104 protein-coding genes and 1 riboswitch are annotated in these 112223 nt (G+C 66.1%); of the genes, 32 read left to right on the top strand and 72 right to left on the bottom strand.

Translation table 11 applies throughout. The annotated features are described in order from the left end of the window. Window positions 1–272 precede the first annotated feature (272 nt). Entirely contained in the window at window positions 273–2207 is a 1935-nt protein-coding gene (gene glmS / locus ASE52_RS10655) for a glutamine--fructose-6-phosphate transaminase (isomerizing) (protein WP_057226001.1), read from the bottom strand. 137 nt (window positions 2208–2344) lie between these two features. Between glmS and ASE52_RS10650 the strand changes: the two genes are divergently transcribed. Together ASE52_RS10650 and ASE52_RS10645 are read left to right on the top strand one after the other, a co-directional pair. Next, window positions 2345–2833, top strand: coding sequence for an Lrp/AsnC family transcriptional regulator (locus tag ASE52_RS10650; RefSeq protein ID WP_057225999.1), 489 nt, complete (start codon window positions 2345–2347; stop codon window positions 2831–2833). Between the two features lie 220 nt (window positions 2834–3053). After that, window positions 3054–4106 (top strand): diguanylate cyclase, encoded by a 1053-nt coding sequence (locus ASE52_RS10645; protein WP_010466627.1) that lies wholly within the window; start codon window positions 3054–3056, stop codon window positions 4104–4106. 21 nt (window positions 4107–4127) lie between these two features. Here ASE52_RS10645 and ASE52_RS10640 read toward each other — a convergent pair whose 3' ends face one another. From ASE52_RS10640 to ASE52_RS10630, 3 genes are all read right to left on the bottom strand, one after another. Continuing rightward, window positions 4128–4964: an ATP-binding protein gene (locus tag ASE52_RS10640; RefSeq protein ID WP_057225997.1), complete on the bottom strand. Its 837-nt coding sequence runs from the start codon at window positions 4962–4964 to the stop codon at window positions 4128–4130. Continuing rightward, a complete protein-coding gene (glmU, locus tag ASE52_RS10635; RefSeq protein WP_057227152.1) occupies window positions 4961–6391 on the bottom strand; it encodes a bifunctional UDP-N-acetylglucosamine diphosphorylase/glucosamine-1-phosphate N-acetyltransferase GlmU in 1431 nt (476 codons plus the stop codon). Before glmU ends, ASE52_RS10640 begins: the two co-directional genes overlap by 4 nt. A gap of 165 nt (window positions 6392–6556) precedes the next feature. Next, on the bottom strand, window positions 6557–7312 hold the full coding sequence (locus ASE52_RS10630) for a Crp/Fnr family transcriptional regulator (protein ID WP_010466630.1): 756 nt from the start codon (window positions 7310–7312) through the stop codon (window positions 6557–6559). 125 nt (window positions 7313–7437) lie between these two features. Here ASE52_RS10630 and ASE52_RS10625 point away from each other — a divergent pair, with 125 nt between their 5' ends. Beyond that, window positions 7438–7836, top strand: a complete 399-nt coding sequence (locus tag ASE52_RS10625; RefSeq protein WP_010466631.1) for a BLUF domain-containing protein — start codon at window positions 7438–7440, stop codon at window positions 7834–7836. 15 nt (window positions 7837–7851) lie between these two features. On the opposite strand, the gene fabF is transcribed toward ASE52_RS10625, so the two are convergent. Continuing rightward, a complete protein-coding gene (gene fabF / locus ASE52_RS10620; protein ID WP_057227150.1) occupies window positions 7852–9126 on the bottom strand; it encodes a beta-ketoacyl-ACP synthase II in 1275 nt (424 codons plus the stop codon). A 229-nt stretch (window positions 9127–9355) separates the two neighbouring features. On the opposite strand from fabF, the gene ASE52_RS10615 reads away from it, so the two are divergent. Continuing rightward, complete coding sequence (locus ASE52_RS10615; RefSeq protein WP_010466633.1) at window positions 9356–9964, top strand: TetR/AcrR family transcriptional regulator; 609 nt, start codon at window positions 9356–9358, stop codon at window positions 9962–9964. Between the two features lie 162 nt (window positions 9965–10126). Here ASE52_RS10615 and ASE52_RS10610 read toward each other — a convergent pair whose 3' ends face one another. After that, window positions 10127–10504 carry a DUF2917 domain-containing protein gene (locus ASE52_RS10610; RefSeq protein ID WP_029414354.1) on the bottom strand — a complete coding sequence of 126 codons (378 nt, stop codon included), beginning with the start codon at window positions 10502–10504 and terminating at the stop codon, window positions 10127–10129. 105 nt (window positions 10505–10609) lie between these two features. Beyond that, complete coding sequence (locus ASE52_RS10605; RefSeq protein WP_057225995.1) at window positions 10610–11149, bottom strand: DUF2917 domain-containing protein; 540 nt, start codon at window positions 11147–11149, stop codon at window positions 10610–10612. A gap of 131 nt (window positions 11150–11280) precedes the next feature. Between ASE52_RS10605 and ASE52_RS10600 the strand changes: the two genes are divergently transcribed. Continuing rightward, window positions 11281–12276 carry a LysR substrate-binding domain-containing protein gene (locus ASE52_RS10600; RefSeq protein WP_057225993.1) on the top strand — a complete coding sequence of 332 codons (996 nt, stop codon included), beginning with the start codon at window positions 11281–11283 and terminating at the stop codon, window positions 12274–12276. 97 nt (window positions 12277–12373) lie between these two features. On the opposite strand, the gene tyrS is transcribed toward ASE52_RS10600, so the two are convergent. Next, entirely contained in the window at window positions 12374–13606 is a 1233-nt protein-coding gene (gene tyrS / locus ASE52_RS10595) for a tyrosine--tRNA ligase (protein ID WP_057225991.1), read from the bottom strand. A 205-nt stretch (window positions 13607–13811) separates the two neighbouring features. Between tyrS and ASE52_RS10590 the strand changes: the two genes are divergently transcribed. Both ASE52_RS10590 and ASE52_RS10585 read left to right on the top strand, forming a co-directional pair. Continuing rightward, window positions 13812–15182, top strand: a complete 1371-nt coding sequence (locus tag ASE52_RS10590) for a M23 family metallopeptidase (RefSeq protein WP_057225989.1) — start codon at window positions 13812–13814, stop codon at window positions 15180–15182. A 144-nt stretch (window positions 15183–15326) separates the two neighbouring features. Then, a complete protein-coding gene (locus tag ASE52_RS10585; RefSeq protein WP_277814406.1) occupies window positions 15327–16442 on the top strand; it encodes an anhydro-N-acetylmuramic acid kinase in 1116 nt (371 codons plus the stop codon). 38 nt (window positions 16443–16480) lie between these two features. Here the strand turns inward: ASE52_RS10585 and mdtD are convergent, their stop codons facing one another. The 7 genes from mdtD to ASE52_RS10550 all read right to left on the bottom strand — a co-directional run bounded on the left by mdtD (window position 16481) and on the right by ASE52_RS10550 (window position 22860). Beyond that, the gene (gene mdtD, locus ASE52_RS10580) at window positions 16481–17902 is read right to left on the bottom strand and encodes a multidrug transporter subunit MdtD (RefSeq protein WP_029414356.1); all 1422 of its coding nucleotides are present in this window, start codon (window positions 17900–17902) and stop codon (window positions 16481–16483) included. Between the two features lie 113 nt (window positions 17903–18015). Next, window positions 18016–18381 (bottom strand): iron-sulfur cluster insertion protein ErpA, encoded by a 366-nt coding sequence (gene erpA, locus ASE52_RS10575; RefSeq protein ID WP_008907234.1) that lies wholly within the window; start codon window positions 18379–18381, stop codon window positions 18016–18018. A 60-nt stretch (window positions 18382–18441) separates the two neighbouring features. Continuing rightward, window positions 18442–18840, bottom strand: coding sequence for a polymer-forming cytoskeletal protein (locus ASE52_RS10570; protein WP_029414357.1), 399 nt, complete (start codon window positions 18838–18840; stop codon window positions 18442–18444). Window positions 18841–18995: 155 nt separating this feature from the next. Continuing rightward, window positions 18996–19706 (bottom strand): DUF6776 family protein, encoded by a 711-nt coding sequence (locus ASE52_RS10565; RefSeq protein WP_010466642.1) that lies wholly within the window; start codon window positions 19704–19706, stop codon window positions 18996–18998. Between the two features lie 162 nt (window positions 19707–19868). Continuing rightward, window positions 19869–20261 carry a 30S ribosomal protein S9 gene (rpsI, locus tag ASE52_RS10560; protein WP_005798582.1) on the bottom strand — a complete coding sequence of 131 codons (393 nt, stop codon included), beginning with the start codon at window positions 20259–20261 and terminating at the stop codon, window positions 19869–19871. An 11-nt stretch (window positions 20262–20272) separates the two neighbouring features. Beyond that, complete coding sequence (gene rplM, locus ASE52_RS10555) at window positions 20273–20704, bottom strand: 50S ribosomal protein L13 (protein WP_008907237.1); 432 nt, start codon at window positions 20702–20704, stop codon at window positions 20273–20275. 203 nt (window positions 20705–20907) lie between these two features. Further along, the gene (locus tag ASE52_RS10550; RefSeq protein WP_057225986.1) at window positions 20908–22860 is read right to left on the bottom strand and encodes a serine/threonine-protein kinase; all 1953 of its coding nucleotides are present in this window, start codon (window positions 22858–22860) and stop codon (window positions 20908–20910) included. 302 nt (window positions 22861–23162) lie between these two features. Here ASE52_RS10550 and rlmJ point away from each other — a divergent pair, with 302 nt between their 5' ends. Further along, the gene (gene rlmJ, locus ASE52_RS10545; protein WP_057225983.1) at window positions 23163–24050 is read left to right on the top strand and encodes a 23S rRNA (adenine(2030)-N(6))-methyltransferase RlmJ; all 888 of its coding nucleotides are present in this window, start codon (window positions 23163–23165) and stop codon (window positions 24048–24050) included. A 15-nt stretch (window positions 24051–24065) separates the two neighbouring features. On the opposite strand, the gene ASE52_RS10540 is transcribed toward rlmJ, so the two are convergent. From ASE52_RS10540 to ASE52_RS10520, 5 genes are all read right to left on the bottom strand, one after another. Further along, window positions 24066–24653 (bottom strand): septal ring lytic transglycosylase RlpA family protein, encoded by a 588-nt coding sequence (locus ASE52_RS10540; RefSeq protein WP_057225981.1) that lies wholly within the window; start codon window positions 24651–24653, stop codon window positions 24066–24068. Next, window positions 24653–25504 (bottom strand): methylenetetrahydrofolate reductase [NAD(P)H], encoded by an 852-nt coding sequence (gene metF, locus ASE52_RS10535; protein ID WP_010466648.1) that lies wholly within the window; start codon window positions 25502–25504, stop codon window positions 24653–24655. The genes ASE52_RS10540 and metF overlap by 1 nt, the downstream gene beginning before the upstream one ends. Next, window positions 25501–26499 carry a TlyA family RNA methyltransferase gene (locus ASE52_RS10530; protein ID WP_057225979.1) on the bottom strand — a complete coding sequence of 333 codons (999 nt, stop codon included), beginning with the start codon at window positions 26497–26499 and terminating at the stop codon, window positions 25501–25503. The genes metF and ASE52_RS10530 overlap by 4 nt, the downstream gene beginning before the upstream one ends. Before the next feature lie 108 nt (window positions 26500–26607). Then, the gene (gene ahcY / locus ASE52_RS10525) at window positions 26608–28041 is read right to left on the bottom strand and encodes an adenosylhomocysteinase (RefSeq protein WP_010466652.1); all 1434 of its coding nucleotides are present in this window, start codon (window positions 28039–28041) and stop codon (window positions 26608–26610) included. Window positions 28042–28109: 68 nt separating this feature from the next. Continuing rightward, window positions 28110–28189, bottom strand: a riboswitch (S-adenosyl-L-homocysteine riboswitch). A gap of 61 nt (window positions 28190–28250) precedes the next feature. Further along, a complete protein-coding gene (locus ASE52_RS10520; protein WP_057225977.1) occupies window positions 28251–29348 on the bottom strand; it encodes a DUF2855 family protein in 1098 nt (365 codons plus the stop codon). 78 nt (window positions 29349–29426) lie between these two features. Between ASE52_RS10520 and ASE52_RS10515 the strand changes: the two genes are divergently transcribed. The 7 genes from ASE52_RS10515 (at window position 29427) to ASE52_RS10485 (ending at window position 36501) form a co-directional block, all read left to right on the top strand. Continuing rightward, window positions 29427–30089: a TetR/AcrR family transcriptional regulator gene (locus ASE52_RS10515; protein ID WP_010466656.1), complete on the top strand. Its 663-nt coding sequence runs from the start codon at window positions 29427–29429 to the stop codon at window positions 30087–30089. An 83-nt stretch (window positions 30090–30172) separates the two neighbouring features. Then, window positions 30173–30949, top strand: a complete 777-nt coding sequence (locus ASE52_RS10510; RefSeq protein WP_057225975.1) for an SDR family oxidoreductase — start codon at window positions 30173–30175, stop codon at window positions 30947–30949. A 149-nt stretch (window positions 30950–31098) separates the two neighbouring features. Next, window positions 31099–32724, top strand: coding sequence for a peptide chain release factor 3 (locus ASE52_RS10505; RefSeq protein WP_010466660.1), 1626 nt, complete (start codon window positions 31099–31101; stop codon window positions 32722–32724). 80 nt (window positions 32725–32804) lie between these two features. Continuing rightward, window positions 32805–33770: a glycosyltransferase family 2 protein gene (locus ASE52_RS10500; RefSeq protein WP_057225973.1), complete on the top strand. Its 966-nt coding sequence runs from the start codon at window positions 32805–32807 to the stop codon at window positions 33768–33770. Beyond that, window positions 33748–34140, top strand: coding sequence for a GtrA family protein (locus ASE52_RS10495; protein WP_057270389.1), 393 nt, complete (start codon window positions 33748–33750; stop codon window positions 34138–34140). Before ASE52_RS10500 ends, ASE52_RS10495 begins: the two co-directional genes overlap by 23 nt. Further along, a complete protein-coding gene (locus tag ASE52_RS10490) occupies window positions 34116–35585 on the top strand; it encodes a hypothetical protein (RefSeq protein WP_140426210.1) in 1470 nt (489 codons plus the stop codon). The genes ASE52_RS10495 and ASE52_RS10490 overlap by 25 nt, the downstream gene beginning before the upstream one ends. Before the next feature lie 106 nt (window positions 35586–35691). After that, window positions 35692–36501 carry an HAD-IIB family hydrolase gene (locus ASE52_RS10485; RefSeq protein WP_057225968.1) on the top strand — a complete coding sequence of 270 codons (810 nt, stop codon included), beginning with the start codon at window positions 35692–35694 and terminating at the stop codon, window positions 36499–36501. Between the two features lie 107 nt (window positions 36502–36608). Here the strand turns inward: ASE52_RS10485 and ASE52_RS10480 are convergent, their stop codons facing one another. The 5 genes from ASE52_RS10480 to ASE52_RS10460 form a co-directional block, all read right to left on the bottom strand. Continuing rightward, on the bottom strand, window positions 36609–37850 hold the full coding sequence (locus ASE52_RS10480) for an ROK family transcriptional regulator (protein WP_057225966.1): 1242 nt from the start codon (window positions 37848–37850) through the stop codon (window positions 36609–36611). 13 nt (window positions 37851–37863) lie between these two features. Next, the gene (locus tag ASE52_RS10475) at window positions 37864–38316 is read right to left on the bottom strand and encodes an RbsD/FucU domain-containing protein (RefSeq protein ID WP_057225964.1); all 453 of its coding nucleotides are present in this window, start codon (window positions 38314–38316) and stop codon (window positions 37864–37866) included. A 3-nt stretch (window positions 38317–38319) separates the two neighbouring features. After that, entirely contained in the window at window positions 38320–39126 is an 807-nt protein-coding gene (locus tag ASE52_RS10470) for an ATP-binding cassette domain-containing protein (protein WP_057225962.1), read from the bottom strand. 2 nt (window positions 39127–39128) lie between these two features. Next, on the bottom strand, window positions 39129–40088 hold the full coding sequence (locus ASE52_RS10465) for an ABC transporter permease (protein ID WP_057225960.1): 960 nt from the start codon (window positions 40086–40088) through the stop codon (window positions 39129–39131). Between the two features lie 81 nt (window positions 40089–40169). Continuing rightward, window positions 40170–41183, bottom strand: a complete 1014-nt coding sequence (locus ASE52_RS10460) for a sugar ABC transporter substrate-binding protein (protein ID WP_010466676.1) — start codon at window positions 41181–41183, stop codon at window positions 40170–40172. Window positions 41184–41319: 136 nt separating this feature from the next. Here ASE52_RS10460 and ASE52_RS10455 point away from each other — a divergent pair, with 136 nt between their 5' ends. After that, window positions 41320–42387 carry a PfkB family carbohydrate kinase gene (locus ASE52_RS10455; protein WP_057225959.1) on the top strand — a complete coding sequence of 356 codons (1068 nt, stop codon included), beginning with the start codon at window positions 41320–41322 and terminating at the stop codon, window positions 42385–42387. A 3-nt stretch (window positions 42388–42390) separates the two neighbouring features. Here the strand turns inward: ASE52_RS10455 and ASE52_RS10450 are convergent, their stop codons facing one another. The 3 genes from ASE52_RS10450 to ASE52_RS10440 all read right to left on the bottom strand — a co-directional run bounded on the left by ASE52_RS10450 (window position 42391) and on the right by ASE52_RS10440 (window position 45522). Continuing rightward, complete coding sequence (locus tag ASE52_RS10450) at window positions 42391–43869, bottom strand: NYN domain-containing protein (RefSeq protein WP_057225957.1); 1479 nt, start codon at window positions 43867–43869, stop codon at window positions 42391–42393. Window positions 43870–43955: 86 nt separating this feature from the next. Next, window positions 43956–44918, bottom strand: a complete 963-nt coding sequence (locus ASE52_RS10445) for a tripartite tricarboxylate transporter substrate binding protein (RefSeq protein ID WP_057225955.1) — start codon at window positions 44916–44918, stop codon at window positions 43956–43958. A gap of 172 nt (window positions 44919–45090) precedes the next feature. Beyond that, window positions 45091–45522, bottom strand: coding sequence for an Lrp/AsnC family transcriptional regulator (locus ASE52_RS10440; RefSeq protein ID WP_057225953.1), 432 nt, complete (start codon window positions 45520–45522; stop codon window positions 45091–45093). Between the two features lie 132 nt (window positions 45523–45654). Here ASE52_RS10440 and ASE52_RS10435 point away from each other — a divergent pair, with 132 nt between their 5' ends. Continuing rightward, window positions 45655–46611 (top strand): arginine deiminase-related protein, encoded by a 957-nt coding sequence (locus ASE52_RS10435; protein ID WP_057227147.1) that lies wholly within the window; start codon window positions 45655–45657, stop codon window positions 46609–46611. 202 nt (window positions 46612–46813) lie between these two features. Here the strand turns inward: ASE52_RS10435 and ASE52_RS10430 are convergent, their stop codons facing one another. Continuing rightward, window positions 46814–47158: a hypothetical protein gene (locus tag ASE52_RS10430; RefSeq protein ID WP_057227145.1), complete on the bottom strand. Its 345-nt coding sequence runs from the start codon at window positions 47156–47158 to the stop codon at window positions 46814–46816. A gap of 417 nt (window positions 47159–47575) precedes the next feature. Here ASE52_RS10430 and ASE52_RS10425 point away from each other — a divergent pair, with 417 nt between their 5' ends. From ASE52_RS10425 to ASE52_RS10415, 3 genes are read left to right on the top strand one after another with little or no spacing between them, the layout of a single operon-like run. Continuing rightward, complete coding sequence (locus ASE52_RS10425; RefSeq protein WP_056162776.1) at window positions 47576–48598, top strand: ABC transporter substrate-binding protein; 1023 nt, start codon at window positions 47576–47578, stop codon at window positions 48596–48598. After that, window positions 48595–49494, top strand: a complete 900-nt coding sequence (locus ASE52_RS10420; protein WP_057225952.1) for an ABC transporter ATP-binding protein — start codon at window positions 48595–48597, stop codon at window positions 49492–49494. Before ASE52_RS10425 ends, ASE52_RS10420 begins: the two co-directional genes overlap by 4 nt. After that, entirely contained in the window at window positions 49487–50344 is an 858-nt protein-coding gene (locus ASE52_RS10415; protein ID WP_057225950.1) for an ABC transporter permease, read from the top strand. The genes ASE52_RS10420 and ASE52_RS10415 overlap by 8 nt, the downstream gene beginning before the upstream one ends. A 240-nt stretch (window positions 50345–50584) precedes the next feature. Here ASE52_RS10415 and ASE52_RS10410 read toward each other — a convergent pair whose 3' ends face one another. The 6 genes from ASE52_RS10410 to uvrA all read right to left on the bottom strand — a co-directional run bounded on the left by ASE52_RS10410 (window position 50585) and on the right by uvrA (window position 62682). Continuing rightward, a complete protein-coding gene (locus ASE52_RS10410; RefSeq protein WP_057225948.1) occupies window positions 50585–50959 on the bottom strand; it encodes a ferredoxin family protein in 375 nt (124 codons plus the stop codon). Beyond that, window positions 50956–52620, bottom strand: coding sequence for an FAD-binding protein (locus ASE52_RS10405; protein WP_057227144.1), 1665 nt, complete (start codon window positions 52618–52620; stop codon window positions 50956–50958). The genes ASE52_RS10410 and ASE52_RS10405 overlap by 4 nt, the downstream gene beginning before the upstream one ends. A gap of 96 nt (window positions 52621–52716) precedes the next feature. After that, window positions 52717–54519, bottom strand: coding sequence for a twin-arginine translocation pathway signal protein (locus tag ASE52_RS10400; protein ID WP_057225946.1), 1803 nt, complete (start codon window positions 54517–54519; stop codon window positions 52717–52719). A gap of 71 nt (window positions 54520–54590) precedes the next feature. Then, window positions 54591–55775 carry a sigma 54-interacting transcriptional regulator gene (locus ASE52_RS10395; RefSeq protein ID WP_057225944.1) on the bottom strand — a complete coding sequence of 395 codons (1185 nt, stop codon included), beginning with the start codon at window positions 55773–55775 and terminating at the stop codon, window positions 54591–54593. 326 nt (window positions 55776–56101) lie between these two features. After that, window positions 56102–56608, bottom strand: coding sequence for a hypothetical protein (locus ASE52_RS10390; RefSeq protein WP_057225942.1), 507 nt, complete (start codon window positions 56606–56608; stop codon window positions 56102–56104). Between the two features lie 200 nt (window positions 56609–56808). Further along, complete coding sequence (uvrA, locus tag ASE52_RS10385) at window positions 56809–62682, bottom strand: excinuclease ABC subunit UvrA (RefSeq protein ID WP_057225940.1); 5874 nt, start codon at window positions 62680–62682, stop codon at window positions 56809–56811. A gap of 184 nt (window positions 62683–62866) precedes the next feature. Here uvrA and ASE52_RS10380 point away from each other — a divergent pair, with 184 nt between their 5' ends. Beyond that, the gene (locus ASE52_RS10380) at window positions 62867–63982 is read left to right on the top strand and encodes an ABC transporter substrate-binding protein (RefSeq protein WP_010466706.1); all 1116 of its coding nucleotides are present in this window, start codon (window positions 62867–62869) and stop codon (window positions 63980–63982) included. Window positions 63983–64166: 184 nt separating this feature from the next. After that, on the top strand, window positions 64167–65234 hold the full coding sequence (locus ASE52_RS10375; RefSeq protein WP_010466708.1) for an ABC transporter substrate-binding protein: 1068 nt from the start codon (window positions 64167–64169) through the stop codon (window positions 65232–65234). A 177-nt stretch (window positions 65235–65411) separates the two neighbouring features. On the opposite strand, the gene ASE52_RS10370 is transcribed toward ASE52_RS10375, so the two are convergent. From ASE52_RS10370 to ASE52_RS10340, 7 genes are all read right to left on the bottom strand, one after another. Further along, the gene (locus ASE52_RS10370) at window positions 65412–65603 is read right to left on the bottom strand and encodes a hypothetical protein (RefSeq protein WP_010466710.1); all 192 of its coding nucleotides are present in this window, start codon (window positions 65601–65603) and stop codon (window positions 65412–65414) included. Between the two features lie 154 nt (window positions 65604–65757). Beyond that, window positions 65758–67419 (bottom strand): MFS transporter, encoded by a 1662-nt coding sequence (locus ASE52_RS10365; protein WP_029414364.1) that lies wholly within the window; start codon window positions 67417–67419, stop codon window positions 65758–65760. Window positions 67420–67593: 174 nt separating this feature from the next. After that, window positions 67594–68247, bottom strand: a complete 654-nt coding sequence (locus ASE52_RS10360; protein ID WP_057225939.1) for a 2-hydroxychromene-2-carboxylate isomerase — start codon at window positions 68245–68247, stop codon at window positions 67594–67596. Then, complete coding sequence (locus ASE52_RS10355; protein WP_029414365.1) at window positions 68244–68510, bottom strand: DUF1289 domain-containing protein; 267 nt, start codon at window positions 68508–68510, stop codon at window positions 68244–68246. The genes ASE52_RS10360 and ASE52_RS10355 overlap by 4 nt, the downstream gene beginning before the upstream one ends. Then, window positions 68507–69025 carry a YbaK/EbsC family protein gene (locus ASE52_RS10350; protein ID WP_057227142.1) on the bottom strand — a complete coding sequence of 173 codons (519 nt, stop codon included), beginning with the start codon at window positions 69023–69025 and terminating at the stop codon, window positions 68507–68509. Before ASE52_RS10350 ends, ASE52_RS10355 begins: the two co-directional genes overlap by 4 nt. Window positions 69026–69051: 26 nt before the next feature. After that, a complete protein-coding gene (locus ASE52_RS10345; RefSeq protein ID WP_057225937.1) occupies window positions 69052–69960 on the bottom strand; it encodes a hydroxymethylglutaryl-CoA lyase in 909 nt (302 codons plus the stop codon). Window positions 69961–70152: 192 nt separating this feature from the next. Beyond that, a complete protein-coding gene (locus tag ASE52_RS10340; protein ID WP_010466723.1) occupies window positions 70153–71064 on the bottom strand; it encodes a LysR family transcriptional regulator in 912 nt (303 codons plus the stop codon). Window positions 71065–71152: 88 nt separating this feature from the next. On the opposite strand from ASE52_RS10340, the gene ASE52_RS10335 reads away from it, so the two are divergent. The 3 genes from ASE52_RS10335 (at window position 71153) to ASE52_RS10325 (ending at window position 74139) form a co-directional block, all read left to right on the top strand. Then, window positions 71153–72133, top strand: a complete 981-nt coding sequence (locus tag ASE52_RS10335; RefSeq protein WP_057225935.1) for a 3-hydroxyacyl-CoA dehydrogenase NAD-binding domain-containing protein — start codon at window positions 71153–71155, stop codon at window positions 72131–72133. Next, window positions 72130–72993: a 3-keto-5-aminohexanoate cleavage protein gene (locus tag ASE52_RS10330; RefSeq protein ID WP_057225933.1), complete on the top strand. Its 864-nt coding sequence runs from the start codon at window positions 72130–72132 to the stop codon at window positions 72991–72993. Before ASE52_RS10335 ends, ASE52_RS10330 begins: the two co-directional genes overlap by 4 nt. Before the next feature lie 87 nt (window positions 72994–73080). After that, window positions 73081–74139: a tripartite tricarboxylate transporter substrate binding protein gene (locus ASE52_RS10325; protein ID WP_057225930.1), complete on the top strand. Its 1059-nt coding sequence runs from the start codon at window positions 73081–73083 to the stop codon at window positions 74137–74139. Window positions 74140–74248: 109 nt separating this feature from the next. Here the strand turns inward: ASE52_RS10325 and ASE52_RS10320 are convergent, their stop codons facing one another. The 8 genes from ASE52_RS10320 to ASE52_RS10285 all read right to left on the bottom strand — a co-directional run bounded on the left by ASE52_RS10320 (window position 74249) and on the right by ASE52_RS10285 (window position 83344). Then, window positions 74249–74707 carry a DUF3592 domain-containing protein gene (locus ASE52_RS10320; RefSeq protein ID WP_057225928.1) on the bottom strand — a complete coding sequence of 153 codons (459 nt, stop codon included), beginning with the start codon at window positions 74705–74707 and terminating at the stop codon, window positions 74249–74251. A gap of 42 nt (window positions 74708–74749) precedes the next feature. Further along, the gene (locus ASE52_RS10315) at window positions 74750–75670 is read right to left on the bottom strand and encodes a glyoxylate/hydroxypyruvate reductase A (RefSeq protein ID WP_057225926.1); all 921 of its coding nucleotides are present in this window, start codon (window positions 75668–75670) and stop codon (window positions 74750–74752) included. A 209-nt stretch (window positions 75671–75879) separates the two neighbouring features. Beyond that, a complete protein-coding gene (locus ASE52_RS10310; protein ID WP_057225924.1) occupies window positions 75880–77922 on the bottom strand; it encodes an acetyl/propionyl/methylcrotonyl-CoA carboxylase subunit alpha in 2043 nt (680 codons plus the stop codon). After that, the gene (locus tag ASE52_RS10305) at window positions 77923–78642 is read right to left on the bottom strand and encodes a DUF4126 domain-containing protein (RefSeq protein WP_057225922.1); all 720 of its coding nucleotides are present in this window, start codon (window positions 78640–78642) and stop codon (window positions 77923–77925) included. Between the two features lie 37 nt (window positions 78643–78679). After that, window positions 78680–79465: an enoyl-CoA hydratase/isomerase family protein gene (locus tag ASE52_RS10300; RefSeq protein WP_057225920.1), complete on the bottom strand. Its 786-nt coding sequence runs from the start codon at window positions 79463–79465 to the stop codon at window positions 78680–78682. Beyond that, window positions 79462–79971: a DinB family protein gene (locus ASE52_RS10295; RefSeq protein ID WP_057225918.1), complete on the bottom strand. Its 510-nt coding sequence runs from the start codon at window positions 79969–79971 to the stop codon at window positions 79462–79464. Before ASE52_RS10295 ends, ASE52_RS10300 begins: the two co-directional genes overlap by 4 nt. Window positions 79972–79988: 17 nt before the next feature. Beyond that, window positions 79989–81596 carry a carboxyl transferase domain-containing protein gene (locus ASE52_RS10290; RefSeq protein ID WP_057227140.1) on the bottom strand — a complete coding sequence of 536 codons (1608 nt, stop codon included), beginning with the start codon at window positions 81594–81596 and terminating at the stop codon, window positions 79989–79991. 14 nt (window positions 81597–81610) lie between these two features. Continuing rightward, window positions 81611–83344, bottom strand: a complete 1734-nt coding sequence (locus ASE52_RS10285; protein WP_057225915.1) for an AMP-binding protein — start codon at window positions 83342–83344, stop codon at window positions 81611–81613. Window positions 83345–83445: 101 nt separating this feature from the next. Here ASE52_RS10285 and ASE52_RS10280 point away from each other — a divergent pair, with 101 nt between their 5' ends. Then, a complete protein-coding gene (locus ASE52_RS10280) occupies window positions 83446–84558 on the top strand; it encodes an AraC family transcriptional regulator (protein ID WP_241776976.1) in 1113 nt (370 codons plus the stop codon). 134 nt (window positions 84559–84692) lie between these two features. Next, complete coding sequence (locus tag ASE52_RS10275) at window positions 84693–85379, top strand: glutathione S-transferase family protein (protein ID WP_057225912.1); 687 nt, start codon at window positions 84693–84695, stop codon at window positions 85377–85379. A gap of 36 nt (window positions 85380–85415) precedes the next feature. Here the strand turns inward: ASE52_RS10275 and ASE52_RS10270 are convergent, their stop codons facing one another. Genes ASE52_RS10270 through ASE52_RS10255 form a run of 4 tightly spaced genes read right to left on the bottom strand, consistent with a single transcriptional unit; the run spans window position 85416 to window position 88765 of the window. Then, on the bottom strand, window positions 85416–86849 hold the full coding sequence (locus ASE52_RS10270) for a patatin-like phospholipase family protein (protein ID WP_241776975.1): 1434 nt from the start codon (window positions 86847–86849) through the stop codon (window positions 85416–85418). Between the two features lie 51 nt (window positions 86850–86900). Further along, on the bottom strand, window positions 86901–87554 hold the full coding sequence (locus tag ASE52_RS10265) for an HAD family phosphatase (protein WP_057225910.1): 654 nt from the start codon (window positions 87552–87554) through the stop codon (window positions 86901–86903). A 51-nt stretch (window positions 87555–87605) separates the two neighbouring features. Then, complete coding sequence (locus tag ASE52_RS10260; protein ID WP_057225908.1) at window positions 87606–88046, bottom strand: YchJ family metal-binding protein; 441 nt, start codon at window positions 88044–88046, stop codon at window positions 87606–87608. A gap of 20 nt (window positions 88047–88066) precedes the next feature. Beyond that, window positions 88067–88765: a DUF4197 domain-containing protein gene (locus tag ASE52_RS10255; RefSeq protein WP_057225906.1), complete on the bottom strand. Its 699-nt coding sequence runs from the start codon at window positions 88763–88765 to the stop codon at window positions 88067–88069. Between the two features lie 130 nt (window positions 88766–88895). Here ASE52_RS10255 and ASE52_RS10250 point away from each other — a divergent pair, with 130 nt between their 5' ends. After that, window positions 88896–89369, top strand: coding sequence for a YetF domain-containing protein (locus ASE52_RS10250; RefSeq protein ID WP_010466759.1), 474 nt, complete (start codon window positions 88896–88898; stop codon window positions 89367–89369). 23 nt (window positions 89370–89392) lie between these two features. Here the strand turns inward: ASE52_RS10250 and ASE52_RS10245 are convergent, their stop codons facing one another. From ASE52_RS10245 to ASE52_RS10210, 8 genes are all read right to left on the bottom strand, one after another. After that, window positions 89393–90457 (bottom strand): hypothetical protein, encoded by a 1065-nt coding sequence (locus tag ASE52_RS10245; RefSeq protein WP_057225904.1) that lies wholly within the window; start codon window positions 90455–90457, stop codon window positions 89393–89395. 107 nt (window positions 90458–90564) lie between these two features. Beyond that, complete coding sequence (locus tag ASE52_RS10240; RefSeq protein WP_057225902.1) at window positions 90565–91734, bottom strand: MFS transporter; 1170 nt, start codon at window positions 91732–91734, stop codon at window positions 90565–90567. A 22-nt stretch (window positions 91735–91756) separates the two neighbouring features. Then, window positions 91757–92389, bottom strand: coding sequence for a hypothetical protein (locus tag ASE52_RS10235; RefSeq protein WP_057225900.1), 633 nt, complete (start codon window positions 92387–92389; stop codon window positions 91757–91759). A gap of 4 nt (window positions 92390–92393) precedes the next feature. Continuing rightward, entirely contained in the window at window positions 92394–93881 is a 1488-nt protein-coding gene (locus ASE52_RS10230; RefSeq protein WP_057225898.1) for an aminotransferase class III-fold pyridoxal phosphate-dependent enzyme, read from the bottom strand. A 46-nt stretch (window positions 93882–93927) separates the two neighbouring features. Then, window positions 93928–94569, bottom strand: a complete 642-nt coding sequence (locus ASE52_RS10225; RefSeq protein WP_057225895.1) for a class II aldolase/adducin family protein — start codon at window positions 94567–94569, stop codon at window positions 93928–93930. Then, on the bottom strand, window positions 94566–96164 hold the full coding sequence (locus tag ASE52_RS10220; RefSeq protein WP_198928110.1) for an FGGY-family carbohydrate kinase: 1599 nt from the start codon (window positions 96162–96164) through the stop codon (window positions 94566–94568). Before ASE52_RS10220 ends, ASE52_RS10225 begins: the two co-directional genes overlap by 4 nt. A gap of 22 nt (window positions 96165–96186) precedes the next feature. Further along, entirely contained in the window at window positions 96187–97068 is an 882-nt protein-coding gene (locus ASE52_RS10215; protein ID WP_057225888.1) for a TorF family putative porin, read from the bottom strand. Between the two features lie 75 nt (window positions 97069–97143). After that, a complete protein-coding gene (locus ASE52_RS10210) occupies window positions 97144–97572 on the bottom strand; it encodes a DUF2147 domain-containing protein (protein ID WP_057225884.1) in 429 nt (142 codons plus the stop codon). A gap of 127 nt (window positions 97573–97699) precedes the next feature. On the opposite strand from ASE52_RS10210, the gene ASE52_RS10205 reads away from it, so the two are divergent. The 3 genes from ASE52_RS10205 (at window position 97700) to ASE52_RS10195 (ending at window position 101080) form a co-directional block, all read left to right on the top strand. Continuing rightward, window positions 97700–98410 carry a TetR/AcrR family transcriptional regulator gene (locus ASE52_RS10205; RefSeq protein WP_241776974.1) on the top strand — a complete coding sequence of 237 codons (711 nt, stop codon included), beginning with the start codon at window positions 97700–97702 and terminating at the stop codon, window positions 98408–98410. Window positions 98411–98541: 131 nt separating this feature from the next. Further along, window positions 98542–99201, top strand: a complete 660-nt coding sequence (locus ASE52_RS10200) for a response regulator transcription factor (protein ID WP_057225880.1) — start codon at window positions 98542–98544, stop codon at window positions 99199–99201. Between the two features lie 88 nt (window positions 99202–99289). Then, window positions 99290–101080 carry a hybrid sensor histidine kinase/response regulator gene (locus ASE52_RS10195; RefSeq protein WP_057225878.1) on the top strand — a complete coding sequence of 597 codons (1791 nt, stop codon included), beginning with the start codon at window positions 99290–99292 and terminating at the stop codon, window positions 101078–101080. Between the two features lie 61 nt (window positions 101081–101141). On the opposite strand, the gene ASE52_RS10190 is transcribed toward ASE52_RS10195, so the two are convergent. From ASE52_RS10190 to ASE52_RS10145, 10 genes are all read right to left on the bottom strand, one after another. Further along, entirely contained in the window at window positions 101142–102272 is a 1131-nt protein-coding gene (locus tag ASE52_RS10190) for an acyl-CoA dehydrogenase family protein (RefSeq protein WP_057225876.1), read from the bottom strand. A 42-nt stretch (window positions 102273–102314) separates the two neighbouring features. Beyond that, on the bottom strand, window positions 102315–102983 hold the full coding sequence (locus ASE52_RS10185) for an SDR family oxidoreductase (RefSeq protein ID WP_057225874.1): 669 nt from the start codon (window positions 102981–102983) through the stop codon (window positions 102315–102317). Between the two features lie 87 nt (window positions 102984–103070). Then, window positions 103071–103703, bottom strand: coding sequence for a pyridoxamine 5'-phosphate oxidase family protein (locus ASE52_RS10180; protein ID WP_057225871.1), 633 nt, complete (start codon window positions 103701–103703; stop codon window positions 103071–103073). Between the two features lie 113 nt (window positions 103704–103816). After that, entirely contained in the window at window positions 103817–104869 is a 1053-nt protein-coding gene (locus ASE52_RS10175; RefSeq protein ID WP_057225870.1) for a hypothetical protein, read from the bottom strand. A gap of 46 nt (window positions 104870–104915) precedes the next feature. After that, the gene (locus ASE52_RS10170; RefSeq protein WP_057225868.1) at window positions 104916–106109 is read right to left on the bottom strand and encodes an acetyl-CoA C-acyltransferase; all 1194 of its coding nucleotides are present in this window, start codon (window positions 106107–106109) and stop codon (window positions 104916–104918) included. A gap of 143 nt (window positions 106110–106252) precedes the next feature. Beyond that, entirely contained in the window at window positions 106253–108058 is a 1806-nt protein-coding gene (gene aceK, locus ASE52_RS10165) for a bifunctional isocitrate dehydrogenase kinase/phosphatase (protein WP_057225866.1), read from the bottom strand. Between the two features lie 37 nt (window positions 108059–108095). Next, the gene (gene can, locus ASE52_RS10160; RefSeq protein WP_057225864.1) at window positions 108096–108755 is read right to left on the bottom strand and encodes a carbonate dehydratase; all 660 of its coding nucleotides are present in this window, start codon (window positions 108753–108755) and stop codon (window positions 108096–108098) included. Between the two features lie 36 nt (window positions 108756–108791). Further along, on the bottom strand, window positions 108792–109982 hold the full coding sequence (locus ASE52_RS10155) for an isovaleryl-CoA dehydrogenase (RefSeq protein WP_010466791.1): 1191 nt from the start codon (window positions 109980–109982) through the stop codon (window positions 108792–108794). A gap of 41 nt (window positions 109983–110023) precedes the next feature. Then, window positions 110024–110485 (bottom strand): PaaI family thioesterase, encoded by a 462-nt coding sequence (locus ASE52_RS10150; RefSeq protein ID WP_057225861.1) that lies wholly within the window; start codon window positions 110483–110485, stop codon window positions 110024–110026. 42 nt (window positions 110486–110527) lie between these two features. Next, window positions 110528–110923, bottom strand: a complete 396-nt coding sequence (locus ASE52_RS10145) for a MerR family DNA-binding transcriptional regulator (RefSeq protein WP_010466794.1) — start codon at window positions 110921–110923, stop codon at window positions 110528–110530. Between the two features lie 123 nt (window positions 110924–111046). Between ASE52_RS10145 and ASE52_RS10140 the strand changes: the two genes are divergently transcribed. Beyond that, a complete protein-coding gene (locus tag ASE52_RS10140; protein ID WP_057227136.1) occupies window positions 111047–112126 on the top strand; it encodes an MBL fold metallo-hydrolase in 1080 nt (359 codons plus the stop codon). Window positions 112127–112223: the final 97 nt, after the last annotated feature.

Raw genomic sequence — 112223 nt, 5'->3', positions numbered from 1 at the left:
GGGTCCGAGGGGGAAGCCGCTAATCAGGGTGCGAGGCGTTCAACGACCGGTGTTTGTCGTTACTGCCGTTCAGACACTGGGTCGCTATTGACTCAAATCAGCCTGAAGCAGCCCATCCAACTCCCCCATAGCTTGGTGATCTGACAATAAAAAAGCGCCTCAACTGAGGCGCTTGGAACCCAACGGTACGGGTGCACTAAACCTTTCCAGGTTTTATTTACAGATTACAGAGTTTATTTTTACGATCAGTCAAAGCCAGCGCCCCCAACGCGTCACTCCACAGTGACACTTTTTGCCAAATTTCTGGGCTTATCCACATCCGTCCCCCGCGCACACGCCGTGTGATACGCCAGCAACTGCAGCGGCACGACATGCAGCAGCGGGCTCAGCGGGCCATAGTGCTCGGGCATGCGGATGACGTGAATGCCTTCGCCGCTTTCGATGCGGGTGTCGGCGTCGGCCAGCACGTAGAGCACACCGGCGCGCGCGCGCACTTCCTGCATGTTGCTCTTGAGTTTTTCCAGCAGCGCATCGTTGGGCGCCACCGTGACCACGGGCATGGCGCTGGTGACCAGGGCCAGGGGCCCGTGCTTGAGTTCACCCGCTGGGTAGGCCTCGGCGTGGATGTAGCTGATTTCCTTGAGCTTCAAGGCACCTTCCAGGGCAATGGGGTAGTGCAGGCCCCGGCCCAGGAACAGGGCGTTTTCCATGCGGGCGAAGTCTTCGGCCCAGCTGATGAGCTGGGGCTCCAGCGCCAGCACCGCCTGCAGCGCCACGGGCAGGTGGCGCATGGTTTTGAGGTGGGCAGCTTCCTGCTCCTCGCTCAGCCGACCTTTGGATTGGGCCAGCGCCAGCGTCAGCAAGAAGAGGCCCGCGAGCTGGGTGGTGAAGGCCTTGGTGCTGGCCACGCCAATCTCCACACCCGCGCGGGTGATGTAGGCCAGCTTGCACTCCCGCACCATGGCGCTGGTGGCCACGTTGCAGATGGTGAGCGTGTGCGACATGCCCAGGCTTTGCGCGTGTCGCAGCGCCGCCAGCGTGTCGGCCGTTTCGCCCGACTGGCTGATGGTGACCACCAACGTGCGCGGGTTGGGCACGCTGGTGCGGTAGCGGTATTCGCTGGCCACTTCCACTTGCGTGGGGATGCCGGCGATTTCTTCGAGCCAGTATTTGGCGGTGCACCCGCTGTAGTAGCTGGTTCCGCAGGCCAGGATGAGGACGCTGTTGATCTCCTTGAACACGCGCCAGGCGGCGGCGCCGGGCTCGCCGTGTTGGCCCGCGCCGTCGAACAGCTCAGGCACGATGCCTTCCACGCCTTCGAGGGTGTCGGCAATGGCGCGCGGCTGCTCGAAGATTTCCTTTTGCATGTAGTGGCGGTAGGGGCCCAGCTCGGCCGCGCCGCTGTGGGCCAGCACGGTGCGCACGGGGCGCTGCGCGGGGGTCAACGCGGCGCCGTCCTTGCCCACAATCCAGTAGCGGCCCAGCTGCAGGTCCACCAAGTCGCCCTCTTCCAGGTAGACGATCTGGTCCGTCACGCCGGCCAGTGCCATGGCGTCGCTGGCCAAGAAGTGTTCAGGGGATTGCGAGGCCCCTCCGGCAGCGTCTTTGCCAACCCCCAGGATCAGCGGCGAACCGGCGCGCGCCCCCACCACGCGGTGGGGTTCGTCCTTGTGCATCACCGCGATGGCGTAGGCGCCGTGCAGCTCGGCCACGGCGGCCTGCACGGCATCGAACAGGTCGCCGGTGTAGTGGCTGTCCACCAGGTGGGCGACGACTTCGGTGTCGGTCTGGCTCGCAAACACATAGCCGCGTGCCTGCAGTGCCTTGCGCAGTTCTTCGTGGTTTTCAATGATGCCGTTGTGGACCAGGGCCACGCGGCCAACGCTCTGGGCGTTGGCGTCAGCGCCCGTGCCGTGGCTGAAATGCGGATGGGCGTTGTGCACGGCAGGCGCGCCATGGGTGGCCCAGCGGGTGTGGGCAATGCCGGTGGCGCCGTCGATGCGTTCCGTGGTCACCTGGTCCAGCAGTTCGGCCACACGCGCCGTGCTGCGGGCGCGCTGCAGGCCCGCCGGGCGTGCAGCATCGAGGCTGGAGGCGTGCACGGCCACGCCGCACGAGTCATACCCCCGGTATTCAAGCCGCTGCAGGCCCTGGACGAGGATGGGAACGATGTTGCGCGTGGAGACCGCGCCGACGATGCCGCACATGGTGTTTGCCTTGGTTTTAAAGCGATGGGCGATGTTAGGCAGCCCAGTAAGAAATTGTTGATTGATATTTATTAATTTTTGAACTTTAATTTCACAAATCATTCATTGTGAAATTTTCTTTCAAATCACAAAAATTTATGGAATACATATCACTCGACAGCACGGACCTGCAGCTGCTCAACCTCCTGCAAACCGATGCCGCACAAAGCAACCAGGCGCTGGCCGAGCAGGTGCATGTCTCGCCACCCACCTGCCTGCGCCGCGTCAAGCGCCTGCACGATGTCGGTCTGATCGAGCGCCAGGTGGCCATCCTGCAGCCCGACCGGCTGGCGGCTGTTCAAGGCCACGGGCTGGCCTGCATCGTCGAGGTGTCGCTCGACCGCCAGGGCGCCGAGCAGCTCGAAGCATTCGAAGCCCGCGCCGTGGCCGACGACGCCGTGCAGCAGTGCTGGCGCGTGTCGCCCGGGCCCGACTTTGTGCTGGTGGTGCACACCCGGGACATGCCGGGCTACCTGGCGCTGTCGCAGCGCCTGTTCACAGGCGATGCCAACGTGCGCAATGTGAAGGCTTTTTTCGCGACGCGCCGGGCAAAATTCGATACAAAAGTGCCTCTAGCGCTTGATTAGAAAGCGTTGCACGCTATCAATTTTGAAAACCCCAACGGCAACCACACTGCAGCGAATCCATGGCGATACCGTGCCGCCGCTGCCCGTGCAGTTGCCCTTTGCGGTGCCTGGTCATTTCGTGCTGGTATCGCTCCTGGGGGAGATGTAAGCTCCCCAGCCACCACCACCCCTCGTGCCCAGCCCATCGGGGGGCGCTGCGGGCCGTCCCCCCATTCCGCCCATGCCCACACCCCGCCGCCAGATGCCCCGACGTATCTATCCCCTGCGCATTCTGGGCATGGGGCTGGGCGGCATGGTGGTGGGCGTGGTGCTGTGGGAGCGCCATGCCAGCGTCACCGCCTGGCTGACCATGGCGCTGCCCGCATTCGTCTGGCCGCATGTGGCCTATCTGGTGACGCGCCACAGCAAAGACCCCTACCGGGCCGAGACCCGCAACTTGCTCATCGACTCTGCCCTGGCCGCCAGTTTTGTGCCGCTGATGCACTTCAACCTGTTGCCCAGCGTGCTGCTGCTGACACTGACCATGGTGGACAAGATCACCACCGGCATCCGCGGGCTGTGGGCGCGCGCGCTGCCCGCCATGCTGGCCGGAGGGCTGGTGGGCGCGGCGCTCTCAGGCTTGCACTGGGCGCCTGAAACCTCCATGCGCGTCATGATCGCCTGCCTGCCGGTGATGGCACTGCACACGCTGTCGGTCAGCCTGGTCAGCTACCAACTCATCCGCCAGTCAGCGCGGCAGAACCAGCTGCTGGACGAGCTGCGGCGTGTGGATGCACTCACCGGCCTGTTCGGGCGCGGTCACTGGCAAGAGCAGGCCGAGGCCGCGCTGCGCCGCCACCACACCAGTAACGAACCGGCCTGCATGCTGATGCTGGACATCGACCATTTCAAGGAGATCAACGACGCCCACGGCCATACCGTGGGTGACGAAGTGATCCGTGCACTGGCCCATGTGGTACGCGGCAACGTGCGCGCGGGCGACTGCGCGGGGCGCTACGGTGGTGATGAATTTGCCATCGTGCTGCCCGGCATGCAGGCCAAGGACGCGCTGGCCATTGCCCACCGCATCCGCGAGCAGACCGAGAGCGTTCGCCTGCGCAGCCTGCCCGGCGTGCGCGTCACCAGCAGCATTGGCGTGGCCCCCGCCGACCACCGCCACAGCAGCCTGCGCGCCTGGATCGACGCGGCCGACGCCGCGCTGTATGCCGCCAAGAACGGCGGGCGCAACCGCGTGGCAGGGTGCATGGAGCCGGACCTGGTGCCAGCGGTGTAGCGGGCGGCCGCCGGTTCAGCGTCAGGGGTTGGTGGCCCCGGGGTCGGCCTCCGTCGCAGCACACTCCACGGGCCATTGCACACGCACCGTGCAGCCCCCACCCGGCATTGCCGTGGCACTGAGGTGTGCGCCATGGCGTTGCGCCACCGCACGGCACAGCGCCAGACCCGTGCCCACGCCGTCAAACTCAGTCTCGCGGTGCAGGCGCTGGAACACACCGAACAAGGTGCCCGCACGCGCCGGGTCAAACCCCACGCCGTTGTCTCGCACCGTAAAGGCCAGCTGGCCCCATGGCGCCACATCGGCCCGCAGGGTGATGCAGGGCTGGGCCACCGGACGTGTGAACTTGAGCGCGTTGCCCAGCAGCTGCACCAGCAACTCCTGCAGCAACACCGGGTCGGCCTGCAACGTAGGCAGGTTGGCATCCACGCGCCATTCCACGGCACGCCCTGCCTCGGCAGGGGCCAGAGTGGCGCGCGCCTGGGCCATCGCATCGGCCAGCGGCACAGGCTGCAGGCTCAGCGGGGCGCGGCTGGCGCGCACCAGGGCCTGCAGCCCGTCGATCATCAGGCCCATGCGCCGGGCGGACTGGTCCATGGTGGCCAGAAAGCCCAGTGCCTCCTGCACCTCGGCGCCCTGCGCCACCTCGGGCGGCAGATCCCCCAGCACCTCGCGCACCAGCGTGCCGTAAGAGGTCACATGCCGCAGCGGCGCGCGCAGGTCGTGCGAAACGGCGCGCAAGAACTCCTCCTGCGCAGCCGCCATGTGGGCCACCTGCTGCTGGCTGCGGGCCAGCGCGGCGCGCAATCCCTGCAATTGCTGCAGCTCGTCCCCGGCGCTGGCGTCTGGCGCGCTCATGGCTTGGCTTGTTTGGCGGGGCGATTCCAGTTGGCAATGCTGACCTGCTTGCCCCGCGCCACGCTCAGCGCTCCCGGCGCCGTGCTCTTCGTGATGGTGCTGCCACCACCCACCGTGCCGCCTGCGCCAATCGTCACCGGCGCCACCAGCACGCAGTTGCTGCCCACATGCACATCGGCCTCGATCACCGTGCGGTGCTTGTTGGCACCGTCGTAGTTGGCGGTGATGCTGCCCGCGCCGTAGTTCACACGCTCGCCCACGGTGGCGTCCCCCAGGTAGGCGAGGTGGTTGGCCTTGGCGCCATCGGCCAGGGTGCTGTTCTTCACCTCCACAAAATTGCCGATGTGCACCTCGCGGCCCAGTTGTGCACCGGGGCGCAGGCGGGCAAAGGGGCCGATCAGCGCGCCCTCGCCCACGGTGGCGCCAGCCTTCTCGCCGTCGATGTGGGTGAACGGATGGATCACGGCGCCCGCCGCGATGCGTGCGTTGGCAATGCAGCAGTTCGCGCCAATGCTCACGCCCTCGCCCAGCTCCACGCGGCCGGTGAAGACGCAGTTCACGTCGATCTCCACATCCTGCCCACACACCAGTTCGCCGCGCACACCGGTGCGGGTGTCATCGCGCACATCGAACCGCGCCGGGTCGGCCAAGCGCACGCCCTGCTCCATCAGTGCGAGGGCCTGGCGCAGCTGGTGCGCGCGCTCCAGCTCGGCCAGTTGCAGCGGGCTGTTCACGCCCGCCACCTGCAGCGCATCGGTGATGCGGTGCGCGACCACGGGCACACCATCGGCCACGGCCATGGCGACGATGTCGGTGAGGTAGTACTCGCCCTGGGCGTTGTCATTGGTCAGCCGCGCCAGCCAGCCGCGCAGCAGCTTCGCGGGCACGGCCATGATGCCGCTGTAGACCTCGGTGATGGCGCGCTGGGCGTCGGTGGCGTCCTTGTGTTCGACGATGCCTTGCACGGCATCGGATGCATTGCGCACGATGCGGCCATAACCCGTGGGGTCGGGCAAGGTCACGGTCAGCAGGGCCAGCTTGCCGCCTTCGCTGGCCGCCACCAGGGCACGCAGGGTGTCGGCCTGGGTCAGCGGCACGTCGCCCGACAGCACGACCACCGTGCCGTCATCGCGCAGGTGGGGCACGGCCTGCTGGACGGCGTGGCCGGTGCCCAGCTGGGGCTCCTGGCGCACGAATTTGAGGTCAAAATGGCCTCCAGCGCTTGCTGCACCTGCAGTAGCAGCTTCTACTTCTATAGCACCATGGCCGGTGATGACGATGGCGCTGCGCGCCTGTAAATGGGCTGCCTGGTCCAGCACATGCTGCAGCAATGGGCGCCCGGCCAGGCGTTGCAGCACCTTGGGGAGGCGGCTTTTCATGCGCGTGCCCTTGCCGGCCGCCATGATGAGGATGTCGAGTGAGGTCATGAAAAAGGAGGTGGGGTTGCGCAGCAAAAGCCCGGCGTGCGGGCATGGCGTGGATTATCGGTTGCGGCCAACACAGCGCAATATGCTATTCAAACCATAGCTTCTTACGCTTACCACACAAGCGCCAGAGGCCAATTTGATCAAATTCCTGCCGCAGCAGTACCTCTACAACAGCGGCATCAGCCGGGGCGGCGTGTCGTAGTACTCGGCGATGCGGGCCAGCGCGCGGGTGTTGAGCAGGCGCAGCCGCCCGTTTTTCAGCTCATGCAGGCCCAGCAGCGACAGGCGCCGCAGCGTCTTGTTGGTGTGCACCAGCGACAGCCCCAGTGCATCGGCAATGTGCTGCTGGTTCAGCGGGAACGCCACCGCGCCGTCCTCCACCAGCCCGATGCGGTCGAGCCGCCGGTACAGGTGCATGAGCAGCATGGCCACGCGTTCTGTAGCGTTGCGGCGGCCGGTGGTCAGCAGGTTGTCGTCCACATGGCCTTCTTCGTGGGCCGACAGCCAGGTGATGTCGTAGCCCAGGCGCGGGTGCTCGCGAAACAGCGCCCACAGGCTGTCGTTCTGGAACACACACAGCGAACAATCGGTCAGCGCCTCGATGCCGTGGGTGGAGACATCGCCAAACTCCTGCTGCAGGCCCACGAGGTCGCCAGGCAGCAAAAAATTGAGGATCTGGCGGCGCCCGTCGCTCATGGTCTTGTAGCGAAAGGCCCAGCCCGAATACAGCGTGAACAGCTTGGCGTTGGTCTGGTTCTCGCGCACCAGCGCGCCGCCGGCCTCCACGGCCAGGCTGTCCGTGCGAAAGCCTTCAATGAAATCCAGCACCTCGGGCTTCACGGCCGTGAACGCGCCGGTCTTTCGCAGCCGGCAGTCGTGGCAGGTCGGGGGACAGGCGTTGGCAGGCAGGGTGACATTCATGGTGGCGCAATTCTCATCGATTCACACTGGGCGACAGCACCACGACGCGCGGGGTGGTGCAGCAGTTACATCTATGTCTTTTGACATTGTGCAACCGCCGCGCGCCCCCTACATTGGCCTCACTTATGAACGTATCCCCCGTCCTCTACGAGGTTCTCTATGTGAGCACCCTCGCCCCCGATCAACCCTTGAGCGTGGTGGCCGAGATTGCAGGGCGCGCGCGCCATGTCAACGCGGAGCTGGACGTGACGGGGTTGCTGATTTTTGACGGCCAGCGCTTCTGCCAGCAGCTCGAAGGCCCGCAGAAGGCGGTGCTCAAACTCATCGAACGCATCCGCAACGACCCCCGCCACGTCAACGTCGAGGTGCTGCACCACGGCCCGCTCGCGGGGCGGCGTTTCCACCAGTTCAGCCTCGCGTTCAGCACGGTGGAAGACGTGGACGCGCTGGCGCGCATGGAGCATCTGGACGGGGACGCAGCGCTCGCGGCCTTTGAAGCCGTGCGCGGCGAACTGGTGCTCTGAACAGGCCCCTGCCCGTCACGCGGCTTCGGGCCAGCGCCGCAGGATCAGGGTCGCGTTCACACCCCCAAAACCAAACCCGTTGAGCATGGCATGCGTGAGCGCCATCGGCCTGGGCCGCAGCGCCACCATGTCCAGCCCCTCGGCCAGCGCATCGGGCGTGTGCAGGTTCAACGTGCCCGGCACCACCTGGTCGCGCAGCGCCAGCGCTGTGAAGATGGCCGCCACCGCACCAGCAGCCCCCAGCAGATGGCCGGTGGCCGACTTGGTGGAACTGATGGCCACCTGCGCCCCCGTGCCAAACACACGGCGGATGGCGGCCAGCTCGCCACGGTCGCCCACGCCGGTGGACGTGGCGTGGGCGTTCAGGTGCTGCACATCCTGGGCTGTGAGGCCTGCCTGCGCCAGCGCGGCCAGCATGCTGCGCGCTGCGCCATCGCCATCTTCGGGGCCGGAGGTGATGTGGTACGCGTCGGCCGACGTGCCATAGCCCACCAGCTCGGCCAGTGGCTGTGCGCCGCGCGCGAGGGCGTGGTCCAGCGCCTCAATCACCAGCATGCCCGCGCCCTCACCCATCACAAAACCGTCGCGCTGCGCATCAAACGGCCGCGAGGCCTGCTCGGGTGTGTCGTTGAACGCCGTGCCCAGGGCCTTGGCCGCTGCAAAACCGCCCAGGCTCACGCGGTCAATGGCCGCCTCGCTGCCACCGCACAGGGCCACATCGGCCTCGCCGCTGCGGATCAGGCGCGCGGCATCGCCAATCGCCTGGACGCTGGCGGCGCACGCGGTGACCGGCGCGCCCAGCGGCCCCTTGAGGCCATGGCGGATCGACACCTGCCCTGCCGCCAGATTGACCAGGAACGACGGCACCGTGAACGGCGACAAGCGCTGCGGGCCACGCGTGTCGGTGGTGCGCACGGCCTCGGCAATCGCGCCAAAGCCACCAATGCCCGAGGCGATCACCGTGGCCGTGCGCTCGCGCGCCCGCTCATCGGCAGGCGGCCAGCCGGCCTGCGCCAGCGCCTGCTGCGCCGCGCCCAGCGCAAAGGGGATGAAGCGGTCCATCTTGCGCTGGTCCTTGGACGAGACGATGGCATCCACGTCCCAACCCCCCTCCGCGTCGTCCGCGACGCTGGGCACCTGCCCCGCCACCTTGGCGGAAATGCCGTCCGTGACCGCCTCCGGCAGGCGCGACAGACCCGAGCGCCCTGCCAGCAGGCGCTGCCAGACCAGTTCCACACCGCAGCCCAGCGGCGACACCAGGCCCATGCCCGTGACCACAACGCGCCGCATCAGGCCACCGCCTTGTCGCAGCACACACCACTCCACACCTCGGCACCACGGCCGCCATGGATCATTTTTTTCATGCATTCACCTCGTCAGACAGATTGGGCGCAGCACCAAGAACCGGTTCCAAGGCACTGCAGCGACGCACGGAAACGATCCGCGCCTTTATGATTGCAGCCGTCATCATAAAGGCATCACCACTTTTTGCGTACGGTCGCAATCAATAAGAGGCAGCATGAAGGTTTCCAAAGCACAGGCCGCAGAGAACCGGCAGGGCATCCTCGACGCGGCCTCCCGTCTGTACCGCGAGCGGGGGCTGACCGGCGTGGGCGTGGCCGACATCACGCGCGATGCGGGGCTCACCCATGGCGGGCTGTACCGGCATTTCGCGTCGAAAGACGCGCTGGTGCAAGAGGCCTGTGCGCGGGCGTTCGACTGGTCCATCGCCCCGCTGGACGGAGCCACCCCGAACACCACCATCGGCGAGCGCATCAAGAGCTACCTCTCGCCCCAGCACCGCGACTCGCCGGGCACGGGTTGCCCCGCCGCCGCGCTGGCGGTGGATGCCGCCCGGGCCGGCAGCGAGCTTTCAGAAGTGTTTGCCCAGGGCATCGAGCGCAACATCGGGCGTTTTGCGCAGTTGCTGACAGACAGCAGCGCCCCTATACCGCCAGAAGACCGAGCGCGCGCCATGCAAGTCCTGGCCACCATGGTCGGCGGGCTGGTGCTGGCCCGCGCCACTGCGGCGGCGCGGCCGGCGTTGTCCGATGAAATACTGACGACGCTGCAGGCCCAGTTGATCGGGCTGTTGGGCGAAGCGCCGCACCAAGGCCTCGAAGGTTGAGCCGTTTGAGGCGCTGGCGCTGCACGTGTCGCATGTACAAACGCTATCAAAAAAAGAGCTGCTAGCGCTTGATGATCAAGCGCTAGCAGCTCTTTGAAGCTCTATTGCACACCAGAACCGAGGCGAGGTCAGCCCCCCCTTTCCCGGATCAGGCCAGCGCCCTCAGGCGCAGCAGGCGTCGCCCCACGCGGGAGCCCCGTTGCCAACGGACGCACGGCGCCACCACGATGCAGGGCGGGCACTGGCAGCCTCGCCGCGCACCCAGCGGTACTGCAGGCGGCGGCCATTCAGGGGCTCGACCACCACCGATTGGCCTGCGGCCACGGGCAGCGACTGCCCGGCGCAAAGGAACACGTCGCTGCTGTCGCCCAGGCCCTTGCCCAGCGTGACCCAGGCTTGGCCTTCGGCGATGCGCAAGGTCATCGCAGCCTTGGGGGCTAGGCTGACCGCGGCGCCAGCAGCCACCGTGCCAGTGCCACCCGCTGCCGCACCCACAGCGCGGGAAGATGAAAACAGATGAAGAGCGTGAGAGGTTGTCATGGCTTTCTCCGGGTTAACCCTAGTAAGACCGTATGGTGCGCGGCTTGCAGAACAACGTCCAATGAAAAGCACGGCACCTATTGATGCTTTTCCTGCATATACGTTTCAAGCTGGCTTGCGCTGTAGCGGTGCTGCTATCCGATGCAGAGCAAACCGGGCCAGACCTGCGGCAAAACGCCCGCCCGCGCCCGCCACATCCGCCAGCGCTGCACCCAGGGCACGCCCGCCTTGGCCCAGTGCATGCACCAGGTCGCGCAGCGGCTGCACCACACCACATTCCCAGTCGCGGGCAGCCAGGCTGGCGGACTGCGCCGTGGCGGGCGCCACCACGCTGTCCCAACGGAAAGCCACGGCATCGGCGTGCCCCGAGGGGTTCCAGGCTTCCATCACCACATGCTGGCCCGGTGCGATGACCAACCGGTCACCCGCCCGCAGCACGTGGTCTGCCGCCGCACCCGGCAAATCCGCCAGAGACCCGCTCAGGGTGAGCCAGACCTGCCCCTGCGCAATCTGCAACACACCATGGGTGTGCGGGCGCAGCGACAAAGCCTTGCCTGTGGTCAGTTTCCAGCAACCGGCCGCAGGACGGCCAGCCAGGCTGGCTTGCACGGATTGTTGCGATTCCAGAACGTTGCGGGGGGACATGACAGGCTCCTTGGCTTCAATAAAAGGTGTTTCGGAGACTGGATAGTGCGCTTCGCCATGCACACAGTCCAATGAAAACGCGGTACGCTATTCATTCCGACAACGCATGAATCGCCTCCAGGACACCTGCCATGGCCTCTGCCGAATACTCCCCCGCCGTTCTGCGCACCCGCCCCGTGGCCACCGGCCACTGGCGCGCCTTTCTGGCGGTGGCGCGCCATCTGAACTTCCGTGCCGCTGCCGATGAGCTGGCGCTCACCCAGTCAGCCGTCAGCCGCCAGATCCAGGCCCTGGAAGAAGAAGTGGGCGTGGCGCTGTTCCTGCGCCACACGCGGGCGGTGGAGCTGACCAGCGCGGGTGCGCAGCTGCAGCGCGCCGTGGCCCCGGCGCTCGAGCGCATGGACGCCGCCGTGCGTCTGGTGCGCCAGACGGCCGGGCGCCGCAGTGTGGCCATCACCACCTGGGCCAGCTTTGCATCGATGTGGCTGATCCCGCGCATGGAGGAGTTCCAGCGCGACAACCCGGGCATCGACATCCGCATTGATGCGAGCGACGTGCCGGTGGACCTGGAAACCTCGGACGTGGACCTGGCCCTGCGCTACAGCATGCCGGGCGCGGGCACCCTGGGGGGGCAGCGCCTGTTTGGCGAGCAGCTGGCCGTGGTGGCCAGCCCCTGGCTGCTCAAGAGTGGCAAGCCCCTGCGCACGCCGGCCGATGTCACCCAGTTCACGTTGATCGAGGCGGGCGACGCGCACCGCAGCCAACACCTGGAGTGGCTGAGCTGGCGCCGCTGGTTTGATGCGCGGGACCTGGCCAAGCTGCAGCCCGAGCGCTGGCTGTATTTCAACTACGCCCACCAGATCGTGCAGGCGGCCCTCGCCGGCCAGGGCCTGGCGCTGGCGCGCATGCCGCTGATTGCCGATGCACTGGCCGCTGGCGACCTGGTGGAGGTGCTGCCCGGCCACCGCATCGACTCGCCACTGGCCTACTGGCTCATGGTGGGGCCCCGCAGCGCGCAGCGGCCGGAGATCACGGCGTTTTGCGCCTGGCTGCAGCTGCAGGCCCAGGCCACACGCGAGGCGATCGGGGATGTGCCCGACCCGGACTTGAACGACAACCTGGACTGACCACAAAAAAGCGCTGAGCCCGGCTGGGTCAGCGCTTTTATTTTGATAGCTACTCGCGCTTATTCATCAAGTGCCAGCGGCCCATTTCACCTAAAAATCAGGACAAGGTCACCCGTGCAAACTTGCGCTTGCCGACCTGCACGACGTAGGTGGCGGCGGCCAGCTTGAGGCCCTTGTCGCTGACAACACTACCATCCACCCGCACACCGCCGCCGTCGATCAGGCGGTTGGCCTCGCTGCCGGACGGGGCCAGGTTGGCCTGCTTGAGCAAGGCACCGATGCCCAGCGGCGCACCCGACAGGGACACTTCGGGAATCTCATCGGGCACACCGCCCTTGCTGCGGTTCATGAAATCCTGCTCGGCCGCATCGGCCGCCGCGGCGCTGTGGAAACGCGCGGTGATTTCCTTGGCCAGCGCCACCTTGGCGTCCTTGGGGTTGCGGCCACCTTCGATCTCGGCCTTGAGCGCTGCGATCTCGGCCAGACTCTTGAACGACAGCAGCGTGTACCAGTCCCACATCAGCGTGTCGCTGATCGACAGCACCTTGGCGAACATGGTGTTGGGCTCTTCGGCAATGCCGATGTAGTTGTTCTTGGACTTGGACATCTTGTCCACGCCGTCCAGGCCCACCAGCAGCGGCATGGTGAGCACGCACTGCGGCTCCTGGCCGTATTCCTGCTGCAGATGGCGGCCCATGAGCAGGTTGAACTTCTGGTCCGTGCCCCCCAGCTCGAGGTCGCTTTTCAGGGCCACCGAGTCATAGCCCTGCATCAGCGGGTACAGAAACTCGTGCACCGCAATGGACTGGCCGGTGGTGAAGCGCTTGTGGAAATCGTCGCGCTCCATCATCCGCGCCACGGTGTACCGGGAGGCCAGCTGGATCATGCCGCTCGCACCCAGGGGCTCGCTCCACTCGCTGTTGTAGCGGATCTCGGTGCGCGCGGGGTCCAGCACCATGCTGGCCTGCTTGTAGTAGGTCTCGGCGTTCACCTTGATCTGCTCGGGCGTGAGCGGCGGGCGCGTGCTGTTGCGGCCCGACGGGTCGCCGATCAGGCTGGTGAAATCTCCGATCAGGAAAATCACCTGGTGGCCCAGATCTTGCAGTTGCCGCATCTTGTTCAGCACCACCGTGTGGCCGATGTGGATGTCGGGTGCCGTGGGGTCCAGCCCCAGTTTGATGCGCAGCGGCTGGCCCGTGGCCTCCGAACGCGCCAGCTTCTTGACCCATTCGTCCTGCGGCAGCAGCTCTTGCACGCCGCGCAGCGAGATTTCGAGGGCCTGTCTTACACCATCAGAGACCGGGGTTGTTGTAACAGCAGATTGATTCATAAGGGTTTTTTGGGATGTCTAGACAGCATGCACCGCTATACTTCAGCCCACATTGCTTGAGGCGGATTCTAGTGGGCCCGCCGTTTCGACCTGTTTTTCACCATTCTGTCGAATGGCTGCAGCCTGACAGTCTGTGCTCCTGGCCTCGCCCCGTCTTCGCACCGGGGGAGTTTCAGGAAATCACGTTCACCCTGGGGATAGACCATTGATTCACGGCCTCACTACGGTCCGCACCGCCAGCACCGCTTTGCTTGACCGACTGTCCCGCACGCTCCAACAACATCCCAAACGCATTACCGCCGCCGTTGCAGCCATCCTGCTGACGGGCGGCGGCGGCGCATTCGCCGTGGCGTCCTTTGCGCCCGACCCGGCCGAACTGCCGGTGCGCATGGTCAGCTACCCCGTCGAATCGCTGGCGGAGAACCTCGTACTGGGCGAGCTTGACGCTCCTGGCTTCTCGCTGTTCCGCTCCGAGCAGGTGCGCAGCAGCGACACCCCCGAATCGCTGCTGCAGCGCATGGGCGTGGCCGACCCGGCTGCCGCCGCCTTCATGCGCGGTGACACTCCTGTGCGACAAAACGTGCTCGGCCGCACCGGCCGTGTCGTTTCGGCCGAGACCACCGACGACCACCGTCTGGTCCGCATGACCGTGCGCTGGGTGCCGGACGACAGCGGCAACTTCCGCCGCCTCATCGTGGAACGCAAGGGCGACAACAAATTCACCTCGCGCATCGAGACCGCCAAGATGACGGCCAGCAGCCGGCTGTCGGGCGGCGTCATCAACAGCTCGCTGTTTGCCGCAACCGATGCGTCCAACATCCCCGACGGCGTCGCGGTGCAGATGGCCGAACTGTTCTCGGGCAACATCGACTTTCGCCGCTCGCTGCGCAAGGGCGACCGCTTCTCGGTGGTGTACGAAACCCTGGAAGCCGACGGAGAACCCCTCTCGAGCGGCCGCGTGCTGAGCGCCGAGTTCGTCAACAACGGCAAGACCCACCAAGCCATCTGGTTCCAGGAGCCCAATGCCGCCAAGGGCGCCTACTACACGCTGGACGGCGAGAGCATGCGCCGCGCCTACCTCACCTCACCGGTCGAGTTCTCGCGGGTGACCAGCGGCTTCAAGATGCGCCTGCACCCCATCCTGCAAACCTGGCGCGCCCACCTGGGCACCGACTTCGCAGCCCCCACCGGCACCGCAGTGCGCACCGTGGGCGATGGTGTGGTGGAGTTTGCGGGCGTGCAGAACGGCTTTGGCAATGTGGTCTTCGTGAAGCACCGCAACCAGCACGTCACCGTCTATGCCCACCTGAGCCGCATCGATGTGCGCCAGGGGCAGTCGGTGGAACAAGGCCAGACCCTGGGCGCCGTGGGCGCCACGGGCTGGGCCACCGGCCCGCACCTGCATTTCGAGTTCCGCGTGAACGGGGTGCACCAGGACCCGCAGACCATCGTGGCCCAGAGCGAGGCAGCCACCCCGGTGTCGGCGGCTTCGCGCCCTGTATTTGATCGCCTTGCGGCCAACATGCGCATCCAGTTGTCTGCCGCCGCACTGATCGAGCAGGCCAGCGCAGATTGATGTGAAGCCCCCCCTGAGTCGCTTCGCGCCTTCCCCCCACGAGGGGACGCCGCCAGCGCACGCAAGCGAAGCGCCGCATACGCGGCGCGGCGCCTCTGGACGCGGGGCATTCCAGTCCACGCCTTCACAGTCCACACGACTCCTGTGAGCGCATCCGAGTTGTACATCGGCCTGATGTCGGGCACCTCGCTCGACGGGATCGACGGGGTGCTGGCCGATTTTTCCGGCCCGCACTGCGTCGTCACCCACCATGCCAGCGCGCCCTTCGCGCCCGAGTTGCGGGCCGAACTGATGGCCCTCAACACCTCGGGCACCGACGAACTGCACCGCGCCGCGCTGGCGGGCAACGCCCTGTCACAGGCCTACGCGCAGGTGGTGCAGACGCTGCTCGAACAAAGCGGTCGGCCTGCCACGTCCATCCGCGCCATCGGCGCCCACGGACAGACGGTGCGCCACCGTCCCCAGGAATTCGATGGCACAGGCTACACGCTACAACTGGGCAGCCCCGCCCTGCTGGCGGAACGCACGGGCATCACCGTGGTCGCCGATTTCCGCAGCCGCGATGTGGCTGCGGGCGGGCAAGGAGCCCCCCTGGTACCTGCGTTCCACCAGGGCGTGTTCGGCCGTGCGGACGAGACCGTGCTTGTGCTCAACATCGGCGGCATCTCCAACCTCAGCGTGCTGGGCGCTGACGGCAATGCGCTGGGGTTTGACTGCGGCCCTGGCAACGCACTGATGGATGACTGGTGCCAGCGTCACACAGGCCATGCCTTTGACGCGGGGGGCGCCTGGGCGGCCAGCGGCCGGGTGCTGCCGACCTTGCTGGCCTCGCTGTTGGACGAACCCTTCTTGCGCAAACCGCCCCCCAAGAGCACGGGCCGCGATCTGTTCAACCCCCAGTGGCTCGCACACCACCTTCAGGCATTTGGAGATGCAAACCCGGTCGACGTGCAAGCAACCTTGACAGAATACACCGCCAGCGCTTGCTCCATAAGCATTAATAGCTACAAACAAGATAGCAAAATTGCGGCAGTGTGTGGAGGCGGCGCGCTCAACACGTACTTGATGGCACGCCTGCAGGCCACCTGCCCCAGCGTGCAGGTTGCCGCCACCGATGCACTGGGCCTACCCGCCTTGCAGGTGGAAGCTGCAGCCTTTGCCTGGCTGGCCCGGCAGACGCTGCACGGATTGCCAGGCAATCTCGCCAGCGTCACAGGCGCAGCAGGCGCCCGGGTGCTGGGCGCGGTCTACCCGGCCTGATCGGAGCGGGGGCTGGTGGCTGCGCCCTCGAACCGCAATCAACCATGGTCCGTCGCATCCGCCGTGGCGGCCACCTGGCTTCTGGCGCGGTCTTGCGGTGGCAGTTGCCAGAAGATGCCCGCCGAAGCCACGGTGATGAGCCCCATGCAGGCAAACGTGGCCTGAAATGCCATCAGGGTCTGGTGGACGGCGGCAGCGTGAAAGAAGTCGGTGAACGCCACCAGCACCGCCCCGGCGGCGGCCACCCCCATGCCCATGGCCACCATCTGCACCATCGACAGCAGGCTGTTGCCGCTGCTGGCCATGGTGTGCTCCAGATCCTTCAGGGTCACGGTGTTCATGGCGGTGAACTGCAGCGAGTTCACGGCGCCAAACACTGCCAGTTGCACGATGTGCACCCACAGCGGCTGCGTGGGAGTGGCTAGGCCAAAGCTGGCCATCACCAGCCCCACAAGCAGTGTGTTGCCGACCAACACCTGCCGATAGCCAAAGCGGGTGATCAGCGGCGTGGTGAACCGCTTCATCGACATCCCGGCCACGGCCACGGGCAGCATCATCATGCCGGCGTGCAAGGGCGAATAGCCCATGGTGACCTGCAGCAGCAACGGCACCAGAAACGGCATGCAGGAACTGCCCAGCCGCGAGAACAGATTGCCCAGCAAGCCGATGCGCAGGGTATCGACGGAAAACAGCCGGGGCGAAAACAAGGGGTCCGGCCGCCGCGCCGCGTGCAACCAGTACGCCACCAGGCTGGCCAGGCCAAAAATCATCAGAACCAGCACACCGGCCTGGCGCAAACCCAGGCTCGCCAGCCCGTCCAGCGCCAGAGACAGGGCGACCATCCCGAAAGCCAGCATCAGATAGCCCGCCAAGTCGAAGCGTGGCATCACGCTGGCGGGCTCGCCAGGCATATAGCGCCACGTGGCAATGCACCCTACCAGCCCCACCGGCACATTGATGAGAAATATCCAGTGCCAGGATGCGACCTCCACCAGCCAGCCGCCCAGCGTGGGGCCAATCAGTGGCCCGATCAGGCCCGGGATGGCCACGAAGCTCATGGCTTGCAAGAACCTTTCGCGCGGGAAGGTGCGCAAGACCACCAGCCGCCCCACCGGCAGCAGCAACGCCCCTCCGAGTCCCTGCACCACGCGCGCAGCCACCAGCTGGCTGAGGTTCTGCGCCAGGGCGCAGCACACCGATCCCGCCACAAAAAGCACGATCGCCGCCAGATACACGCGGCGTGCGCCGAAACGGTCGGCCACCCATCCCGAGGCAGGGATCAACATGGCCATGGCCAGGGAATAGGCCACCACCACCGATTGCATACGCAAGGGGCTCTCCCCCAGGCTTCGGGCCATGGCAGGCAGCGCGGTATTGACGATGGTGGCGTCCAGCGTCTGCATGAAGAAACCGATGGCCACCAACCACAAGAGCACCGTCAAGGATCTGTCTTGCTGCATCAGTGCTGTTCAGAAAAATTGGAACGGAGTGTCCCCATGAAAAAAGCCGCCCGGTTGGGCGGCTGATCTTTTTTGCCCCAGGCCGCAGACACGACCTGGAACCCCCATGAATCTCAGGCAGAGAAACTGGAGCCACACCCGCACGTGGTGGTGGCGTTGGGGTTCTTGATGACGAACTGGGCGCCCTGCAGGTCTTCCTTGTAATCGATCTCGGCGCCCACCAGGTACTGGTAGCTCATGGCGTCGATCAGCAGCGACACGCCATTCTTGGTCATGGTGGTGTCGTCTTCGTTGGTGATCTCGTCGAAGGTGAAGCCGTACTGGAAGCCGGAGCAGCCGCCACCCTGCACGAAAACGCGCAGCTTCAGGTCGGGGTTGCCCTCTTCGGCAATCAGGTCCGCCACCTTGGCCGCCGCACTGTCCGTGAACAGGATGGGGGCAGGCATTTCGGTCTGGATGTTTTCGGCAACAGCGCTCATGGGGTACTCCGGGTTCAATGTTTGCGGTGAATAGTACTGCAGACCGCTCGGGAATTCAGATCACTGGCCGTTTGACGCTAACTTCAGTGGGGGCTTTTCCTCCACCAGCACGGCCACCGGGCACATCTGCCCGGCAATCACGGCACCCTGGTGCATCTCCAGCGCCTTGTAATGCACATTGCCGGTGATCTTGGCCTTGGGCTGCAGTTCGAGCAGTTCTGCGGCATGCACGGGCCCGATCACCTGGCCATTGATGATCACGTGGTCGGCATGCACCGCACCTTCCACGCGCGCCGTTTCGGAAATCACCAGGATGCTGGGCTGCTCGGAGCCCGCGCGGATGTCCCCCACCACCTCGCCATCGATGCGCATGCCTTCTGCGAAGTGCACATCCCCCTCAATCCGGGTGCCCTGCGCGACCAGGCTTTTGATCGGCGGCTGTTTTTTGCGGGAAAACATGGGTGAAAACTCCTGAAAGCGCATGCTCCGATCCAGAACATACAAAATAGAAAACGATGAGGGCGCCCAGAGAAGGTTGCCGTACTGCGCGTGCGAGGCGTCTGTAAGCCAATGGGAGCGTCAGGCTGCTCTCGGCCCGACCACAACCCTCTTGCCTAGTCGATGGCCATCGCCTGGACGGCGCGAACCGTCGTGCCCTCCAGCACCCGGGCCGTCACGGTTTTTACCACGGCGCTGGGGGGCAGATCGAGCACACCTTCCACACGCCGGTATTGCTTGACCTGCAGAGGCTGCCCCTGGGCTGGCTGGGTCTGGGTCCAAGGCTTGCCATCCTGGGTGCCAGTCAGCACCAGCTCCAGCCGGCCATTGAATTCTGGGGCATTGCGCGCCGCCTGGATCACCAGAACCTGCCACCGCAGCTGCATCCCACCCAGCACTTCGGCCTGCAGGCTGCGGATCGCCAGCCCTTCGGTCTTTGCGGCGGGGATCAGTTTTTCAAAGAACCCCAGGTCTTCACGCAACGTGCGGTTGTCGGCCTCCAGCTGCCGAACCTGCGCCATCAGGCTTTCCTTGGCCGCCCGCTCGGCCACGAGCAGGCTCTCGGCCGTGTGGGCCACCGTCTGCTGCTCCTGGCCCTCGGCGCGCCAGCGGTCTACTTCTGCCCGCAACTGAATCAATTCGTCACGGGATACGGTGTCCAGACCTGCGATGGACTTTCCAAACTCGAAGGCCCACAGCGCTACCGCAGCACAAAAGCCGAAGACCACTGCCAGAGCCAGCCAGCGAAATGGCCAGGGCAAGGCACTGCGGATGGCGACCCGCGGGGCGCTGATAGTCAGCCGACGGCGCAGAAGGCGAAGGCGCATGGTGGGAGCAGGTGGATCATCAGGATGGCGCGGAGAAAAGAGCGCACCTTAAACGAAAAAACCGCCCTGAGGCGGTTTTTTGATCTGTAAAGCAGTCCGGGGACGCTTCCGCAGGGTGGGATGCCAGCCCGGAAGCTGACATCCACGCAGGACCCAGCCAGCTTAACGCTTGGAGAACTGCTTTGCGCGGCGTGCGGAGTGCAGACCGACCTTCTTACGTTCGACTTCACGGGCATCACGCGTCACGAAGCCAGCTTGGCTCAGGACGGGCTTGAGGGATGCGTCGTAATCGATCAGGGCGCGGGTGATACCGTGGCGGGCAGCGCCAGCCTGGCCGGATTCACCACCACCGTGCACGTTGATCTGGATGTCGAAGGTTTCGACATGGTTGGTCAACGCCAGGGGTTGCTTGGCAATCATGATCGAGGTTTCGCGGCCGAAATAGGACTGGATGTCCTTGCCGTTCACCGTGATCTTGCCGGAGCCTTTTTTCAGAAACACGCGGGCGACGCTGGACTTGCGACGGCCGGTGCCATTGTTCCATTCACCAATCATCTCAAGGCTCCTTAGATTTCCAGCACTTTGGGCTGCTGGGCGGTGTGGGGATGCTCAGCACCACCGTACACCTTGAGTTTCTTGATCATCGCGTAGCCAAGGGGGCCCTTGGGCAGCATGCCCTTGACAGCCTTTTCCAGCGCGCGGCCGGGGTGCTTGGCTTGCATGTCGCGGAAGTTCGTGGCCGTGATACCGCCGGGGTAACCCGAGTGACGGTAGTACACCTTGTCCAGGGACTTGGTGCCGGTGACCTTGAGCTGGGCGGCGTTGATGATGACGATGAAGTCACCGGTATCGACGTGAGGCGTGTAAATGGCCTTGTGTTTGCCGCGCAAACGGAGAGCAACTTCGCTGGCTACTCGTCCGAGGACCTTGTCGGTCGCGTCAATCACAAACCACTCGTGCACGACCTCAGCGGGCTTTGCGCTGAAAGTAGTAGTCATGAGTTTCTCTTCAAAAGAGGGTTTGGCGGGTCCTTTTCCACGGTCGGTGCTTCTCTGAAGGAAGCCTCTTAGGTGGGAGTCAGTCTTCGCCGCGGGACCACAAAAGCGCTGCGAAGCCCTCGATTATACGAAGTTGCCCACCTGTGGCGCAAGCCCGGTTCATCGCGGAACTCATTTCGACATCCCCGGGCGCTCGGCAGCGGCTAGTTGGGGGTCTGACGGCGGCGCTGTTCTTCGGCCTCGTAGCGGCGGCGGTTCTCTACGCAGATGGGCTGGTTGGCCTGGGAAGGCTTCTGGCATTCCTGGTGGACGCACATAGGGCGAGACAGGAAATTGGCATCCGCGCAGGCCTCCTGCGGGCTGGGTACCCGTGGAGGTGGGCGGGGCTTGGGCTCGGCCACCACGGGCGGGGGTGGTGGCGGTGGTTCCTCACGCACCACGATCGGGGTGGGGGCGGGTTCAGGGACAACACGCCGAGTGACCCTGGGTGGCGTGCGCGGCGCAGACGCAGGAACCAACGCAGACGCTGGCACGGAGGCCGCTGCCGCCGCATCGCTCGCAACGCCATCCACCGCAGCGGATGCCCCGGTGGCCGGATTCGCCAGCGCAACCTCGACCACTGAGGGAGGCAGCGCGGCGGCAGGAGGTTCCGCCATCTCGGTGATGATGTCGTCCTGGGGAGCCTTGCTGCTCTGGACCCAGCGCAAGCCGGCAGCAGAAGCCACCACGGCAAAAACAGCAATTCCAAGCCAGACCATGGCGGGCGAACGCCGCGTCTTTTTTCCCGTTTTACTGTGGGGGCGGGGAATCTCCCGCTCCATCTGACGCTGCCGAGGCTCCGGCACATGCCGTGTGGTTGCGCCCTGCTTGTGATTGCCCGCAAGATCGTCATAGCGGGAGTCATCGGCAACCACCGTGTCTCCCGCGTCGATGAAGACCGTGTCGCCCGCCTCTGCCGCCACCGTGTCCGGCCCTCCCAGCATCACGGTGTCTCCGCCCACATTCGGCTGGCCTGCGGGGCGGCCGTCCTCATCGGCATCGTGGGGAGATCCATCCTCGATTGCGCGCAGTGCCTGGGCATGCATCTCTGCCACGATGCTGGGTGCCGATGTCACATCCACCGTGGGCGTTATCAGGCCAGGGCCAGGCTGGTCGGCAGGTTCCACCCAGATATCGCCCAGGTCGGTCCGGAAGTCGAAGTGCTCGCTCCCCTCCGGCGCGGAGGTCATCTCCATGAGCTGCAAGAACGCGTCGATGCTCTGCGGCCGGTCCTCTGGCTTCAGCGCCAACGACTGTGCGATCGCCGCAACGAAGGGCGGGGAATACTCCACGCCAAACTGCCGCTTGACGGTTCTGGCGACGCGGGAGAACGACACCATGCGATCACGGATGGAGCGCAAGGTCGCAGGCAGCGGCGTGTCATTGCACAGGCAGCCATGCACCACGGCAGCCAGGGAATACAGGTCGCTCCAGGGCCCCTGGCGCAGGTCCTCGTCGCCATCGGAGTACTGTTCGATGGGTGCGTAGTTGACCTTGAGGACGGCGGTGTGTTTGCGGTCCTGGTCGTTGATCGCATGCCGGGCAGCACCGAGGTCCAACAGCACAGGCGGGCCAATGTCCTGCAGGAAGATGTTGTCGGGCGAAATATCCCGGTGCAGGGTTTTGCCGTCGTGCAGCACCCGCAGGGCACCCAGCACGGACCACAGCACCTTGCGCAGCCAGATCTCGGGCGGCGGCGTGCGCATCTGGGCACGGGCCTGCTTGAAGGTCATGCCGCTATAGAGGGGCATGACCATGTAGGCGGTATTGTTGGCCTCCCAGAAGCGGAACACCTTGACGAGCGAAGGATGGTCAAACTGCGCCAGCAGGCGTGCCTCACCTACGAAAGAGGCCAAACCGGCTTGGAACGTTTGCTGGTCGGACGACGACCGGACCCACAACGACTGGCCCTGCGCCCGGCCCGCCAACGCCGACGGCATGTATTCCTTGATGGCCACCGCCCGGTGCAGCGAATGGTCAAAGGCCTTGTAAACCATGCCAAACCCACCGACCCCCAGGAGCGCCAGGATCTCGAATTCAGCAAGGCGGGTGCCCGGCGGCAGCGCATCCACATGGCTGACACCGCTGGCTGGGTCTTGGCTGAAACTTGCGATCATGGTGAAAAGGGTGTGGCGTGCATGCGAGCTTCGACGGAGATTGTGAGCGAACGGGTGCCAAAGCCGCTCCAAACGCAATCATGAAGCATGCCAGCATGCGCTACAGAAACAAAAGGCTTCCGGTCTGCCAAAAAAGTTACACACCCTGGTCAGAAAAGCGTGATTGTGCCGTGCCATGGTCCCAGGCAACACCCAGCCCCATGACAAATTCGCATCGGACCATGATTCGTGGCCCAAGGGCCTGCGGTCGGGCGCAGGCCTCTCCCCGGCTGCTCCTGGAGCGCACTCGTTACCATAGAGCCATGTTCAGTTATCGCCACGCCTTCCACGCAGGCAACCATGCCGATGTGCTCAAGCACACGGTTTTGATCGCCGCCTTGCAACACCTTACCGAGAAAGACGCGGCACTGACCGTGCTGGACACCCATGCAGGCGCAGGCCTGTACCGGCTCGACGGCGACTACGCCAGCACCAGTGGCGAAGCCGCAGATGGCATCGTGCGCCTATTTGCCCCCACGGCCCCCGCCCTCACGCCAGCCCTGCAGGCCTATGTGGACATGGTCCGCGCCTTCAACCAGGGCAACACACTGCGGGTTTACCCAGGCTCCCCATTCATCACCCAGCGCCTGTTGCGCGACCGCGACAAGCTCAAGCTCTTCGAGCTCCACCCCACCGATCTGCGGGCACTGGCCGGCAACGTGGCCCAGCTCGAGGCTGGCCGCCAAGTGGCGGTATTGCACGAAGATGGGTTTGAAGGGATCAAGAAATTTTTGCCTCCACCAGCCCGCCGCGCTTTGGTACTGTGCGATCCCAGCTATGAAATCAAGAGCGACTATGCAAAGGTGCTCGACATGGCCGCTGATTCGCTCAAGCGCTTTGCCACGGGCACCTATGCGTTCTGGTACCCCATCATCCCGCGCCCCGAGGCCCATGACCTGCCGCGGCGGCTCAAGACCCTGGCCACCAAGGCTGGAAAAAGCTGGCTGCACGCCACGCTCACGGTCAAAAACAGCAAGCTCACCGAAACGGCTGCGGGTGACGTCAAGCGCCCCGGGCTGCCGGCCAGTGGCATGTTCCTGATCAACCCGCCGTTCACCTTGAAGGCAGCGTTGAAGACCGCATTGCCGCAAATGGTGGAATTGCTGGCCCAAGACAAACACGCCACACACACGCTCGAATCGGGCGGTTGACGGCAACGTCAGTGATCAGGGGGCGGGGCAATCCCGCTCGCCCTCCTCCAGGGCAAAAAGCTCCACAGGCTTGAGCCCCAAGCCCACCATCCCGAGCACTTCGGCAGCGCCCCGGCTCAGGTCGATCACCCGTTTGCCCGTGTGCGGGCCCCGGTCGTTGATGCGGACAACCACAGAGCGGCCGGTGGCTTGGCTGCGCACGCACACGCGGGAGCCAAACGGCAGCGTGGGGTGCGCGGCGGTGAGCGCCTTCATGTCGAACGGCTCTCCACTGGCTGTGCGGCGCTTGTGGAACTTCGCGCCGTACCAGGACGCCAATCCCACCTGGTCTGCCGGTATGCGCAGTTGGGAGGAGGCCTGCGCGCTTTCGGCACTGTCCTCCGTTGCAGGGCGCGGCGGATCGATCAACATCGCCTCGCCCGGCACGCTCAACAGGTGTGGCGCCAGTGCGTCGGCCTCAGCTGACAGCCCTTGCGCGCGCCCCCAGGACGAGCAGCCCCACACCGAGACGCAGCAGACCACCCCGAACACCCGCCACCACCAGGCCGCCCGGCGTCCACCCCCCTTGCCTGGTTCGGCGGCATCGCCGCGCGGCTGGCGCATCAGATTCCCAGCCGGCGACAGATCTCCAGCGTCGCGGCACTCTGGTTCATCGTGTAGAAGTGCAATGCAGGTACTCCCGCGCTGCGCAGCTGGTCACACAGGTCGGTCACCACATCCAGCCCAAAGGCCTTGATGCTGGCCGTGTCGTCGCCAAACGCCTGCAGGCGCAGCCGGATCCAGCGGGGAATCTCGGCGCCGCAGGCGTCCGAGAAACGCATCAACTGGGTGGAGCTTCCGATGGGCATGATGCCGGGCACCACGGGCACATTGGCCCCCAGTCGCTGCGCGTCTTCCACAAAGCGGAAATACGCATCGCTGTTGTAGAAATACTGGGTGATGGCCGAGTCCGCGCCAGCTTGCACCTTGGCGATGTAGGCCTTCAGGTCAGCCTCCGGCGACTTGGCCTGGGGGTGCACCTCGGGGTAGGCGGCCACTTCGATGTGGAAATCCCGGCCAGTCTCCGAACGGATGAAGGCCACCAGATCGCTGGCGTAATGAAACTCCCCGCCCGCACCATAGCCGCTGGGCAGATCGCCACGCAACGCAACAAGGCGCTTGACGCCCATGTCCTTGAGCATCGCCAGCTGCTCACGCACGGACTGGCGTGTCGCGCCAATGCAGGAAAAGTGCGAGGCGGCGCCCACACCTTCGGCCAGGATTTCACGCACCGTGCCAAAAGTGCCCTCCTGCGTGGAACCACCGGCGCCGTATGTCACAGAGCAGAAATCAGGGTGCAGCGCATACAGCTGCTGGCGCGCGGCCCGCAACTTGTCGGCCCCTTCCGGCGTCTTGGGCGGGAAAAATTCGAAACTCACCGGGAAACCGGTGCCCTGGGCATTGGCAGCAATCATGTTGCCCTCCTCGCATAAACAAAAAATTCACGGTTGCCATCGCCGCCCTGGATGGGGCTGTCGAGCCAGGCCTGTACGGCCAGGCCGAGTTCGGCGCAGCAGTCACGGATGCGCTTTTCCACCACCGCGTACAGCGCCTCATCGCGCACGATGCCACCCTTGCCCACCTGGCCCGGCTGCAGCTCGAACTGCGGCTTGACCAGCATGAGCAGGTGGCCGTCGGGCCGCAGGAATGCGGCGATGGCAGGCAGCACCAAGGTCAGCGAGATGAAAGACAGGTCGCCCGTCACCACATCGAACACCGGCGTCGTGTCCACCCCCGCGCATTCGGCACGGCGCCGGCGCTGAACCGGCAGCGTGCCCTTGGCACGGGCTTCGGCGCGCTGGGCGCGCTCGGACTTGAAGGCTTCGATGTCCTGCTCTTTGGCGTCGCCGCTGTCATCGTAGGCTTCGTCCACCAGGCCTCCGTTGCGCATCCAGCTGTAGGGCGCCTCGGGCTGCGTCTCGTTATCCTCCTCAGCATCGACGACTTCGGAGAGCGCCAGTTCGCACGCCTCCTGCAGCGCCTGGGCGGTCAGCGAACGCGCATTCACACCCTCTACACACACCACCCGCAAATCGCTGCGCAGCCGCTCGTGCAACTGGCCATGGCCCACGTCCACGCCGACAACTTGCACCGCGCCCTGCTGCAGCAGGCAATCGGTGAAGCCGCCGGTGCTCTGTCCCACATCCAGGCAACGCAGCCCGGCCACAGACAGGCCCGTGGCCTGCAACGCCCCTTCGAGCTTGAGGCCGCCGCGCGAGAGGTACTTGGCCTCGGCATCGTCCAGCAACTTCACCTCGGCCACGGACGGGATGTCATCGCCGTTCTTGGCCACCTTCTGCCAGGGCGCCAGCGGCGACAGGCGCCACTCGACGCCTGCAGCAATCAACCGCTGCGCCTGCGAGCGCGTGGCCGCATGGCCGGAGTCCACCAAAAAAACATCTGCGCGCATGCATCACTCTCTCGTCAATCGACGATGGATTTCATAGCCAAATTGGCATCTACCGCTTTATCCACAATGATTTTTTGCTCCAAAAAAAGGAGCAAAAATCAAAATGGATCAGTAGCGGTACGTATCGGGCTTGTACGGGCCTTGCTTGGACACGCCGATATAGGCCGCCTGCTCGTCTGAGAGTTCGGTCAGCATGGCACCGACCTTCTTCAGGTGCAGGCGTGCCACCTTTTCATCGAGGTGCTTGGGCAGCACATAGACTTGGCCGTTCTCGTAGCGGTCCTTGTGCAGGAACAGCTCGATCTGGGCAATGGTCTGGTTGGCGAATGAGCTGGACATCACGAAGCTCGGGTGGCCCGTGCCGCAGCCCAGGTTCACCAGGCGGCCCTTGGCCAGCAGGATGATGCGCTTGCCGTCCGGGAAGATCACGTGGTCCACCTGGGGCTTGATCTCTTCCCACTCGTACTGCTCGAGCGACGCGACCTGGATTTCGTTGTCGAAGTGGCCGATGTTGCAGACGATGGCCTGGTCCTTCATGGCCTTCATGTGGTCATGGGTGATCACATCCTTGTTGCCCGTGGTGGTCACGAAGATGTCGGCCTTGTCGGCGGCATATTCCATGGTCACGACCTTATAGCCTTCCATCGCGGCCTGCAGGGCGTTGATGGGGTCGATCTCGGTCACCCAGACTTGGGCCGACAGGGCACGCAGGGCCTGGGCGCTGCCCTTGCCCACGTCGCCGTAGCCGGCCACGCAGGCCACCTTGCCGGCGATCATCACGTCGGTGGCGCGCTTGATGCCGTCCACCAGCGACTCGCGGCAGCCGTACAGGTTGTCGAACTTGCTCTTGGTCACCGAATCGTTCACGTTGATCGCGCGGAACAGCAGCGTGCCCTTGGCCGACATTTCCTTCAGGCGGTGCACGCCCGTGGTGGTTTCTTCGGTCACGCCGATGATCTGGGCGCTCTTGCGCGTGTACCAGGTCGGGTCCACGGCCAGCTTGGCCTTGATCGATGCGTACAGGCAGGTTTCTTCTTCGCTGGTGGGGTTGTCGAGCAGCGACGCATCCTTCTCGGCGCGCTGGCCCAGGTGCATCAGCAGCGTGGCGTCGCCACCGTCGTCCAGGATCAGGTTGGGGCCTTCGCCTTCGCTGCCGGCAGGGCCGAAGTCGAAAATGCGGTGGGTGTAGTCCCAGTATTCGGCCAGGGTTTCACCCTTGATGGCGAACACGGGGGTGCCGGCAGCAGCAATCGCAGCCGCAGCGTGGTCTTGGGTGGAGAAGATGTTGCACGAAGCCCAGCGCACTTCTGCGCCCAGGGCCTGCAGCGTCTCGATCAGCACGGCAGTCTGGATCGTCATGTGGAGCGAGCCAGTGATGCGCGCACCCTTGAGGGCTTGTTTGGCAGCGAATTCCTCGCGGATGGCCATCAGGCCAGGCATCTCCGTTTCGGCGATGCGGATCTCTTTACGGCCCCATGCGGCCAGGCCGATGTCGGCAATGATGCAGTCGGTATTGACCGGGGCGTTGACGCGTGCGTTCATGATGGTTTGCTCCAAAGCATGTTTGAAAAACCACTGGTCGCGGGAGTGAAAAAGCTCACCACACGAGAAGTGGATGAGCGTCGTTGCTAGATGACTCCGAGCCTCACGCCCCGCCTGTGCTGGGGACGCTGCAACGCTCCTCGGATCGACAGATTATAAAAGCAAGTGCTGGAGCCCACGCCCCCCCTGCTTTCACACCTGCAGTCGGGCTACGGAGCAAGCACGACCACATGGCCCTCCTGCGGATCGATGCGGCCCGCATGGATGTCCGCAATCAAGGCCTGCGCCGCCGCGAACCCCTGGTGTTCGCGCACCCGCATCCAGGGCGGGCTGGCGTGGCTGACACGGTCGATGAACGCGCGCTGGGCGGCATTGAACTTCTGGTTGACCACCTCGGGACCCCAGTCGGCATTGCGCTTCTTGATCTGCACCGGGGCGAAATAGAACACGGGCGTCGGCCCCGGCAGGGCCGTGCTGCGCAGAAAGCGCGTGTTCTGCGCCGATCCCGCGTAGCAGTCGTACACCAGGGCATCGCCCAGGTGGTGGTGCACCAGCGAGCGCAGATCCTCATCGCCGGAGAAATCGACATACAACGTGGGCACATCGGCCTCCAGCGCTTCCAGTTCGCCATACGCCACCGTGCGCTGGTAGCAGCCCAGGCCTCGCACGAAGGCGATGTTGCGGGGCGAGGTCAGCCCCACACGCTCGATCTGTCCGGGCCCCTCCAGGCAGAACGCGGTTCCGTAGGCCGTCTTGCTCGATGCGCTGGAGAACACCAGCCGCTGCGCGCCGAAAAACCCGTTGTCCTGCAAGAAGTCCGCCAGCATGAACGAGGTGATGAACAGCGGCCGCACCAGCATCTGGTAGTTTTCATCGCCCGCCCGGTACGCCGGGTCGGCGCTGGTGCGCGTGTACTGGTTGTAGGCCGAGGTGAGTGACTGGCGGTGCTCCGCTCCGTCGTAGAAACCCCGGGCCGTCACGCGCACCGGCTCCATGCGCAGATGGCTCGCGATGGGCCAGTAGCCGTAGAAACGCTCGCCCACGGCCACGCCTTCCACGTCGGAGGCCACCACATCGGCAAAGCCCCACACGGGCATGTGGCCCCAGCCCGCCTCGCCCGTGGGGAAGAAATCCCAGTACTTCATCGCATCACCAAAGGCGGCATAGGTAATGTTGTTCGTCGTCACCGCCACGCGGTCCACACGCAGCAGAGCCTCGCCGGGCTGCAGTGGAGCAAGGGGGAGTTCCTCGGTGCGGGTGTGATTCAATGCATTTTTGTCGGTTAACAGGCGGGTCAGCAGCGTCATGGAAGGTCTCCGTTTGAGGGATGAAAAAGCACTCAGGGCACTGTATGGCGCCAAGCCGCCGCGTGGGTTCGGAAACCGATGAACCCGCCGCGCAAGGCCCTTGCTGCCGGCTCCAGCACGGCCCCCAAGCCGCTCAAGCGCCCTCGCCAGGCCCGGGCGCGCTTCACGGTGCAGGCCATCTACGACGCCTTTGTTCGGATTTGGCAACGTGACGGCTGGGACAAGCTCACCACACGCAATGTGGCGCTGGAAACCGGCATTTCCGTCGGCACGCTGTACGACTATTTCCCCAACAAGACAGCGCTGCTGTCGGGCTATGTGCGCCACTGCATCGAGTCCCTGCTCGCCGCCATCGACCGCGAGGCCGTGCAGCCCACCGACCTGCCCTGGACCGCGCGCGTCCACCATCTGGTGCGCCTGGTGTGCGGCGTGGATGCGCCCGAGCTGCCGCCCTTCCACCCCGACATGCTGGCACTGGAGGCGCAGATGGCAGAGCCTCGGCACCACCGCCGCGTGCACGAGGAACTGGTGACCGCCTGGGGCCGGGTGTTTGCAGCCTGCTCCGACCTGCCCTGCCCGCCTGGGCAGGAACTGCTGCAGGTGCTGCACCTCTCGGCCTGGGGCGGGCGGCGCTACGTGTTGCTGCTGCAGCTTGACGCCGTGCAGATGCGCCAGTGGGCCGAGGGTGTGGAGCAGCTGTGCTGTGCGGCCATCCGCCAGGCCCCGAGCCCACCGGACTGAGAACCTGTCGCCTGCGCGGCTGCCTTGCCCGGCGGGCCGCCCGACACTGGCGCCCTCACCGAACACCACCAACGGAGCATTGCATGGACGCCAAGGACAAAGTCATCATCGTCACCGGCGGCGCCAGCGGCATCGGCCGCAGCATCGCGCGGCGTTTTGCACAAGAGGGGGCCCGCGCCGTGGTCGTGGCCGACCTGCACCTCGCGCCCGCCCAGGCTGTGGCCGACGAAGTCAAAGGCCTGGCCGTGCGCTGCGATGTGTCGAAGGAGGCCGACATCCAGGCTTTGGTCGCCACCACCCGCGAACGCTATGGCCGGGTCGATGCCTACATCTCCAACGCCGGCATCCTGGGCCGTCCGGGAGGCATCGAGCTGGAAGACCCGCTGTGGGAGGCCATGTGGAACATTCACGGCATGGCCCACGTGTGGGCAGCGCGTGCCGTGGTGCCCGAGATGGTGGAGCGCGGCGAAGGCTTCTTCCTCGTCACAGCCTCGGCAGCCGGGCTGCTGACCATCGTCGAATCCGCCCCTTATGCCGTCACCAAACATGCGGCCATGGCCTTTGCCGAGTGGCTGCGCATCGCCTATGGCCGCCGTGGCGTGGGCGTCGCCTGCCTGTGCCCGCAGTCGGTGCAGACCGCCATGGTCACCGGCGACGGCGGCTCGGCCTCGCACGACGGCATCCTGCCGCCGGAGCAGGTGGCAGGCGATGTGTTGGCCGCCATGCAGGACGGGCGCTTCCTGGTGCTGCCCCACCCCGAAGTGGCGCAATACTTCCGCAACAAGGGGCAGGACTACGAACGCTGGCTGGGCGGCATGCAGAAGATGTATGCCCGGCACACCCAGGCACAGCTCAGCTGAACGGAAACAGGGCGTTGAAGAAGGGTCTGAAAAGGGTTCGCAGCGGGCGCCGGTAAAATCGCCGCTTCCGGGCGCCGCTGCGCCTGCCGCGCCGACTGCCGCAGAACCCTGCCGCAGCGCGCCCTGACCCCCTTCTGGAACCACCCCCTGTGTCCTACGCCTCAGAAACCCGGCGCCGCCGCACCTTTGCCATCATTTCCCACCCCGACGCCGGTAAAACGACGCTGACGGAAAAGCTGCTGCTGTTCTCGGGCGCGATCCAGATCGCGGGTGCCGTCAAGGGCCGCAAAGCCAGCCGCCATGCCACGTCGGACTGGATGGAAATCGAAAAGCAGCGCGGTATCTCGGTGGCCTCTTCGGTCATGCAGATGCTGTATCGCGAACACGTGATCAACCTGCTCGACACCCCCGGCCACAAGGACTTCTCTGAAGACACCTACCGCGTGCTTACGGCCGTGGACTCAGCGCTGATGGTGATCGACGCCGCCAACGGTGTGGAAGCGCAGACACGCCGCCTGATCGAGGTCTGCCGCCAGCGCGACACGCCCATCATCACCTTCGTGAACAAGATGGACCGCGAAGTGCGCGACCCGCTCGACATCCTCGACGAAGTGGAGCGCGAGCTGGGCATGCCCTGCTGCCCCATCACCTGGCCCGTAGGCCAGGGCAAGAGCTTTGGCGGCATCATCAACCTGCGCACGCAGACCATGACGGTGTTCACCCCCGGGAGCGACCGCGGCCCGAAAGACTTTGAAGTGGTGCCGCTGGCCGAGGCCGACAGGCTGCGCAAGCGCTTTGGCCAGCCCTTTGACGATGCGCTGGAGAGCATGGAGCTGGCCGTGGGTGCCTCGGCGGCCTGGAGCCACGAAGACTTCCTGGCCGGCAAGCTCACACCCGTGTTCTTCGGTTCAGGGGTGAACAATTTCGGTGTGATGGAGGTTCTGGACGCCGTGGTCGACATGTCACCGCCGCCCGGCCCGCGCGTGAGCACGCTCGAAGTCAACAAACAGCCCGTCGTGAAGACCATCGCGCCCGAGGACGAGGGTTTTGCGGGCGTGGTGTTCAAGGTCCAGGCCAACATGGATGCCAACCACCGCGACCGCATCGCCTTCGTGCGCGTGGCCTCGGGCAAGTACATGCCGGGCATGAAGCTCAAGGTGCAGCGCACCTCCAAGGAACTGCGCCCCACCAGCGTGGTGACCTTCATGAGCCAGCGCCGCGAGGCGGTGGAAGAAGCCTACGCGGGCGACATCATCGGCTTTACCACCCACGGCGGCGTGCAGCTGGGCGACACCATCACCGACGGCGCCAACCTGCAGTTCACCGGCCTGCCGTTCTTCGCCCCGGAAATGTTCATGACCGTGGTGCTCAAGAACCCCTTGCGCACCAAGCAGCTGCAGCAGGGCCTGGCCCAGCTGGGTGAGGAAGGCGCGATCCAGGTCTTCAAGCCTGACGCTGGCGGCAACATGCTGCTGGGCGCCGTGGGCCAGCTGCAGTTCGAAGTGGTGCAGCACCGCCTGAAGGCCGAGTACGACGCCGACGTGCGTCTGGAAGGTTGCCAGTACACGGGCGCCCGCTGGATCACCGCGGACAACGCGGCCGACCTGCGCGCCTTCACCGACGCCTACCCGCTGCGCCTGGCGCACGATGCGGCCGACACGCTGGCCTATCTGTGCACCAGCCCGTATGACGTGCGTCTGGCGCAGGAGCGGTTTCCCAAGATCCACTTCCACCCGCTACGCGAGCATGCGGGGCTGGCGCTGCAAGGAGCCTAGCCCGCACAAGATGGGAAGTTATTGCGCAGTCAGACCTTTTGTTTTTTCTTGCGCAGACACGACTCGCCCAGCCCTCCACCATGGAACAGCCACCACTGAAGCCCCGTCCTGCCTCGTTGACGATCATCTGCCCGATGAAGAACGAGGCCGGCAATCTCGCTGCTTTTCTTGCCCGCCTGGTCCCTGTTTTGGAATCGGCTGCGGACACCTATGAAGTCGTGTGCATCAACGACGGAAGCAGTGACGACACCCTGTCACGCTTGCTGCTGGCGAGGGAGCAGAACCCCCACCTGCGCATTGCCGACCTGTCGAGGAATTTCGGCAAAGAGGCGGCACTCACTTGCGGCATCGAGTTGGCGAGGGGCGACGTCGTCATCCCGATGGACGCTGATCTTCAACACCCGCCCGAAGCTATTCCAGAAATGGTGTCCCGCTGGCGCGAAGGCTACGAAGTGGTCCTGGCGAAACGGCAAAGCCGTGAAGCGGAACATTGGGCTCGCCGCAAGACCGCCGGGTGGTTTTACAGCTTGCAGAACCAGATTTCCGAAGTCGATATTCCCGCAGACGTCGGCGATTTTCGGCTCATGGACCGCAAGGTCGTCGAAGCCCTTAAAAGACTGCCCGAACGCCGCCGCTTCATGAAGGGCCTGTTCGCTTGGGCCGGCTTCCGGCAAACGACGGTGACTTTTGTCTGCGAGCCCCGTTTTGCGGGCGCCAGCAAATTCTCGGGATGGCGTTTGTGGAACTTCGCCCTGGAAGGGATCACCTCGTTCTCCACGGTCCCGCTTCGCATCTGGACTTACATCGGCTCCACCATTTCCGCCCTGGCCCTCGTCTATGCCATCTTCCTGTTGCTCAAGACTTTGATCCTGGGGCGTGATGTGCCGGGCTACGCCTCCCTGATCACATCCGTCCTGTTCCTCGGTGGACTGCAGCTCGCGGGGCTTGGCGTGCTTGGTGAGTACATCGGCCGCATCTACGGGGAAGTGAAGCAGCGGCCCATTTATATTATTCGCGACCTCTATGACTTTCCGGATCGCTCCTGACTCCTTGGCGGGCAAGATTGCCAAGTTTTCTGGCATCGGTGTGATCAATACGCTGATCCATACGGCCGTCGTCGTCCTGTCCGTCGAGCGCTTCGGGGTTCACCCGTCCATCGCCAACGCCATCGCGTTTGTGGCGGCCAACAGCTTTTCCTATTGGGCAAACCGCCGCTGGAACTTCAAGACAGAGGCATCACTGGGGCAATACGGGCGCTTTCTCCTTGTATCCCTGGCCGGGCTTGCCATCACCGTGCTGGTCAGCGGGTTTGCGGCTTGGGCAGGCTGGCATTACCTGGTGGGGCTCGGACTGGTCTTCGTCGCGCTTCCGGCGCTCACTTTCCTCCTCCATTGGCGATGGACGTTCAAGCACTGAGAGCCGCGCGGCTCGCGCTGCGCGAGCGCATCGACCGCCACCCCTGGATCGAATATCTCGGCGCCACACTGCTTCTGTCCCTGCTCACCCTGCTGGCCCATGGCGCATCACTCCAGGGATCTTGGCGCTGGGATGACGGCGCCCACCTGAGCTACGCCGCCCAACACACACCCTGGCAATATTTCTTGGAGCCCCACATTGCCCAGGGGCACTCCAGCGCCAATGTCGCTCCGTGGAACCTGCTGTTCTACGACATCAACCTGAGCTTGTTCGGCATGGCCGCCGCCGGTCACTACGCGCATTTGCTGCTGCTCGTGGGGCTGGGAGCCGCGTTGTTCTATGCCGTGTTGCGAGAGTGGGTGGCGCCCCTGCCCGCGCTGATCGGCGCCATTGCGCTGCTGCTCGGCAAGCCCACGGCCCACATCGCAGCGGGCCTGATGCACGGGCACTATGCGAGCGGCTTCGTTTTCGCCATGCTGTCGATACTGGGCTGGACCCGGTATCTCAAAGGCGGACGCGGATACTGGCTGGCGCTGTCCGCCCTCGCCTATCTGCTGGCGACTACCTGCAAGGAAGTCTATGTGCCCCTGGTCGTGCTCTTGCCCTTCCTGCCCGTGGGCACGCTGCGGCAACGGATGCGCGCACTGGTACCGTTCGTGCTGATTGCACTGGCCTATATGGGATGGCGCTATCTGCTGCTAGGGCGCCTCGTGGGCGGCTACAGCCAGGGGGTTTTTGATGCCGGCGAGGCCCTGCGCCAGTTGCTCAGGGTTCCCAAATTGCTCCTCGGCTCCAAACCGCCCGGCAACATCCTTGCCGTTGTATTTCTCGGCCTTTTGTGCCTCGCGGTCGTGAAGCGACGGCTCCATGGACCTGTGCTTTTCGTGTCCTTGGGCATCGTCCTGCTGCCTCTGATACCGCTGACGGCCTTTCCGGGAATTCACAGTCCAGACCGCTATCTGTTCGTGCCGTGGATTGCGTTTTCTGCCTGTCTGGCGGCCATCTGGCCCCGAGAGGCGCGCCCTGCTGCTGCCCTTGTCGGAAGCGCTGCGCTTGTTGCGGCCCTGGCGGGTGTGCATGCGCAGGAGACCCAGGCGCTCAGGCCCAACCTGGCGTATTGGGACACGCTGTATCGCTTTGCGCTGTCGCTCGACAAAGAGCGGCAGGCCATATTCGTAGTCCCAGAGTTCGGAGGCACCGATGATGGATACAAACGCTCTGTACTGATCCGCGCCCGAAACACCGCCGATCTTTTTGCGCCGAAGCCACAGCCAGGCAATTTGCACGTCGTGGACGAAAAGGGCCGTGGCCTGGAGCAGATCCCATCGACCACCCTGCAGCTTTTTGAGTTCCGTGACGGGGACATGGTGCCCATGTCCGCCGAAAGGGTTGCAGAAAAATTCCCGAGCCTGACGCGCGGGAAAACGGCCCCAAGTACCGGTTAGGAGTGGGCATCTCTTCGCTCACAGGGAGAAGCGCAAGCCCGAGCGGCAGCCCTCCGTGATTTTCACCAACGTCCACCTTGCCATCGCCATGCCTACCCATTCCCCCATGCTCCCATTGAGTGCCTGGAGTCCACCCGCCCGCCTCGTCGGCGTGCTCACCGACATCGACGACACGCTGACCACCGAGGGCGCTGTGCCTGCGCCCGTCTTGCAAGCGATGGAAGCACTCAAGGCCCGGGGACTGGCAGTGATTCCCATCACCGGCCGCCCCGTAGGCTGGAGCGAGCCCTTTGCAGCTGCCTGGCCCGTGGACGCCATCGTGGCCGAGAATGGTGCTGTAGCCCTGCAACGCAGACCAGACAATCGCGACGCGCTATCAAAACGATACCAACAGGATGCAGCCACACGCGCAGCCCATTTCGCCCGCATGCAGCAAGTGCTGGCTGACATCGAAGCCAGGGTGCCCGGCGCCCGCCGCGCGACCGACTCGCCCGGACGCGAAACGGACATCGCCATCGACCACAGCGAGTTCACGCACCTGCCCCAAGCGCGCATCGACCAATGCGTGGCGATCCTGCGCGCCGCAGGCATGAACGCCACCGTGAGCAGCATCCACATCAACGGCTGGTTCGGGGCGCACAACAAGCTGGAGGGCGCGCGCTGGATCGTGCGCGAGTTGCTGGGACGCGACCTCGACGCGGAGATCGACCGCTGGGTGTATGTGGGCGACTCGACCAACGACCAGCTCATGTTCGAGCACTTTCCCCACAGCGTGGGGGTGGCCAACATCGCGCGCTTTGTGCCACAACTGCAGCACCTGCCGCGTTATGTGACCGAGGGCGAGCGGGGCGCGGGGTTTGCCGAAGTGGCGCGGGCGATCCTGGCGGGCCGGGATCGGGGCGAGCGCTGCCCTTGATGCAACCTCGGCCGAGAAATTTTGAATAAAAATACGGCCTGGCGCTTGATAGACAAGCGCCAATAGCTATATTTTTAATAGCAAATCTTCACCGCCCCATGCCCTGCTCAGGCCTTGAGGAAGATGTCCGTATCCGGCGCAAAGCAGGCATGCAAGGGCAGCAGCGCCCCCCCCAGCGCCCGGGCGTCGGAGCCCATGGTGCCCAGTTCCAGCCGGGGCGGCTGGTGCAGGCCTTCCCAGTTGTAGTCGGCCAGCGCGTGGCGGGCGCCTTCGCACAGGGCCTGCAGCAGCTCGGGGGCTGCGGCGCCATCGACCACCACGGCGTCCAGATCCAAAAACGCGGTGGCCGAGACGATGCAGTGCGCCAAGCCCGCCGCAGCGCGCGCAATCCAGCCCCGGCTGTGTTCCAGCCACGGGGCCTGCAGCACACGCTTGTCGTAGGCGGCCATGGGGTCGAGGCCGTGTTCGCGAAAGCGCTGCTCCAGCTCCCACAGCGAGGCTTGGCTGATGAGCTGCGCCGGTGCCTGGCCCGGCTGGGCTGGTGACAGCGGCAGCGAGGCCACCGCGCCCGCGTTGCCATGCAAGCCCCGGTGCAGGTGCGAGTTGATGACCAGCCCACCGCCCACAAAGGTGTCCATGAACAGGTACAGAAAACTAGGGATGTCGCGCCCGCGCCCCTGCAGCAGCTCGGCCACGCAGGCGGCCGAGGTGTCCTTGGCAAAGCTCACGGGCAGCTCGGTCATCTGCTGCACCTGCTCCGCAAGGTCGATGCTGTTCCAGGCCTCCGACTGGGCCTCCGTCAGGCCCAGCATGCGGTGCCAGCCACCCAGCTGGAACGGCGCGGCCACGCCCACCCCCACCACGCGCGAACGCAGCGGACCCAGGCCGTCGAGCAGCTGGTGCAGGTGTTTGCGGATGGCGGGCAGCAGCACGTCGATGTCAGGGAAGGCGTAGTCCAGCACCACGCGTTCACGCACATGGCCCGTGAAGTCCACGAGCAGCCAGTCGGCGCTGCGCCGCCCGATCTTGATACCGATGGCAAACGCGCCGTCGGGGTTGAGGCCAATCGGCACCGAGGGCTGGCCCACACGGCCGCGCACCGGTGCTTCGCGGCGCAGCAGCTGGTCTTCATCGAGCCGCGCAGTGATGAGCCCGATGGTCTGCGCCGTGAGGCCCGTGACCCGCGCCATCTCGGCCTTGGCCAGACTGCCGTGGGTGCGCAGCGCCTGCAGCACCACCCGCTCGTTGAACTGGCGCAGCCCCACGTGGTTGGAGCCGCGCTGGCGCAGCAGTGCGGGGCTGGCGGCAGCGTTGTCAACAGGGAGGGGGGAAGCGTCGGTGTCCAGCATGGCGGCGAATCAATCAGGCACTCAGAGTGTCGCCGATGACGCCCTTGCGCAGCAGGAAATTGCCCCAGGGCTGCAGCTCGCCCGTCACCACGATGGCATAGGCCTTTTTGACGCGTTCGTAGAACGCAAAACGCTCCACGCCTTCGGCCTGCTCGCTGGCCACGCCCTCGCGTGCCAGCACGTCCATCGTTTCGCGCTGCAGGGCTGATCGGTACGGCACCTCGGTACCGCCCACCTGCATGTAGGCCACGGGGTGCGGCACGTCCTGCGCCAGGGGCAGCACGCTGGCCACCGCTTGCACGGCACGCGCCATGCCAATGCCGGGCAGGCGCAGCACGGGCTTGCCCGCGCCCAGGCTCATGGCGGTGAAGTTGGCGTCGGCCAAAACAATGGCGTCGTCATGGCCCATCTCGGCCAGCACCTTGAGCAGGTCGGGGGTCAGCAGGGGGTCAATATTTTTCAGCATGGTTCAGGCAAGGCATTCAGCGGGCAGGTCAGACGCGGCCATGGCACCGGTCATCACGGCCACGGTGTCGCTCATGCTGATCTTCTTGGGGTTGACGACGGCAGCGCGCTTGCCCAGGCGGGCGATGTGGATGCGGTCGGCAATCTCGAACACATGGGGCATGTTGTGGCTGATGAGGATGACGGGCAGGCCCTTGTCGCGCACGCGGCGGATCAGCTCCAGCACCATGTTGCCTTCCTTCACGCCGAGGGCGGCGGTGGGTTCATCCATGATGACCACGTGGCGCGCAAACGCTGCCGCCCGCGCCACGGCCACGCACTGGCGCTGGCCGCCCGAGAGGGTCTCCACCGCCTGCGTCATCGAGCGGATGCCGACCTTCAGCTCGGCCATGCGGGCCACGCTTTCTTCGAGCATCTTTTTCTTGTCGAGCATGCGCAGCGCGCTGCCCAGCAGTCCGGGGCGACGCAGTTCGCGACCCAGAAACAGGTTCTCGGCAATCGTCATGGCCGGGGCCACGGCCAGGTCCTGGTACACGGTTTCGATGCCCGCGCGGCGTGCGTCGATGGGGCTCTTGAACTGGATGCGCTGGCCGTCGAGCAGGATCTCGCCTTCGTCGGGCACGGTGGCGCCCGACAGCGCCTTGATGAGACTCGACTTGCCCGCGCCGTTGTCGCCGATCACGGCCAGGATTTCACCGGCGCGCAGTTCAAAGTCGGCGCCATCCAACGCGGTGACCTGCCCGTAGCGCTTGACCAGGCCCTTGGCCTGCATGACCAGCGGGGCGTTCGTGGTGTGTGTGGAGTTGGTCATGATCAACGCACTCCTTTGCGCGAGAGTTGGTCGGTGGCCACGGCCAGGATCACGAGGATGCCGGTGACGAGGATCTGGTAGACCGACGACACGCCCATGAGCGTGAGCCCGTTGCGGAACACGCCCACAATCAGCGCCCCCACCAGCGTGCCCAAAATCATGCCGCGCCCGCCAAACAGGCTGGTGCCGCCCAGCACCACGGCACTGATGGCGTCGAGGTTCTCGGTCTGGCCCGCGTTCGGGTCGCCCGCGCCGGTGCGGGCCACCGACAGCACCGACGCGATGCCGTAGAACAGGCCCGCCAGCACATACACGCCCAGAAGCACCTTGTCGGTGGCAATGCCGGTGAGGCGCGTGGCTTCGGGGCTGTTGCCCACGGCGTAGACATGGCGGCCGGGCGCGGTCTCGCGCAGCGCAAACCAGGTGACGAGGTACAGGGCCAGCATGAGCACGGCCCCCCACACGATGGCGGTCTGCCCCAGCTGGAAGGTGTTGCCCAGCGCGGTCATGCCGGCCGGGATGTCGGTGATCGTCTGCGCGCCCGAGTACAGCTGCGTGGCGGCAAACGCGATGTTGAGCGTGCCCAGCGTCACGATGAAGGGCGGCAGCTTGATCTTGGTGACGAGCAGGCCGTTGATCAGGCCGAACAGCATGGTCACGGCCATGCCGCAGGCAATCGCCACAGGTGCCGAAAGGCCATAGTCCGCCGCCATCTTGGTCATCACGATGCCGCCCAGCGCCATCACCATGCCACACGACAGATCAATGCCCGCCGTGAGGATGACCAGCGTCTGGCCGATGGCGATCACCGCCACCACCATGACCTGCTGCAGGATGAGCGCGAAGTTCTGAGCCGACAGAAAGCGTTCGCTCTGCGTGGCAAAAAAGGCGCACGCCAGGATCAGCGCGATGAACGGCCCCAGCGTGGCCAGGGGCGGTAGTTTGAAAGCGGGCGATGTCATGGCGGCTCCGGGCGGGTGGCTAAATTGGGCACTCAGGCAGGCCCCTGCAGGGCTGCCTGGTCCCACATCAAAAGGGACGTGTTACTTGGCGCCCCAGCACAGGTCCGTGCCAGTCTTCACGTCCTTGCTGTCCACACCCGCCTGTGGCTTGGCGGCGATCAGCGTCACGCCCGTGTCGGTGTAGCCGCTGACCTTCTTGCCGGTCTTGGCATAGTCCACACCTGCCGCCACGCCCATCGCGGCCATGCGCAGCGGGTACTGCTGGCTGGTGGCGGCGATCACACCCTTGCCCACGTCGGCGATGCCCGCGCAGCCACCGTCCACCGAGACGATGAGCACGTTCTTCTCCTTGCCTGCGGCCTTGAGCGCGTTGTAGGCACCGGCGGCGGCGGGCTCGTTGATGGTGTAGACGATGTTGATGTCGGGGTTCTTCTGCAGGCAGTTTTCCATGCCGGTCTGGCCCTTGGCGCGGTCACCAAAGCTGTCGGCCATGCACACCACTTCGGCGGGGCGCGACAGCTCATTGCTCTTGGCATCGTTGGCCTGCAGGCCAAAGCCCTTCAGAAAGCCGTTGTGCCGCTGTGCGCCCACGGGGTGGCCGGGGAACAGGTCCAGCGTGGCAATCACAGGTTTCTTGCCTGCAGCAGCTGCCTTGGCGTACTGGCCGATCAGCTCGCCCGCCTTGTAGTTGTCGGTGGCAAACAGGGCATCGCTCGCGTCCATCGGGTCGGTGGGGCTGTCCAGGGCAATCACCATCACGCCGCGCGCCTGGGCTTTCTTGATGGCGGGCACGATGGCCTTGGCATCGCTGGGGGTGATCAGGATGGTCTTGGCGCCAGCGGCGATCAGGTTCTCCATGGCTGTGACCTGGCCGGCGTTGTCGCCGTCGGTCTTGCCAGCGGCCGACACCAGCTTGGCGCCCAGCTTCTTGGCCTCGGCGGTCGCCCCCTCTTTCATCTTCACGAAAAAGGGGTTGGTGTCGGTCTTGGTGATCAGGCCGATCACGGGCTCGGACGTTTGTGCCTGGGCCAGGCCACAGGCCATGGCGCCGGTGAGGGCAAGGACAGAAAGCGCGAAAGCGGGGGTGCGTTGCATGGCGTTGTCTCCGGGTTGTGGGATGGCAGATTCCTGTCGGCCCCGTGCTGCACGGCTGGCAGGTGAACCACTCTTGTCGGGTGGATGGGATCGAACTATAGTGGCCGACAAGTTAATAAATCAAGTGGATTTACTTATGGTTTTCCCTATCCAGTCCGCCGACTCCAGCCCCGCCTACACCGCACCGCGGCTGCGCGTGGCCACGGCGGGCGAGGCCTTGTTTGACCTGATCGAAGAGCCCGATGGCCGCCTCAAGCCCTGCGCGGGCGGCGCGGTCTACAACCTCACGCGTGCGCTGGGCCTGCAGGGCGTGGGCACGCTGTACCTCAACCCGCTGTCGGGCGACATGCTGGGGCGACAACTGGCCCACGGCTTGCAGGAGGCGGGTGTGGCCCTGACCGCCCCTGCGCCGGTGCGCGCACCCAGTGCGCTGGCACTGGCCGCGCTGGATGCCGAGGGCAAGGCCAGCTACAGCTTCTACCGCGACGGCGTGGCCGACCGCCAGGTGACGGCAGATGCGCTCATTGCCGCGTGCGCCGCCCAGCCCCACCTGCAGGTGGTGGCCACGGGCTGCCTGGCCCTGGTGGCGCAGGACGCCGCCATCTACCTGCCCTGGCTGGCCGCGCAGCGCACCGCCGGGCGCATGGTGGTGGTAGACGCCAACCTGCGCCTGTCCGCCGTGGACGACGCGCCCGCCTACCGCACCAATGTGATGGCCGCGTTGCAACAGGCCCACCTCATCAAGGTGAGCGACGATGACCTGGAAGCGCTGGCGGTGCCGGGCGCCGATGCGCTGCAACGTGCCCGCCACCTGCTGCGCCAGACGCCCGCCCAATGGCTGGCACTGACCCTGGGGCCCGGCGGCGCCTGGCTGCTGCAACGCGACGGGCGGGCCGTGCATGCGCGTGAGGAAATGCCGCTCACGGTGGTGGACACCGTGGGCGCAGGCGACTGTTTTCTGGCGGGTTTGATCACCGCCATGCTGGCGGGTCCGGAGCGCGGCGAAGAGGCCTTGGCACTGCGTCCTGGTGGCCTGACGGCCCCCGTCACCGAAGCCCGTTTGCTCGCCGTGCTGCACCACGCGCTGGCCAGCGCCAGCCACTGCGTGGAGCGGGCAGGCTGCACGCCGCCCAGCTATGGGGAAGTGCGCGAGCGGTTGGCGTTACTGCGCACGGCCACTACCCCTACCGCAGCCGCCCAGTAGCCGTCACTCGGCCGGTTTGTCCGCAGGTTTGCGGGTCCGGCTGCGCGGGCGCGCAGCGGACGGTTTGGTGGGCGCTGCACCCTCCGCGTCCGGTGCGGTTGGCTCTGACGCGGCGGTTGCCGACGGCTGCGAACCCGCGGCATCGCTTGCATCCGCCACGGCACGCGCGCCGCGCGCACGGGGCGCTGCGGTTTTGCGGCCGGCACCGCCTGCGCTACTGCCGCTGCTGGTATCGCCCTTGCTGCGAGCCCGGCTGCGACGGGGTGCTGCAGCATCGACGCCATGGGGTTCTGCGGGAGCCAGTCCGGCCGGAGGCGAGGCACCATCATCGGCCTCGGGAAAGGCATCCGGTAGCGGCGCGGCCTCGGCCGCGACCGGCTGGCTGAAATACCGGCTTGCCGGGCGCTCTGCGGGGGCATCGGCCTGCTCGGACTCGTGCGACTCGCTGCGGGGTGCGTTGCGCATGTCCGCGCGGTCTACCCCTTCGCTGCGGCGGCCTCGGCTGCGCCCGGCAGGCCCCTGGCCATCGCTGCCGCCAGTGGGCAGGTCGGGTGCAGTGGCCACCGCATGGAAGTCGTGCCGCACCGACGCGCCCTGGGGGACCCGCTCACTCCCTGCCTCGGACCGTGCTGGCGCCGCCGCCCCCGTGGACTGACCGTGGCTGCGGTACACGTACGCACCCGATTTTTCGTCACGCCCAAACTCCAGCAGCCCGCGCGCCTGCGCTTCTTCCAGCAGATTGCCAAACGTGCGGAAGCCGTATCGGCCCTCGCTGAAATCGGGCTTGCGCCGCTTGATCGCCTCCTTGAGCACCGAGGCCCAGATCTTGCCCGTGTCGCCGCGCTCGGACAGCAGGGCTTCGAAGGTCTCGGCCGCCAGCTCCACCCCCTGGGTGCGGCGCACGTCCTGGGTTTCCTTGCGGCTGCGCTCTTCTTCAGCGCTGCGGCGTGGGGCCGGTGGATTGTTGTTGCCGGGGTTCTGGCGCCGGGCCAGGGCACGCTGGTTTTCGCGCACCAGGTCGTCGTAGAAGATGAATTCGTCGCAGTTGGCAATCAGCAGATCGGATGTGGACTGCTTCACGCCCACACCGATCACCTGCTTGTTGTTCTCGCGCAGCTTGGACACCAGCGGCGAAAAGTCCGAGTCGCCGCTGATGATGACGAAGGTGTTCACGTGCGACTTGGTGTAGCACAGGTCCAGCGCGTCCACCACCAGGCGGATGTCGGCCGAATTTTTGCCCGACTGGCGCACGTGGGGGATCTCGATCAGCTCGAAGTTCGCCTCGTGCATGGTGGCCTTGAAGCCCTTGTAGCGCTCCCAGTCGCAGTAGGCCTTCTTGACCACGATGGAGCCCTTGAGCAGCAGGCGCTCCAGGATGGGCTTGATGTCGAACTTTTCATACTGCGCATCGCGCACGCCCAGGGCGACGTTTTCAAAGTCGCAAAACAGGGCCATGCTGATGCTGTCGGAGGGGGATGCCATAAATGCTCGCGGTGTCGTTCAGTGTTGGGACGGATCATCACACGGAACGCAATCAGCCCCTCCTGAGGGCCGGCTTCACATCGGATTCAGGCCGGCTTGGCCAGGCCCAACTTTTCGACCAGCGCCTTCTCACGCGTGAACGTGTCCTGCGCGAACTTCTTGTACGCCGCCGTGCTCATGTACATCGGCACCATGTCATAGCGCGCCAGAGCGGTGCGGTAGCTCTCCTGCTCCATCGCCTGCTTGAAGGCATCGTGCAGGCGCTTGACCACCGCGTCGGGCGTGCCCTTGGGCGCGCCGATGCCGAACGGCGAGTTCTGCACCAGGTTCAGCCCTAGCTCCTTGAGCGTGGGTGCGTCGGGGAACTTGGCCAGGCGCTCGGCGCCCCAGGTGTTGAGCACGCGCAGCTTGCCGGCCTCGACCTGCGGTGCAAAGCCGGTGGAGTCGGCCGCCGCCATGATCTGCCCGCCCAGGATGGATTGCATCAGGTCCGCACTGCCCTTGTAGGGCACGTGCAGCAGCTCCAGTCCCAGTTGCTGCGCGATGAGCTCCATCGTCAGGTGCGGGCTGGTCATGGTGCCGGTAGAGCCGTAGCTGAGCTTGCCGGGGTTGGCCTTGGCCCAGGCCACGAAGTGCGTCCAGGTCTTGAGCGGCGAGTCGGCAGGCACCACCAGGCCAAACGCATAGCCGGTGACGTTGAGCACATAGCTGATGTCCTTCACCGGGTCCCAGTTGATCTTGGTGGTGTAGGGCAGGCGGAATACGCCCAGCGGGATCTGCGCCACGGTGTATCCGTCCGCAGCGGCGGTCTGCAAGGCCTGCGCGGGCAGCGTGCCGCCCGCACCGGGCTTATTTTCGACGATGACGGGCTGGCCCAGGATCTTGCTGGCGTTGTCGGCCAGAGAGCGCATGGTGATGTCGGTGGGGCCACCGGCCGGGAAGGCGATCACGAGCTTGATGGGCTTGTTCGGAAAGCTCTGGGCCTGCGCCACGAATGCGGGGGCAGCGAGGCTGGCGGCTCCCCATTGGATGATCTGGCGACGTTGCATGGCGGGGCTCCTGAAAGGCAAAACAAAGACTTCGCCATTGGACTGCAGCGGGCCTGACGACGGTGATGCGGAAACCCCCTAGCCGGTGTCGCCAATGTGGCACGACCCCCTTCAGGCGCTGCGCTGACTGGACGGTCGTGTGCCGACCATCGCCGTCCGCCAACCTTGGGGCTCAAGCCTTGTACGTGGACAGCAGGATGCTCGTCTCGGTGTTCGCAATGCCCGGCGTCAAGCGGATGCGCCCCAGCGCCGCGTCGAAGGCCTCCAAGCTCTCGGCCCGCACCTCGGCCACGATGTCCCAGCGGCCGTTCGTGGTGTGCAGCGTGCCCACCATGGGCTCGCCGCGCAGCGTGCGGATCACCTCGGGCGCTGCGTTGCCTTCGACCGCGATGCTCATCCAGGCGCGGATGCGCTGGGGCTCGGAGTCGGGCCGCAGGCGCACGGTGTAGCCCACGATGACGCCGCTCTCCTCCATCTTGTGCAGCCGGTTCTGCACGGTGCCGCGCGAGACGCGCAGTTTGAGCGCCAGCGTGGCCACGGGCGTGCGCGCGTCGGCCCGCAGGATGCTGAGGATTTCGCGGTCGGTGTCGTCCAGCCTGTTCATAGTGGGCCTCTGGGTGATCAGAACGCCAGATTTTGCTGCATTTCGATCAGTTTGAAGTCTATTGGTTGGCTGGCACTGTCCGGAAGATTCATGCACCACCACCTTACCGCTACCGCGCAGCCACTGACCGCCATGCCCTCCCCCGCATCCGCCCAAGCCCCCTCCGCCGTCGTGATGGTCCGCCCCCACCGCTTTCACCCCAACCCGGACACCGCGCACGACAACGCCTTTCAGTCCGTACCAACCACCGCCGCCCCGGACGACATCGCGCGCCAGGCATATGCGGAAGTCACGCAGGCCGCAGCGAAACTCGAAGCCGCCGGCGTGCGCGTGCACCTGTTCGACGACCTGGGCGAACGCCACGCGCCCGATGCGGTGTTCCCCAACAACTGGTTCTCCACCCACGCAGGCGGCCACGTGGCCGTGTACCCGATGTACGCACAGAGCCGGCGGCGCGAGCGCCGCAGCGACGTGCTGGACCTGCTCAAGGCCGAATACCGCGTGCAGGACGTGATCGACTACTCGGGGCTGGAGGCCGACGGCATGTTCCTCGAAGGCACCGGCGCGATGGTGCTCGACCACATCGGCCGCATCGCCTACACCGCGCAATCGAACCGCGCCGACCCGGTGGCGCTGGAGCGGTTCTGCACCCACTTCAACTACGAGCCCATGGCCTTTGCCACGGCCGATGCGCAGGGCCGGCCGTGCTACCACACCAACGTGATGCTCTGCGTGGGCACCGACTTCGCGCTGGGCGAGTTCCACCTGATCACCGACGCCACGCGGCGCGACGCCGTGCGCGAGCGGCTGCGCGAAACCGGCCGCGACGTCATCGAGCTGAGCGCCCACCAGATCGGCGAATTTGCCGGCAACGCGCTGGAGCTGACCGGCGCCCAGGGCCGCGTGCTAGCCCTGTCATCGCGCGCCGCCGCCAGCCTGACCAGTGCGCAGAAGGCGGTCATCGAACGCAGCGCCACGCTGCTGCCGCTGGCCGTGCCGACCATCGAATTGGCGGGCGGGTCGGTGCGCTGCATGCTGGCGGGCGTGCACCTGGCGCGGCGCAGCGCGGTGGACGCCCTGGCCAACTGACCGCCCGTAGACCAGTCTGCGAGCACACGGCGTGGCTGCTGTGCCGCGCCGGCACTGGAGTTTCGGTTAAAAAAGGCCTCTACCGCTTTGTAGGCAAGCGCTAGCAGCTATATTTTTAATAGCAAATACATTCCAAGCGCTGCGTAGCGCACCGCCTGCTGCACCATCCCGCCAACAGTTCCCTGGCCAGCCACCACCCAGTTCACGGGCGCGGCACGTCGGTGGTCGCCACATCCGCATCGCACCCTACGCCCGCCGCAATCCACCGCCGCGCCAGCCAGGCCAGCGGTGCCGTCAACCAGCGCTGCCGCAGGCCCGTCACCTCGCCCGGGTCCGCCACCATGCCGCACAGGTACCGGGCGTGCACTTCGTCCCACCGCAGCGCCACGCAGGCCCCACGGCGGCGGCGCGACACCAGCATGCCCAGCGGGCAGGGCTCGGCCAGGCAGCACAAACCGCAGCCATTGCAGGGCGCGCCCACGGCCGGCTTGGGCGGCGCGTCGGCCTGCAGCCAGACCACGGCGTGGCGCGGGGGTGGGGTCTTCATCGCGCCATTGTGCCGACCGCCCGCCTCCTTGCGCATCACCACACCGCTGCGTCGCTTTGCAGCGCCCCGCGGCCACTGCTGGCTTTTCAGCAATGGGCGCCAAAGCGCACACGCCCTGCTGCAAATCCAGCAGCCGTGCACAGGCGCTCGCACCCCGCCGTGGCGTCCCCGACTGCTGTCAACTGCCATACACGTCAACGCCGCAAGGTGCGTCTACCCAGGCGACGCAGCGCAAAGGCGGGGCAGGCGCAGCGCCCCGGCGCCATGCACGATTTCCGCATAAGCAGCCTCGACGCCATGGCACGCGGGTTGCGAAAGGCAGGGGGTCTCAGGCCGCGGTAACGGCGCCCGGTCCGAGTGAATGCACACGCACTGCACTGCACACCTCACTGAATCACTGCAACGAAGGAACTCCCCATGCTCGATCTGTCGAAACGCTTCCTGCTGGTCTCCGCGCTGGCGCTGGGCCTGGCGGCCCCTGCCGCCGCGCAGAACCTGGAGAAATCCGAAATCCGCTACCAGGGCTGGGCCGGCCAGGTGGTCTGGATCGAACTGGCCGAAGACCTCGGCTACCTCGCACCCCTCAAGTCCAAGTGGGTGGGCAACACCATCAGCGGCCCGCAGGACATCCAGACCGTGGTGACCGGCGACGTGGACATCGGCGGCGCCTTCTACGGCGCCATCATCAAGCTCGCGGCCAAGAAGGCGCCGGTCAAGGCCGTGCTGGGCTACTACGGCTCGGACGACAACACCTACAACGGCTACTACGTCAAGGACGACAGCCCCATCAAGGGCCCACGCGACCTCATCGGCAAGAAGGTCGCAGTGAACACGCTGGGCGCGCACCACGAGTTCATGCTGCGCGAGTACCTGGAGCGCGGCAAGCTCACCAACGCCGAGGCCAAGCAGGTCACGCTGGTGGCCACGCCACCCGTCACCGGCGAGCAGGCGCTGCGCCAGGGCCATGTCGAAGTCTCCACGCTCGGCGGCGTGCTGCGCGACAAGGCGCTGGAACGCGGCGGCATCCGCCCGCTGTTCAAGGACCGCGACCTGTTCGGCAACTTCACCGGCGGCGCATTGGTGCTGCACAACAAGTTCATCGAGCAAAACCCCAACACCAGCCGCCACCTGGTGTCGGCCCTGGCCCGCTCCATCGAATGGGCGCGCAACACACCGCCCGCCGAAGTGCGGGCGCGCTACACCAAGATCATCGAAGGCCGCAAACGCGCCGAGACCGCCGACGCCATCCAGTACTGGAAGAGCACCGGCGTGGCCGGCAAGGGCGGCCTCATCACCGACAAGGAACTGCAGATCTGGGTGGACTGGCTGGTGAAGGACGAGGTCGTCAAGCCCGGCCAGCTCAAGGCCGCCGACCTGTACACCAACGCGTTCAACCCCTACGCCAACGGCGGCGTGGACAAACTGGCAGCCAGCAAATGACAAACGCCATTCATCCCCACACCGCGGCCGCTGCCGCGACCAACGCGCCGGCCAAGATCCGCTTCGAGCATGTGACCAAGGAGTTCACCGTGCGCGCCGACGACGGCGGCCCATCCAAGCGCTTCGTGGCCGTGCAGGACGTGACGCTCGGCATCCGCCCCGGCGAGTTCCTGGTGCTGGTGGGCCCTAGCGGCTGCGGCAAGTCCACCCTGCTCGACCTGCTCGCGGGCATCACGCCGCCCACCAGCGGCCAGGTGCTCATCGACGGCAAGGCCATCACCGGCCCCGCGCGGGACCGGGGCGTGGTGTTTCAGCAGTACGCGCTGTTCCCCTGGCTCACCGCGCTGGACAACGTGGCCTTCGGCCTCGAAGTCGCGGGCCTGGGCAAGCGCGAGCGCCGCGAAAAAGCCGCGCATTACCTGCAGCTGGTGGGGCTGTCCGACTTCGCGCAGCGCTACCCGCACGAGCTCTCGGGCGGCATGAAGCAGCGCGTGGCGATTGCCCGCAGCCTGGCTTACGAGCCCCAGGTGCTGCTGATGGACGAGCCCTTTGCCGCGCTGGACGCGCAGACCCGCGAGACGCTGCAGGAAGAGCTGGTGGACATCTGGCAGCGCACCGGCAAGACCATCGTGTTCATCACCCACGGCATCGACGAGGCCGTGGTGCTGGGCCAGCGCGTGGCGGTCATGACCACCCGCCCCGGCCGCATCAAGGAGATCGTGGACATCCCCGAATCGCTGCGCGCCGAGACCGACGACATCCGCTCGCTGCCGCTGTTCGGCGAGCTGCGCCACCGCATCTGGGGCCTGCTACACGACGAGGTCGCCTCCGCGCGCCACGAACGCCGCAGCCGCATCGCCGCCCAACCCGTGATCAAGGAGTCCCACCATGTCTGACATCGCACTGCCCGCGCACGCTGCGCAGCAACCCGCAACCGCCCTGCCCCATGCCGCACAGGCGCTGCCCACCGTGTGGCTGCGCCTGGCCCGCCGCGTGGCCAACGGCGCCTGGCGCTCCGGCCTGGTGCTGGCGCTGGCCGTGCTGTGGGAGCTGGCGCCCCGCCTGGGCCTGACCGACCCGACCTTCCTGCCGCCCCTGACCGAAGTGCTGGCCGCGGGCTGGGTGCTGGCGCAAAACGGCCAGCTGTGGGAGCACACCTCCATCAGCCTGGCACGCTCGCTCGGCGGCCTGTCGATCGCCGTCGTGGCCGCGATTCCGCTGGGTCTGGCCATCGGCTGGTACCAGCGGCTGGGCCAGGCGCTCAACCCGCTGATCGAGCTGCTGCGCAACACCGCGCCGCTGGCGCTGCTGCCGGTGTTCCTGCTGCTGCTGGGCATCGGCGAGGTGTCCAAGCTGTCCATCGTGGTCTATGCCTGCGCCTGGCCGCTGCTGCTCAACACCATCGCCGCCGTGCGGCAGGTAGACCCGCTGCTGGTCAAGTCCGCCCGCACCATGGGCGCCACGCCGCGCCAGCTGTTCGTCAAGGTCATCCTGCCCGCGTCGGTGCCCACGATCTTCGTCGGCATCCGCCTGGCTGCCGCGTCGGCCATGCTGGTGCTGATCGCCGCGGAAATGGTGGGGGCGAAGGCCGGGCTGGGCTACCTCATCATCTATGCGCAGTACAGCTTCCTCATCGGCGACATGTACTTCGGCATCATCGCGATCACGGCGATTGGCGTGAGCCTGAACTTCGCTCTGCAGAAGCTGGAGCGGCATTTCACCGCCTGGCAAGGCGTGGCGCGCTAAGAGCGGATAACAAAACTCTTCTGGCGTCGTTGCCGCGTCTTGTCGTACTACTCGTACTGCCTGCGACGCGGCGCCTAGCCAGAACCGCTTCGCTGAGTTTTGTTATCTGCTCTAAAGCTGCATTCACCCGAAAGTCATCGACATCACCCCAGCAAAAAGGCCACTGCGTGCAAACGCGGTGGCCTTTTTGCTGGGGTGCAGCGACATGGGTGCGGGCGCTGCGCGCTTGTGCCGTTGGTTTCAACGCAGCGCGGCGCCCAGCAAGTGGTAGCTCTGGTCCAGCCGTGCGGTGCTGCCGTCGCGCACATCCCAACCGACCGCACGGCGGTAGCTGCCCCACAGGGGGGCCGCCGGCTGCGCGGCAGGACTCACATCGGCCTGGGCCTCGGCAAGCGTTGCCAGGGGCACCGTCTGCGGCGCTACGTACAGCGCGTCCACCGGGCAATACAACTCGCACATGAAGCAGGTCTGGCAGTCCGCCTGCCGCGCAATGGCCGGCAGGCCCGCAGCGTCTGTACCCGACGCGGCAGGGGCCGCATCGAAGACGCGCGTGGGGCACACCGCCACACAGATGTTGCAGCCCGTGCAGCGGGCTGCGTCAATCAGTTCGATCATGCGGCGGCCACCTCACGCTCGGTGGAGGCGCCGCGGCCGGCTGGCAGGCGAGCCACCCACACCTGCTGCAGCCCGCCCACCACGAGATGGTGCTGCTGGGCGGGGTCCAGCTGCGCAAAGTCGGTGCGGCGGTGCATGCCCCGCGTCTCGGTGCGCGCCAACGCGCTTTGGTACATCCAGCGCGCGTGGGCCAGCAGGGCCACGGCCTGGCGTGTGCGCCGCAGCGCCTCGGGCAAGGCGGGGGCGCTGCGCTCGGCCAGCGTCCACAGCGCGTCCAGGCGCTGCAGCGAAGGCTCCAGCCCATCGCGGCTGCGAAACCAGTTGCGCTCGAGCGGGAAGACTTCGGCCTGCACGGCCGCCACCAGGGCTTGCGGGTCCATGCGCTGCGTGGTCGCGGTGCTGACGTGCGAGCGCGCCGCCCCCAGCCCCGCCTGCCCCGCCTGCCCCGCACGCCACACCGGCGCGGCGGCAGGCGTGCTGCGGTGCGCCAGTGCGTGGTCGGCCGCCCCGGCCCCGGACCAGAACCCGGTGGACAAGGCCCAGGCAGCGTTGTGGCTGCCGCCGCCGGTAAAGCCGCCGCAGATGGGCTCGCGCGAGGCCACGTCGCCGGCGGCGTACAGCCCCGGCACGCGGGTCGCGCAGTCGAGCCCCTGCAACTGCAGGCCACCCGTGCCACGCACAGTGCCTTCGAGCCGCAGGGTGATGGGAAACGGCTGGGTGAACGGGTCCCGGCCCAGGCGGTCAAAAGGCAGAAAGAAATTGGGCTGCGCCTGCCGCATCCACGCACGCACCGCGCCGTCGGCCTTGTCGAGCACGGCAAACACCGGCTCGCTGATGAGGCGCCGCGCGATGATGCTGCGGCCCTGCGACGAGCCTGCGCCGTCGATGACGGCGCCGCCCGGTTCGCGAAAAGTCGCCCAGTTGTAGAACAGCGATTTGGTCACACTGGAAAACGTGGGCCCGAGGCCGTAGGCACTCGAAAACTCCATGCCTGAAAAAGCTGCGCCCGCCTCGGCCGCCATCAGGTGCCCATCGCCGGTGAGCACATCGGTGCCCAGCGCCTTGCTGAGGAAGGCGCAGCCACCGCTGGCCAGCACCACAGCCCCTGCGTGCACCGCCCAAGGCGTGTCGCCGGGCTCCGCCACGCCCGTGGCACCGCGCACCTGGCCGTGGGCATCCACCAGCAGTTCGAGCGCGGGGTGGTGGTCGAGGATGCGCACCCCCGCCGCTTTCACCCGCTTGCGCATCAGGCGCATGTACTCGGGGCCCTGCAGCGAATTGCGCCGCTCGTTGCCAGCATCGTCCACCGGAAAGGGGTAGCCCCAGTCGGCCAGCTGCTGCAGGTTGTGCCAGGTCTGGTCCAGCACGCGGTCCATCCATTCATGGCTGGCCAGAAAGCCGCCCACCGCCTCGCGCTGCGCCTTGGCCGCCGTGCGGGCCTGCAGGTCGGGCGGCACCCACCAGGTGCCGGTGCCCGAGGGTGCGGTGGCGCCCGACGTACCGCAAAAACCCTTGTCCACCAGGATCACGCGCGCCCCGCGGGCTGCAGCGGCAATGGCGGCCCAGGTGCCGGCCGGGCCGCCGCCGATCACCAGCACATCGGCTTCGTGGGTGGGGTGCGCCAAGCGCTCGGCGCGGCGGGTGTCGAAGGTTTCAGTCATGAAAAACTCCAAGGGGGTGAAACAAGAACGGACGGCGCACGACGGCAGACCGCCGCTGCCGTGCCCGCCACACGGACCACGGCAGCGGCGGGCGCATCAGATCGTGATGCGGGTGCCGTCGAAGCGTGTGAACGAGAAGCCCTCGAACGGCTCGCGGAAGGTCTGCTTTTGTTCGCGCAGCAGGCTGATGACCAGGGCCTCGCCCTGCGCATAGGCGGCAGCGGCATCCGAGCGCCAGTGGATGCCGGCAGCTGTGCGGCCTGAGCCGTAATTCAGCGCCAGCTTGTTGAGCTCGCCCCCCACGGTGAGCGCCGGGCCTTGGTACGGGATGAGCCGCGTGGGGTCGCTCGGGTCGGGCTGCACCGGGTTGGCGATGACCAGGGATTCGTCGTAGAACGCCTTGAGCAGCGTGGCGGTGACGGCCGCGATGATGGCCGCGCCGCCGGGGTAGGACGAATGAATGGGCGCGCCCTCCGGGTACACCTGTGACAGCAGGTAGGTGCCGTTCTTCGCGCGGCTGCGCTCCAGCGCCTGCGAGCCCAGGAAGGACTCATGGATCGGGTACTCATTGACCCGGTTGGCCAGGCGGTGGTGCACCAGCCCGCCAAAAGCCTCGGGGCGCAGGATGCGCTGCTCGTACCACTTCTGGTAGTAGTTGACGCGGATGGCCAGCGATGTGGCCAGCGACAGCACCGACTGGAAGTAGGCCGAGCCGAATGTGCCCGAGGCACCGCCGCTGGTCTTGAGCTTGAGGTACGGATTGCTGGGCGCCAGGCTTTTGTCGCCCGCAAACAGCCCGCCATAGCCCGGCTGCGCCGCCGACAGCGGCGTGCCCAGCAACTGATTGGCCGCGAAACTGAACGCCACCGCCGCATGCGCGTAGGCCGCCAGGTCGCGCGTGGTGGCGATGTAGCGCAGCGTGGGGTCGAACGCAACGCGCCCGGCGGGGGCCTTGCCGTTTTGCACGTTGAGCCACTCGTCATAGCCCGTGAGGAACTCGTTGGCCGGTGTGTAGGTGCGGATGCGGGCCGACAAGGTTTGCGGTCCCAGGGGCACATCGCGGTACAAAAACTGTGAAATGTAAGGCCCGTCGGTCACGCCCGGCGGGGTGGCCCAGCGGCCAGTGCGCCCCGTGCGGTCGCTGCTGTCCACATACCAGGCGGCACCGCGGAACAGCGTCTGCGGCGTCACCTTGCCGTTGACCTTGGGGCCGTGGAAGTCCGGCGCGCGGCTCAGCTCTTCGGCCGCGGCAATCACATCGGCGTGCCGCGTGCCGTCCTGGAATTCGCTGAAAGGCACGTCGCGCAGCAACGCCACCCAGTAGATCTCGGCGGCCTCGCCCGCGCGCTGCGTGCCCGCCAGGGTGGGCGCGGGGGGCAGCGAAAACTGGGCGGCATTGAGGCCATCCAGGCTCACCGCCAGGGTGCCGATGGGGTTGACCAGCTTGCGTGTGCCACCCAGCACGATCTTTTCAAAGTCGGCCGGGTCGCGCGATGCGAACGCAGCCGTGGCCAGGTTCCAGGCCGGCAGGTCCACCTCGCCCCGGGCGTTGTGCGGCAGGCCCCGGGTGTCCGAGCCGATCTTGTTGGCGTACAGCGCATCGTCACCGTTGACAGGGTGCGGAGGAATCGGCACGGCCGCACTGGCGCGCGCGAGGTCGATGCGCAATTGTTCAGACCGGCGCAAAAACTGCGCGTCGTAGCCTGCGGCAGCCGCACCGCCAGTCCCCGCCTGCTGTGCCTGTGCCGCCGCGCTGCCCACCAGGAGAGCGGGAGCCACAGCGGCGCCACTGGCCAGGCCCGCCAGCCCTGCGCCCGCTTGGCCCAGGAAGTGGCGCCGCGGTGTGTTGTGCGGAGCGCCCAATGTAGAGGCCGTAGGTTGCGATTCAGATGGATGCATGAAAACTCCCTGGGTTGTTGTGGTGGCGAATGGATTGGGTGGCGGTTGCGTGGCGCTGGAACGCCGCAGCTTCACTGTGCGTAGCGCAAGTGGCTGGGCGGTTGAAGCGGCAGAGGGCGATGGTTGCCAGAGTGGGCGGGCTCGGCCAGCAGGCCATGGCGTTTGAGCAGGGTGCGCAACGTGTTGCGCGTGACCCCCAGCAGCCGCGCGGCCTGCACCTGGTTGTCATTCGATTGCTCGAAGGCGCAGCGCACCAGCGCCGCCTCGACCGATTCGTACAGCCGGGGGGCGCCCTGCTCCACCAGGCTCTGCAACGCCGCCTGCAGCGATTCGGTGGCCGACGCGGAGGGCGGCGGACCCAGTGGTGGCACCTGGGCGGGCATGAACATGCCCGCGAACCCCGGCGCAGGCTGCAAGGTTGGCACCAGCTTCAGATCGCCAGGCTCAATGACCCCCATGTGGGCAACGATCAGCGCAAAGTGCACCACGTTCTCCAGCTCACGGATGTTCCCGGGCCAGGCGTACGACAGCAGCGCTTGCCGCGCGGCGGCTGACAAGCGGGCCGGTGACTGCCCAAGGCGCTGTGCATAAAGGGCCATGAAATGCTCGGCCAGCGGCAAGATGTCGCCGGGCCGTTCTCGCAACGGCGGCAAGCCTACGGAGGCCACGTTGAGCCGGTAGTAGAGGTCTGCACGGAAATGCTGTGCCTGGACGGCGCGCGCCAGGTCGATGTTGGTGGCCGCAACGAGGCGCACATCCAGCGTGACGGGTTTGCGCGAGCCCAGGCGCACAACCTGGCGCTCCTGCAACACGCGCAGCAGCTTGACCTGCAGCGACTGGGTTAGGTCGCCGATCTCATCCAGAAACAGCGTGCCCCCCTGCGCGGCCTCGAACCAGCCTGCGCGCGCTTGCGTGGCGCCTGTGAAGGCCCCGGCCTCGTGGCCGAACAGTTCGGCGTCGATCAATGACTCGCTGAAAGCACCGCAATTGACCGCCACAAACGGCCCCCGCCGGCCACTCTGGGAATGGATGTGGCGTGCGATCAGCTCCTTCCCCGTGCCGGTTTCTCCCACCACCAACACCGACGCATCGCTGCGCGCAATGCGGTCCACATGGACCAGCAACCGGACAGAGTGAGGGTCATGGAACAGCAGCGCCTTGGCCCGGATGGTCGGAGCCCCACCTGCTGGCGATTCGGGCAGCGTGAGCACGCGGTGTGAGGAAGGGGCGGCAGAGGCCGGCGAGAGACTGGACATGCCGCCAGACTAAGGCGCTCTTCACCGCATGCGAACGCAGGATTTCGCATGTGGATATGCAGGAAACCGGCGCGGTGGTCCGGCCGCCTCACACACCACTCCACGCGTCCGCGCAGTCTCATCGCATTGCGCCACGGGGCGGCATCCACACCACTCCGACATCTTTCCCGGGAGGGCGTAAAAAAAGCCCTCGCTGCCGGGGCAGCGGGGCCAAATCCGGTCGCGGGGACCGGCGAGGGAGACAAGCTACACGAGAGAAAAGGGGCACCCACTGCGGCAAGGCCGTCAGCCCATTCCCAGGGCCGACCCCATGCCGAACCCAGGGCTTAACAGCCGCTAGGGCGGTTGGGGCGCATGGGGACGATGCCCGTCACGCGCAGCGTGGCGTTTGATCCGTCGGAGGCCGTCAGTGTCTTGCCACTGAAGCGCACCTCGTTGCTCTCCCGCACCACTGCCGTGTCGGTAGGCTCGCCACTGGCGTATTCCTTGCCGTCAAAGGTCAGGAAGACCTGGTGCAGACCCGTCGCATCCGGGCGATAGCGAATGTCGCCAAACGCGGTCGCCGCCGAGCCCACCTTGTTGGCGCCATCAAAGCGGAAAGCACACAACTCGGGCACCGAGCCGACGGGGTTTTCCTTGTCCACGTTCGTGAGGTTCAACGTTCCGTTGCCGTACACGCCGTTCAGGCCATCGAGCGTGGCGCTGCTCACGGTCAGCACGCCAGGTTCGTTGCTGGGCGTCGGGTCGTCGTCATTGCCCCCGCCGCAGGCCACCAGCAGTACAGAGGTGGCCGCAAGCGCGGTACAGGTCTTGAGGAAAGTAGAAGCGTTCATGGTGATGGGCGTCCTTGGATGTGGATGGAAGGTGGGGAGCCGATCCCCTGAAACCCATCGTAGGAAGCCCACCCCGTACAACACGTGCGCCATGTTCCGCGCAATGCGTAGGACACGGGCCGACAGGGGTGTGCGCCAAACACCGGGCTCGCACCCTGCCGCCGCCCTCACTCACACGACCATCACACCGCCGGCGCGCCTCAGCGTGCCAGCACAGTCGCCAGCGCCTTGCCGGTGTGCGTGCCTGCGGCCACCACGTCCTCAGGTGTTGCTGCAGCCACAATGCGCCCGCCCGCGTTGCCGCCCTCCGGCCCCAGGTCCAGAATCCAGTCGGCTTCGGCGATCACATCCAGGTCGTGCTCGATCACGATCACGCTGTGGCCGCCATCCACCAGGCGGTGCAGCACGCGGATGAGCTTGTCCACGTCGGCCATGTGCAGGCCCACGGTGGGCTCGTCCAGCACATACAGTGTGTGCGGCGCCTTCTGCCCTCGGCGGCCCACCTCGTCGCGCACCTTGGTCAGCTCGGTCACCAGCTTGATGCGCTGCGCCTCGCCACCACTCAGCGTGGGCGAGGGCTGCCCCAGCGTGAGGTAGCCGAGGCCCACGTCCTGCAGGAGCTGCAGTGGGTGCGCAATGCTGGGCATGGTGGCGAAGAAGCCCACAGCCTCGTCCACCTCCATCTGCAGTACGTCGCCGATGCTCTTGCCGCGCCAGGTCACGGCCAGCGTCTCGGGGTTGAAACGCGCGCCGTGGCAGGTCTCGCAGGGCACCTTCACATCGGGCAAGAAGCTCATCTCGATGGTGCGCACGCCTGCGCCTTCGCAGCTGGGGCAGCGGCCTTCGCCGGTGTTGAAGCTGAAGCGCCCAGCTGCATAGCCGCGTGCCTTGGCCTCCAGCGTTTCGGCAAACAGCTTGCGGATGGTGTCCCAGAAGCCGATGTAGGTGGCGGGGCAGGAACGCGGCGTCTTGCCAATGGGTGTCTGGTCCACTTCGAGCACACGGTCAATGCTCTCGAAGCCCGACAGGCCCGTACAACCCACCAGCGGCGGCGCCTTGCCTGCATCCATGGCATCACGTCCGGCCTTGGTGCTGCGCTGCTGCACCCAGGCCTGCACATTAGCGAGCAGCACGTCGCGCGCCAGGGTGGACTTGCCCGAGCCACTCACACCCGTCACCGCCACCAAGCGGTGCAGCGGCACGGTGGCTGTCACGTTCTGCAGGTTGTGCAGCTGCGCTCCATGCACGGTGAGCCAGCGCATGGCGGCGCGTTCCTTGGCCTCGGTCAACGCGTCAGCCGCCAGCGATGCGGCCTGGGCCGCACGCTTCTTGACGGCCGCACTCTGCCGGCCGGTGGGAGCCGCCGCCTCGGACTGTGCAAAAGCGGCCGTGGCCTCGGCGCTCACGGCACTGGGCGCCATGCTGCGGCGCAGCTGCAGCGGGTGCTTCATCGCGTGCAGCAGGTAGCGGCCGGTCTGCGAGTCTTCGGCCCCCGTGATGTCGGCCACGCTGCCCTGCGCCACCAGGCGCCCGCCGCGTTTGCCCGCGCTGGGGCCAATGTCGATGATGTGGTCGGCACGGCGGATGGTGTCCTCGTCGTGCTCCACCACCACCAGCGTGTTGCCCTTGTCGCCCAGCTTGTGCAGGGCGTTGAGCAAAATTTGGTTGTCGCGGGCATGCAGGCCGATGGTGGGCTCGTCGAGTACGTAGCAAACCCCCTGCAGGTTGCTGCCCAGCTGCGCGGCCAGGCGGATGCGCTGCGCCTCGCCACCGCTGAGCGTGGGCGCCCCCCGGTCCAGCGTGAGGTAGCCCAGGCCCACTTCTTCCAGAAATTCGAGGCGGCTCTGGATCTCGGGCACCAGGTCGCGGGCGATGTCGGCCTCGCGCTGGGTCATGCCACCTTCGATGCGCAGGGTCTCGATCCAGCGGCGCACATCCGTCACGGACAGCGCGGCAATGTCGGTAATGCCTACGCCTGCAAACTGCACAGCACGCGCGGTGGCGTTCAGGCGTGTGCCACTGCAGCTCGGGCAGGCCGTGTCGACCAGGTCTTCCACCTCGGGCTCGGCAAAGGTCTGCTCGCGGCCTTTTTCCTTGTCGTCCTGCACCGAGTCGTCAAACACCTTGCGCTGGTCCTTGGTGAGCTTGACGCCCGTGCCCACGCAGTCGGGGCACCAGCCGTGTTTGCTGTTGTACGAGAACAGGCGCGGGTCCAGCTCGGCATAGCTGGTGGCGCATACCGGGCAGGCGCGTTTGGTGGAAAACGCCTGCAGCGTGCCAATGCCCGCCGTGGGCTGGCCGCTTTCCATCGCAGCGCGCAGACTGGCCATGTCGCTCAGCACATGCACCACACCCTTGCCATGGGTGAGCGCCTCGGCCAGTGCCGTGCGCAGCGCGGCTTCGTTCTCGGGCGACACATCGAGGCTGGCCACAGGCAGCTCGATGGTGTGTTCCTTGAAGCGGTCGATGCGCGGAAAATTGGTGGTGGGCAAGAAGTTGCCGTCCACGCGCAGGTGCGTGTGGCCACGCGGGCGCGCCCAGTCGGCCAGCTCGGTGTACACGCCCTTGCGGTTCATCACCAGCGGCGCAAGCAGGCCAATGTGCTGGCCCCGGAACTGCGTGAGCAACTGCGCGGCAATGCTCTCAGGGGTCTGCGGCTGCACGGCGGCGCCGTCCTTGGTGCAGTGCTGGGTGCCGAGCTTGACGTACAGCAGGCGCAGGAAGTGCCACACCTCGGTGGTGGTACCCACGGTGGACTTGCGCCCGCCGCGCGAGAGGCGCTGCTCGATGGCCACGGTGGGCGGAATGCCGTACACCGCATCCACCTCGGGCCGGCCTGCGGGCTGCACGATGGAGCGCGCATAGGCATTGAGGGATTCGAGGTAGCGGCGCTGGCCTTCGTTGAACAGGATGTCGAACGCCAGCGTGGACTTGCCAGAGCCGCTCACGCCGGTGACCACGTTGAACTTGCCGCGCGGAATGTCCACGCTCAGGTTCTTGAGGTTGTGCTCCTTGGCGTTGATGATTTCAATGGCGTTTTTCGCCGCTGGCGCTTTATCCATAAGCGCTGCACGCTCCTGTTTTCGTAGCGTAGCAGCTTTTTCGTGCACCGAGTGGCCACCGATGCCCAGGGTCAGTTCGTAGTCGCGCAGGGCCAGGCCGGTGTGCGAGGTGGCGTGCTGGCGCACATCTTCGGGCGTGCCCTCGGCCACGATGAGGCCGCCCGCGTAGCCGCCCTCGGGGCCCAGGTCGATGAGCCAGTCGCTGGCGCGAATCACATCGAGGTTGTGCTCGATGACGATGAGCGAGTGCCCCGCATCGATCAGCTTGCGCAGCGCGCGCATGAGCTTGGCGATGTCGTCAAAGTGCAGGCCGGTGGTGGGCTCGTCGAACAGGAACAGCGTGCCCTTGCGCGCCACCGTCTGGCGCGATTTGGACGCGCTGCGCGCGGCCTCGGCCAGGAAACCCGCGAGTTTGAGGCGCTGCGCCTCGCCGCCGCTGAGCGTGGGCACGGGCTGGCCCAGCGCCACGTATTCGAGCCCCACATCCACAATGGGCTGCAGCGCGCGGATCACATCGCGGTCGCCCGCAAACAGGTCGGCGGCCTCGGCCACCGTGAGGGCGAGCACGTCCGCCACGTTGAGGCTGCGGCCGCCGCGTTCGATGGTGATTTCCAGAATCTCGGGCCGGTAGCGCTTGCCATCGCAGTCGGGGCAGCGCAGGTACACGTCCGACAGGAACTGCATCTCCACATGCTCAAAGCCTGAGCCCCCGCAGGTCGGGCAACGCCCGTCGCCGCTGTTGAAGCTGAACTTGCTGGCGGTATAGCTGCGCTGGCGCGACAGCGGCGCCACGGCGTACAGCTCGCGGATGCTGTCCCACGCGCCGACGTAGCTCACGGGGTTGGAACGGGCCGTCTTGCCAATCGGTGACTGGTCCACAAACACGACATCCGACAAATGGTCGGCGCCCAGCATGCGGTCGTGCGCGCCCGGCGTGTCGGTGGCCTTGCCAAAGTGGCGCAGCAGCGCGGGCGCCAGCACGTCCTGGATCAGGCTTGACTTGCCCGAGCCGCTCACGCCGGTCACGGTGACCAGCCGCTGCAGGGGGAATTCGACCGACACGTTCTGCAGGTTGTGCTCGCGCGCGCCTTCGAGGATGAGGCGTGGCGTGGACTCCGTCACCATGCGCTTGAAGCCAAAGCCCACATGCTTGCGGCCGCCCAGGTAGGCGCCGGTGAGCGTGTCGGCATTGCGCAGGTCGGCCGTGGTGCCGTCAAAAACGATCTGCCCGCCCAGGCGTCCGGGGCCGGGGCCCATGTCGATCATGCGGTCGGCCGCGAGCATCACGGCCGGATCGTGCTCCACCACCACCAGGGTGTTGCCCGCATCGCGCAGGCGCAGCATGGCCTCGGTGATGCGGTGCATGTCGCGCGGGTGCAGGCCGATGCTGGGCTCGTCGAGCACGAAGAGCGTGTTGACCAGCGAGGTGCCGAGGGCCGTGGTCAGGTTGATGCGCTGCACCTCGCCACCGCTCAGCGTGCGGCTTTGCCGGTCGAGCGTGAGGTAGCCAATGCCCACGTCGCACAGGTATCTGAGGCGCGTGGTGATTTCTTCGTGCAGCAATTTGAGCGCTTGCGCATCGCCGCCTTTGGCATCGTCGCCTACCGGCAACTGCATGCGATCAAAGAAACTTCGCAGGCGGTCGATAGGCAGCAGCATCAGGTCGTGCAGGCACAGGCCGGGCAGCGCCTGGAGCTGCTCGCGCGACCATTGCACCCCCTCGGGCATGAACCGTTTTCCAGGCTCCAGCACCGCATCGGCGTCTTCCTTGCGGCCGATGCGCCAGAGCAGGCTTTCGGTCTTGAGGCGCGCACCGGCGCAGGTGGGGCACGGCGTGTAGCTGCGGTACTTGGACAGCAGCACGCGGATGTGCATCTTGTAGGCCTTGCTCTCCAGGTACTCGAAGAAGCGCTTGATGCCGTACCACTGCTTGCTCCACTGCCCGTCCTTGTAGCCCGGCGTGCCTCCGATGACCCATTTCTTCTGGTCGTCGGTGAGCTTGTACCAGGGCGTGTCGCGCGGTATGCCCGCCGTCTCGGCATGGCGCATGAGGTCGTCCTGCGCTTCTTTCCACGCGGGGGTCTGGATGGTCTTGATGGCCCCCGCGCGCAGCGTGAGCTTGTCGTTGGGGATGACCAGGCCGTAGTCCACACCGATCACGCGGCCAAAGCCCCGGCAGCTGTCGCACGCGCCCACGGCGGAGTTGAACGAGAAGGCGGACGGAATGGGGTCGCTGTAGCGCAGGTCGCTGTCGGGGCAGTGCAGGCCCGTCGAAAAGCGCCACAACTCGGGCTCACTTTCGTCCACCAGCCGATACACGTTGAGCCGCCCCGTTCCGCGCTTGAGCGCGACTTCGATGGCCTCGATCACGCGCGCCTTCTCCGCATTGCCCAGGCGGAAGCGGTCGGCCACCACATCCAGCACCTTGCGCGGCCCTGTGGGCGTGCCCACTTCGCGCTCGGCCTGCACCTTGGTGAAGCCGCTGGCGGACAGCCATTGTTCGACCTGCTCGGCCGACGTGTTGGCGGGTAGTTCGACCGGGAAGGTCAGCACGATGCGCGGATCACCGGCTGCGGCGCAACGCGCGGCCAGCTCGGCATAGATGGTTTCGGGCGAGTCGTGCCGCACCGGCTGCGCGGTTGCTTTGTCGAACAGCTGGCCGGCGCGGGCGAACAGCAGCTTCAGGTGGTCGTTCAACTCCGTCATCGTGCCCACGGTGGAGCGGCTGGAGCGCACCGGGTTGGTCTGGTCGATGGCAATGGCCGGAGGCACGCCCTCGACCTTGTCCACGGCGGGCTTGTCCATGCGGTCGAGGAACTGGCGCGCGTAAGCGCTGAAAGTCTCCACATAGCGGCGCTGGCCTTCGGCATACAGCGTGTCGAACACCAGGCTCGATTTGCCCGAGCCGCTAGGGCCCGTGACCACCGTGAGTTCGCCGGTGCGGATGTCCAGATCCAGGTTCTTGAGGTTGTGCTGGCGTGCGCCGCGGATACGGATCAGTCCCTGGGTCATGTGGGCAGTCTTTTTCGAGGGTGAGGCGGAGCATTCTAGGGACCGCTGCATGCCCCGTCTGTCCGTGCCGCAATACCCCCTGAATGCGCATCTACTGACAAGTCCTGTCACAACATCGGGTTATGCCGGTTCGCAAACAGAGTGCATTTGTCTAGAGTGGCCAGACAATTGCAAGGAGACGACCATGTACAGATGGACACAATGGGGAGCCACGGCAGCCCTGGCCGCCGCGCTGTGCGGCACGGGCCATGCCCAGATCCTGATCGGACAAACCGCAGGTTTCTCCGGGCAAGTGGCGGCTGGCGTCAAAGAAACCACCGATGGCGCCCTGCTGTACATCGATGCCGTCAACGCCAAGGGCGGCGTCAACGGCCAGAAGATCGAGCTGACTTCGCTGGACGACAAGTTTGACCCCAAGCTGGCCGCAGAAAACGCGCGCAAGCTGATCGAGGAAAACAACGTGTCGGCGCTGTTCCTCACTCGCGGCACGCCCCACACCGAGGCCATCATCCCCATGCTGGAGAAGCACGGCGTGGCGCTGGTCGGGCCCTCCACGGGGGCCATGGTGCTGCACCAGCCGGTGCGCAAGTACATTTTCAACGTGCGCGCCACCTACCAGCGCGAGGCAGAAAAGGCCATGACGCATCTGGCCTCCATGGGTATTACCCGCATTGCACTCGTCTTTGCCGATGACAGCTTTGGCGCCGATGGCGTGATCGGTGCGCAAAAGGGGCTCACCGCCGCCAAACTGACGCCCGTGGTGTCGGAGAAGTTCGACCGGGCCAAGCCTGATTTCACCCCCATTGCCGCCAAGGTGTCGAAGGCTGACGCACAGGCCGTACTGATCATTGCCTCAGGCTCTGCGGTGGTCGATGCCAGCAGTGCGCTGCGCACGGCGGGCTCGGCCGCGCAGATCGTGACGCTGTCCAACAACGCATCGGGCGGCTTCATCAAGAGCCTGGGCAACAACGCGCGCGGCGTGATCGTGACCCAGGTGTATCCCAATGAACGCGCGGTGACCTATGCCATGGTCAAGGAAGCCCAGGAGCTGGCCCGGGCGAAGGGCCTGAACGAAATCAGTCCCGCCATGCTGGAGGGTTATGCGGCGGCCAAGGTGCTGGTCGAAGGCCTCAAGCGCGCCGGCCCCAAACCCAGCCGCGAAAAGATCCACACAGCGCTCGAAAGCCTGCGCAAGTTCGACCTGGGTGGCCTGGAGATTTCGTACACCCCGGAAGACCACACAGGCCTGGACTTTGCCGACCTGTCCATCATCGGCACGGACGGCAGGTTCCGCCGCTAAGAGCCATCCACCCGACGCCGACGGGTTTCGCTGGCCTGGTTTTGTCCGGGCCTACGTGTTTCTACAGTTTCTTCGTCACAATTTGTATCTATATTGACGCGTCCAACAATCAGGCTTCCTGGGGACAAACATGAGACTCACACAATGGCTTCGCAAAGGCGCCACCCTCGCCGCAGTCTTCGCAATGGTGGGCGGAGCCCAGGGCCAGATCCTTATCGGCCAGACGGTGGGCATCACGGGCTCGGCGGCAGCCACGGTGGCCGAATCGATGCAGGGCGCGGCGCTGTACATCGACCACATCAATGCCCGGGGCGGCGTCGGCGGCCAGAAGGTGGAGATCGTGTCGCTGGACGACAAATTCGACCCCAAGCTGACCCTGCAAAACACCCGCACCCTCATTGAGGAAAAAGGGGTGATCGGGCTGTTCATGACGCGCGGCACCCCCCACACCCAGGGCATCATGCCGCTGCTGGAGCAGCACGGCGTGCCGCTGGTGGGCCCCTCCACCGGAGCCATGGTTCTGCATCAGCCCGTGCACAAATACGTCTTCAACGTGCGGGCGCCCTACCAGCGCGAGGTGGAAAAGGCCATCACCCACCTCAACACCCTGGGCATCAAGCGCATCGGCGTCGTGCATGTGGACGACACGTTTGGCGCTGACGGGCTGGCAGGGGCGCAACTGGGCTTCAAGGCCAACCAACTGGAAGCCCTCTTTATCGAGAAGTTTGACCGCGCCAAACCCGACTACAGCGCCATTGCACCCCGTGTGGCCCAAAAGCAGCCGCAGGCCGTAGTCTTCATTGGCACCGGTGCGGCAGTGGTGGACGGCATCAAGGCGCTGCGCGCGGCGGGAGTGTCAGGGCAGATCGTGACGCTGTCCAACAATGCCTCGGGTGGTTTCGTGAAACTGCTGGGCGACCAGGCCCGGGGGGTCGTGGTCACCCAGGTATTCCCGTCCGAGCGCTCGGTGAACTACCCGGTGGTCAAGGAGGCCATGGAGCTGGCCCGCGCCAAGAACATTTCTGATCTCACACCCGCCATGGTGGAAGGCTTCGTCAGCGCCAAGGTGCTGGTGGAGGGCATCAAGCGCGCCGGCCCCAAGCCAGACCGTGCCAAGCTGCACGCAGGCCTGGAAAGCATCAAAAAATGGGATCTGGGCGGGGTGGAGCTGAGCTACAGCGCCACGGACCACAGCGGTCTGGTGTTTGCCGACCTTTCCATCATCGGGAGTGACGGCCGCTTCAAGAGATGAATCCCCTCTCTCGCGCGGTGCCCGCGAGGGGATCGACGCCCGGGGTCTGCTAAGCCTCGCAAGGTGCGCAAGGAGTGGTCCGGCAGGACCGCTACATCACCATAAAAAGCAAAAGCCTGCAGCCTTTCGGCTGCAGGCTTTTTCCTTTTTCTATTGCCTGGAAGGGAGCCCGACAGCTTATTGCGCGCTGGCTGCGGAGGCCGGCGCAGACGCGGGCATGGTGGCGGGAGCACTGGCAGCAGACTCAGGGGCATGCACGGCATCCGCACCGTGTTTTTCACCGCCCATGTCGGCCTTGTCGCCCGCCTTGATGATCACGTACATCGACAACGCTGCAAACAGGACGAAGCCAACAACAATCTTCCACATATCAATATCTCCTTGGATGGGTTTGTTCAATCAAGGGGCCTGGAGCGCGGCGCTCTAGAACCTGTTCTTGGGTTGTACTGGGCAGCACAAGCCCCTTGATGGAACACAGGGCCCACCCCTTGCGGGGCGGGCCCTGCACACCGGTCAGAACCGATCAGTCGTTGGCGTAGATGTCAACGTCCTTGGTTTCCTTGATGAACAGGCCACCGATCACCACGGTTGCACCCGCAATGATGATGGGGTACCACAGGCCGTTGTACATGTTGCCGGTCTGGGCCACGATGGCGAACGCCGTGGTGGGCAGCAGGCCGCCGAACCAGCCGTTACCGATGTGGTACGGCAGGGACATGGACGTGTAGCGGATGCGGGTCGGGAACATTTCCACCAGCATGGCAGCAATGGGGCCGTACACCATGGTCACCAGCAGCACCAGGTAGGTCAGGATCACGGTGACCATGACCTTGTCGATGCGGGCGGGGTCTGCCTTGGTGGGGTAGCCCGCAGCCTTCAGCGCATCGGCGACCGCCTTCTTGAACTCGCCGTCCTTCTTCTTGGCTTCATCAGCAGGCAGGCCCTTGCTGGTGTACGAGGAGATGACCGTCTCACCGATCTTGATCGAGGCGGGCGTGCCGGCGGCGGACGTGGCGTTCTCATAGCTCACCGAAGCGCCAGCCAGAACCTGCTTGGCGATGTCGCACGAGCTGGTGAACTTGGAGGTGCCGGTGGGGTTGAACTGGAACGAGCATTCCTTGGGGTCTGCCGTCACGATCACCTGGTTCTTGGCCTGTGCTTCGGCCAGGGCGGGGTTGGCCGCCTTGGTCAGCGCGCCGAACACGGGGAAGTACGTCAGCGCGGCCAGCAGGCAACCTGCCAGGATGATGGGCTTGCGGCCAATCTTGTCCGACAGCGAACCGAACACGATGAAGAACGGCGTGCCGATCAGCAGCGACACAGCCACAAAGATGTTGGCGGTGGCGCCATCGACCTTCAGCGCTTGCGTCAGGAAGAACAGGGCATAGAACTGGCCCGAGTACCACACCACGGCCTGGCCAGCGGTCAAGCCCACGAGTGCCAGGATCACGATCTTCAGGTTCTTCCACTGGCCGAAGGACTCGGTCAGCGGGGCCTTGGAGGTCTTGCCCTCAGCCTTCATCTTCTGGAACGCAGGCGATTCGTTCATCGACAGGCGGATCCAGACCGAGATGGCCAGCAGCAGGATCGACACGATGAATGGAATGCGCCAGCCCCAGTCGCCAAAGGCTTCTTCGCCCAGAGCGGTCCGGGTGCCCAAAATCACCATCAGCGACAGGAACAGGCCCAGAGTGGCCGTGGTCTGGATCCAGGCGGTGTAGGCGCCGCGCTTGCCGTGCGGGGCATGCTCGGCCACATAGGTGGCTGCGCCGCCGTACTCACCACCCAGCGCCAGGCCTTGCAGCAGGCGCAGGATGATCAGGATGACGGGAGCCGCCACGCCGATGGACGCATAGGTCGGCAAGATCCCCACGATGAACGTGGACAAACCCATGATCAGGATGGTGACCAGGAAGGTGTACTTGCGGCCGATCATGTCGCCCAGGCGGCCGAAGAAGATGGCACCGAAGGGGCGAACAATGAAGCCCGCTGCAAACGCCAGCAGCGCGAAGATGAAGGCCGAGCCGGCATCCAGGCCGCTGAAGAACTGCTTGGCGATAATGGCTGCAAGCGAGCCGTACAGGTAAAAGTCGTACCACTCGAAAACGGTGCCGAGCGACGAAGCGAAGATAACTTTCCTCTCTTCGGGCGACATCGGCCGCGGTGCGGGATGAACGGTTGCCATGGTGTCTAGTCTCCTGTTGGTTGTGCAGACCGCACTGCGGCGGGCTGTACGCATTCTTGGAGATGGCACTGACCACGCTCTGACGCGAAACCAACAAGACCTTGCACCAAACTGACCGCTCTCTGACAACTTAGGGTGAAACCCTTGCGCCCGCTTTCAGGATGCGAGAACCGCTCAGTTTTTGGCGGAAAGCCCCGATGGAAGCTGACGAGCCGCCTCCCAGTCCGGCCCCTCGAACCACGCGTCTCCATCCAGGTAGGCGCGCAGCATCGGCAACCCGTCCAAGCCCCAGAACAGCTTGTCATCCACCGCGAACGCAGGCACGCCGAACACGCCCGCCGCCTGTGCAGCTTCGGTGTTGGCACGCAGCAGCGCCTTGGGCCCTTCGCTGTTCGCGTCCTGGCCCGGCCGGACCTGTTCCGACAGCGCTGCCGCCAGAGCCCCCAGACGCTCGGCATCCAGCGCATCCTGCCCGCCCTGCCACACATGGCGCAGCACCGTACCGGCCACAAAGCGGTTGATGAAACCATCATCGCTGCAGGCCAGGGCCTGGCGCAGCAGCGGCAGCGGGTTGAACGGGTGGCGTGCTGGCATCTGCAGCGGCGTGCCTTGCGCATGGCCTAGCCAGGTCACGTGGCGGTAGGTCCACGCACGCTTGGGTGCGATGCCCGCCGGACCAGGGTTGGCATGCTGCTGGAGCAAAGCGCCCAGAAGCACGGGCTGGTAGGCCACGCTGTAGCTCAACCCCTCCAGCGCTTCAGGCAGCCGCTCGAAGGCGAGCCAGGCGTAGGGTGAAACGAAGTCAAGGTAGAAGGTGATGTGCTTCATGGCCGGATCTCCTGGGGGGTCACTTCGATGCCCGCGCGATCCAGCAGCTGCGCCCAGATGCCGCGGCGCAAACTGGCATCGGCGCGTGACCAGATGCGGATCTCGTCGAGCGTGCGAAAGCAGCCCTCGCAGTGGCTGCGGTCGGGCGACATGCGGCATACCGAGATGCAAGGCGAAGGCACGGCCTCGATGTTCTCGGCATCAAAATGACCTTCAGCGCTTATTTTTAGAGCGCGAGCAGCTAGCAAATCAATAGCACTCATGCTACAGACCCAGGTGCCACCACCTGCACCACGTCCACCACGGGCGCGCCCGTCAGGCGCTGCAGGTCGCTCGGGTGCAGCGGGAACACACTGTGCGGATGCCCCGCCGCCGCCCATACCACGTCGAATCGCAGCAGGTCCTGGTCGATCAGCGTCACGGGCGGCGTGGCGTGCGCCACGGGCGAGACGCCGCCGATGGAAAAGCCGGTGCGCGACTTCACGAAGTCGGCATCGGCCCGGCCGATCTTGCCGCCCACATGGGCCTCGACCTTTTTCTCGTCCACGCGCCGGTCGCCGGAGGTGACCACCAGCACGGCCACGTCGTCGCTCTTGCGCCGAAAGATGATGCTCTTGGCCACCTGCCCCACCAGGATGCCCAGTGCATCGGCCGCTTGCTGCGCGGTGCGCGCAGCGTCGTCCAGCATTTGCGGCATGTGGGGGTGGTCGAGGCTTTGCAGCGCCGCAGCCACGCGCTGCACGCCCTCGGGAAGATTCTTCAATTCAGCTCCACACACGGTCATCCTCTCTGCGCCAGGGGGCGCTATCCAGCTCTTTTGGTCAGCAGCGCATTGGCCGCTCGGGAATTCGGTTTGCGATTCAGGAACCCACTGATGTAGGCCCCGGCATCGATGAGCTTATCAAGATCGATGCCCGTCTCGATGCCCATGCCGTGCAGCATGTAGACCACGTCTTCGGTCGCCACGTTGCCGGTGGCGCCCTTGGCATACGGGCAGCCGCCCAGGCCCGCCACGGACGACTGGTAGTTCCACACCCCCAGCTCCAGCGCGGCCAGCGTGTTGGACAGCGCCTGGCCGTAGGTGTCGTGAAAGTGGCCCGATACATCGTCGATGCCGAAGTACTTCAGCGTGGCTTCGAGCGCGCGCTGCACCTTGCGCGGCGTGCCCACGCCGATGGTGTCGGCCACGTCCACGCGCTGCACGCCGATGCCCTGGAGCAGGCCGGCCAGGTACTCCACCCGCTCGGGCGCGATCTCGCCCTCGTACGGGCAGCCCACGGTGCAGCTCATCGCGCCGCGCACGCCGATGCCCGCCGCCAGCGCCGCCTCGACCACGGGCGCAAAGCGCTCGATGCTCTCGGCGATGGAGCAGTTGATGTTCTTTTGGCTGAACGCCTCGCTGGCCGAGCCGAAGACCACGATCTCGTCGGGCCGGTCCGCCACCGCGGCTTCATAGCCCTTGAGGTTGGGGGTGAGCACCGAGTAGCGCACGCCGGCCACGCGGTTCACGCCCTGCATCACCTCGTGGTTGTCGGCCATCTGCGGCACCCACTTGGGGCTCACGTAGCTCGTCACCTCGATCTCTTTGAGGCCCGCGTCCTGCAGGTGATGCACCAGCGCGATCTTGATCTCGGCGGGCACGGGCGATTTCTCGTTCTGCAGCCCGTCGCGCGGGCCGACATCGATGAGTTTGACGCGGGATGGAATGCTCATGGTGGGGCTACCTGAAAAAGAGGACGTGGAACGGGGCGGGCCTGGGCCGGCACCCGCAGCTCGCTGTGCGCGAGGCCCGGCGCCGGAGCCGGGCAGACGCCTCCCATTGTCCGGGCTTCGGCGGCGCGGCACCACCTCATATCCTGCCAGACCACTCTCCGCTCGTGCAATTGCGGCACCCCGGCGCTGCCGCTACGCACCAGCCCCCTCGTCCATCTCCTGGCGCAGCAGCGCCACCATCTGCACCGCCGCCAGCGACAGGCGCCGCCCCCGCAGCGTGACCAGGCCGATGGGCCGGCGCAGCGACGGCTGCTTGAGCGGCCGGGTCACCACCTCGGGCCGGCGCACGACCTGCGCGGCCAGCTCGGGCAGCGCGCTCACGCCCAGCTGCGCGGCCACCATGGCCGCGATGGTGGCCAGGTGCTCCACCTCGTAGCGCGGCGCAAAGCGGATGCGGTGCGTGAGCAGCGCCTCGTCGGCGTACTGCCGCACGCTGGTGCCAGCGGGCATGGAGATGTGCGGCAGGTCTGCCACATCGGCCCAGGCCAGCGCACCGCGGCCGCGCGCCAGCGGGTGGGCGCGGGCCAGCAGCAGCACGAAGCGGTCGGACGACAGCGGGGTGTAGTCGAGGTCGGCATACGCGGGGTTGGCGGCAGTGAGCGCGAAGTCCACGCGCCCTGCGCGCACCATGTCGAACGCCGGGCCCGCCAGGCTGTCGAACAGCTCCAGGTGCACGCCCGGATGCCCCGCCGCAAAGCGCGCAAACGCGCGCGGCACCACACCCGCCGCCAGCGACGGCAGCGCCGCCAGCGCCAGCCGCCCGACCTGCACCTGCGCCACGGCCTGCACGCGTCGCACCGTCTCATCCATCTGGTGGCGCAGAAAGCGGGCCTGCTCGGCAAACACCTCGCCCGCCTGCGTGAGCTGCACCGTGCGCGTGGTGCGGTCGAACAGGCGCGCGCCCAGCATCTCTTCGAGCCGCGCGAGCGTGCCCGACACCGCCGACTGCGACAGGTGCATCTGCAGCGCGGTGCGCCGAAAGCTCAGCGTGTCGGCCAGCGCCAAGAACACATCGACCTCGCGGGCCGACCAATTGATCTTCATGGCCGATCAGTCTATCGAAAAATACGTCTGGACCGCGCAATGCTGCCTGCCTAGACTGCACCGCAAGACAACACAAGGAGACACCAGCATGGACATCAGTTCGCCGCGCAATGCACGCACGGTGGTCGTGGGCGGGGGCACCATGGGTGCGGACGTGGCCGTGGTCCTGGCCCGAGGCGGCGCCCGGGTCACGGTGGTGGACCCGCACACTGCACGACGCGAGCTGCTCTTGCCGCACATTGCCGCAGAGCTCGACGCCGCCGGCCTGGCCTCCAGTGCAGGCCCCGTGGAGGTGTGCGCCAGCCTGCAGGACGTGGCCTGGGACGGCGTGGTGCTGGTGGTCGAATGCATCACCGAACAGCTGGCCGCCAAGCAGCAGCTGTTTGCCGAGCTGGAAGCCATCGCCCCGGCCAGCGCGGTGCTGGCCAGCAACAGCTCGGGCTTTCCGATCAGCGCCATCGCCCAGGGCCTGCCCACCGCGCAGCGCATGCTGGGCCTGCACTTCTTCATGCCGGCGCACCTGGTGCCGCTGGTGGAGGTGGTGCTGGGCGAGCACAGCGACCCCACGCTGGGCCAGTGGCTGCACGGCTTCATGCGCCGCTGCGGTAGCGTGCCGGTGCTGGTGAAGAAGGACAAGCCGGGCTTTCTGGCCAACCGCATGCAGCACGCGCTGTCGCGCGAAGCCTTTGCGCTCATCGACGAAGGCATCGCGTCGCCCGAAGACGTGGACGCCGCCGTGCGCTTTGGCTTCGGCTTTCGCTTTCTGGCGGCGGGCCCGGTGCTGCAGCGCGACCACGCGGGCATCGAGGTGCACTGCGCGGCCGCGGCCACCATGTACCCCACGCTTTCCAACACCGACGTGCCCGCCCAGGCGCTGCGCGACCGCGTGGCCAACGGCGAGCTGGGCATGAAGACCGGCAAGGGCTTCTTCGACTGGCCCGAGGACCGCAAACGCGCAGAGCGCACCCGCTACGACACGCTGCTGCGCCAGGGCCTGGCTCTGCTGGCCAGCGAGCTGCCTGCCATCGAGCCCGCCACCGCGCAGGCCACCCCTGGAGCCACGCCATGAGCGCCCACCCCATGCAAGCCGCCGCCAGCGCACCCAGCCAGTGGGCCGACCCGCTGATCGTCACCGTGGCGCCCAACGGCGCCTACAAGCTGCCCAGCGACCACCCTGCCGTGCCGACCACGCCGGCCACGCTGGCCGCCACCGCCAAGGCCTGCCTGGAGGCCGGCGCGGCCATGATCCACATGCACATCCGCGACGCCCAGGGCCGCCACAGCCTGGACGTGGAAGGCTACCGCGAAGCCCAGCGCGTGGTGCAGCACGCTGTGGGCGATGCGATGGTGGTGCAGATCACCAGCGAGGCCGCGGGCGTGTACCGCGCCCCGGCGCAGATCGCGATGGTCGAGACGCTGCAGCCCGAGGCCGTGTCCATCGGCCTGCGCGAGATCGACCAGCCCGAGATCGGCGAAGCAGGCCTGCAGCGCTTCTTCACGGGCCTGGTGCGGCGGCGCTGCATGGTGCAGGTCATCCTGTACGACGTGGCCGACCTGCGCCGATGGCAGGCACTGCGCGCCCGCGGCGTGGTGCCCGATGCGCCGTGGTTTCTGCTGTTCGTGCTGGGCCGCTACAGCGCGGGCCAGACGTCGAGCCCGCGCGACCTGCTGCCCTTTCTGGCCGCCCACGACGGGCCCGAGCCCTGGGCCGTGTGCGCGTTCGGCGCGGCAGAGAACACCTGCATCACCGCCGCCGCGGCCTTCGGCGGGCATGCCCGCGTGGGGTTCGAGAACAACCTGCTGCGCAAGGATGGCAGCACCGCGCCCGACAACGCGGCACTGGTTCGCCAGGCGGTTGAGGCCGCGACCGCACTGGGGCGGCCGCTGGCCACGGCGCGGGACATCCGCCAGCGCTTCGGCGCGGGCTGAGCCTCGGCCCGGCTCTGCACTTCCTCAGCACCCATCAAACCCATCAGCCCGCGCCAGACGGGCCTTCATCCATCCGCAGGAGACACCATGCAACAACACCCCACCCCCCACGCCAACGCCCCCGTCCCGCAGGCCCGCCGGGCCACGCGACGCGCGGCCATCCGCCTGGCGCTTGCCGTGCCCACCACCTGGGCCCTGGCCCTGGGCTCGGCAGGCCACGCCGTGGCCCAGACGGCCCCGGCCGCCTTCCCCACCAAGACCATCCGCTTCGTGGTGCCCTACCCGCCCGGCGGCCCCACCGACCTGATGGCGCGTATGCTGCAGCCCGAACTGCAAAGCCGGCTGGGCGTGACCGTGGTGGTGGACAACAAGGGCGGCGCGGGCGGCAACTCCGGCAGCGCCGAGGTGGCCAAGCAGGCGCCCGCCGACGGCCACACCCTGCTGCTGGCCGCCAGCGGCCCGATGGCGGTGAACCCGTCGCTGTACGCCAGCATGCCCTTCAACCCGCTGACCGACCTGGTGCCCGTGGTGCAGCTGTCGGCCTTTCCGTTGGTGCTGGAAGTGCACCCTTCGCTGGGCGTGAAGACCCTGCCCGAGCTGATGGCCCTGGCCAAGACGGGCAAGCCGGTGCTGAGCTTTGCATCGGCCGGAAACGGCACGCCGCAGCACCTGGCGGGCGAGCTGTTCAACACCATGGCCCACGTGAAGATGGGCCACATCCCCTACCGCGGCGCGGGCCCGGCGCTCAACGACCTGCTGGGCGGGCAGGTGAACGTGATGTTCGACATCGTGGGCAGCTCGCTGCCGCACATCCAGTCGGGCAAGCTCATCCCGCTGGCAGTCACCTCGCCCGAGCGCGCCAAGGTGCTGCCCAACGTGCCCACCATGGCCGAGGCGGGCGTCTCCGGCTACCAGATCACCGGCTGGCACGGCATTGCGGTGCGCGCCGGCACGCCGCAGGCCACCGTGGACAAGCTCAACGCGACGGTCAATGCAATTTTCAAAGACCCCGCCTTCCGCGTGAAATGGGAGGCCATCGGCACACCGGTGGTGGCAGGCACAGCCGCGGACTTTGGCGCGCTGATCAAGTCCGACGCGCAGCGCCTGGGCAAGCTGGTGCGCGATGCGGGCGTGACGATGGATTGACTGAGGCCGCGGGCGTTGCGCGTCAGGTGTTGCGAGGCGCCGTGCACCCCACTGCTGCACGCCAGGCTGGCACCTTGCAGGCGCAGGCGCAGGCGGCGTCTGGCGATATCTAGGCGGGAACGCGGGGGCGTAGGCGCAGAAGCAGCCAGCCCGCCGCCATGCCCACGGCGCTGCACAGCAGCCACACAGCACCCAAGAAAATCTTCAGGGTATTGGAACTGCTGATCTCAGCCTGCGAAGGGCTGTTGGCGGGATAGCGCACGGTGACGGTGTCACCCACATCGTGCACCGCCTGCAGCTGCCGCACCAGCGAGTCCGTGAACCGCACGGTGCGGCCATCGCTCGCCACAAACTCGACGACGCTTTTCTTGCCATGGGCTTGCCGGCTTGAGGACCCTGTCACCACGCTTTCGTGCGCCACCACGCGGCCTTTGGCGCTGCGCGTGTCGCCCACCAGATGCAAGCTCGTGGCCAGCAGCCAGCTGGCGGCTACCGCAGTCAGTGCGCCGGGCACCAGCAGCAGCCAGCCGAGAAGGCCGAAAAAGCAGCGAAAGGATGTGGAGCGCATGCCCGCGATTGTGAGGGTTGGTACTGTCAGCGGCGCGCCGGGTCAGTACCCCCGCCCGGGGTCCACGGTGCCTGCCACCGCCTCGCCGCGCTCCATCGCCGCCATCTTGCGCGTGATCTGCGCAATGCTCTCTTCCCGCATGGTGCGGGCCGAGGTGTGCGGCGTGGCGGTGATCTTCGGGTGCAGCCAGAACGGGTGCCCGACCGGCAAAGGCTCGGTGCGGAACACATCCAGCGTGGCGCCCGCGATGTGGCCGTTGTCGATCATCGCCAGCAGGTCCTCTTCGACCAAGTGCGCGCCCCGCGCCACGTTGACCACATAGCCCCCGGGCTGCAGGCGTGACAGCGTGTCGCGGTTGATGATGTCCTGCGTGTCGGGCGTGAGCGGCAGCAGGTTGACCAGCACGCGGCTGGCGGCCAGGAAATCGTCAAAGCCCTCTGCGCCGCTGAAACCGCGCACGCCGTCCACCGCCTTGGGAGACCGGCTCCAGCCGTTCACCGGAAAGTCGAAATGTGCCAGCGCCCGCGCCACGCGCTCGCCCAGCACGCCCAGGCCCATCACGCCCACCGGGAACTCCGAGCGCACCCGCGGCCGGCGAAAGCCCCAGCGGCCGGCGCGCATGTCGCCCTCGTAAGCGTCCAGCTCGCGGAAATGGCGCACCACCGCGTGGCACACGTATTCGGCCATCTGCACCGCCATGCCGCCGTCGTCGATGCGCACGATCTGGCAGCCAGCGGGGATGCGCAGCTTGAGCAGCGCGTCCACCCCTGCGCCGATGTTGAACAGCGCCCGCAAGGCAGGCTGCTCGTCCAGGAACTGCTGGGGCGGCGCCCAGACCACGGCGTAGTCGGCCTGCGCTGCCCCCGGCTGCCACACGCTGATGTGGGCATGGGGCAAGGCAGCGGCAAGCCCCTGCAGCCAGGGCTCGATCTTGGTGTCGGTACAGCAAAGGGTGATGTTCATGCGGTCAAGGGTAACTGCATTGGCGCCGCTCGGATGTCGCGCACGGGTTGCGGTAGATCCATGTGGTACCCCGCACCTCTCATGGATTCCATCCTTCGATACCGTTCGGGCTGAGCTTGTCGAAGCCTTGCGCGGCGCTTCGACAAGCTCAGCGTGAACGGCATATCTACTCGGCGAGATCAATGGGTGTCACGCCCAAGGCCCAAGACTCAAGCCGCAACAGCCACCGTGAGCTTGAGCAGCTCCGCGCCTTCCGTCACCTGGTCCCCGGGCGCATATAGCAGCTCCTGCACCACACCGTCGGCTGGCGCTGCAATCGTGTGCTCCATCTTCATGGCTTCCATCACCGCCAGCGGCTGGCCCTTGGTGACGGCATCGCCTGCCTTCACGGCAAACGACACCACCTTGCCGGGCATAGGGGCCGTGAGGCGGCCGCCTTCCGCCGCAGCCTCGCCCGCATGCGCGAGCAGGTCGATGGCGGTGATCTGTGTCGCGCCGCGGGGCGTGAACACATGGTCCACCTCGCCCTGGGCGTACACCGCAGCGCGGGTGCGCTGGCCGGCGAACTGTAGTTCGATGCCGTCACGCTGCGCGGCGAAGGTCAGCGGGCCGGCCACGGCCGCATCGCCCTGTCCTTCCTTCCTGCTTTCCACTGCCAGGTGCAGCGTGCCGTCGCGCTCGTAGGTCAGCCAGGCCTTGGCGTGCTCGCCGCCGAACTCGAACTCGAAGCGGCGGCGCGTGAGCGCGTGCGAATGGAAACCGTCGCGGCGGCTGAAGGGGTCTGCGCCTTCGCTGGCGCGCTCGTTCAGGAGGGTCTGCGCCACGGCGGCGGCAGCAGCCAGCGGCAGGCCGACCGGCTCCTGGTGGAACAGCACCGCCTGCTCGCGCGGGATCAGCGCGGTGTCGAGCTGGGCACTGGCAAATGCGCCGGTGCGCGCCACGCGGCGCAGGAACTGCACGTTGGTCGCCAAGCCCACGATGTGCGTCTGCGCCAGGGCCTCGTCCAGCCGCGCCAGCGCCTGCTCGCGCGTGTCGCCGTGCACGATGAGCTTGGCCACCATGGAGTCGTAGAACGGGCTGATCGCATCACCCTGGCGCACGCCAGAGTCCACGCGCACGGCACCTCTTTCGAAAGTCACGCAGTCGGGCAACGCATACACGTTGAGCGCACCGGTGGCGGGCAGGAAGTTGTTGTCGGGGTTCTCTGCGCAGATGCGGGCCTCGATGGCGTGGCCTGTGATGGAGAGGTCTTGCTGCTTCACCGGCAGCGGCTCGCCCGAGGCCACGCGCAGTTGCCACTCCACCAGGTCCAGCCCCGTGATGGCCTCGGTCACCGGGTGCTCGACCTGCAGGCGGGTGTTCATTTCCATGAAGTAGAACTTCATCTGGTCGGGCCGCTCGTAACCACCCGGCTGCTCCACGATGAACTCCACCGTGCCGGCGCCCACGTAGTTCACCGCCTTGGCGGCGGCCACCGCGGCTTCGCCCATCTGCTGGCGCAGCGCGGGCGTCATGCCAGGGGCCGGAGCTTCTTCCAGCACCTTCTGGTGGCGGCGCTGCACGGAGCAGTCGCGCTCGAACAGATAGACGCAGTTGCCGTGCGTGTCGCCAAACACCTGGATCTCGATGTGGCGCGGGCGCTGCACATACTTTTCGACCAGCACCGCATCGTCGCCAAAGCTGTTGATGGCCTCGCGCTGGCAGGATGCGAGCGCGGCAGCGAAGTCCTCGCTCTTGTCCACCGCGCGCATTCCCTTGCCGCCGCCACCCGCGCTGGCCTTGATGAGCACGGGGTAGCCGATGCGGTCGGCCTCGCGCTGCAGCAGCGCCGGGTCCTGGTCGCTGCCGTGGTAGCCGGGCACCAGCGGCACGCCGGCCTTTTCCATGAGTTGCTTGGACTCGGCCTTGAGGCCCATGTCCTTGATGGCCGAGGGTGGCGGGCCGATGAAGACCAGGCCTGCTGCCGCGCAGGCGTGGGCGAAGTCCTCGTTCTCGGACAGGAAGCCGTAGCCGGGGTGGATGGCCTGTGCACCCGTGGCCTGGGCGGCTTCGATGATGCGCTCCCAGCGCAGGTAGCTGTCCTTGGGCGCGCTGCCGCCGATGTGCACGGCTTCGTCGCACACGGCCACGTGTTTGGCCTGGGCGTCGGCATCGGAATACACGGCGACGGTCTTCACGCCCAGACGTTTAGCGGTCGCCGCTACACGGCAGGCGATCTCTCCGCGATTGGCGATCAAGATTTTTTTGAACATTTAGGCCACCTTGGCAGAACCAGAAAAGAAAGAAGACAAGCGCCGCACCACGGCGCGCAGAAACTTGAACAGCACCACCAGCAGCAGCACCGACACGGCCACCATCAGCACCAGCGCGATGCCGAAGGCCACCGGGTGCTGCGTGGCGAGCCACACCACGGCCACCACCAGGCCGTCTTCGAAAAAGGACAGCAGCCAGTTGGAGAACGGCTCGGGCGAGGTGTTGGCCGCTGCGCGCGTGGTCATCTTGGTGGCCATCGACGTGGCGGCCAGCGACCCGCCCAGCAAGCCCGCTACCACGCCCATGGTGGCGTTGTCGGCACCGAACACGCCTGCGGCCAGCAGGGCGCCGCCGGGCACGCGGATGACGGTGTGCACGGCGTCCCAGGCGCTGTCGATCCACGGGACCTTGTCGGCAAAGAATTCGACCAGCATCAGGCCGCCCGCCACCAGCAGCACCAGCGGGTTCTGCAGTACGTGCAGACCGGGGGGCAAGGGCATCCAGCCCATGGCTCCCATCGTGCCGACGATAAACACCACTGCGTACAGCCGAAACCCGCTGGCCCAGCCCAGCGCTGCGGCCAGCGCCAGCAGGCTGGGCATGTCGAGCCTCGCGGTGGCCGTGGCCGCGGCGTCACCCACGGCGCGCGCCGTGCCGCCATCCACGTGGAGCCCCAGCGTGTGGAGCCACTGCACGATGTTGAGCCAGAGGGTGTCCATGGTGTGAATTACTCAGTCAAATAGACAATAGGTCGGGTCAGGCCAGCAACCAAGCGGGTTTCCGCTTGTTGAGGAAGGACTGCACGCCTTCCTTGCCTTCGTCGCTGGCGCGGATGTCGGCAATGCCCTGCACGGTGGCGGCGATCAGCCCCGCGTTGATCTCGCGCTCGGCCACATCCGTCACCAGCTTCTTGCAGGCGCGCACGGCGTTCGGGCTGGCGCTGGTCAAGGCCTTGAGCAGTTCATCGACCTTGGCGTCGAGTTGGTCTGCAGCCACCACCTCGTGAACGAAGCCGACGCGGAGCGCCTCGGCGGCATCAAAGCGCTCGGCCGTCAGGAAGTAGCGGTGCGCGGCGCGGGGCCCCATGGCGCGGATCACGTAGGGGCTGATGGTGGCGGGGATGAGGCCCAGCTTCACCTCGCTCAGGCAAAAGCCCGCCGTGTCCACCGCCACGGCCATGTCGCACGCGGCCACCAGGCCCATGCCACCGGCGTACACATCGCCCTGCACACGCGCGATGGTGGGCTTGGGGCACTCGTAGATCACGCGCAGCATCTCGGCCAGCTTGCCCGCGTCGGCCACGTTCTCGTCGCGCGTGTAGTCGGCCATGCGGCGCATCCAGTTCAGGTTAGCGCCTGCGCAGAACGCAGGGCCCTCTGCGGCCAGCACCACGGCGCGCACGTCGGCGCGCGCTCCTACTTCGGTGAAGGCGGCCGTCAGCTCGGCGATGACCTCGTCGCTGAAGGCGTTGCGGATCTCGGGCTGCGTGAGCGTGATGCGCGCCACGGCGCCGGTGTGGGTGATGGACAGGTTCTGGCTCATGGCGTGGGCGGTTTTTGCAGGAAGTAGACAAGGTCCAGCTCGGGGCTGGTCTGGCCCAGGGCGGTCAATACGGCAGTGATCTGGCCCCGGTGGTGCGTGCCGTGGTTGAACACATGCGCCAGCGTGGCCGCAAACGGCAACGATGCCGCCGTGCCCCGCATGGTGGTGTAGTTCAGCGTGCCGTCCCAGCGGCCTGGAGCGAACGAAGCAATCAGCGGTGCCCAGCGGGCCGCGCCTTCGCGCAGGCGGGCATCCAGCCGCGCACGGTCGCTTTCCAGTTCGGCGTCCAGCGCCATCTTGGGCGACGTGCCTTCGGCGAACCGCACAAACCACAGATGGTGTTCGCCCACCAGCAGGTGGTTGAGCGTGCCATGGATGCTTTTGAAGAACAGGCCCACATCGCGCCGGTAGGCCTCTTCAGGCAGCGCCCGCACGGCATCGAGCAGACGCGCAGTGGCCCACACGTTGTAGCGTGCGAGCTGTGTGAAGTGGGCGACGGCGTCCATGGCTGCTCCCGGCCCGGTCACATGCGGAACAGGCCGAACTTGGTGTCTTCGATGGGCGCATTGCGCGTGGCGGCCAGGCCCAGCGCCAGCACGCGGCGGGTGTCGGCCGGGTCGATCACGCCGTCGTCCCACAGGCGCGCGGTGGCGTAGTAGGGGTGGCCCTGGTCTTCGTACTGGCGGCGGATGGGGGCCTTGAAGGCTTCTTCTTCCTCCATGCTCCACTGCCCACCCTTGGCCTCGATGCCGTCGCGCTTGACGGTGGCCAGCACGCCCGCAGCCTGGTCGCCGCCCATGACGCTGATGCGCGCGTTGGGCCACATCCAGAGGAAGCGGGGCGAGTACGCGCGGCCGCACATGCCGTAGTTGCCGGCGCCAAAGCTGCCGCCGATGATGATGGTGAACTTCGGAACACTCGCCGTGGCGACGGCCGTGACCATCTTGGCGCCGTTGCGCGCGATGCCTTCGTTCTCGTACTTGCGGCCGACCATGAAGCCGGTGATGTTCTGCAGGAACACGAGCGGGATCTTGCGCTGGCAGCACAGCTCGATGAAGTGCGCGCCCTTCAAGGCAGATTCACTGAACAGGATGCCGTTGTTGGCGATGATGCCGACCATCATTCCTTCGATGCGCGCAAAGCCCGTGACCAGCGTGGTGCCGTAGCGCGCCTTGAACTCGTCGAACTCGCTGCCATCGACGATGCGGGCAATGATCTCGCGCACGTCGAAGGGCTTGCGGGTGTCCACCGGGATCACGCCGTAAAGTTCTTCTGCTACAAAATTAGGAGCCAATGGCGCTTGATCTGCAAGCGCCGGAGCCTTGTTTTTATTCAGATTGCGCACCGCATTGCGCGCCAGCTGCAGCGCATGCAGGTCGTTTTGCGCCAGGTGGTCGGCCACGCCCGACAGGCGTGTGTGCACATCGCCACCGCCCAGGTCTTCGGCCGTGACGACCTCGCCCGTGGCGGCTTTGACCAGCGGCGGGCCGCCCAGAAAGATGGTGCCCTGGTTCTTGACGATGATGGACTCGTCGCTCATGGCCGGCACGTAGGCGCCGCCCGCCGTGCAGCTGCCCATGACCACGGCGATCTGCGAGATGCCCATCGCGCTCATGTTGGCCTGGTTGAAGAAGATGCGGCCGAAGTGGTCGCGGTCGGGAAAGACCTCGTCCTGGTTGGGCAGGTTGGCACCACCCGAGTCCACCAGGTAGATGCAGGTGAGGTGGTTCTGCTGCGCCACTTCCTGCGCGCGCAGGTGCTTCTTGACGGTGAGCGGGTAGTAGGTGCCGCCCTTCACCGTGGCGTCGTTGCACACGATCATGCAGTCCACGCCGCTCACGCGGCCGATGCCGGCAATCAGCCCCGAGCTGGGCGCATCGTTGTTGTACATGTTGAGCGCGGCCAGCGGCGCCAGCTCCAGAAACGGCGTACCCGGGTCCAGCAGCATCTGCACCCGCTCGCGCGGCAGCAGCTTGCCGCGGGCGGTGTGCTTGGCGCGGGCGGCCTCGCCGCCGCCCTGGGCCACCTTGTCGAGCTGGGCGCGCAGGTCGTCGACCAGCGTGCGCATGGCGGCTGCGTTGGCCAGAAAGTCCGCCGAGCGGGCGTTGAGTTGGGTGTCGAGAATGGTCATGCTGTCTTGCTCTTTCAAGCGGTTTTTTGCTCTTGCAGGCCCAAAAGATCCTTCATCTCGTCGCGGATCTTGAACTTCTGGATCTTGCCGGTCACCGTCATCGGAAAGCTGATGACGAAGCGGATGTAGCGCGGCACCTTGTAGTGCGCGATCTGGCCTTTGCAGAAGGCACGGATGTCGTCTTCCGTCGGCTTGGTACCCGGCTTGGCGATGATCCAGGCGCACAGCTCCTCGCCGTACTTGGCATCGGGCAGGCCCACCACCTGCACGTCCTGCACCTGTGGGTGGCGGTACAGAAACTCTTCGATCTCGCGCGGGTAGATGTTCTCGCCGCCGCGGATCACCATGTCCTTGATGCGGCCGACGATGTTCACATAGCCTTCGTCGTCCATGGTGGCCAGGTCGCCGGTGTGCATCCAGCCTTCGGCGTCGATGGCCTCGCGGGTCTTGGCCTCATCCCCCCAGTAGCCGTGCATCACCGAATAGCCCCGGGTGCAGAACTCGCCGCGCTGGCCGACGGGCACCACGGCGCCGCTGTCGGGGTCCACGATCTTGACCTCCAGGTGCGGCTGCACCTGGCCCACGGTGGAGACGCGTTTGGCCAGCGGCGTATCGGTGCTGCTCTGGCAACTGACCGGGCTGGTCTCGGTCATGCCGTAGGCGATGGTGATCTCGCGCAGATTCATCTGCTCCACCACGCGCTTCATGACCTCGGTGGGGCAGGGCGAGCCGGCCATGATGCCGGTGCGAAGGGTGGACAGGTCGAACTCGGCAAAGCGCGGGTGGTCCAGCTCGGCGATGAACATGGTGGGCACGCCGTGCAGGCCGGTGCAGCGTTCGTCCTGCACCGTCTGCAGCACCGTGAGCGGGTCGAACCCGTCGTTGGGGTACACGATGGTGGCCCCATGCGTGAAGCACGCCAGGTTGCCCAGCACCATGCCGAAGCAGTGGTACAGCGGCACGGGGATGCACAGGCGGTCTTCGGGCGTGAGCTTCATGCATTCACCGATGAAGAAGCCGTTGTTCAGGATGTTGCGGTGCGTGAGCGTGGCACCCTTGGGGAAGCCCGTGGTGCCACTGGTGAACTGGATGTTGATGGGGTCGGTGGCCTTGAGCGTGGCGGCGATCTGCGCCAGGCGCGCATCTTGCGCATCGCCGCGCGCCAGCAGGTCGGAAAACCGCAGCAGCCCGGGCTCGTCGGCGCCCTGCCCTGCGCCGTCGTCGATCCACACCACGGTGTTCAGGTGCGGCAGCTTCACCGCGCCCAGCTGGCCGGGCTGCTGGTGCTGCCACTCGGGCGCCAGCTCGCGCAGCATGCCCAGGTAGTCACTGGTCTTGAAGCGCGCCATGCTCACCAGCAGCCGGCAGCCCACCTTGTTGAGCGCGTATTCGACCTCGGACGTGCGGTAGGCCGGGTTGATGTTGACCAGCACCAGGCCCACCTGCGCGGTGGCCAGCTGCATCAGCACCCATTCGGCGTTGTTATGCGACCAGATGCCCACGCGGTCGCCGGGCACCAGGCCCTGGCCCAGCAGCGCGCTGGCCAGGCGCTGCGCCTCGGCCTGCAGCTGGGCATAGGTATACCTGCGGCCCTGGTGCACGCTGACCAGCGCCTCGCGGCCGGGCTGGCGGGCCGCCATGTCGGCAAAAAAGGCGCCGAGGGTCTGTTCGATCAGGGGAACGTCGGTGGCGCCACGGGCGTGGCTGTCCACCAGCGGTGCGGAGTTCGTTGCGGCTGCACTCGTCACGGGTGTTGTCTCCTCGGCTTTGTCATCCGGCCCTGCGCCACAGGGATATGCGGGCGGCGATCCGTAAGCATAGAAGCCTGCGCCCCCTGAGGGTGGACACAATGGTTGCAAATCGTGCCACGGCTGGCACACTCTGCGGCGTGAAACCACCCGCCCCCACCGCCGACCGCTCCCCTTCGGCCACGTCCGCCCCCGCCGCCACGCCCATCGCCTTTGTGCGCGCCATTGTTCTGGCGTACGAGCGGCGCGGCATGCGCCCCGTGCGCGCCCTGGCGCAGGCACAGATTGAGCCGCAGCTGCTGCAGGACGACCACGCCCGCATCACCGCCTGGCAGATGGAGCAGATCTCCGACGCCGCCATGCAGGAGCTGGACGACGAGGCCCTGGGCTGGTTCAGCCGCCGCCTGCCCTGGGGCAGCTACGGCATGTTGGCACGCGCGTCCATCAGCTCGCCCAACCTGCAGGTGGCGCTGGCCCGCTGGTGCCGCCACCACGGGCTTCTGGCCGACGATATTGCACTGCGCCTGGCCACCCGGGGCGACACCACCACACTGGCCATCGAAGAGGCGCGCGACCTGGGCGCCTTGCGCGAGTTCTGCCTGGTGTCGGTGCTGCGCAATGCGCTGGGGCTGGCCTGCTGGCTGGTGGATTCGCGCATCCCCCTCATCGCCGCCGAGTTCGCATTCGATGCGCCGCCCCATGCGGAGGCGTATGCCGTGCTGTTTCGCGGGCCGGTCACCTTTGGCGCCCCGCGCACGGCCATTCACTTTGATGCCCGCTACCTCAGCCTGCCCCTGCGGCGCGACGAGCAGGCACTGCGCCAGATGCTGCAGCACGCCCTGCCGCTCACGGTGCTGCAGTACCGCCGCGACCGCCTGCTGGTGCAGCGCGTGCGCCAGCTGCTGGGCGCTCCGGTGGCAGGGCAACTGGCGCACGCCCTGCCCCAGCACAGCGCCGAGTCGCTGGCCAGCCTGCTGCATGTGTCGCCCCGCACGCTGCACCGGCAGCTCAAGGAAGAAGGCGCCACGCTGCAGGGCCTCAAGGACGAGGTGCGCCAGAGCCGCGCGGTGGAACTGCTGCACCGCACCGACCGCCCCATCAAGCAGGTGGCCGAGGCCGCAGGCTTTGTGAACGAAAAAAGCTTCATCCGCGCCTTTCGGGGCTGGACAGGCCATTCACCTGCGGAGTTCCGGCGCCACGCCCGCCAAGCCTGAGGGTGTGATAGCGGATGGCTTGGTGGCGCGATCTGCACCCTGCATGACCGCCACAGGAGGGCCGCCCCCAGCCACCCGCCACTACACTGGCCCACGCTCCCTCCACCGCCCCGCCCTTTCGCCCCCTTCCCGCCATGATCCATCTGTACCACTGCGTGAGCGCGCGCTCCTTCCGGCCCCTGTGGATGCTGGAAGAGCTGCAACTGCCCTACACCCTGCACATGCTGCCGTTCCCGCCCCGGGCCCATGCGCGCTGGTTCCTGGAAGAGAACCCGCTGGGCACCGTGCCGCTGCTGGTGCAGGGCAAGGCGCCACACCAGGTGCGCATGACCGAATCCGCCGCCATCTGCCAGTACCTGGCCGCCGCACACCCCGACGCGGGGCTGGACGTGCGCCCACCCGACCCGGCCTTTGGCGCCTACCTGAACTGGCTGCATTTGGGCGAAGCCACACTCACCTTTCCGCAGACGCTGGTGCTGCGTTATGGCCGGTTCGAGCCTGCCGAACGCCGGCAGCCCCAGGTGGTGGAGGACTACAGCCGCTGGTTCCTGGCCCGGCTGCGCGCCGTGGAAACCGCCCTGACCCACAACCACAGCGACTATCTGTGTGCGGGCCGCTTCACGGCGGCAGATGTATCGGTGGGCTATGCCCTGCTGCTGGCCGAGCATCTGGACCTGGCCCCTCAGTTTGGCCCCGCCACGCAGGCCTATTGGCAGCGCCTGCAACAACGCCCCGGCTACCAAAGGGCCATGGCGGCGCAGATGGAGGCAGCCCAAGACCAGGACGTGCCCACCACCCCGGCACCCGACACAAGACCGTGATGCGGTGGAGCCCGGCAGACAGCCGGGCCCGCGCGGCTACTCGGTCTTTGTCGGCACGGGCACGGGCACAGGCGCAGGTGAAGGCGGGGCCTGCCGGGCCAGCGATTGCACCAGCGCGCGGAACTCGGGCGAATGGCGCAGCACGCTGCCGCCCGCCTCGATGAGGTCGGTCACTTCATTGGGCGCAATCGAGAACGCCGTGGGCACCTGCAGCAGGCGACGGCGCGCCACGTCGTCAGGGGCATCGCGCAGGTTGACGGGAATGACGTGGATCTCGGCACCCGGCGCAAAGGCGTCGTTGCTGCCCGTCGAGCCTGCGGCCAGAGACTGGCGCCACTGCTGCGTGATGTCGCGCAAGAACTCCTGCGTCTCGCGCGTGGCGCGCCCGCCCGTGCCAAAAAGCAGCGAGTCCACCACCTGCACCATGTTGGGCACCTCGTCACTCATGTCGATGTTGACCGACGGGTCGCGCTCGGCATTCACGGTGACCAGCACCAGCTTGCGGATGGTGCCCGGCGGAATGCCCACCTCGCTGAAGGTCTCGCGCAGCCCGCCGCCGGCGAGGGCTCGGTCGAGCAGCCGCTGCACACCCAGGTTGTCGGCCAGGCCCCCGTCCACCAGGTGGATGTAGGGCCTGCGCTGCGCGTCCAGGTAGCTCAGTTCGTGCGCGCGGTACAGCCGGGCACGGTAGTCGCCGCCTGCGGCCAGGGTGCCCGCGCGGGACACCGTCTTGTGCTCCGCGCACTGGTCGGAGTAGTTCTTGAGCGTCATCGGGCTCAGCAGCAACGGCACGGCCGATGATGACGCCACGGCAAACGACAGCGGCACCTTGCGCAGGTCCGAGCAGATCAGCGCGAACTGCTCCCAGGTGAACTCGAAGCCCGAGCCCAGCGACATGTCCGTGGCCGTGATGAACAGCTGCGGGTGGCGCGGGCGCCGTGCCACATCGCCAAACGTGAGCCCGCCATAAAGCTCATCCAGCCGCCGCGCCAGCAGGTGGGTGCGGCCGAGCCAGGGCGATGTGAGGTCCACCAGGTTGCCCGGGCGCAGCGCCTGCGTGATCAGGCTGTTCTGGAAGTTCTGGCGCAGAAACTCGTGCTCGAAACGCGGCAGCCCATCGATGCCGTGCGCCGCTAGGTAGGCAGCCACGATGCTGCCGCCCGAGACGCCGCTGATCACATCGGTGGCATCGAGCAGCGTGGTGGGACGCCCGTTCCAGTCAAAGCGCGTGGCCTGCATCTCGGTCAGCACGCCAAAGCCGAAGGCTGCCGCCCGCGCACCGCCGCCCGACAGCGTCACGGCCACCAGGATGGAGGGATCGCGCTCGGACTTGCGCTCGGGGATGCCCTGGTCCTCGGGCTTCAAGGGCTCGTTGATCCAGGGCCGCACCGACGAGCAGCCCCCCAGCAAGACCAGGGCGGCCACCACGGCGCACCGCCACATCCTCTGCTTCATGCGAAATACCGGCATCGCGCTCCTCCCAGGGTTGCAGGCTTTTCTTTCAGGCTCGCCTTGCCAGCGTCAGCAGCCCAGCAGTGCGGGCAGCTCGGCCATGCTGCGAAACACCTGCGATGCGCCTGCGGCACGCAGGGCCTCGCCATCGTCCAGCGGCGCATAGGCAAACACTGTGGCCCCGGCGGCCACGCCTGCACGGACGCCGATGGTCGAATCCTCCACCACGGCGCAGCGCGCCGGATCGGCCTGCAGAGCGGCAGCGGCGGCCAGGTACACGTCGGGCGCCGGTTTGGTCTGGGGCACCTCGTGGCCGCTGAAGATGCGGCCTTCAAAGAAGCGCATGAGCCCCACCTTGACCAGTTGCATCTCCACCTTGAAGCGATCGGCTCCCGAGGCGCAGGCAATGCGCCCGCCATGGTGGGCATGCACACGTTCGATGGCGGGGTGGATGTGCGCGATGGCCACCAGGCGCCGATCCAGTTCGGCATTGCGCCGCGCATAGAAGCTGGCCATCCACTCGTCGGTGAGTGGCTGACCGGTCTCGGCCTCAATGCGGACGGTGGCGCTGCGCACCGTCCGGCCGATGAAATAGTCCATGCATTCTTCGTGCGTGATGGCCCAGCCCGCCTCGTTGAGCATGTCGCGCAGCACGCCGTTGGTGATGGGTTCGCTGTCTACCAGCACGCCATCGCAGTCAAACAAGATTGCTTCAAATTTCATAGCTATTAGCGCTTATGGGTAAAGCGCTGGAGTTCATTTTTATTCAAAATTTCAGCTGTGGATGTCGCCATCCACATACCACCAGCGCCCGCCTTCGCACACGAAGCGGCTGGTCTCGTGCAGGCGCACGGCACGCCCGCCCACGCGGTAGCGCGCGACAAACTCCACCTCGGCCCGGCCTTCGCCCGTGGCGCGGTGGCTGCGCACCTCCAGGCCCAGCCATTTGGTGCCAGGGTCGAAATCCAGGGCCGCCGGCCGGGTGCTGGCATGCCAGGTGGCCTGCAGGTAGTCGCCACGTTCGAGGAAAAAGGCGGTGTAGCGTGACCGCATGAGGCTCTCGGCACCGGGCGCGGCAGCGTCGTCCCAATGGTCGAGGTAGCGGCCGCAGCAGTCCCCATAGGACAACGCCGCAGCCTTGGCGCTTTTGCCGGGCTTGGCCTGGTTGCGGCCGCAGGGGCAGGGTTCGGAGTTCGTCAGAGACACGGAGGGCATGCGTTTCACACGGGCGACAATCAGCGCAGCGTTCCAAACACCTTGCGGACGATGGCACTGCCCGCACCAGCGGGGTTCTGGCGGATACGGCGCTCTTCCTCGCCGATCATGAAGTACAGGCCATCGAGCGTCTTTCCGGTGACGTACTGCGCGAGGTTGGCCTCCTCGGGCTTGAGCAGTCCAAACCCTGCGGCCTTGCCGGCGAAGGCGTTGTACTTCTGGGTCAAGCCCACCTTTTCGGTGGCCTGATTCACCACAGGCAGGAAGCGCTCGGAGAGCGGGGTGCGTGTCTTTTCGGCAAAAAAGGCCGTGACCGAGGTGCTGCCACCGGTCAGGATGTTCTTGGCATCGGTCACCGTCATGTTCTGCACGGCGCCCACCAGCAGATCCTTGCCCATGGGCACGGCGGCCTCTGCCGCGCGGTTGATGGAGGTGACGAGCTCGTCGATGCGCCGGCCCTGCCCTAGCGACTTCATGACCTTGGCCGCGTCTTCCAGGTAGCCCGGCAGGCCAATGCGCACCTGAGGGTTGCCCAGAAAACCATCGGGCCGCCCCAGCAGCGCGACCGCCGCCTGGGCGCCCTGGCCGAGCGCGGCCTTGAGGCCACCGGAGGCATCGGCGTTGGAGAGATCCCCGAGCGACAGGGCCCAGGCCTGCTGACCGGTGGCGCACAGCAGGGCAGCCAGGACGCTGGCTTGGTGAAATTGGCGACGTTGCATCGAGCGTTTTCTTTCGGTGGAGAGGGGGGGCGCTGCCTGGCGGGTACGCAGGCAGGCAACAAGCACAGGGGATTTTCGCTCAGCACCGTAGACTGGTGTTCGACACAACCCTCCAACAAGGAGCCCTGCAATGTGGGAAATGAATGTGCCGTGGTGGGAATTCGTGCTGCGCGGCGTGGTGGTCTACGTGTTTCTGCTGGTGTTCCTGCGCCTGACAGGCAAGCGCCAGACCGGCCAGTACGCGCCGTTTGACCTGGTGCTGCTGCTGATCCTGTCCAACGCGGTGCAGAACTCGATGAACGCGGGTGACAACTCGCTGGTGGGCGGGCTCATCTCAGCGGTCACGCTCATCGGCTGCCATGTGGTGCTGGCACAGCTGACGTTCCGGTTTGCGTGGATGGAGCGGTTGATAGACGGCACCCCGCAGGTGCTGGTGCAGCAGGGCCAGGTGAACGCCGAACTCATGCGCAAGGAGCTGCTCTCGACCGACGACCTGGAAGCCGCGCTGCGCGCCAGCGGCTGCCTGGACCTGCACGAGGTGGAGCGAGCCACCATCGAAACCAACGGCCAGATCACCGTGGTGCTGCGGCGCCGGGGTGGCTGAGGCACCCCGGCGCCCAGCCCAAACTAGTTCTGCGTGTAGCAGATCTTGTTGGGAATGATGGTGTTGGCGTAGTTTTCCACGCTGGCCGCTGTAGGAAACACCGTGGGTGTCTGGTCGCCCAGCATGCACAGGCGCGTTCCCTTGCGGGCCCAGACGATGCGCGAGTTCAGGCCCGAAGGCTGGCTCCACAGACCCCAGAACGCAGTCAATGTGGCGGTGCTCGCGTTGCGGTCGAACACCAGATTTCCCACTTCGGACAGCGGCCCCGCCGCGGTGCCAGTGCCCGTGCAGTTGGCATCGGCGTAGGTGGTCACGCCGATCTGCCCCGTCACCCGGTTGTCGGCCTGCCGCGTGATGCGCCACAGCGCGCGGCCCCACTGGCCAGGGCGCACCGGCACACACAGCTCCTGCTTCCAGTCGCCTTCGGGCAAGGCCACCACGGCGCCACAGCTCACCTCGACCGAGCCCACGTTGGCCGATGCCACCGTGCCCGCGCCATTGCGCACCGAGCAGCTCTGCCCCGCGGGCTGCGTGCGCACGGTGACTGCATATGCCGCGCCCCCCGCCACCGCCGTACCAAAGGTAAAACCGCCGTTGCTGGTGAGCGAAAGATCGTCGCCACCGTTGTTCTGCAGCACCAGGGTGCCACTTGCCAGGCCAGAGACCGCCCCCCCCACCGTGAAGGTGGCTGCCGCCAGGTTCTCGCAACGCACCTGCACAGCGCTCACGTTGGCGGTAGCGGTGCCGGTGCCCTGCGTCACGGTGCAGCGCTGACCATTGGGCTGCGTCTTGACCGTGACGGCATAGGCCACGCCACTGTCCATGCGGGTGACGAACACGAAATTGCCGTTGGCACTCAGGGTCAGGTCGTCGATGCCAAGGTTCTGCAGGGTCAACGTCTTGCCCGTGCCCAGGCCACTTAGGACGCCCCCCACCGAGAAAACCCCTGCCGAAGGCGGTAGCGACGTGCCGTTGTCGTCATCTCCGCCCCCGCAGCCCGCCAGCAGCACGGCGGCCAGTCCCAGAGAAGTCCAGCGGAAAGTGGGCCGTGCGTGGTGCCAGCTGCCCGGGGCGCTTGTTATGGTCATGTACAGAAACCTCCAGATGATGAATGGAGGACGGATTCTGTGCAGCGCACCGCGCCTTGCGAAACCCTACCCTGGTAGGGTGACCCCCATGACCCGGTGAAAGGCGCTCATGGCAGCGACCTCAGCGCCGGCGCACTGCGCGGCGCTCGCCCCACCAGCACCAGCGCAGCCGCTGCAAGGGCGAAACCCGCGCTGAGCAACGGCACGGCACTGGCGTTTTCACCTTCGACAATGAACGAGGCCGTGAGCGGACCGAATGCACTGCCCAGCAGTTGTGCTGCAGGCACCAGCCCGGCCAGGCGCCCGCTGGGGTCGGCACGGAACGCCAGGCCAATATGAAACGGCAGCATGAAAAGCCAAACAAAACCGAACAAGGCACAGGCCAGGGCAAAGTCCCGTGTGTTGCCACTGGGCAACTGGTGAGCGGCAGTGGTGACGATGGCGAGCAGCACGGAGCAGGCCACCAGCGTGGACACCACGGGCAGGCGCCTCACGGCCAGCGCGGCCAGGCTGCCCCCCACCACCTGCATGGCCAGCACGGCGGCAACCAGGGTCTGCGCACTGCGCGCATCGAAACCAGCGGCCTTGCCCAAGGGCTCCAGGTACGCCCAGAACGAACCCAGCGTGGCCAGCTGCAGAAACACCACGGCCAATGGCTGAAGGGTGGCCGCCGACCAGCGAAACCCCGACACCGCAGGCGGCGCCAGCGGCGAGAGGCGCGCCGGTTGCACAAACGCCAGCAGACAGGGCAGCAGCGCCAGCAAGCCCAGCGCCACGAAACCGCCACGCCAGCCCCAGTGGGGAATGATGGCATGGGCCAACACCACGCCCAGCAACGCCTGTGCCAGGGTCTGCGCAACGAAGAAGATGCCGCCCACGCGCGCCGGGTTGGCGGTGCGCACGACCACGCCGGTGGTGCCCCAGATCAGCACACCTTCGGCCAGGCCAGCAGCCGCTCGCACGCCTGTCAGGGCGCCGTCGCCCGTGGCCAGCAGCGTGAGCAGATCCAGGCCCGCTGCGCACACCCCGGCAACGAAGGTGATCGACCGCAACCGCGCACCCGGCAATAGCGCGTCGCCGAGCACCACGCCGAGGCCCAGCATGATGATCTCGGCCATGGCCACAATGCCCACGCCCTCCAGACTGACCTGCCGGGCTTCGACAAGTTCGCCCAGGAGAATGGGCTGCACGCCCACCATAAGCACGGCAATGGTGCCGACCGCCAGCGCGGAAACCACCTGCGCTGCGGACATCTTTACATCGTGGCTGGAGGACATGGGAAGCCCTTTCTGTGGGGGGTCAGTAGCCTTTGCTTTCCTCGGGCAGCTGACCCTGCAGGAACCGCGCCAACGCGCGCTGCTCATCTTTCGCAAGTCGCCGGTTGGCGACCCAGCGCACGATCCAGGGCAAGGCACGCACGCGCCCGCCCCCGGCCACGGCCAGCACGTAGGCCTTGGCACACTTCTCGAACAGTTCGGCATTGAGCGCCAGGCGCGTGGCGGTCATGCCAAGGCACACCGGTAGCCCTCGCACCAGCAGCACGTTGCCTTGCCCCTGCAAGACCGCCGCTGCATCGCCCATGTCTGCGCTGGCCGGTCCCATGGGGCCCAGGTGGCGCGCCTGTTCGTCGAACACCTGCGGCATCGCGCCACCAAAGTCCGCCAGGCAGCGTCCGAAAGCCCCTCCGCCGACAGCAATGGCGCCCACATCGCCGCGTTTGGCGTAGGCGGCGGCATGCACCTGGGCGTCGTGCGGCGCGGTCCGCCAAGGCACACGTTGGGGCGTGGCGCCGGACGCGAGCCCAAACCACATCGCGTCGCTGCCCGGTATGCGCAGCGACAAACTCGCGCCCTCGCTGTCCAGCAAACGCTTGGCTTGCAGCCTCTCGCGCAGCGAGAGCCACTGTGCGCGCACGTTCTCTTCGAAATCCATGGTGTCAGACCAGCTTGAAGACATCTTCGAAACGGTTCAGCGCATCATCGATCACCTCGTCGGTGTCGGCCAGGCTGGTGTAGATGCGGCTGCCAGCCAGCGTGATGAGGCCATGCGCGGTGTAGGCCGCACCCATCTCTTCCATCATGTGCTTGCGGCGCTTGGCTTCGTCCTTGGCCTTGAACAGCTTCCACAGGCTGCTGGTGTCCAGCAGCAGCACGCCCGAGGTCTGCAGGTGCACGATGGATCCCATGTTGTAGGTCACGTAGGGCAGGCCGAGGCGGTGGATGATTTCCTCCAGGCCCTGGCGCAGCCGGTCGCCCGCGCGGCCTGCCACGCCCGCAGCATCGGTGCGCTGCGCCTCCAGCAGCGCGAAGTACCCGGCCACGCACGACAGCGGGTTGGCCGACAAGGTACCGCCGACAAAAGCACGCTTGGCAGTGGTACCGATGCCCCCCACCAGCATCATCATGATGTCCCGGCGCCCGCCGATGGCGCCGGCCATCGGGTAGCCACCGGTGAGGCACTTGCCGAGCACGGTGAGGTCAGGCTGGACGTCAAAGTAGGCCTGCGCACCACCGGCCCCCAGCCGAAAACCCGTGACCACCTCGTCAAAGATCATCAGCGCGCCGAACTCGTCGCACAGCTTGCGCACCTGGCGGTTGTAGTCGGGGTGCACCGGGCGTGTGCCGCTCTCGGGGCCCAGCGGCTCCAGCAGCACGGCAGCGGTGCCACCGCGCAGGCGGTTGATCTGCAGTTTGCGGCGCAGCGCGTCCAGGTCGTTCGGGTTGCATTCCTGGGTGCTGCCGGTGGCGCCGCGCGGGATGCCCACGGCTTCCATGCGGCCAGTCTTGGGCAGGCGCATGCCATAGACGACCTGGTCGCTCCAGCCATGGTAGGCACCGCCGACCTTGATGACCCACTTCTTGCCGGTGTAGGCACGGGCCAGGCGCACGGCGCCCATCACGGCCTCGGTGCCCGAACCGAGCAGGCGCACCATGTCCACCGCCGGCATGGACTGGCACACCAGCTCGGCCAGCTTGACTTCGTATTCGTGCAGCAGGCCGGTGACCGGGCCGCAGGAGTCCAGCACCTCGTTCACTTTCTGACGCACCACCGGATGGTTGGAGCCGAGCAGCGTGGGACCACCGGCCTGCAGGAAATCGATGTAGCGGTTGCCGTCCACATCGGTCATGTGGGCGCCCTCAGCCTGTGCGACGGCCAGCGGGAACGGGTGATTGAAAGCCAGGTTGTGCTGCACACCACCGGGAATCACGGTCTTGGCCCGTTCGGACAACCGCCGCGACCCCTGGCAGCGCTCATCGAAATACCGCATCACCTGCGGCATCTTGTCTGCGCGGATGGGCCACATCGGCTGCTTGACCAGCTCGTCGAAGCGGCGATAGAGATGGCTGACATCGGGCCAAGCCGAAATGGCGGGACGTGGCACGGTGGCCGATGCGGCGGTGTGAACAGAGGCAAGGTTGCTCATGGCTTGGTAGCTTGGTGGCTGGGTAGCGGAGGTTCGGGGGGTTGGGTCAGGCTGCCAGCGCGTCAACGATGCGCTGCAGGGCCGGTTGCGCGAGAGGCTCCCGCTCCGCACGGGCAGAGATCGCGTGCAGCAACAAGGTCTTCGACAGGGCTTCGAGGTCTTCGACCGCCTGCAGGGCGGCCCAGGTGGTCGCGGCGCAGCACAGCACGCCGTGGTTGAGCATGAGGTAGGCATTGGTGTCGGGGCGCAGCGCGCGCGCCAGCCGGGACGATAGCCAGCCGCTGCCCGAGGGGGCATAGCCGACCACAGGAATGCGGCGGCCCAGCGAGCGCTGCATTGGCCCGGCCGGCACCGTGAGCGCCTGTCCGAGCAATGCGCAGGCGCTGGCCACGGGCTGGTGGGTGTGGATGCTCGCTTGCACGTCGGGCCGCGCGCGCAGCACGCGGGCATGCAGGCCACTTTCGACCGATGGTGTGCGTTCACCTTCCACCTGCTGCAGGTCCGCCAGGCGCAGCACACACACATCGGTCGCGGTCATCGTCAGGTAGTCGGTCGCCGAGGGGGTGACGGCGATGTGCGCTGCGTCGATGCGCAGCGCGATGTTGCCGCCGGTGCCCGAGAAGTGGCCCCGGTGCGAAAGTTCGACACACAGCTCGACGACAGTCTGGCGGATGTTCTGCGTGTTCATGCAGCGGCTCCTTGGGGTGCGTTGATGCGGTGGTACAGCGGCGCCAGGCGGGTGCGCACTTCCTTGAAGGTTTCGAACTGGTCGCCATACAGGCGGCGCAGCGCGCTGGAGGGTTCGTAGATGGTCCGCGTCCGCCGCAGGGGGCCCAGGTCGGCAAACGACAGCGCGCCCATGCCCACTCCGGCGATGAAGGCGGCTCCAATGGCATTGGTCTGGATGGGGTTCTCCAGCTGGCGGATCGGCTGGCCCGTCACGTCGGCCATGATCTGGCACCACACGTCAGACTGCGCGCCGCCGCCCACGGCCGTGACGGTGCCCGCGTTGCGCCCGAGCAGACGCGCGAAGGGTTCGAGCATCCAGCGCGTGTTCAGTGCCACGCCTTCCAGAAACGCGCGAAAGATGTCCTCGCGGGTGTGCTCCAGGGACATGTTGAGCAACCCGGCACGCAGGCGCGGGTCGTCCACCGGTGTGCGCTCACCCAGCAGCCATGGGGTGTAGATCAGGCCCCGCGCGCCCGGAGGCACACGCGCGGCAATGCGGTTCAGCACCTCGTAGACGGCGGGATGCTCTTCGTCGCTGGCGAGTTCATCGGGGTGGTACAGGATGCGGTCGCGCAGGAACGACAGGTTGGCACCAGCCGTGGACTGCAGCGCCATGGCCAGGTAGCGCCCATCCACCGCGCTGGGCACGGCCGCAATTTTGTGGCGCACATCGGTTTTCATGAAGGGCACGTGCGCCCCCAGCCACGATGAGGTGCCCAGGTACAGATGGGTCTCGAAATCGGCCACGGCCGCACCCACCGCCACCGCAGAGGTGTCCACGGCGCCCGCGACGACCAGGGTCCCGGGATTCAGCCCCAGGGCCTGCACGACGTCCGGCAGCAGCGGCCCCAGAACGTCGGTGGAGTGCACGATCTCCGGCAGCTTGGCCGCGTCGATACCAAGCAGGCGGATGAGGCCTGCGTCGTAACGGACCTGGTGCGGATTGCGGTTGTCGGTGACCCAGGAAGTCACCGCAGAATCCTGCGTGGCACAGAACCGGCCGGACAGGCGCAGGTTCAGGTAGTCGAGCACGTTGAGGAACTTGTAGGTGCGCTCGTAGCGTTCGGGCTCTTCGTCGCGGATGTAGGCCATGTGTCCCGCCGAGTCCCGCCCCGACAGAGAAGGCGCCCCACCAGTCAGCCGCAGCCAGCGCCACAGCTTGAGCGGCGCGTAGCCTTCGATGCGTGGCCCCCGCCCGCGCACCCGGCGTGCCATGGCGGCCGCACCGCGCGAATCCAGCCAGGTCAGCGCACGCCCCAGCGGCTGGCCTTGGCGGTCCACACACACGGTGCCTTCCGTCTGGGTCGAGCAACAAACGGCCACCACACGCTGCCTCAAGCTGGTCTCCGCGCCAAGCGCCTCCCCTGCACTGTGCAGGAACGCAGCCCACCAATCCTGCGGGGCCTGCTCGGCCAACGCGCCCTGCACGTGCAGCGGGACCGCATGGAAGGCCCAGGCGTGCACCGTGCCGTCCAGCGATACCAGGGCACATTTGCAGCCTGAGGTTCCCAGGTCCACGGCCAGCACCAGCCGCCCATCGGCCCGGTCGGGCACGGTATCCAAGGGTGGGCCCCTCTCAGAAGCTGCGCGAGACGGAAACCACAAGGCGGTTGTTGTCGGTGGCACGCAGTCGGGTGCCATCCAGCGCGATATAGAGTTCGCGCACCCTGGTGCGAGTGGTCATCCACTCGGCGCTCCAGTGGAAGCCCCAGCGCTTGTGGGTGACCCCGATGGAATAGTCCGAGAAGTCCGCCTCCTTGAAGTTGGCGATCTTCTGGTAGCCGGCATGCAGGTTCACTGTGGTGGTCGGGTTCAGCGCGTATTTGTAGCCCAGGTCAAACAGCCAGCTGCCGCGCGAGTTGTGATCGCCACGCGCATAGCAGGCCAACCCTGGCGTGGGATCGGCCATCAACGACACCATGGTGCCGCAGACCCCACCGGTGTTCGCCCCCCGGTAGGTCTTGGAGATCACATTCATGACCCGCGCCTCCAGCGCCCCGTAGCCAATTTCGGCCACGGCGAATGCGCTGTCGTATTTGGTGCTGCGCCAGTCCGTGGGCGCGCCAGTGCCCATGTCAAAACCATGGGGAGCCTGAAATTTCGCGCCCGGAAACAACTCGGTGGCCAGGCCCGCACCATAGTGCCAACCCTCGGGGTCCCCGAAACGATACCCCCCCGCCAGAGTAACCCCAAGGCCCGCTCCGTCCAGAAACTGCTTCCTGCTGACCGTGGCGAATTCAGCCAGCCCGACCAAGCCACTTTCGTGGACGGCTTGCACGCTGAGCTTCATGCCGGGGCCGTTCAACGAGTCCGACACACCCCGGCTGCGCTGGTCGGTGGTGAACTTCACTTCTGTGTTGACCGAAAAGCTGGCGGTCTCTTCGGCAAGCGAAGGCGTCGCGGCGCTCGCCAGCACGATGGCGGCGATGGCCCAGGGGATGGGGCGGGTGAAGTTCATGGAGTGCTCCTTGGTTCGAGGATTGGACGGCTCACAAATCGTCTTGTGCGAAAGATGGGTGGGTGGGAAAGCGGATCAGGAAACGGGTTCGCACGACGGCGCGACCGGCAAGGCGGGCACGCGCTTGAGCTGCTCCGTCTGGCCCAGGACTTCCACCCCCACGAAGGCGCGGATGCGCAGCTCGTCGGCATTGGCGCGCACAACGCCCTTGTACTTTTTGTTTTCGCGCGGGTCGTAGACCCAGCCTTCGCGCCAAGCCTCTTTTTCGTAGCGGCCAAGCTGCGCAACCCGCACATTGCAGGTGCTGGCAGGCGTGCCGGCGTCTTTGTCCCAGACGATGGTTCCGCACAGCGCACCGGGCGCATCGGCACAGGGCGCGAACCGGATCACCGCGTCGTTCTCGGGAGTGATCCACAAGCCCTTGGCGTCATCGGGCCCAGCGGCTTGCGCCGACACAGTCACCGAGCAACAGACAAGGGCCAGCAAGCGGGTCAGGGTCTTCATGAAGCACGCCTTTCTTGGGCCAGGACAAGAACCATTTGAATAGTCATAGCTAGTATATAGTTATGACTACTTTTTTATGCCAAAAAATTTACTGGGACAATCCCTGATGCCGCAGTTGCTCCGTCCGATGCCCTCCACCCGAAGCCCCCAACCCTCGCTGGCCACCAAGAAGCAGCCTGCACAGCAGCGCGCCACCGAGACCTATGAGCGCATCCTGGAGGTGACGGCGCAGACATTGGCCGACGTCGGCATCGAGCGGCTGTCCACCAACCTGGTGTGCGAACGCGCCGGGCTCACGCCGCCCGCGCTCTATCGCTATTTCCCCAACAAATACGCGCTGCTGTCCGAGCTGGGGCAGCGCCTGATGCAGGCCCAGAACGCGCGTGTGGACCGCTGGATCACGCTGGAAGTGTTCAACGGGGGCGTGGAAAGCCTGGAGCTGGCGATCGAGGGTCTGATCATTGACACCTACGAAGCGACGGTACAGACCGTGGGCGGGGTCTGGATCATGCGGGCGCTGCGTGCGGTGCCCGCACTGCAGCAGGTGCGGCTGGCCTCCCACGCGGCAGTCACGCAAGAACAAACCCGCCTGCTCGCGCAGGCCCTGCCCGAAGCCGATGCGGCCGAGCTGCAACTGGTCAGCCGCATCGTGGTGGAACTCATCTACGCCACCGTCGAGATGATTTTTGACGAACCCCTGGATGTGAAAGCCGTAGCCCGCACCGTGGCGGGCATGATCGCCAGCCACCTCACCCGCGTCCGGCCGCAGGACAGTGGGCAGCCACCCCACACACCCGCCAAGCCCGGCGGCACCCGGCCAAAGCCTGGCGCGGCCTGATCAGCCGTGGAGGTGCGCCAAACCCTACCTCGGTAGGGTTTGCACGCCACCGCGGCTGCGCCAAACTTGGCAGAATTTGCCCGCTGCATCCTGGCGCCCGGCGCCCGGGGCCGCAGCGCCACTGGCCTGCCATGTCACCCTACGCCCTCATCCTGGACGACCACCCGCTCGTAGCACGCGGCGTGGCCGAGTTTCTGCGCTCGCGGCTGCCGCACATGGAGGTGGCAGTCGCAGAGCATGCGGACGATGTAGCGCCACTGATCGAGGCGCTTGGAGCGCCGGCCATAGCGCTCATCGACTTCTGGCTGGCCGACGGCGCCGCGCTCAGCCTCATTGCCCGCATCCGCACGCGGTGCCCCGCCACCGCCGTGGCGGTGATGAGCGGCGATGACGACCTCGCCGTGATCGACCAGGTGCGCGCCGCAGGCGCCCACGGCTTCATCCACAAGCAGGAGCCGCCAGAGACGTTTGCCCAGGCGATAGAGGCACTGCTGGGGGGCCTGGCCTGGTTCACTCCTGGCGCCAACACACAGCGCCCGGTGCGTAGCCGGGAGTTGCCCGTGACCCCGGCCGAGCTGGGCCTGTCGGTGCGCCAGGGCGAGATCCTGGCGCTGGTGCTGCAGGGGCAGCCCAACAAGCGCATCGCCCAGCAATATGCGCTGTCGGAGAGCACCGTCAAGGAACACATGACCGCCATCTTGCAGCGCCTGGGTGCACGCACCCGGGTGGAGGCCATCACGCGGCTGCGCGGGCGCCTGCTGGTGCTGCCGCAGCAGCCACCGCCGCCGTGATCGGGCACACCGCAGTGCCGCGTGGCATGGCATTCCATCCCCCCACGCTGCACCCACTGGAACGCGGTGGGGCCCCGCACCCACCAACATGACCGCGCCCGCCACCGACCCGACCAGCGCCCAGGACGCCCCCAGCACACAAGGCTGGCTGCTGCTGCTCGAAGCCTCTTTTGCGCGCCTGCGGCTGGGCATGACGGTGATGCCCAGCATGGGGCTGCTGTTTGGCCTGCTGCTGGGCTGGGAGGGCGGGCCCGTCGCACCGCTGGTGGTGTGGGGAGCCGCGTATCTGCCGGTGCTGCTGTTCGTTCGATGGGGACACCGCCGCTACCTGCACGAACGCACCCTGCGGTCACCCGAAGCCCTGCTGCTCACCTGGACCTGCCGCGTGCGCGGCCTGGCGCTGGCGCACGGGGTGGGTGTTTCGCTCTCGGTGGTGTTGCCGTTGGGCCAGGCCAGCTACGAATTCATGCTGTTGCTGTACATCACGCTGGCGGGCATTTTGGCCGGCAATGCAGCCCAGATGACCGCCACGCTCGCCGTCTACCGGATGTACTTCATGGGCGCTTTGGGTGGACTGGCGATGATCCCCTGGGCGTTTCCCGGGCAGTGGCCATTTATTCTGCCCATGACACTGATAACGGCCGCCGTGATCTACCGCAGTGCCGTGAACTCGCACCGCTTCTTTGTGCGCCAGGTGGTGCTGGAAGAGCGCAGCCGCGACCTGGCCGAGCGCTACCGCGAGGCCAGCCAGGCGGCTGAACGGGCGCTCGCAGAGAAGAACCATTTTCTGACCACCGCCGCGCACGACCTGCGCCAGCCGGTGCATGCGATGGCGCTGTTGGCCGAGGCCATCGCCTTGCACGGACGTGGCCACCCCCACATCGACAACCTGCTGGTGCAATGGCGGATGAGCATGCGGTCGGTCAACCACATGTTCGACGCGCTGCTCGACCTGTCGCGCATTGAATCCGGCGCGGTGGAGCTGCGCCCCGCCCCCGTGTCGCTGGCTGCACTGTTCGAGGACCTGCGAACCCAGTTCGCGACCGATGCCAGCGCACGCGGCCTGGTGCTGCGTTTGCACCCACCACCGCCCGGCGCCGCTGCACTGGCCGACCCGGCACTGGTTCGCCAGTCGGTGGCCAACCTGGTGCAAAACGCGCTGCGCTACACCCCAGAAGGCGGCGTTCTGGTGGGCGCACGGCGACGGGGCGCGCATTGGCGCATCGAGGTGTGGGACACCGGGGTGGGCGTGGCCCTGCACGAGCAGGCACAGATCTACCAGGCGTTTTACCGCCCCGAGCACGCCTGGCAGGTTCACCGCAGCGGGCACGGCCTGGGCCTGGCGGTAGTGGCGCGCTGCGTGGCGCTGATGCAGGCCAGGCAAGGGCTGCAGTCCCGATTGGGCAAGGGGTCGTGCTTCTGGCTGGAGCTACCCACCACGCAGCAGGCCACCGCAACGCTGCCCACCGTACCCACCGCAGCACCAGGAACCAGCCCACCGTTGAGGGGCCGCTGTCTGGTGCTGGACGACGACCCGCATGTGCTGAATGCCTGGTCTACGCTGCTGATCACCTGGGGCATAGACGTGCGCCTGGCCTCCAACGCGGCAGAGGCTTTTGCCCACCTGGACACCGGCTTTGCACCCCATTCCATCCTGTGCGACCAGCGGCTGCGGTCCGGCGAGAGCGGCTTTGACGTGCTGCGCGCGCTGCTGGACCGCTGCCCCGACGCGCGTGGCGCGATGGTGAGCGGAGAGTACGACTCGCCGGAGCTACAGACAGCGCAGGACGAGGGCTACCTGGTGCTGCGCAAACCCGTGGATGTGGACGAGCTGCACGCGGTGCTCAGCCAGTGGCTGCGCGGGCAGAAATTTGAATAAAAACAGGCTCTAGCGCTTATCCAACAAGCGCCATTAGCTATTATTTATATAGCAAACAACATCAAGCCAGCGCGCGCTGGATGATGATCTTCTGCACGTCGCTCGTGCCTTCGTAGATCTGGCACACGCGCACGTCGCGATAGATGCGCTCCACCGGGAAGTCGTTGACCACGCCGTAGCCGCCCAGCGTCTGGATGGCGGCGCTGCACACGCGCTCGGCCATCTCGCTGGCAAACAGCTTGGCCATGGCGGCTTCCTTCAGGCAGGGGCGGCCTGCATCGCGCAGCGCGGCGGCGTGCCAGATGAGCTGGCGCGCGGCCTCGATCTGCGTGGCGCAGTCGGCCAGGCGAAAGCCGACGGCCTGGTGGTTGAAGATGGCGGTGCCGAAGCTCTCGCGCTCTTTCGAATACGCGAGCGCCGCATCGAAGGCACTGCGTGCCATGCCCACACTTTGGGCGGCGATGCCGATGCGGCCGCCCTCGAGCGCGCCCAGGGCGATCTTGTAGCCCTCGCCCTCGGCGCCGATAAGGTTCTCGGCAGGGATGCGGCAGTTGTCGAAGTTGATCTGCGCGGTGTCGCTGGAATGCTGGCCCAGCTTGTCTTCGAGCCGCGCCACCACGTAGCCGGGGTTGCTGGTGGGCACGAGGAAGGCGCTCATGCCCTTCTTGCCCGCGCCCTTGTCGGTCACGGCGATGACGATGGCCACGTGACCGTTCTTGCCGCTGGTGATGAACTGCTTGACGCCGTTGATGATGTATTCATCGCCCCGCTTCACCGCCGTGGTGCGCAGGGCCGAGGCGTCCGAGCCCACATGCGGCTCGGTCAGGCAGAACGCGCCCAGCATCTCGCCACGGGCCAGCGGCGTGAGCCAGTCGCGCTTTTGCTGGGCGTTGCCGTAGCGCATGAGGATGGCGTTGACGGGGCAGTTGGTCACGCTGATGGCGGTGCTGGTGCCGCCGTCTCCGGCCGCGATCTCTTCGAGCACCAGCGCGAGGGTGACGTAGTCCAGATTGGCGCCGCCAAATTCTTCGGGCACGCAGATGCCGTACGCGCCCAGTGCAGCCAGGCCCTGGTGCGCCTCCTTGGGGAAGTGGTGTTCCTTGTCCCAGCGCGCGGCGTGGGGCCACAGCTGTTCCTGCGCAAAGTCGCGCACCGCGTCGCGGATCATTTCCTGGTCTTGGGTCAGCAGCATCGGGGTTGTCTCCAGAAGTCGTTGTGGGTTTGGTCGAAAGAATTACCAGTGGGCTGCGCGGCGTCCGTCGTGGTGCAGCAGGCGGCCCTTGTCGGCGGCCGTGACACCCGCCACGGTGGCACGCAGGCCGCGCACGCTGTCCTGCACCGTGAGCGCAGCGCCTTCGCCGCCCATGTCGGTCTGCACCCAGCCGGGATCGATGGTGATGAGGGTTGCGCCGGGGTAGTCGTGCTGCGCGGAGGCCACGGCCATGTTCAGCGCGGCCTTGCTGGTGCGGTACAGCCACGAGCCACTGCTCTGCACGCTGCCAATCTGCGACATGGACGAGGACAGGAACGCGAACACGCCCTGCGCGTCGGCCACCAGGGGTGCAACCTGCGGCAGCGTCTGCATGGCACCCAGCACGTTGGTGTGCATGACGGCGTCAAAGTCCTGCTGCGTGGGTGGCGTGAGCGCGCTGGGGCGGCGGATGACGCCCGCCACATACCAGGCGGTCTCGATCTTTTCGCCGTCCAGTTGCCAGGCCAGCCCGCTCACGCTGGCGGGGTGGGCGACGTCCACGGTCAGCACCTCGGCGCCCAGGGCCAGCACACGCTCGCGGCCCGCTTCGTCACGCACGGTGGCAATCACGCGGCGGCCCGCTTCGGTGTACTGGCGCACCAACTCCAGCCCAATGCCGCGCGATGCGCCGATGACCAATATGGATTTCATGGGGGAAATTTGAATGGAATTGGGCTCTAGCGCTTATCTATCAAGCGCTAGCAGCTATCAAAATTGAAGTATTCAACGCCAACACGATCATGCATCGCCCAGTTGCTGCTCTTGCGCCAGTTGGGCGCGGTAGCGCTGCAACATGGCGACTTGCGACTCAGGCTCGGTAGCGAGGCCCATCTGGGCGTGGATCATCTCGCCCATCGTGGGCAGCGCGGTGCGGTCCACCTGCGCATCGGCCGACCACAGCCGCGAGCGCATGAAGGCCTTGGAGCAGTGCAGATACGCCTCGGCCACGCGCACTTCGATCACTATTTTTGGGCGCTGGCGCTCGGCCGTGAAGAAGTCGGTGTACAGCGCCTCGTCGCGCAAGCGCGCCGTGCCGTTCACCCGCAGGGTTTCGTCCACACCCGGAATCATGAACAACAAACCGATGCGCGGGTCTTCCAGCAGGTTGGTCAGGGTGTCGAGCCGGTTGTTGCCCCCCGCATCGGGCAGCAAGAGCGTGTGCGGGTCGGGTGACTTCACAAACCCCGGCGCGCCGCCGCGTGGCGAGGCATCGAGCAGCGCACCACCGATCCCTCCACTAGCCACCACGCAGAACGGCGACAAGGCAACGAAGCGCTGGCAGTGCACATCCAGCTGCGGTTGCTGCTTGTGCAGGGCCCGCTCGCCGGGGGCTGCGTACAGGGCGCGCAATTGTTCGAGGGTTTCGATCATGGTGTGGCCTGCGAAGGTTGGTGGTTGATGCGGTGACGTTGAGGGTGAAAAAGGACCCGCGGCGCAGAGCGGGCGTCGGGCCTGTGGCGTGCGGCACCAACGCCCCCGCCTGCTCAGGGGCAATGCACGGAAAACTCGAAATAGCCCGACCATGCGGGGTCAAACGCAAAAGTCAGCTCCAACGATTCGGCCTCTTCGCGCAGCAGCAGGGGCGCCAGCGCTTGTTTAGCCAGTTGCTCATCGCCCACGTAATACACCGCCTTGCGGCGACCGGCGCGGGTCAGGGTGTAGGCCATGATGCCCAGCTGCGGCAGCTCCAGCAGCGTGGCCGCCTGGTCTTGCAGGTCTTGCACGGCAGCCAGCTGATCGCGGTTGCCCACCGCCAGGTCCAGGGTCAGCGCATAGGCCAGGTCGGCGCGCATGGCCACCGGGTTGGCGCTGCGGTTGACCATGACGATGGCCGTATCTTCAGCATCGTCACTGTGGCCGTCCTCATCGTCCTGCCCGCCAAACGACAAGGTCATGCCCGTCCAGTCGTGCTCGCCGCTGGGGAAGTCGCTGGTGCGGCCCAGGGTGTCGAACCAGTAGCGGTCGAACACGGGCACGAACTGGCTCAGGGGCACCCAGGGGGTCAGCGGGTCGGAGGCTTCATCCACAAAGTCCACCGCCCCCACCTTGACGGCAAAGTCGTATTCGCCCAGCACGTGGTCGAGCATGATGAACGCCATGTTGCGCGCGTGGTCCCGATAGTCCTCGGGGATTTCGCGGCCAAAGCGGATCTCCAGCGCGGCCTGCCCATCGTCCTGCCCGCAGGCGACCAGCACTTCGGAGGTAGCCAGCTCGAAACCGTCCATGCCAATAGGAAAGTCCGGCTGCGTGGTGCGCTCCCGAAATGCGCGCACCCGGTAGCTTTGCAGCACGGGCGCGGCGGCCACCACCTGCATCAGCAGCGGAAAGTTTTCGGTGCTGCCGTGGGCGGTGACGATGAGGTCCACCACCGCATCGCCGTCGCCGCCAGACATCTCCAGCGCGAGGCCACTCAAGTGGCGCTCGATGAGCGCATTGGCCGACTCGACCCGCCCGCGCAGCGGCTGGGCCTGGAGCGATGCCTGGGCATCGGAAAAATCGCGCCAGAAAGCGGCGATCTCGGGAGATGGTGCAGTCATCACTGTCCTTGTGAAAAGAGCCAAATCATCCCATCTCCCTCCCGCATCAAACGAGTTCCAGCGCCACCGCCGTGGCCTCGCCACCGCCGATGCACAGCGTGGCCAGGCCCTTGGTCAGGCCGCGGGCCTTGAGCGCATACATCAGCGTGACCATGATGCGGGCACCGCTGGCACCGATGGGGTGGCCCAGCGCACAGGCGCCGCCGTTCACGTTGACCTTGTCGTGCGGCAGGTCGAGCTCCTTCATGAGCGCCATGGGCACCACGGCAAAGGCCTCGTTGATCTCCCACAGCTGCACGTCACCCACTTGCCAGCCGGCCTTGGCCAGCGCTTTCTGCGTGGCACCCAGGGGGGCGGTAGCGAACCACTCGGGCTCTTGCGCGTGGGTGGCATGGCTCACGATGCGGGCCAGGGGCTTGCAGCCGAGTTTCTTGGCGGTGGATTCGCGCATCATCACCAGCGCGGCGGCGCCGTCGTTGATGCTGGAGCTGGAGGCGGCGGTGATGGTGCCGTCCTTCTTGAAGGCGGGCTTCAGCGTGGCGATCTTCTCGAGCTTGACCTTGCCGGGGCCTTCGTCGACCGACACCACGGTCTCGCCCGCACGGGTCTTGACGGTGACGGGCACGATCTCGGCCGCGAACGCACCGGACTCGGTGGCCGCCTTGGCGCGCTGCACGCTGGCGGTGGCGAATGCGTCCTGCTGCTCACGAGTGAACTGGTACTTGGCGGCGCAGTCTTCACCGAAGGTGCCCATGGAGCGGCCGGCCTCGTACGCGTCTTCCAGGCCGTCGAGCATCATGTGGTCGAAGATGCGGTCGTGGCCCAGGCGGTAGCCGCCACGGCCCTTTTGCAGCAGGTAGGGCGCGTTGGTCATGCTCTCCATGCCGCCCGCCACCATCACGTCGTGCGAGCCGGCCAGCAGCATGTCGTGCGCAAACATGGCTGCCTTCATGCCCGAGCCGCACATCTTGCTGAGCGTGACCGCGCCTGCGCCCTTGGGCAGGCCGCCCTTGAAGGCCGCCTGGCGCGCAGGCGCCTGGCCCTGGCCTGCCATCAGGCAGTTGCCGAACAGCACTTCGCCCACGGCGTCGGGCGAGACGCCGGAGCGCTCGAGGGCGGCCTTGATCGCGGCGCCGCCCAGGTCGTGCGCGGCCAAGCTGGAGAAGTCGCCCTGCAGCGAGCCCATGGGGGTGCGTGCGGCGCCGACGATGACGATGGGGTCTTGGGGGGATGCGGACATGGTGAAGCTCTCCTGGAATTGGTTCAGATGAAAGATCAGGGTTGAATCAAACGGGCTAAGGGACTAAGGGACTAAGGGACTAAGGGGCTAAGGGGCTAAGGGGCTAAGGGGCTAAGGGGCTAAGGGGCTAAGGGACTAAGGGGCTAAGGGGCCGACGCGCCATGCGTGAAGCGCCGGTCTGCGTCGTAGGGAAACACGTCAAACATGTGGCCCGCCTGGATGCGTTCCTTGTGCGACTGCCAGAACGCGGCGTCGAGCAGGTCGGCGTGGTGCTGCAGGAACACCTCGCGCACGGCGTCGTTGCCCAGAAGGAACGGGCCAAAGGTTTCGGGAAAAACGTCGCGCGGGCCCACGCTGTACCAGACCTCGCCGCTCATCTCTTCTTCTTCGTTGCGCGGCGTGGGTACGCGGCGGAAGTTGCAGTCGGTGAGGTATTCGATCTCGTCGTAGTCGTAGAAGACGACCTTGCCGTTGCGCGTGACGCCAAAGTTCTTCCAGAGCATGTCGCCGGGGAAGATGTTGGCGGCCACCAGGTCCTTGATGGCGTTGCCGTATTCGATGACGCTGTGCTCCATCTGCTGGCGCGCACGCGGGTCTGCGAGGCCGGTGTCAAAGGCCTCTTGCAGGTAGATATTGAGCGGGATCATGCGCCGCTCGATATACAGGTGCTTGATGATGACTTCGGTCTGGCCGTCGCCATCGCGGTCGCTGATTTCGAGCTGGCTGGGTGCAAATTTCTCGATCTCGGCAATCAGCGCATCGTCGAAGCGGTCGCGTGGGAAGGCGACCTCGCTGTACTCCAGCGTGTCGGCCATGCGGCCCACGCGGTCGTGCTGCTTGACCAGCAGGTACTTGGCCTTGATCTGCTCGCGCGTGGTTTCTTTCTGGTGCGGGAAGTAGTCCTTGATGAGCTTGAACACGAACGGGAAGCTCGGCAGGTCGAACACCAGCATCACCATGCCCTTGATACCGGGGGCGATGCGAAACTGGTCGCTGGAATGTTTGAGGTGGTACAGGAAGTCGCGGTAGAACAGCGTTTTACCCTGCTTGGCCAGGCCCAGGGCGTTGTAGATCTCGGCACGCGGCTTGCGCGGCATGAGGCTGCGCAGGAACTGCACGTAGGCACTGGGCACCTCCATGTCCACCATGAAATAGGCGCGGGCGAAACTGAACAGCATCTGCAGGTCGTCTTCGCCAAACAGCGCGGCGTCGATGTACAAGCGGCCAGCATCGTCGTGCAGGATGGGCAGCGCAAACGGCACCTCGTGGAAGCCGTTGATGATCTTTCCCACCACGTAGGCGCCCTTGTTGCGGAAGAACAGGCTGGTGAGCACCTGGATCTGAAAGTTGGCGCGCAGCCGCACCTTGTCGAGCCGGCCGCGCATGGCCGCCACCACGCAGGCGGTGTCTCGCGCCAAGTCCGCAAACTCACGCTGCAACTGGAAGTTCTCGATGATGGCCTGGAACGTCTCGTGCAAATTCTCGCGCGAGGGGTAGTAGGCCCGGTAGGTGGGGCGCGCTGCGGGCTCTTCGTTTTCGATGTATTCGGTGCTGACGGCGGGCCGCACAAAGATGAAATCGTTGTGGAAATGCGTGCGGTGCAGGATCTTGGTGGTGACTGAGTTGAAGAAGGTCTCGGCCAGCTCGGGCTGGTGGTGGTTGACCAAGAGGCCGATGTAATGCAGCTTGATCTGGTGCCACACGTCCATGGGCTGCGCGCCCGCGCTGAATTCCTTCTCCAGCCTGCGCACACACTCCTTCACGCGCAGGTCGTAGAACTCGATGCGTTCGCGCTGGGCCCGCTGCTGGCCGTGCCAGTCACCGGTTTCGAAGCGGTGCTTGGCCCGCGCGGACTCGGTACGGAACAACCGGTAGTGCCGGTTGAAGCCGTCCATCATGGCCTTGGCAATGCCATAGGCCTGGGGCGCATCGAGCCGTTGCGGGAACATGGCGGGTGCTCAGCCGTTGCAAGGGGGCGGTGGTTGGCTATTGCCTTTTGACGGCCGCAACACCGGCGATCGCCGCCTTGTACAGCGAGTCCAGGCCTTCGGTGCTGCCCACGGACATGTGCAGGTTGTTGATGAGACCGTCCTTGAGCCCATAGCACCAGCCGTGCAGCGTGACCTTCTGGCCCCGGCCCCAGGCGTCGAGCATCACCGTGGTCTGGGCGATGTTGACGACCTGCTCGATGGCGTTGAGCTCGCACAGCACGTCGTGGCGCCACTCTGGGGCGGTGGCAGCAATCAGGTCGCGGTGGCGGTCACGCACGTCCTGCACATGGCGGATCCAGTTGTCAGCCAGGCCCACACGCGTGCCCTCTAGCGCAGCCAAAACACCGCCACAGCCATAGTGCCCCACCACCATGAGGTGCTCGACGTGCAACTGGTCCACCGCGTACTGGATGGTGGAAAGGCAGTTCAGGTCGGTGGGCACCACCACATTGGCCACGTTGCGGTGCACGAACACTTCGCCCGGCTCCAGGCCCGTGATCTGGTTGGCGGGCACCCGGCTGTCCGAGCAGCCGATCCACATGTACTTGGGTTTTTGCTGGGCCAGCAGGCTCGTGAAAAACCCGGGCCGCTCGCGCTCCATCTGGGCCGCCCAGGCGCGGTTGTGAACAAACAGGTCGTCGATCGAGGAGGGCATGTTGTCCTTGAGGAATCAGTAGAAAGGAAATGAAGCTCAGCAGGTTTCAGCGAACAGTTCGCGGCCAATCAACATGCGACGGATCTCGCTGGTGCCCGCACCGATCTCATACAGCTTGGCGTCGCGCCACAGGCGGCCCAGCGGGTATTCGTTGATGTAGCCATTGCCACCATAGATCTGCACGCCCTCACCGGCCATCCAGGTCGCCTTTTCCGCACACCACAGGATCACGCTGGCGCAGTCCTTGCGCACCTGGCGCACATGGTCGGTACCGAGCATGTCGAGGTTCTTGGCCACAGTGTAGGCAAACGAGCGCCCTGCCTGTAGCACGGTGTACATGTCGGCCACCTTGCCCTGGATGAGCTGGAACTCGCCAATGCTCTGGCCGAATTGCTTGCGGTCGTGAATGTATGGGATCACGTTGTCCATCACAGACTGCATGATGCCCAGCGGGCCGCCGGTAAGCACGGCGCGCTCGTAGTCCAGGCCACTCATCAGCACCTTGGCGCCCTGGTTCAAGCCACCGAGCACATTGGCGGCGGGCACTTCGACATTGTTGAAAACCAGCTCGCCCGTGTGACTTCCGCGCATGCCCAGTTTGTCGAGCTTTTGCGCAATGCTGAATCCGGGCATGCCTTTTTCGATCAGGAAGGCCGTGACGCCACGCGCGCCCAGCTCGGGTTCGGTCTTGGCGTACACCACGAGGGTATCCGCATCTGGGCCGTTGGTGATCCACATCTTGTTGCCGTTGAGCAGGTAGTAGCCACCCTTGTCTTCGGCCTTGAGCTTCATGCTGATCACATCCGAACCCGCGCCGGGTTCGCTCATGGCCAATGCGCCCACGTGCTCTCCGCTGATGAGCTTAGGCAGGTACTTGGCCTTTTGTGTCTCGCTGCCGTTGCGGTTGATCTGGTTCACGCACAGGTTGCTGTGGGCGCCGTACGACAGGCCCACGGAGGCGCTGGCGCGCGATATTTCTTCCATCGCCACCATGTGGGCGAGGTAGCCCATGGCAGCGCCGCCGTATTGCTCGGGCACCGTGATGCCGAGCACGCCCAGGTCGCCCATCTTGCGCCACAGGTCCATGGGGAACTGATCGGTGCGGTCGATCTCGGCCGCGCGCGGTGCGATCTCGGCTTGCGCAAAGTCGCGCACGGCATCGCGCAAGGCGTCAATGTCCTCGCCCAATTGAAAATTCAGACCGGGAAGGTTGGCAGGAATGCTCATGGTGCATGTCTCCTCAAAACAGATAAAGGAAGATGGCTTGTTCAGCCTTGGATGCTGTCGCGTCCAGTGACCGCCATGAGGGTGCACCCCATGGTGGCGACCAGCTTTTCTTGGCTGCCGTCGATGGCGAAGGCGCGGCCTTCGCACACGGTGATGGTGCGGCCGGGTTTCAACACCCGCCCTTCCATGCGAAATCGCTCGCCCTTGGCGGGGGCCAGCAAATTGATCTTGAATTCAATCGTGAGCACCGCAGCATCGGTTCCCATCAGGGTGAAACCGGCATACCCACAGGCGGAATCCAGCGCCGTGGCGACCATGCCTGCATGCAGAAACCCATGTTGCTGGGTCAGTCCTATGGCCCATGGCAGTTCAATGTCCACCGCACCGGGCGCCACCAAACCAAGACTTGCACCCAGGGTCTGCATGGCGCCCTGGCGAGCAAAGCTGTCACGCACGCGGTCTGCAAAGTCGGCAGAGCGGGGCTCAAAAGGGGGCGTGCTCACTGCGGTCTCCTAATTTACGTTTACGTAAACGTCAATTATGAATCATTTTTGCTTTTCAACCTTGAGAAGCAGAGCCCGTGCCTCGTCTTCATGCTCCTGAACCTCCTCCAGATTCGCTTGCAGGTCGGCCATCTGTTCCTCTAGTTGCTTGCGATGCACCACGAGGACATCGAGGAATTTGCGCAACTGCACCCCGGTGTCTCGCGGGCTGTCGTAGAGATCAATGATCTCCTTGGCCTCCGTCAGCGACAGGCCGAGGCGCTTCGCACGGAGCGTCAGACGCAGCCGGGTGCGGTCGCGGGCGCTGTAGACGCGGTTTCTACCTGCGGCGCCCGTTCGTTCGGGCTGCAGCAGACCCATGTCTTCGTAAAAACGGATCGCTCGGGTCGTGAGATCAAACTCTTTGGCGAGATCGCTGATGGTGTAGGTGTTGGCCATGGGGTATTGCACGTGGCAGGGTCGGTTTCGCACAGGAGACAGCCCTGGTGCTGTCGGTCCCTACAATGCACTGAATGCATGACGTTTACGTTAACGTCAATGCTAACCCATCAAGCCACCACCATGAATCCACTTGAACACCAGATCCACTATCCATTTGGCGATGTGCTGCCTCTGGAGGGCGTGGCAATGGAGATTGCGCCAGGCATCAAGTGGGTCCGCATGGCCCTGCCCTTCGCGCTGGATCACATCAATCTGTGGCTGCTGCGTGATCGGCAACCAGACGCCTTCGGCAATTTGGTCGATGGCTGGACGGTAGTCGACTGCTGCATCGACAGCGCCACAACGCGGGCGCAATGGGAGCGGGTTTTTTCCAGCAGCCTAGAGGGTTTACCGATTCTTCGCGTGATCGTGACCCACATGCATCCAGACCATATCGGTTTGGCCCATTGGCTGTGCGAGCATTGGAAGGTACGCCTTTGGATCAGCGTCACCGACTACAACGTGGCGAGGACTGCCGTTTATGACCGCAACGGCTTTGGCGGTGAGGCGAGCGCAGATTTCTACAGTTTGCACGGCATGCAGGATGGCGAATTTCTCCAACACGTTCGAGGACGCGTGTCGTACTTTCCCACTCTGGTTCCTGCGTTGCCTCCTACCTTTCGCCGGATCATGGATGGAGACATCGTCGAGATTGGGGGATGCTCCTGGCGGTGCATCAGTGGCTACGGGCACGCACCCGAGCACATTGCGCTGCATTGCGCAGAATCATCCGTCCTCATCAGTGGCGACATGGTTCTGCCACGCATTTCCACCAACGTCAGCGTCCATGCCGTGGAACCGGAATCCAATCCTCTGGAACTGTTCCTGACCTCGCTGCTGCGGTATCTTGAATTGCCTGCTGACACGCTTGTCCTACCGTCTCATGGCAAACCCTTCCAGGGCTTGCATGAGCGTATCCAGCAGTTGCAAAACCATCACCGGGATCGGCTGGCAGAAATCCTCGATGCAGCGAAAGGGGCCCCTCTGTCTGCGGCCGATGTGCTGCCCATTATGTTCAAGCGCAAGCTGGATGCCCATCAGATGACATTTGCCATGGGCGAAGCGTTGGCCCACTTGCACCTGCTTTGGTTTGATGGTCGATTGCAAAGGGTTCTGGATGCTGCGGGCGTTCACCAATTCCACTCTCCGCGCAAGGAATGATCGGCAGCTGAGTTTGAAAGTCCTTGGGCAAATTTCAAGGAATTGGCGGCCCACATATGCCCACGCGGGACGTTCAATTTCCTGCTGTCCAACGGGC

It is taken from the genome of Acidovorax sp. Root275 (genome assembly GCF_001428965.1).
Lineage (GTDB): Bacteria > Pseudomonadota > Gammaproteobacteria > Burkholderiales > Burkholderiaceae_C > Acidovorax > Acidovorax radicis.
Note: the sequence above shows the minus strand (reverse complement) of the source record. Positions and strands in the feature narration are given on the sequence as shown.

Coding starts and splice junctions, on each gene's coding strand:
- glmS (WP_057226001.1), bottom strand. CDS start 2,207: ATGTGCGGCATCGTCGGCGCGGTCTCCACGCGCAACATCGTTCCCATC.
- ASE52_RS10650 (WP_057225999.1), top strand. CDS start 2,345: ATGGAATACATATCACTCGACAGCACGGACCTGCAGCTGCTCAACCTC.
- ASE52_RS10645 (WP_010466627.1), top strand. CDS start 3,054: ATGCCCACACCCCGCCGCCAGATGCCCCGACGTATCTATCCCCTGCGC.
- ASE52_RS10640 (WP_057225997.1), bottom strand. CDS start 4,964: ATGAGCGCGCCAGACGCCAGCGCCGGGGACGAGCTGCAGCAATTGCAG.
- glmU (WP_057227152.1), bottom strand. CDS start 6,391: ATGACCTCACTCGACATCCTCATCATGGCGGCCGGCAAGGGCACGCGC.
- ASE52_RS10630 (WP_010466630.1), bottom strand. CDS start 7,312: ATGAATGTCACCCTGCCTGCCAACGCCTGTCCCCCGACCTGCCACGAC.
- ASE52_RS10625 (WP_010466631.1), top strand. CDS start 7,438: ATGAACGTATCCCCCGTCCTCTACGAGGTTCTCTATGTGAGCACCCTC.
- fabF (WP_057227150.1), bottom strand. CDS start 9,126: ATGCGGCGCGTTGTGGTCACGGGCATGGGCCTGGTGTCGCCGCTGGGC.
- ASE52_RS10615 (WP_010466633.1), top strand. CDS start 9,356: ATGAAGGTTTCCAAAGCACAGGCCGCAGAGAACCGGCAGGGCATCCTC.
- ASE52_RS10610 (WP_029414354.1), bottom strand. CDS start 10,504: ATGACAACCTCTCACGCTCTTCATCTGTTTTCATCTTCCCGCGCTGTG.
- ASE52_RS10605 (WP_057225995.1), bottom strand. CDS start 11,149: ATGTCCCCCCGCAACGTTCTGGAATCGCAACAATCCGTGCAAGCCAGC.
- ASE52_RS10600 (WP_057225993.1), top strand. CDS start 11,281: ATGGCCTCTGCCGAATACTCCCCCGCCGTTCTGCGCACCCGCCCCGTG.
- tyrS (WP_057225991.1), bottom strand. CDS start 13,606: ATGAATCAATCTGCTGTTACAACAACCCCGGTCTCTGATGGTGTAAGA.
- mdtD (WP_029414356.1), bottom strand. CDS start 17,902: ATGCAGCAAGACAGATCCTTGACGGTGCTCTTGTGGTTGGTGGCCATC.
- erpA (WP_008907234.1), bottom strand. CDS start 18,381: ATGAGCGCTGTTGCCGAAAACATCCAGACCGAAATGCCTGCCCCCATC.
- ASE52_RS10570 (WP_029414357.1), bottom strand. CDS start 18,840: ATGTTTTCCCGCAAAAAACAGCCGCCGATCAAAAGCCTGGTCGCGCAG.
- ASE52_RS10565 (WP_010466642.1), bottom strand. CDS start 19,706: ATGCGCCTTCGCCTTCTGCGCCGTCGGCTGACTATCAGCGCCCCGCGG.
- rpsI (WP_005798582.1), bottom strand. CDS start 20,261: ATGATTGGTGAATGGAACAATGGCACCGGCCGTCGCAAGTCCAGCGTC.
- rplM (WP_008907237.1), bottom strand. CDS start 20,704: ATGACTACTACTTTCAGCGCAAAGCCCGCTGAGGTCGTGCACGAGTGG.
- ASE52_RS10550 (WP_057225986.1), bottom strand. CDS start 22,860: ATGATCGCAAGTTTCAGCCAAGACCCAGCCAGCGGTGTCAGCCATGTG.
- rlmJ (WP_057225983.1), top strand. CDS start 23,163: ATGTTCAGTTATCGCCACGCCTTCCACGCAGGCAACCATGCCGATGTG.
- ASE52_RS10540 (WP_057225981.1), bottom strand. CDS start 24,653: ATGCGCCAGCCGCGCGGCGATGCCGCCGAACCAGGCAAGGGGGGTGGA.
- metF (WP_010466648.1), bottom strand. CDS start 25,504: ATGATTGCTGCCAATGCCCAGGGCACCGGTTTCCCGGTGAGTTTCGAA.
- ASE52_RS10530 (WP_057225979.1), bottom strand. CDS start 26,499: ATGCGCGCAGATGTTTTTTTGGTGGACTCCGGCCATGCGGCCACGCGC.
- ahcY (WP_010466652.1), bottom strand. CDS start 28,041: ATGAACGCACGCGTCAACGCCCCGGTCAATACCGACTGCATCATTGCC.
- ASE52_RS10520 (WP_057225977.1), bottom strand. CDS start 29,348: ATGACGCTGCTGACCCGCCTGTTAACCGACAAAAATGCATTGAATCAC.
- ASE52_RS10515 (WP_010466656.1), top strand. CDS start 29,427: ATGAACCCGCCGCGCAAGGCCCTTGCTGCCGGCTCCAGCACGGCCCCC.
- ASE52_RS10510 (WP_057225975.1), top strand. CDS start 30,173: ATGGACGCCAAGGACAAAGTCATCATCGTCACCGGCGGCGCCAGCGGC.
- ASE52_RS10500 (WP_057225973.1), top strand. CDS start 32,805: ATGGAACAGCCACCACTGAAGCCCCGTCCTGCCTCGTTGACGATCATC.
- ASE52_RS10495 (WP_057270389.1), top strand. CDS start 33,748: ATGACTTTCCGGATCGCTCCTGACTCCTTGGCGGGCAAGATTGCCAAG.
- ASE52_RS10485 (WP_057225968.1), top strand. CDS start 35,692: ATGCTCCCATTGAGTGCCTGGAGTCCACCCGCCCGCCTCGTCGGCGTG.
- ASE52_RS10480 (WP_057225966.1), bottom strand. CDS start 37,850: ATGCTGGACACCGACGCTTCCCCCCTCCCTGTTGACAACGCTGCCGCC.
- ASE52_RS10475 (WP_057225964.1), bottom strand. CDS start 38,316: ATGCTGAAAAATATTGACCCCCTGCTGACCCCCGACCTGCTCAAGGTG.
- ASE52_RS10470 (WP_057225962.1), bottom strand. CDS start 39,126: ATGACCAACTCCACACACACCACGAACGCCCCGCTGGTCATGCAGGCC.
- ASE52_RS10465 (WP_057225960.1), bottom strand. CDS start 40,088: ATGACATCGCCCGCTTTCAAACTACCGCCCCTGGCCACGCTGGGGCCG.
- ASE52_RS10460 (WP_010466676.1), bottom strand. CDS start 41,183: ATGCAACGCACCCCCGCTTTCGCGCTTTCTGTCCTTGCCCTCACCGGC.
- ASE52_RS10455 (WP_057225959.1), top strand. CDS start 41,320: ATGGTTTTCCCTATCCAGTCCGCCGACTCCAGCCCCGCCTACACCGCA.
- ASE52_RS10450 (WP_057225957.1), bottom strand. CDS start 43,869: ATGGCATCCCCCTCCGACAGCATCAGCATGGCCCTGTTTTGCGACTTT.
- ASE52_RS10445 (WP_057225955.1), bottom strand. CDS start 44,918: ATGCAACGTCGCCAGATCATCCAATGGGGAGCCGCCAGCCTCGCTGCC.
- ASE52_RS10440 (WP_057225953.1), bottom strand. CDS start 45,522: ATGAACAGGCTGGACGACACCGACCGCGAAATCCTCAGCATCCTGCGG.
- ASE52_RS10435 (WP_057227147.1), top strand. CDS start 45,655: ATGCCCTCCCCCGCATCCGCCCAAGCCCCCTCCGCCGTCGTGATGGTC.
- ASE52_RS10430 (WP_057227145.1), bottom strand. CDS start 47,158: ATGAAGACCCCACCCCCGCGCCACGCCGTGGTCTGGCTGCAGGCCGAC.
- ASE52_RS10425 (WP_056162776.1), top strand. CDS start 47,576: ATGCTCGATCTGTCGAAACGCTTCCTGCTGGTCTCCGCGCTGGCGCTG.
- ASE52_RS10420 (WP_057225952.1), top strand. CDS start 48,595: ATGACAAACGCCATTCATCCCCACACCGCGGCCGCTGCCGCGACCAAC.
- ASE52_RS10415 (WP_057225950.1), top strand. CDS start 49,487: ATGTCTGACATCGCACTGCCCGCGCACGCTGCGCAGCAACCCGCAACC.
- ASE52_RS10410 (WP_057225948.1), bottom strand. CDS start 50,959: ATGATCGAACTGATTGACGCAGCCCGCTGCACGGGCTGCAACATCTGT.
- ASE52_RS10405 (WP_057227144.1), bottom strand. CDS start 52,620: ATGACTGAAACCTTCGACACCCGCCGCGCCGAGCGCTTGGCGCACCCC.
- ASE52_RS10400 (WP_057225946.1), bottom strand. CDS start 54,519: ATGCATCCATCTGAATCGCAACCTACGGCCTCTACATTGGGCGCTCCG.
- ASE52_RS10395 (WP_057225944.1), bottom strand. CDS start 55,775: ATGTCCAGTCTCTCGCCGGCCTCTGCCGCCCCTTCCTCACACCGCGTG.
- ASE52_RS10390 (WP_057225942.1), bottom strand. CDS start 56,608: ATGAACGCTTCTACTTTCCTCAAGACCTGTACCGCGCTTGCGGCCACC.
- uvrA (WP_057225940.1), bottom strand. CDS start 62,682: ATGACCCAGGGACTGATCCGTATCCGCGGCGCACGCCAGCACAACCTC.
- ASE52_RS10380 (WP_010466706.1), top strand. CDS start 62,867: ATGTACAGATGGACACAATGGGGAGCCACGGCAGCCCTGGCCGCCGCG.
- ASE52_RS10375 (WP_010466708.1), top strand. CDS start 64,167: ATGGTGGGCGGAGCCCAGGGCCAGATCCTTATCGGCCAGACGGTGGGC.
- ASE52_RS10370 (WP_010466710.1), bottom strand. CDS start 65,603: ATGTGGAAGATTGTTGTTGGCTTCGTCCTGTTTGCAGCGTTGTCGATG.
- ASE52_RS10365 (WP_029414364.1), bottom strand. CDS start 67,419: ATGGCAACCGTTCATCCCGCACCGCGGCCGATGTCGCCCGAAGAGAGG.
- ASE52_RS10360 (WP_057225939.1), bottom strand. CDS start 68,247: ATGAAGCACATCACCTTCTACCTTGACTTCGTTTCACCCTACGCCTGG.
- ASE52_RS10355 (WP_029414365.1), bottom strand. CDS start 68,510: ATGAGTGCTATTGATTTGCTAGCTGCTCGCGCTCTAAAAATAAGCGCT.
- ASE52_RS10345 (WP_057225937.1), bottom strand. CDS start 69,960: ATGAGCATTCCATCCCGCGTCAAACTCATCGATGTCGGCCCGCGCGAC.
- ASE52_RS10340 (WP_010466723.1), bottom strand. CDS start 71,064: ATGAAGATCAATTGGTCGGCCCGCGAGGTCGATGTGTTCTTGGCGCTG.
- ASE52_RS10335 (WP_057225935.1), top strand. CDS start 71,153: ATGGACATCAGTTCGCCGCGCAATGCACGCACGGTGGTCGTGGGCGGG.
- ASE52_RS10330 (WP_057225933.1), top strand. CDS start 72,130: ATGAGCGCCCACCCCATGCAAGCCGCCGCCAGCGCACCCAGCCAGTGG.
- ASE52_RS10325 (WP_057225930.1), top strand. CDS start 73,081: ATGCAACAACACCCCACCCCCCACGCCAACGCCCCCGTCCCGCAGGCC.
- ASE52_RS10320 (WP_057225928.1), bottom strand. CDS start 74,707: ATGCGCTCCACATCCTTTCGCTGCTTTTTCGGCCTTCTCGGCTGGCTG.
- ASE52_RS10315 (WP_057225926.1), bottom strand. CDS start 75,670: ATGAACATCACCCTTTGCTGTACCGACACCAAGATCGAGCCCTGGCTG.
- ASE52_RS10310 (WP_057225924.1), bottom strand. CDS start 77,922: ATGTTCAAAAAAATCTTGATCGCCAATCGCGGAGAGATCGCCTGCCGT.
- ASE52_RS10305 (WP_057225922.1), bottom strand. CDS start 78,642: ATGGACACCCTCTGGCTCAACATCGTGCAGTGGCTCCACACGCTGGGG.
- ASE52_RS10300 (WP_057225920.1), bottom strand. CDS start 79,465: ATGAGCCAGAACCTGTCCATCACCCACACCGGCGCCGTGGCGCGCATC.
- ASE52_RS10295 (WP_057225918.1), bottom strand. CDS start 79,971: ATGGACGCCGTCGCCCACTTCACACAGCTCGCACGCTACAACGTGTGG.
- ASE52_RS10290 (WP_057227140.1), bottom strand. CDS start 81,596: ATGACCATTCTCGACACCCAACTCAACGCCCGCTCGGCGGACTTTCTG.
- ASE52_RS10280 (WP_241776976.1), top strand. CDS start 83,446: ATGGTTGCAAATCGTGCCACGGCTGGCACACTCTGCGGCGTGAAACCA.
- ASE52_RS10275 (WP_057225912.1), top strand. CDS start 84,693: ATGATCCATCTGTACCACTGCGTGAGCGCGCGCTCCTTCCGGCCCCTG.
- ASE52_RS10270 (WP_241776975.1), bottom strand. CDS start 86,849: ATGCCGGTATTTCGCATGAAGCAGAGGATGTGGCGGTGCGCCGTGGTG.
- ASE52_RS10265 (WP_057225910.1), bottom strand. CDS start 87,554: ATGAAATTTGAAGCAATCTTGTTTGACTGCGATGGCGTGCTGGTAGAC.
- ASE52_RS10260 (WP_057225908.1), bottom strand. CDS start 88,046: ATGCCCTCCGTGTCTCTGACGAACTCCGAACCCTGCCCCTGCGGCCGC.
- ASE52_RS10255 (WP_057225906.1), bottom strand. CDS start 88,765: ATGCAACGTCGCCAATTTCACCAAGCCAGCGTCCTGGCTGCCCTGCTG.
- ASE52_RS10250 (WP_010466759.1), top strand. CDS start 88,896: ATGTGGGAAATGAATGTGCCGTGGTGGGAATTCGTGCTGCGCGGCGTG.
- ASE52_RS10245 (WP_057225904.1), bottom strand. CDS start 90,457: ATGACCATAACAAGCGCCCCGGGCAGCTGGCACCACGCACGGCCCACT.
- ASE52_RS10240 (WP_057225902.1), bottom strand. CDS start 91,734: ATGTCCTCCAGCCACGATGTAAAGATGTCCGCAGCGCAGGTGGTTTCC.
- ASE52_RS10235 (WP_057225900.1), bottom strand. CDS start 92,389: ATGGATTTCGAAGAGAACGTGCGCGCACAGTGGCTCTCGCTGCGCGAG.
- ASE52_RS10230 (WP_057225898.1), bottom strand. CDS start 93,881: ATGAGCAACCTTGCCTCTGTTCACACCGCCGCATCGGCCACCGTGCCA.
- ASE52_RS10225 (WP_057225895.1), bottom strand. CDS start 94,569: ATGAACACGCAGAACATCCGCCAGACTGTCGTCGAGCTGTGTGTCGAA.
- ASE52_RS10215 (WP_057225888.1), bottom strand. CDS start 97,068: ATGAACTTCACCCGCCCCATCCCCTGGGCCATCGCCGCCATCGTGCTG.
- ASE52_RS10210 (WP_057225884.1), bottom strand. CDS start 97,572: ATGAAGACCCTGACCCGCTTGCTGGCCCTTGTCTGTTGCTCGGTGACT.
- ASE52_RS10205 (WP_241776974.1), top strand. CDS start 97,700: ATGCCCTCCACCCGAAGCCCCCAACCCTCGCTGGCCACCAAGAAGCAG.
- ASE52_RS10200 (WP_057225880.1), top strand. CDS start 98,542: ATGTCACCCTACGCCCTCATCCTGGACGACCACCCGCTCGTAGCACGC.
- ASE52_RS10195 (WP_057225878.1), top strand. CDS start 99,290: ATGACCGCGCCCGCCACCGACCCGACCAGCGCCCAGGACGCCCCCAGC.
- ASE52_RS10190 (WP_057225876.1), bottom strand. CDS start 102,272: ATGCTGCTGACCCAAGACCAGGAAATGATCCGCGACGCGGTGCGCGAC.
- ASE52_RS10185 (WP_057225874.1), bottom strand. CDS start 102,983: ATGAAATCCATATTGGTCATCGGCGCATCGCGCGGCATTGGGCTGGAG.
- ASE52_RS10180 (WP_057225871.1), bottom strand. CDS start 103,703: ATGATCGAAACCCTCGAACAATTGCGCGCCCTGTACGCAGCCCCCGGC.
- ASE52_RS10175 (WP_057225870.1), bottom strand. CDS start 104,869: ATGACTGCACCATCTCCCGAGATCGCCGCTTTCTGGCGCGATTTTTCC.
- ASE52_RS10170 (WP_057225868.1), bottom strand. CDS start 106,109: ATGTCCGCATCCCCCCAAGACCCCATCGTCATCGTCGGCGCCGCACGC.
- aceK (WP_057225866.1), bottom strand. CDS start 108,058: ATGTTCCCGCAACGGCTCGATGCGCCCCAGGCCTATGGCATTGCCAAG.
- can (WP_057225864.1), bottom strand. CDS start 108,755: ATGCCCTCCTCGATCGACGACCTGTTTGTTCACAACCGCGCCTGGGCG.
- ASE52_RS10155 (WP_010466791.1), bottom strand. CDS start 109,982: ATGAGCATTCCTGCCAACCTTCCCGGTCTGAATTTTCAATTGGGCGAG.
- ASE52_RS10145 (WP_010466794.1), bottom strand. CDS start 110,923: ATGGCCAACACCTACACCATCAGCGATCTCGCCAAAGAGTTTGATCTC.
- ASE52_RS10140 (WP_057227136.1), top strand. CDS start 111,047: ATGAATCCACTTGAACACCAGATCCACTATCCATTTGGCGATGTGCTG.